Raw genomic sequence first — 109966 nt, 5'->3', positions numbered from 1 at the left:
CAGCGCCACGACTATGGCGATCCGCCACCGGATCTGGCCGATCTCGCCGCCAGCCTGGCCTTTGGGCTGGCGCGCAATCACCCCTTTGTCGATGGCAACAAGCGCACCGCAGCCGTGGCCTGCGAAGTCTTCATCATGCTCAATGATGCAACGCTTGAAGCCGAGGACCACGAGTTGTATCCGCACTACCTCGGCCTGGCCGAGGGTTCCCTCGACGAGGCCGGCTTCGCCGCCTGGCTGCGTCCACGTATCGTCGCAGCGCCCAAGGGCCGGATACAGGAATCGCCGGCAGCCTACGTGCGTTGAACCGGCGATCCGCTCACGGCGCGTTCAAGGCGGCACTTCACCGCCCCTGCATGCGTCCGGCCTGGCCACCCTGCGCCTGCCACCAAGGAACCGGCCGATAATTGTCCGACGCACCAACCCCTGGTAGCTGGCGAACGACAGCGCAAGCGTGGCGATCACCGAGATCGCGAACTTCGCCGTCCAGTGCAGCGGCACGTCGAGCAGCCGGTACTGGATCGCGAACAGCAGCGGCAGGTGCACCAGATAGACCCAGTACGAGGCATCGGCAAGCCAGCGCATGATCCGGTTTCCGCCATCGAGCCAGGCCTTGCCGGCAAGCAGGCAACACAGCGTCATCCAAGCGCCTGCACAGGCCTCCAGTGCCGCGTGGATGAAGTGGCGCGACGACGATGGCGCGGCGAACCCGCCGCCCGGCACCCAGGGCATTGCCGCGTAGGCCACCAGCGCGCCAACCAGCATCGCCGGCGCGAGAGGCCGCAGGCCGTCGAGCAGCACGGGCCGATGGAAGATCAGGTAGCCCAGCGCGAAGTGCAGGCCGAAGAACACCAGCGCCCACAGCTGCGGCAGGAACGATTCCGGCGCCGGCCACGGCACGCCGACGCTGGCCAGCGCCGGGACCAGCAGCAGCGGCAGCGCGATCGGAAGCCAGCCGGGACGCAGCGTCGCCAGCCGCGCATCGACGCGCCTGATCCCGAGCGCCGACACCACCCAGACCAGCAGCGTGAACAGCATCAGGTAGAACAGGAACCACAGGTGCGCCCATCCCGTCGCATTCGGCATCGTCCCATGTTCTTCGACGTAGGCACGGATCCAGTCCAGCGCCGGCGACGGGTTGCGCACCGTGGCGGCCGCGTGCCCGGTCAGCCAGCCCATGCCGATCAGCACCGGCGGCAGCAACACCAGCAACGGCAGCAGCACGCGCGCGGCGCGGTTGCGGAACAGGCCCGCCATGCCGTCGCGACCCACCAGCAGCGCCGCGAAGAAACCCGCCACGACGAAGAACAGCGGCATCCGGAACAGGTGCAGGAACCACGCCAGCACGTCGACCACCGCAGAGCCGCCGGCGTCGGCCGGCGGCCAGTAGGGGCGCAACATCGGGCTGTAGGCCAGCGCCGCGTGGAACACCACGCCCGCGAGCATCGCCAGCGCGCGCAGGTTGTCCATGTAGTGGATGCGCGGCGCGGCGTGCATGGTCGGCCGCCCTCAGAGGAAAGAGGTCTTGCGCGAATGGATCCCGCTGGTGATGCAGATCGCCACCATGATCACCGCCAGCTCGGCGACCAGCACCCCGCTCGCGGACAGTCCCCAGACGATGTTGTCGGTGCGCAGGTTCGCCTGCACGCTCTCGATCCTGCCGATGGCGTACATCGCCGGACCGATCAGGCTCATCACCGCGATCTGGGCGAACACGTTCCAGCCTTCGGACTCGACCGCGATCGCCACGCACAGCGACACGCAGAAGCTGGCCAGGATGAATCCCGCGATCAGCAGCGACCACACCAGCAGCCCGTCCGGCAGGGCCGTGGTCAGGATCAGGACGGCCAGGCCGCCCACGACCACGGTGAACGGCACCAGGTAGATCGCCAGGTTGGCGAGCAACTTGCCCCAGTAGAAGTCCATCGGCGTGACCGGCAGGCTCATGATGAAGGGCACGGTCTGCTGCTTGCGCTCCACCATCAGCGAGGTCTGGATCGTGTACGCGCCCACGACCACCAGCAGCACCAGCAGCAGCAGCGCGCCGGCCGCGAACGACCACGCCTTGCCCGTGCCGATCAGGCTCAGCGCCAGCAGGATGCCGGCGAGGTAGCCGGCCAGTTGCTTCTGGTAGACCTGCCAGTCCTTGACGATCAGCCGCCGGATCATCGCGGCATCGGATGCGAGCCAGCTCATTGATTCGCGCCTCCACGAACGGTGGTAACGAAGATGTCTTCCAGCGTCATCGGCTCGACGGCCTGCACCGCCAGCCCAAGCGCCCGCAGCCTCTCCAGCAGAGACGGATCGAAGCCGCCGGTCTTCAGCTCGATCATCGGCGCGCTGTTGCGGACGGAACGCACGCCCGGCAGCGCGCGCACCTCGTCCGTCCACCCGCCCTGGCACAGGATCCTGCGCCAGCTGTCCAGGAACGATTCCTTGTCGCGCGAGGCGACGATCCTGCCCTGGTGCAGGAAGGTGATCGCATCGGCCATCTGCTCGATGTCGCCGGTGTTGTGCGAGGAGAACAGCACCGAGCGCCGCTCGTCGCGCAGCACGTCGGCCAGCGCCTCCAATACTTCGCCGCGCGCGATCGGATCCAGCCCCGTGGTCGGCTCGTCCAGCAGCAGCAGGCGGGGGCGCCGGGCGAGGATCAGCAGCAGCAGCGCCTTGACGCGCTGGCCATGCGAAAAACCGCCCAGCGCCTGCCCGGGCCGCAGGTCGAAGCGCCCGAGCAGATCCTGCGCATAGCCCTCGTCCCAGTCCGGGTAGATGCCGGCGATGAAATCCATGTGCCAGCGCAGCGTCTGTCCGCGGTACAGCCGCATGTCGTCGGACGCGTAGCCGACCTCGCGCTTGACCGTTACCTGGGCCTGCGGCAGGCGCTGCCCGAGCACCTCGACCTCGCCGCGATCGGCCCTGATCAAACCCATCAACAAGCGCAGCAGGGTCGACTTGCCGGCGCCGTTGACGCCGACCAGGCCCATGATCTGGCCCGGCGGGACCAGCAGGTCGATGTCGTGCAGGGTGAACTCGTCGTACTGCTTGTACACGCCTTTCAGCGCGATGGCGGAAGTCATGACGGCTGCTCTCGGGTGGGATCGGTTGACGGCTGCGCCGCGCCGGAGGGTTCGGACAAGGCCCGCTCGACGTGGTCGAGGATTTCCTGCGGGCCGAACCCCAGCCTCCTGCCCGCGTCCAGCATGCCGGCCAGTTGCGCGCGGAACTCCTCCAGCGCCAACGCCCGCGGCACGTCCAGCGCTTCGGCCACGAACGATCCCTTCCCCTGCCGGGTCACGATCACGCCCGCGCGCTCCAGTTCCAGGTAGGCGCGCTTGACCGTGATCACGCTGACCCGGCAGTCGCCGGCGAGCTCGCGTATCGAGGGCAGCACGCGCCCCGCCTGCCACTCGCCCGCCATCACCTTGGCCACGATCTGCTCCACGATCTGGGCATACATCGGGGTGCTGGAGTGAGGAGACAGGAGCAGGGCTTGTTCCATGCTTGGCCGGAATCACTGTATATATTTAATATATACAGATATGCCCAGTTGTCAACAACGGTAAAGGGGGGCGTCATGACGCTTCGGCAAGGTATGGGCCGCCGGCATGACAGGGAGCCGAGCAAGCTCGGCTCTACAACAGGCTTGGCTGTAGAGCCGAGCTTGCTCGGCTCGCCGCGCCCGGATGCGGGAAGAGTTCCCCTTGGCAAGGCCCGCTACACCGCATCGCGATAGCCCTGGCCTGCGGGACAGCGCAGCACGCTTCCGCAACACAGAAACGAGGAAGCCCCGCTTTCGCGGGGCTTCCCTTGAACCACCGATCCCTGCCCCGCTTTCGCGGAGACACCGGACCGTCAGGCGAACGGATCCTGCAACACCATCGTGTGATCGCGGTCCGGGCCGGTGGAGACGATGCTGATCGGGCAGCCGGCCAGTTCCTCCAGCGCGCGCAGGTAGGCGCGCGCGGCCGGCGGCAGTTCGTCCCAGGCGGTGATGCCGTGGGTGTTCTCGCTCCAGCCGGGGAACTCCAAGTACACCGGCGTGCATTCCTCCCAGCCCTGCGCGTCCAGCGGCGCGTACTCGGTGCGCTTGCCGCGGTATTCGTAGGCGATGCAGATCTTCAGCTTCTCCATGCCGTCCAGCACGTCGAGCTTGGTGATGCACAGGCCGCTGATGCCGTTGATGGCCACCGCGCGCTTGAGCGCGACGATGTCCATCCAGCCGCAGCGGCGCGGGCGGCCGGTGGAGGCGCCGTACTCGGCGCCGCGGTCGCGGATGCCCTGGCCGACTTCGTCGTCCAGTTCGGTCGGGAACGGGCCGCCGCCGACGCGGGTGGCGTAGGCCTTGCAGATGCCCAGCACGTAGTCGATCGCGTCGGCGCCGACGCCGGCGCCGGCCAGCGCGCCGCCGACGGTGGTGTTGGAACTGGTGACGTAGGGGTAGGTGCCGTGATCGATGTCCAGCAGCGCGCCCTGCGCACCTTCGAACAGCACGCGCTTGCCCTGCTTGCGCAGCTCGTGGCAGATGCCGGCCACGTCGGACTTCATCGGCTCGACGTACTCGCCGAAGGCCAGCGCCTCGTCCAGGGTCTGCTGGAAGTCGACCGCGTCCACGCCCAGGTACTGGGTGAGTACGAAGTTGTGGTAGTCCAGCGCCGCGCGCAGCTTCTCGGCCAGCTGGTCGGGATAGTGCAGGTCGGCGATGCGGATGCCGCGGCGCGCCACCTTGTCCTCGTAGGCCGGGCCGATGCCGCGCCCGGTGGTGCCGATGGCCTTGCCGCCGGCGGCCTTCTCGCGCGCCTGATCCAGGGCGATGTGGTACGGCATGATCAGCGGGGCGGCCGGGGAGATCTTCAGGCGCGGACGGACCTCGACGCCGGAGGCTTCCAGCTCGTCGATCTCCTTGCGCAGCGCGGCCGGGCTGATCACCACGCCGTTGCCGATCAGGCACAGCGCGTCCTGGCGCAGGATGCCCGAAGGGATCAGGTGCAGCACGGTCTTCTTGCCATTGATGACCAGGGTGTGGCCGGCATTGTGGCCGCCCTGGAAGCGCACGACGGCGCCGATTTCCTCGGTAAGCAGATCGACGATCTTGCCCTTGCCCTCATCGCCCCATTGGGCGCCGAGAACGACGACTGACTGACCCATGACGGGTGGCTCCTGTTATCTGGCGGCCATCGGGGCCGCGGGATGGATGACCGTGCGAGGCGCGGAAGACGCCCTGGCGGGAGTCCATCGGGGAATCCCGGGCGGCGTCCGGCCCTTACACGGAAAAAGCCGAACGGGGCGTCCCCGGCCGGCTTTCGGAGATTATCCGGGTTTTGCACGGCCGGGGCTACCCCGCCGCCGCATCCGGCCTCAATGCCGCAGCCACCACAGCGCCAGCAGGCCGGCAGCGAGGATCAGGCCGCCGAACAGGCGCAGGCTGCGGTCCGGCATCCGCAGCAGCTGCAAGGCCGCGCTCTTCCAGCCGCGCGGGGCGACGAACAGCACCAGGCCTTCGAGGACGGCGACCAGCGCCAAGGCAGCCAGCAGATCGGTCATGGGGACTCCCGGTGAAGGTCTTGTGGGGGATGTGGCCGCCTGCTTGCCCTCGCCCGGCTGTCCAAACCCGGGCCGGGACTCCTGTCCTGCCGGGGAGCCGGCAGCGGAGCAAGCTCCGCTCTACACAGGCGTGGCCACTGGCTGCAGCCTCCGGCTCGCTCGTCGGCTCTTCGTGCCCCCATCCTCGCGGGCAGGCGCTTTCCCCGTGGACAAGGCGGGGGAAAGCATCGGTGGCGCACTACGCCGTCAGCGATCGTTCCTGAGGTATTGCAGAAACGGATCGTTCCTGTCCAGCACGATCACGCCCTGCCCGTCGGCGAACGAGGCGCGGTAGGCCTCCAGGCTGCGCTGGAAGGCGAAGAACGCCGGATCCCGGTTGGCCGCCTCGGCGTAGATGCGCGCGGCCTCGGCGTCGCCTTCGCCGCGCAGCTTCTGCGCGTCGCGGTCGGCCTCGGCGATCAGCACGGTCTGCTCGCGGTCGGCCTGCGCGCGGATGGTGCGCGCCTGCTCCTCGCCCTCGGCGCGCAGGCGGCTGGCCACCTGCTTGCGCTGCGCGCTCATGCGGCTGTAGACGTCGGTGATGACCTGGCTGTCGGTGGGCAGGTCGATCTGCTTGAGGCGGATGTCGGTGATCGCCATGCCCAGCGTGGCCGCGCCCTCGTTGATCGACTTGAGCTGCTGGGCGATGACCTCGTTGCGGTCGCCGGACACCAGCTGGGTCAGCGTGCGGGCGTTGATCTCGTTGCGCAGCGAGTCGGTGATGATCGGCGCCAGGCGCGCGCTGGCCAGCCGCTCGTCGCCGCCGGTGGCGCGGTAGAACGCGCGCGCATCGGAGATGAAGCCGACCGCGAAGAAGTCGATGCTGACGTCCTTGCGCTCGGAGGTCAGGTAGCGCTCCGGCGCGGTCTCCAGCACCTGGAAGCGGCGATCGAACACGCGCGCGGTCTCCACCAGCGGCCACTTGAGGTGCAGGCCCGGCTTGATGTCCGAACGCACCACCCGGCCCAGGTTGAGCACCAGCGCGGTCTGGTCCTCGCGCACCACGTAGAGCGAGCCCATCAGGCCCAGCAGCACGGCCACCAGCAGGCCGACCATCAGCGAAGTTCTCATCGTTCCACCTCACGGCCGCTGCTGCGCGGCGCGCGTTCGTTGCTGCGCGAAGACGCCGGCGTGCTTTCCACGGCCGGCAACACGGTTTCGGGGGTCAGCAGCGCGGGCGGCGCGGCGGACGCCTGCTGCCCCGGCGGCTGCATCGGCACGTAGATCAGCTGGCGGCCGTCGCCGCCGACCACCTTGCGGTTCTGCGCCAGCACCTGCTGCACGGTCTCCAGCCACAGGCGCTTGCGGGTGACCTCGGGCGCGTTCTTGTACTGGTCCTGCAACAGGGTGAAGCGCTGCGCGTCACCGGTGGCGCGGGCGATCTTGGCGGTCTTGTAGCCTTCGGCGGTGGTGCGCAGGCGGGCGGCCTCGCCGCGCGCCTCCGGCACCACCTTGGCGGCGTAGGCCTGCGCCTCGTTGACCAGGCTCTCGCGCACCTGCTGGGCGGAGTTGACCTCGTCGAAGGCCGGCTGCACCTCGCGCGGCGGGCGGGCGTCGGGCAGGTTCAGCTCGGTCACCACCAGGCCAGTGCGGTAGGCGTCCAGCTGCGCCTGCAGGCGCTCCTTGGCCGAGGCGGCGAGCGGGCCGCGCACGCCCAGCACGGTGTCCAGGTCGGAACGGCCGACCTGCTCGCGCACCGCGCTCTGCGAAGCCTGGCGCAGCACCTCGTCGGCGTCGCGCGAACCGTACAGGTACAAGCGCGGATCGTTGATGCGGTACTGCACGTTGAGCGAGACGGTGACGATGTTCTCGTCGCGGGTCAGCACCGGCACGGTGTTGCTGAAGGTCTCGATCTTGGTCGCGTTGACCTTGGTGACGCTCTCGATCGGCCACGGCCACTTGAAGTTGGGACCGGGCTGCATGGTGCGCACGTACTGGCCGAAGCGCAGCACCACGCCGCGCTGCTGCTCGCCGACGAGTTGGAAGCTGCTGAAGAGGATCAGCAGGCCCAGCGCGACGGCGACCCAGCGCAGCGGATTGCCGCCGCCACCGCCATCGAAGATGCCGCGCAGGCGCTCGAACACCTCGTCCAGCCCACCGCCGTTGCCGCCGCGCCGGCGGCGCGGTTTCCAGGGATTGCGATTGCCGCCATCGTTGCCGGATCCGCTGCCGCCAGATCCGCCGCTACCAGGGGTGTTCCAGGCCATGCCCACTCCGATTGAATTGATCGCGCCGGTACGAGGCCGGCGCGATTCCCGATTCTACTAGATAGGGCCGGCCGGACCGTCTGGCAACCCCGCCCCCTGCCCGCGGCGTCGCGAAAGCGATGCCGCCCGGTGATTCACCGGTCATTTCATGCGTCGATCACCGGCGGCAGCAGCGGCTCCAGCGGATGCCCACCGGCCTGCGCGGCCAGCCGGTGGGCGTCGGCCAGCGCCAGGTCCACCTGCAGGTGCCAGCCGTGCTCGTCGTGGGTCTCCTGCATCACCGCGCCCAGATCGTGCAGGCGCGCGCGCAGGCGGGCGCCGCCGGCCTGCAGGTCGACATGCCCGCGCACGCGCTGCATGCCCAGTCGCTGCGCCAGCGCATGCTGCAGCAGATCCAGTCCGAGGCCGTCGCGCGCCGACACCCAGACGCGCTCGCGGCCCTCGTTGGGCTGGTCGTGGCGCGGCTGCGCGCCCTCGATGCGGTCGATCTTGTTGAAGACCAGCATCTGCGGAATCTCGCCGGCGCCGATCTCCTGCAGCACCTCGTCGACCTGTGCGATGCGCTCCTCGCGCAGCGGGTCGTTCGCGTCAATGACGTGCAGCAGCAGGTCGGCCTCGCGCGCCTCGGACAGCGTGGAGCGGAACGCGGCGACCAGCTCGTGCGGCAGGTCGCGCACGAAGCCGACGGTGTCGGCCAGCACCACGCTGCCGCCGGACAGATCCACCCGCCGCACGGTCGGATCCAGGGTGGCGAACAGCTGATCGGCCGCGTACGCGCCGGCGCCGGTCAGCGCATTGAACAGCGTGGACTTGCCGGCGTTGGTGTAGCCGACCAGCGCCACCCGCGGCAGTTCGCTGCGCACGCGCGCGCGGCGCATCTGGGTGCGCTGCACCTCGACCTTCTCCAGCCGCTTCTGCAACTGCTCGACGCGCTTCTGCAACAGGCGGCGGTCGGTTTCCAGCTGGGTTTCGCCGGGGCCGCGCAGGCCGATGGAACCGCCGCGCTGGCGCTCCAGGTGGGTCCAGCCGCGCACCAGCCGCGTGGCCATGTGGCGCAGTTGCGCCAGTTCGACCTGCAGCTTGCCCTCGTGGCTGCGCGCGCGCTGGGCGAAGATGTCCAGGATCAGCCCGGTGCGATCCAGCACGCGCCGTTCGAGGAATCTTTCCAGGTTGCGTTCCTGGCCGGGCGAGAGCGGAAAGTTGACCAGCACCAGGTCGGCGCCAGTGGCGTCGGCGGCGGCCTTGACCTCTTCCAGCTTGCCGCTGCCGATCAGCGTGGACGGGTTGGGCCGGTCGATGCGCGCGGTCAGCAGCGCGGCGATGCTGGCGCCCGCCGAGCGCGCCAGATCGGTGAATTCCTCCGAAACGCCATCGTCCGGCGGACCGCCGGCGTGGGGCTGGATCAGCAATGCGTGTTCGCCCTTGCGGGATCTTTCAAACACCGGGACGCGCGCTCCGGAAGATATGGAGCGCGATTATCTCACGTCGCGTCGTCGTCGCCGGATGAACCGCCGTCCTCGCCCTGCACGTAGCCGCCGCCCGGCCCCACGCGCACGTTGCGCGCCGGCACCACGGTGGAAATGGCGTGCTTGTAGACCATCTGGCTGACCGTATTGCGCAGCAGCACGACGAACTGGTCGAACGATTCGATGGTCCCCTGCAGCTTGATGCCGTTGACCAGATAGACCGAAACCGGGACGCGCTCGCGACGCAACGCGTTCAGGAAAGGATCCTGCAAGGATTGCCCCTTGGACATGATGTTGTACCCGCCGTAGTTCTTTGTAGTTGTTGTGCGCCCGGGAGGCGAAACCGCTCCCCTGCCCGACCCGGACGCCCCGATGTTACACAACCGCGGCGGTTTGGCCAGCTACGGGCCTCGCAGAAACAGCGCAATCGCCCGTTCCAGCACATCCGGCCCGCTCGCCGGGTCGAACCAGCGCGCATCCGCCTGCCCGCGCAGCCAGGTCAGCTGGCGCTTGGCGAGCTGGCGGGTGGCGAAGATGGCGCGGTCGCGGAACTCCGCCAGGCCGTAGCGGCCATCCAGGTGTTCCCAGGCCTGCCGGTAGCCGACCGCGCGCAGCGCCGGCAGGTCCAGCGGCGCCGGCGCCGCCCGCAGTTGCGGCAGCGCGCGCAGCCGCGCCATCTCGTCGAGGAAGCCCTGCGCCAGCATCGCGTCGAAACGGCGGGCGATGCGCTCGTGCAGCAGCGCGCGCTCGGCCGGCGCCAGCACCAGCCGCAGCACGCGCAGCGGCGGCCGCAGCAACGGCGCTTCGCGCTGCCAGCGGCTGATCGGCTTGCCGCTGAGCCGGTACACCTCCAGCGCGCGCTGGATGCGCTGCGGATCGGTGGCGTGGATGCGCGCGGCCGCCTCCGGATCCACCCGCGCCAGTTCGGCGTGCAGCGCCGGCCAGCCGCGCTCGCCCGCCTCGGCGGCGATGACCGCGCGCAGGCCGGGGTCGGCCTCGGGCATCGGCGCCAGCCCCTGCAACAAGGCCTGGAAATACAGCCCGGTGCCGCCGGCCAGGATCGGCAGCCGGCCCCGCGCGACGATATCGGCCAGCGCGCGGCGCGCATCGGCGGCGAACTCGGCGGCCGAATACGCCTGCCAGGGATCGCGCACGTCGATCAGGTGGTGCGGCACCGCCGCCAGCATCGCCGCGTCGGGCTTGGCCGCGCCGATGTCCAGCCCGCGGTAGACCAGCGCCGAATCGACGCTGACGATCTCGCCGCCGAAGCGCCCGGCGATCTCCAGCGCGAACGCCGTCTTGCCCGAGGCGGTCGGCCCCATGACGGCGATGGCGAGCGGTCGGGTGTCGGTCGGCATGGAGGACGGGCGAGCGAACGGGCGCAAAGGGTAGCGCGTGCGGCGCGCGGATGCGGATCGCGGCGATGCGGTCCCCTTCGACCTGCGGCCAGGAGCGACCCGACCGTGGCGCGGGCACCCGCGCGCGCTGCGACGGCCATCGCCTATCGGCGCCTGCCCGCGCGAGGCATGCGCGTGTTCGTGTAAAGTCCGCGGGCGTCCACAGGGGGATGCGCAACGAGACGCGCCATGCGGGCCACGGTCGGCGGAGCGAGGTGTCCACGACGCCCGCTCCCGGGGAACGTGCCGCCGCGGGCCGGCGATACCCTCTGCAGAGCGATTGAATGATGCGATTCCTTGCTTCCGCCCTGCGGCGGATACGGCCTGCGGTCCTGGCGACCGTCTCGGCGTGGATGCTGGCCGCGTGCGGGGCCGCCGAAACTCCCCTCGCCTCGGCGGACGCCGGCGCCGACCTCGCTCCGGCCGCCAGCGCGGCGATGACTGCGCGGGGCGCGCGCGTCACCGCGGCGGCGGTGCCGACCACGGCCATTCCCAACCCCATCCTGTTCGTCACCCAGGTGCCCACCCAGGGCGACCTGTTCGCCAGCCGGATGTCCACCTTCGCCAACCATCTGCCGAGCATGCTGTCGCTGCCGCGCGGCGGCGACCTGATGATCCGCTACCCGGACGGCAGCTTGCGCAACCTGACCCGCGAGGCAGGTTTCGGCGTGGAGGGCCTGCAGGGCGCCAGCGCCATCGCCGTGCGCGAGCCGGCGGTGCACTGGAGCGGCACCAAGGCGATCTTCAGCATGGTGGTCGGCGGTCCGCCGGCGCGCTACGTGCATCCGACCGCCAAGTGGCAACTGTACGAAGTGACCGGCCTGGCGAAGGGGCAGACGGCGGCGATCACCAAGGTCGCCCAGCAGCCCGCCGGCTACAACAACGTCTCGCCGCTGTACGACAGCCAGGACCGCATCCTGTTCACTTCCGATCGCCCGCGCGGCGGCGAGGCGCACCTGTACCCGCAACTGGACGAGTACGAGAGCACGCCGGCCATCGTCGGCATCTACCGGCTGGATCCCGGCAACGGCGAACTCACGCTGCTCAACCACGCGCCCAGCGGTGCGTTCTCGCCGACCTTGGACAGCTACGGCCGGGTGATCTTCACCCGCTGGGATCACCTGCAGCGCGATCAGCAGGCCGATGCCGGCAACTACGGCGCGTTCGATTTCGCCAGCGAGGCGGCCAGCGCCGCCAACCTGGGCCTGCGGCCGGAAACCTTCCCCGAGTCGCGGCTGGGCATGAGCAGCGCCTACGGCGCGGTGAATCCGTTCACCTACAACCTGTTCACGCCGTGGCAGATGAACCAGGACGGCACCGAGGAACTGACCCTCAACCACATCGGCCGGCAGGAACTGTCCTTCGGCTACCTGCCCAGGTCCTTCGCCGGCGACAGCGCGCTGTCGGACTACAGCAACGACACGCTGAGCGCCAACAGGAAATACATCCGCATGGACGGCGGGCTGTTCCAGCTGCGCGAGGATCCCACCGCACCGGGCACCTACTACGGCATCTACACGCGCGAGTTCGGCACGCTGAGCACCAACCAGATCGTGCGCATCGCCGGCGCGCCGACGCTCGACGCCGAACGGATGACCATCGCCGACGCCTCGCCCGCCGCCGAGTCCAACGGCAGCCTGCCCGGCGGGCGCTTTCGCAATCCGCTGCCGATGAGTAGCGGGCACATGGTGGCGGCCTACACCAGCAGTCCGGTCGCGCAGGCTGGCATCCAGCTGCGTCTACACCAGTTGCAGACCAACGCCGGCGGCATGCTGGTAGCGGGCCCAGCGCTGACGACGGGCATCAACAAGTCGATTACCTGGTGGGATCCGGACACGCAGCGCAGCTACAACGGCGCGCTGTGGGAAATCGAACCGGTGGAAGTGGTGGCGCGGCAGCGCCCACCTGCGCCGATCACCCCGCTGGCCGCGCCCGAACGCTCCCTCCTGGCCAGCGAACAAGTGGACGAGGCGGCGCTGCGCGCCTGGCTCAGGAGCAACCAGCTGGCGCTGATCGTCACCCGCAACCAGACCAGCCGCGATCGCAACGACAGGCAGCAGCCCTACAACCTGCGTGTGCCCGGCGGCGTGCAGACGCTGGGCGGCGCCGGCCGCGTCTACGACATCGCCCACTACCAAGTGCTGCAGGCCAACCAGGTACGCGCCTACAACCACAGCTCCATCTACCAGGGCACCGGGCGCCGTGTGATCGCCCAGCCGATGGCGGTGGCGGTAAACCCGGCCAATACGGCCGGCCCGGCCGGCAGCGTGCCGATCGCCGCCGACGGTTCCACCGCCGCCTTCGTCCCCGCCAGCCGCGCGCTGGCCTGGCAATCCACCGACGCGGCCGGCGTACCGATCGTGCGCGAGCGCGTGTGGGTCACGCTGCAGCCGGGCGAGATCCGCACCTGCACCGGTTGCCACGGCGAGAACGCGCGCAACCAGGCTGGAGCCACGCCCGCCACGCAACCGCCCGAGGCGCTGCGGCAGCTGCTGCGGCACTGGAAGCAGAACCACGGGGCCGCGCCGATCCGGGTGAACGGATCGCAACCGCTGATCCCGCCGCGCGGCAATGCGGCGGCGCAGGCCGCTTCAGTGCCACCCTCATCTGCGCTTTCCACGAACGTTCGCCAGGACTCGGCAAGTGTGGTTCGGGATTCGCACTATCCGCCCAGATGATCGGGACGCTCCGGATTCGGAAACGCATCTCCGCTTCGTCTACGCGATCGCGTGAAAGGCGCGCACGCTTCCCGACCTGGAAGATGCCGAAGGCGAAATGAAGAAGGTGCGGAGAAGCGCCCTCATCCGGCGCTGCGCGCCATCTTCTCCCGCTTGCGGGAGAAGGTGCATCCCGATTCCCCATTGGAATCGGACTTCTTTCTTGCGAGCGGCAAGACCTCGCATGGCTGGAGCCTTGCGGATCACGCTGCTCTCCCCCACTTGCGGATGAGGGTCCGCTACAGGACGCCGATCAATCGTCGTCGGGCCAGCGAATCGCCGGCGTGGCCGCGGCCTTGCGCGGCGAAGGCACGGCGGCCACCGCCTCCCATACCTTCAGCGCATCGACGGTGGCGGCCACGTCGTGCGTGCGCACGATGCGCGCGCCGCGCTGCACGGCGATCAGGTGCGCGGCCACCGAACCGGCCACGCGCCCGGCCGGGTCGTCGCGGCCGGTCAGCTCGCCGATGCTGCGCTTGCGCGACAGCCCGGCCAGCAGCGGCACGCCGAGTTCCACGAAGCGCTCCAGCTGCGCCAGCAGGGCCAGGTTGTGCGCGGTGTTCTTGCCGAAGCCGAAGCCCGGATCGACGACGATGCGCTTCCTGTCGATGCCCGCCATCTCGGCGGCGAAGACGCGCTCGGCGAGGAAGCGATGCACCTCGCCGACCACGTCGTCGTACTCGGGCGCCGCCTGCATCGTGCGCGGCTCGCCCTGCATGTGCATCAGCACCACCGGCACGCCGAGCGTCGCCGCCGCCTCCAGCGCGCCCTCGCGGCGCAGCGCGTAGACGTCGTTGATCAGGCCGGCGCCGGCCTGCACCGCCGCGCGCATCACCTCCGGCTTGGAGGTGTCGATGCTGATCGGCAGCGCGGTCTCCCTCGCCAGCCGCTCGATGACGGGAACGACGCGGCGCAGCTCCTCCTCGACGCCGACCTCGGCGGCGCCGGGCCGGGTCGATTCGCCGCCGATGTCGAGCAGGTCCGCGCCCTCCTCCGCCAGCCGCAGCCCATGCGCGACCGCGGCCTCCAGGGTGTCGTGCGCGCCGCCGTCGGAAAACGAATCCGGGGTGACGTTGACGATGCCCATCACGCGCGCCCGATCCAGCTTCAGCAGGCGGCCGGCGCAGTCGAGTTGCGGGATGGTGTCGAACATGGCGCGCGATTCGAAGGAAGGGAGGGGCAAGAGCTTATCGCCTTTGCCCCTCATTGCCGCGGGAATGTCAACGAGGGGACACCTGACACAAACCGAAGAGCGCAACAGCGCCCTCATCCGTCCCTTCGGGACACCTTCTCCCGCAAGCGGGAGAAGGGCGAGCGGTTTGGATGGCCGCTTCCAAACGGTCATACCCAACCCTGAAATCCTGATACCCAAAAAGCGACGGCGCCGGTTGCCCGGCGCCGTCGCTTTTACTAATCCCTAATATCTAATCCCTAATCCCGGCTCCTCACGTCTGCGCAGCAGGCCCGCCGATCGGCGGCAGCGGGCGCGAATCGCCGCCCTTGTCGCCGTCGTCCTTGCCGGCCTTGTTCCAGCCCATCGGCGCCGGCGGCTCGCGGCCTTCCATCACCGCGTCGATCTGCGGCGCGTCGATGGTCTCGTACTGCAGCAGCAGTTGCGACATCGCGTGCAGCTTGTCCAGGTTCTCGGTGAGCAGGGTGCGGGTGCGCTGGTAGGCGCGGTCGAGGATGATCCGGACCACCTCGTCGATCTTGCGCGCGGTGGCGTCGGAGACGTTCTTGTGCTGGGTCACCGAACGGCCCAGGAACACCTCGTCCTCCTCCTCGCCGTAGGCGATCGGGCCCATCTCGTCGCTCAGGCCCCACTTGGTGACCATGTTGCGCGCCATCTTGGTGGCCCGCTCGATGTCGTTGGAGGCGCCGGTGGTGACCTTGTCGGCGCCGAAGATTAGTTCCTCGGCCACGCGCCCGCCGTACAGCGAGCACAGCTGCGACTCGATCGCCACGCGGTTGAGCGAGTACTTGTCGCCCTCGGGCAGGTACATCGTCACGCCCAGCGCGCGGCCGCGCGGGATGATGGTGACCTTGTAGACCGGGTCGTGCTCGGGCACCAGGCGGCCGACGATGGCGTGGCCGGCCTCGTGGTAGGCGGTCAGCGTCTTCTCGTCCTCGCTCATCGCCATCGAGCGGCGCTCGGCGCCCATCAGGATCTTGTCGCGGGCGCGGTCGAAGTGGTCCATGCGGACCTCCTTCTCGTTGCCGCGCGCGGCGAACAGCGCCGCCTCGTTGCACAGGTTGGCCAGGTCGGCGCCGGAGAAGCCTGGCGTGCCGCGCGCGATCACCAGCGGCTCGACGTCGTCGGCCAGCGGCAGCTTGCGCATGTGCACCTTGAGGATCTGCTCGCGGCCCTTCACGTCGGGCAGGCCGACCACCACCTGGCGGTCGAAGCGGCCCGGGCGCAGCAGCGCCGGATCCAGCACGTCGGGACGGTTGGTCGCGGCGATCACGATCACGCCCTCGCCGCCCTCGAAGCCGTCCATCTCGACCAGCAGCTGGTTCAGGGTCTGCTCGCGCTCGTCGTGGCCGCCGCCCAGGCCGGCGCCGCGATGGCGGCCGACCGCGTCGATCTCGTCGATGAAGATGATGCACGGCGCGTGCTTCTTGGCCTGCTCGAACATGTCGCGCACGCGGCTGGCGCCGACGCCGACGAACATCTCGACGAAATCGGAACCGGAAATCGAGAAGAACGGCACCTTGGCCTCGCCGGCAATGGCCTTGGCCAGCAGCGTCTTGCCGGTGCCGGGCGGGCCGACCATCAGCACGCCGCGCGGGATCTTGCCGCCCAGCTTGGTGAACCGCGACGGGTCGCGCAGGAACTCGACCAGCTCGCCGACCTCCTCCTTGGCCTCGTCGCAGCCGGCCACGTCGGCGAAGGTGACCTTGACCTGATCCTCGCCCTGCAGCTTGGCGCGCGACTTGCCGAACGACATGGCGCCCTTGGCGCCGCCGCCGCCCTGCATCTGCCGCATCATGAACAGCCAGAAGCCGATGATCAGCAGCACCGGCAGGAAGTTCAGCAGGATCACGCCCAGCGAGATGCCGCTTTCGGGCTTGTCGCGGGTGATGGTGACGTTCTTGTTGACCAGCACGTCGACCAGCTTGTCGTCCTGCGGCCCGTAGACCGTGCCGCCACTGCCATCCTTGCGCTTGTAGGCAATGGCATTGGTGACCAGGTTGCTGTCGTTGGTGAATTGCACCGAGGAGATGCGACCGTTGTCGATCTCCTGGAGGAATTCGGAATAGGTCAGCTCGCCGGCGCCGGCGCTGCCGCCCAAACGCGGTGAAAAGCTCTGGAACACCACCATCAGCACGACGGCGACGACTACCCACAGCAGGAGATTCTTGGTCAAGTCGTTCATCCTCATCGACTCCGGTGTTCCTCTGGACTTCGCAAACTGGCTGGCTAACCTTACTTCACTTCATCTGGGCGCGCTTGCCCTGTCCCAGCGCGTACACCTCGGGCGAGCGCTTGCGCGAGGCGTCGGGCTTGCGGATGACCACCTTGTCGTAGCGCCGGCGCATTTCCCGGATGTAGTCATCGAAGCCGGTGCCCTGGAACAGCTTGATCAGGAATGCGCCGCCCGGCTTGAGATGATCGTCGGCGAACGCCATCGCAAGTTCGGACAGGTGCATCGCCCGCGGCTGGTCCACCGCATCGACTCCACTCTTATTGGGGGCCATATCCGACAGCACAAGGTCCACCGGCTGGCCGCCGAGCATCGCCTCCAGCTGCGATAACACGGCTTCTTCCCTGAAGTCCCCATGAAGGAACTCCACCCCGGCCAGCGGCGGCATCTCCAGGATGTCCATCGCCACCACCCGGCCGCGCTCGCCCAGCGCGTGCCGCACGTATTGCGACCAGCCGCCCGGCGCCGCGCCCAGGTCCACCACCACCATGCCGGGCTTGAGCAGGCGGTCGCGCGCCAGAAGTTCCTCCAGCTTGTAGGCCGCGCGCGAGCGCATGCCCTCGGCCTGGGCCTTCTTCACGTAGGGATCGGCGAAATGCTCGCGGAGCCAGCGTTGGCTGCTTTTGCTGCGGGTGGCCATGAGGAGGAGGCTGGGGGAATCGCCCGCCGTGAAGGGCGGTGCGCGCCGATGGATATGGACCGGCATGATACCCTGAACCCCCTTCCGGACCCGTACCGTAGCGCATGCCCGTTGTACTGACTTCCGCCCAGACCCGCTTCCTGCGCGGCCAGGCCCACGACCTGAAGGCGCTGCTGCAGATTGGCGGCAAGGGCGTCACCCCGGCCTTCATCGCCGAACTGGACGCGGTGCTGGAACAGCACGAACTGGTCAAGGTGAAGGTCGCCGGCGAGGATCGCGAGGCCCGCGACGCGATGATCGCCGAGCTGGCCGGCCAGACCGGCGCGGCGCTGGTGCAGCGCATCGGCCATACCGCCATCCTGTACCGGCCCGGCAAGGACAAGCGCCAGATCGTGCTGCCGCGGGCCTGAAGGGCCGGGATGACCGGACATGCGTCCGTTGAAAGCCGGGGATTCGAGATTAGGGATTAGGGATTCGTTCCTCCCGTCATCGGCACCACGATCGGAAAATGGCGTTCGCCATCGCTTTCTTCAATCGAATTACCCATGCAGCTGAACCACGAACTCCCCGACTACGCCTTCGCCCTGCGCAGCGCCGATGGCCGCAGCGCGCGGGTCAACGAGCGGGTACTGACGGCCAGCTTCATCCTCTCGCCGCATCAGTTGATCGAGGGCTGGCGGCCTGCCGGGATCGCCGATCTGGTCGCCGACGATCTGGAGCCGCTGCTGGCCTTGCAGCCGGAGGTCATCCTGCTCGGCACCGGCGAGCGGCAGGCGTTTCCGGCGGCCGTGGTGATAGCCGCCTGCCTGCAACGGGGCGTCGGCCTGGAAGCGATGACCAACGCCGCCGCCGCGCGCACCTTCAACGTGCTGGCCAGCGAATCGCGGCGGGTGGTGGCCGGCTTCCTGATCGCATCCGGGCAAGGCTGAAAGCGCCGCCGGCTGGCAGGCGGGCGGAGCAAGCTCCGCTTCAGGACAGGGAGTAGGCGCCGCCCGTAGAACCGAGCTGCCCGGCGGCAGGATGCCCGCATCCTCGTATCGCTTGTGTACCCGGAAAGGGCTGCCGCCGCCCGGTCGGCTTGCGCCGATGACGCTTCAGCGGCGCGGCAACCACGCCAGCGGGCGCAGCGTGGCCAGCACGCCGAAATGGTCGGAGGCCCAGACGCCCTCCCCGTCCGGCTGGTCGAACAGCACGCGCGCCTCCTGCACGCGGAACGCGCCGCGCTGGACGAACAGGTGGTCGATGCGCCGCGGCGGATGGCCCATGTGCGGGTTGAGCGTGCTCATCGCCGCGCAGGCCGGCACCGGCGCGCAGGCGCTGTCGTAGCCACCGGCGATGGACTGCAGTTCCAGCGCGTCGTCGGCGGTGTTGAAGTCGCCGCCGACGAGGCTGGGCGCGCCTTCGCGGGTCGCCGCGACGAAGGCCATCACGCCTTCGGCCTGGCGCTGGCGCAGCGCCGCGCCGTGCGCCTCGTGGTGCAGGTGGGTGACGTAGACGTTGAGCGGGCGACCGCCGATGTCCAGGCGCGCGAACCCGGCGACGCGGTAGTCCTCGCGCGGCTCCAGCGCCTGCTGGCCAATGGCCACGATGCGGTGGCGGGTCAGGATGGCGTTGCCGTAGCGGCGCGCGCGGCCTTCCGCGTCGTTGGAATAGAAGCGGTACTGCCAGCGATGGCCCAACGCCTCGGCCAGGCTCTGCGCCTGGTTGGGCAGACCCTGGTCCTGCAGCACTTCCTGCAGCAGCACCACGTCGGGATCGACCTCGCGCAGGACGTCCAGGACGACCTGCTGGCGGCGCGGCCAGTCCTGCTTGTCGTGCCACAGGTTCAGCGTCACCACGGTGATCGGCGCGGACAGCGGCACGATCTCCTCGTCCGCGGAAACCCCGGCGGCGGGCGGGCGCGGCGGCTGGCACGCGCACAGCAGCAGTAGCAGCAGCGGCAGGAACAGGGTTCTGACGGAGCGCATCGGCTTTCCTCCCGCAGGCAGGTCGTTCATCGGCTCGGCAGGTACAGCAGCGGATCGACCGGCTTGCCGTTGTAGCGGATCTCGAAGTGCAGCATCTCGCGCGCGGCGCCGGTGCTGCCCATCTCGGCGATCTGCTGGCCGGCCTTGACGTTCTGGCCCTCGTTGACCAGCCGCTTGCGGTTGTGCCCGTACGCCGACAGCCAGGCCTCGCTGTGCTTGACGATGATCAGCTCGCCGTAGCCGACCAGGCCGGCGCCCGAATAGACCACCACGCCGTCGGCGGTCGCGCGCACCGGCTGGCCGCCGCTGCCGGCGATGTCGATGCCCTGCTTGGTCGCGTCGCCGGCGCTGAAGCGCCCGACCAGGTGGCCGTCGGCCGGCCAGCGCCAGCGGATGCCGCTGTCGATCGGGGCCGGCGCTGGCGTGGGCGTCGCCGGGCGCGGCGAAGGCGTGCCGGTGGTCGGAGGGGGAGCGGTCGTGGCCGAGGCGGCGGGGGGCCGCGCGGCGGTGGATGCGCTGCCGGCCGGATACAGCCGCAGGCTCTGTCCCGGGTAGATGGTGTACGGCGCGGCGATGCCGTTCCAGCGCGCCAGGTCGCGGAAATCGATGCCGTTGCGGAAGGCGATGCCGTACAGCGTGTCGCCGCGCTGGACCTGCACGCTGACGCCGGGCCTGGGCTGGGAAGGCGGCCGCGACGAGGCCGATGAACCCGAGGACGTTTCGCGGATCACCGTGCTGGAGCAGGCCGCGAGCAGCAGCGGCAGCAGCACGGCCAGGGCCGCCATCCACCGGTGGCGCAGGACGTTTGCGGGGCGAAATGTCGTGGTCATGCGTTCTGTCGTGTCCTCCGCGGGCATCCAGTTCGTTCCGTCAGCCGCCCAGGCGCTGCAGCAGTTCCCGCGCGGCCACGCCGCCACCGCCGATCAACACGCCGAAGTAGACGATCGTTCCGATGTTGGCCAGGTGGCCCAGCAGCACCGCGCCGCCGTCGCGCTGGATGAAGCCGATCGCGTAGAGCAGCAGCGCCAAGGCTGGCAGGGTATTGCTGAATGGCACGAAGCCGAACGGCGCCATCAGCAGCAGCGCCGCCAGGATGAAGGCCAGGCTGTTGAGCTTGTCAATCATGCGCCCGTCGACGAACGCGCGCAGCCGGCGCGGCCCGGCTGACCCGCTCCATCCGCCGCACCCACGCCAGCCCCGCGGTCAGGCCGGGCCGCAGCCTGTCGGCCGGCAGCGGCTTGTGCTTGAGCCGGGCCGGCAGCCACAGCGCGCGGCCGAACAGGCGGCTGACGCCGACCAGCAGGATGGCCGCGCCGAACACCGTGCTGACGCCGGGAATCGACACCGGGATCAGGAACACCAGGGTCAGCAGCAGGGTCAGCAGCAGCAGGCCCTCGTCGCCGAAGGCGTCCAGCAGCTCGCCCAGGCTGAGCTTGTCAGCGGGGAGCTGGGCGATGATGGCCGCCAGTTGTTCGCCCAGCGGCGCGGCCGGATCGTGCGCGGACGGCGGGCGCGGCGGCATCGCGCTCAATCCAGCGTCCCCGACAGCAGCGGCACGAACACCACCGGCGCCAGCGTCGCCTCGTCGATGCCGCCGTCCCCGCGGCGGGTCAGCTTGACCAGCGACTGCGCCGACGCGCCGCCGACCGGCGCGATCAGGCTGCCTCCCTCCGCCAGTTGCCCGACCAGCGCCTCGACCAGCGCGGGCGCGGCGGCGGTGACGATGATGGCATCGTAGGGCGCATGCTCGGGCCAGCCGACGCGGCCGTCGTCGTGCTTGCTGCGCACGTTCATGCCCAGGTGGCGAAAGCGCTTGCGCGCCTGCCGCAGCAGGTCGCCGATGCGCTCGACCGTGTAGACCTCCAGCCCCAGCGCGGCCAGCACCGCGGCCTGGTAGCCGGAACCGGTGCCGATCTCCAGCACCTTGCGCGGCGCGCCCTGCAGTAGCGCCTCGGTCATCCGCGCCACCACCCACGGCTGCGAGATGGTCTGGCCGTGGCCGATCGGCAGCGCGGTGTCCTCGTAGGCGCGCGTGGCCAGCGCCTCGTCGACGAACAGGTGGCGCGGCACGGTGCGGATCGCGTTGAGCACGTTCTCGTCGGCGATGCCGGCCTCGCGCAGGCGCTGGACCAGGCGATCGCGCACGCGCTGCGAGGTCATTCCCACACCCACCGCCTCCGGCTGCAACCGCAGCCGCGGCGTCATGCCGACGCCTCCAGCGCCGCGCTCAAGCCGCCGACCCAGCCGGCGACCTTCTCCAGCGCCTGGTAGCGGGTCAGGTCGACGTGGATCGGCGTGATCGAGATGTGGCCGGTGCGCACGGCGTGGAAATCGGTGCCGGGGCCGGCGTCCTGCTCGCGCCCGGCCGGGCCGATCCAGTACACGGTCTGGCCGCGCGGATCCGGCTGCTGCACGCAGGGTTCGGAGCGGTGGCGGTTGCCGAGCCGGGTCACCTCGAAGCCGCGCACCTCCGACCAGGCCAGGTCCGGCACGTTGACGTTGAGGATGGTGTCGGCCGGCAGCGGATCGGACTTGAGGCGGGCGACGATCTCCACCGCCGCGCGCGCGGCGGTCTGGTAGTGGCGCGCCTCGTGGTTGCGGGTGACCAGCGACATCGCCACCGCCGGCAGGCCGAGAAAGCGCCCTTCCATCGCCGCCGACACCGTGCCCGAATAGATCACGTCGTCGCCGAGGTTGGCGGCGTTGTTGATACCGGACACGACGATGTCCGGCTCGAACTCCAGCATGCCGGTCAGCGCCAGGTGCACGCAGTCGGTCGGCGTGCCGGCGATGCTGCAGGTGTAGTGGTCGATGCGCTTGAGCCGGATCGGCAGATCCAGCGTCAGCGAATTGCTGGCGCCGGAGCGATCGCGATCGGGGGCCACCACGTAGACTTCGTGACCCGCCGCACGCAGGCACTCTGCCAGGATTCGGATGCCGGGGGCGTCGACGCCGTCGTCGTTGCTGACCAGTACGCGCATGGGGTTCCTCGGATGCGCGGCCATGATACCGGAAGCGGCCGATCGGTTCCTGCCCGTGGGAGCGACATGAGTCGCGACCGGGAATCACGGTGTCGCGACTCATGTCGCTCCCACGCATCTGAATCGGGTCGCGAGCCGGATCCATTAAGCTGCCCGCATGGCCGATCCCACCGACGACGACGACGATGCCGCGCTGTTCCGCGCGGCCATCGGCGAAGTGACGCCGCTGCCGCAACGCGCGCCGCCGCCGCGAAAGCCGCGCCCGCGCCCGGCCGCGCGCATGGCCCAGCGCGACGAGGAGGATGCGCGCAGCCAGTTCCAGCGCGGGCTGGACGAGATGGCGCTGCGCGAGGCCGGCGACGTGCTCAGCCACGCGCGCGACGGGCTGCCGGCGCGGCTGGTGCAAAGGCTGCGGCGCGGCCAGTATTCGGCGCAGGACGAACTGGACCTGCACGGCGCCACCGCCGCGCAGGCCGAGGCGATGCTACGACGCTTCCTGCAGGAGGCGCATGCGCACGACTACGGCTGCGTGCGCGTCATCCACGGCAAGGGGCTGCAATCGGAAGGCACGGCGCCGGTGCTGAAGAACCTGGTCGATCGCCTGCTGCGCCAGCGCGCCGACGTGCTGGCGTTCCACTCCGCCCCGCCGGCGCAGGGCGGCACCGGCGCGGTGCTGGTGCTGCTGGCGCGGCGGCGCTGAACTACTGGGCCGGCTGGCGTTTCAGCGGCGGATTGACCCAGTTGACCTGGATGCCGCGCCGCTTGGCGATACGTTCGACATAGGCGATGTATGCGCCATCGGTGGTAATCACGGTCTGGTTCTGCGGTTGTGCGGCCGGCGTGCTGCGGGCCATTTGCTGGGTTCCGGCGCAGGCCGGCAGCAGCAGTACGGACAGGACAGGCAGGGCGATGCGAAGCAACCTGTTCATGGCGTTCCTCCGGTTCGCGACCGGCCGCGACGCACCACGCGCCACGGTCTCGCCCATCCGCTTATACGCCGCCCGGATGCGGCTTCCAGTGCACGTCAGGCACTTTCCGACGAGCGGTGCGGACGGCCGGATGCATCATCGACATCGCCCAGTTCCTGCAACAGCGCGGTCGCGTAGCTGCCCGGCCCCAGCGCGAAGGAAAGCACCAGCGTCGCCGGTTCGCGCCACTCCCAGCGCAGTCCGCCGGCCACCAGCCGCAACGCGCGGCGCTCCTGCTTGAGGCCGGCGCGCTCCAGTCCTTCGCGCAGGGCCTGCGACTGCGCATCGGCCAGAGCGGCCGTTTCCAGCGCCGCCGCCGCGCCCTGCGCGCGCAACGGGCCAAGCCCCCACAGCGGACCGCTGGGATGGATATCGAACGCCGCCAGCCGCGCCGCCAGCGTTTCGTTCCAGGGCTCGGGGCCGAACACGCTGCGGCTGCCCTCCAGCGTCCACACTTCGCCCTCGCAACCGCGGTTCCAGCTGCCGTCGCCGATGCGCGCGGCCAGCACCCGGTTGAACAGCGCCGAGCGCGCCGCCGACAGCAGCAACGAACGCTCCTCGCGGCGCATCCGCCGGGGCGGCCGCGCGGCCGCCCCGCCCTGCTCGCTCGCGAACATCGCCAGCGCCGCGGCGACGTTGCCGCCATCGTGGCCGAAGCGCTGCTCGCCGAACCAGTTGGGCAGGCCCTGCGCGGCGATGTCGCGCAGGCGCCGTTCGATCGCCTCGCGATCGCCCTGGACCTCGCGCAGCAGCAGGGTGAAGCGATTGCCCGCCAGCGCGCCGCGCGGCAGCTTGCGGTTGTGCCAGGCCGCGGCGATCACGCGCAGGTCCCCGCTCTCCAGCGCGGCGGTATCGGGCGCGATGCGACGCGGCAGGTGCACGCTGAACCACTGCCGGGTCACTGCGTGGCGATCCTTCAGGCCGGCGTAGCTGACCGCGTGTTCCGGCAGACCGGCCCAGGCGGCGATCCGGCGCGCGGCGAAGGCGGTGTTCATGCCGCGCTTCTCCACCGTCAGCAGCAGGTGCTCGCCCTCGCCGGTCGGCTCGAACAGCGGGATCTCCTCGACGCGGAAATCCTCCGGCACGCTGCGGATGGCCGCGCGCAGCACCGCTTCGCCATAGGCGCGCGGCAGCACCGCCGTCATGCGCGCACCAGCAGCGCCACCGCCTGCGCGGCGATGCCCTCGCCGCGGCCGGTGAAGCCGAGCTTCTCGCTGGTGGTGGCCTTGACGCTGATCGCATCGACGTCGATGCCCAGATCGTCGGCGATGGCCTGGCACATCGCCTGCGCATGCGGGCCGACCTTGGGCCGTTCGCAGATCACGGTGACGTCGCAATTGCCCACGCGCCAGCCGCGTTCGCGGATCAGCGCGTCGCAGTGGCGCAGGAAGCTGCGGCTGTCGGCGTCCTTCCATTGCGGATCCGACGGCGGGAAATGCCGGCCGATGTCGCCCAGCGCCAGCGCGCCGAGCATCGCGTCGCACAGCGCATGGAGGACCACGTCGCCGTCGCTGTGCGCCAGCACGCCGCAATCGTGCGGCACGCGCACGCCGCCGAGCATGACGTGGTCGCCCGCGCCGAAGGCGTGCACGTCGAAGCCCTGGCCGATGCGGATGAGGGGAGGCGTCTGTGAGGTCGGCATGGCGTCAATGCGGGAATCGGGAATGGGGAAGAGGGAGTCGGGAATGGATGCTGGCGGACACGCGCGCCGGATGCATCAAGGAAGCGGCGATGGAATCGGGAGGCGGAGGAATTTCACTCCCCGCTTGTTCCCCGTTCGCGCTGCTTGCGCTCCAGCTCGAACTCGAACCGCGCCAGATCCGCCGGCGTGGTGATCTTGAAGTTGTCCTCGGCGCCCTCGATCAGCAGCGGGCGCAGGCCCAGCCGCTCCATCGCCATCGCCTCGTCGGTGACCTCCACGCCCTGCCCGGCGGCGGCGGCCAGCGCACGCGACAGTTGCAGGCGGCGGAACATCTGCGGGGTGAACGCGCGCCACAGCCGCTCGCGCGGCTCGGTGGCGTCGATGCCGCCGTCGTCGCCGGCGCGCTTGAGGGTGTCGCGCACCGGCGCGGCGAGGATCGCGCCGACCGGATCGGCGCCGCCGCGCTCGATCAGCTGCGACAAATCGTGCAGCGACAGGTTGGGCCGCGCCGCGTCGTGCACCAGCACGAAGTCGTCGGCGCGCACCGACTCGGGCAGCGCCTCCAGGCCGGCCAGCACCGACGCCGCGCGGGTGGCGCCGCCGGCGCAGGTCAGCAGCGGACGGCCCGCGTATTCGTCCCAGCCGGGCCAGTCGGGGTCGCCGGGCGAAAGCGCGACCACCACCCCGGCCACGGCCGGATGCGCGTACAGCGCCTCCAGCGTCCAGGCGATCAGCGGGCGACCGCCGGCCGGCAGGTACTGCTTGGGCAGCGCGGCGCCGAAACGGGTGCCGCGGCCGGCGGCGGGCATCACCACCCACAAGGCCGGCATCAGTCGCGCTCCCCGCTTTCCTCGACGTCCACCGGCGCGGGCACGGGCGGCGCATCGTCGACGATGCGGTAGAACTTCTCGCCCGGCCGGATCATGCCCAACTCGCTGCGCGCGCGCTCCTCCACCGCCGCCTCGCCCGACTTCAGGTCCTCGACCTCGGCGGCCAGCGCGTCGTTGCGCTGCTGCAGGCCGTCGTTCTCGCGCTTCTGCACGGCGACCTGGCTTTCCAGCGCCAGCACCTCGCCCGAACTGGCCGGGCCGAACCAGAACCGGTACTGCAACCATCCCAGCAGCAGTACCAGCACCAGCAGCAGCCAGCGCATGCCGCGCACCGCTTACCGCTTCAGCGAGACGAACGCGTCGCGGCCGGCGTAGCGCGCGGCCGCGCCCAGCGCTTCCTCGATGCGCAGCAGCTGGTTGTACTTGGCCACGCGATCGCTGCGGCACAGCGAGCCGGTCTTGATCTGGGTGGCGGTGGTGGCCACGGCGATGTCGGCGATGGTGGTGTCCTCGGTCTCGCCCGAGCGGTGCGAGACGATCGCCGCGTACCCGGCCTTGTCGGCCATCGCGATGGCTTCCAGCGTCTCGGTCAGCGTGCCGATCTGGTTGACCTTGATCAGGATGGCGTTGGCGGTGCCGCTGTCGATGCCTTCCTTCAGGATCTTCGGGTTGGTGACGAACAGGTCGTCGCCGACCAGCTGCACCTTGCCACCGATGCGATCGGTCAGCAGCTTCCAGCCGGCCCAGTCGTCCTCGGCCAGGCCGTCCTCGATGGTGACGATCGGGTACTGCGCGGTCCAGTCGGCGAGGAAATCGACGAACTGCTCGGAGGTCAGCCGCTTGTTCTCGCCGACCAGGTGGTACTTGCCGTTGTCGAAGAACTCGCTGGAAGCCACGTCCAGGCCCAGCAGCACGTCCTCGCCGGCGGTGTAGCCGGCCTTGCCGATGGCTTCGAGTATCGTGTCCAGCGCCTCGACGTTGCTGCGGAAATCCGGGGCGAAGCCGCCTTCGTCGCCGACCGCCGTGCTCAGGCCGTGGCCCTTCAGCACCGACTTCAGCGCATGGAAGATCTCGGTGCCTGCGCGCAGCGACTCGGCGAACGAGTCGAAGCCGACCGGCAGCACCATGAATTCCTGGAAGTCGACGTTGTTGTCGGCGTGCGCGCCGCCGTTGATGATGTTCATCATCGGCACCGGCAGCGACGGCGTGGCGCCGGTCTTGCCGGCCAGGTACTGCCACAGCGCCTGCTTCCTCGATGCGGCCACGGCGTGGGCGGCCGCCATCGATAAGCCGAGCAGCGCGTTGGCGCCCAGGCGGCCCTTGTTCTCGGTGCCGTCGAGATCGATCAGGCGGCGATCCAGTCCTTCCTGGTCGGCCGCGTCGAAACCCTGCAGGGCGGTGGCGATCGCGCCGTTGACGTTGGCCACCGCGTTGCGCACGCCCTTGCCCAGATAGCGGGTCTTGTCGCCGTCGCGCAGTTCCACCGCCTCCTTGGTACCGGTGGAGGCGCCGGACGGCACCATCGCGCGGCCGAACGAACCGTCGGCCAGCGTGACTTCGGCTTCGAGGGTGGGATTGCCGCGGCTGTCGAGGATTTCGCGGGCGTGGATCTTGGCGATCTGGGTCATGTCGGTGGGTGGTCGCGTTCCAGGGGAGAAAAGGGTCGGCCTGCGCAGGCCTCGACCCGCAGGCGGCCGGCCTGCAGGCCATTCACGAAAGGCCGATTGTAGGGGCGTCGGCATCCCGGCGCACGCCGGGGACGGTTGCCGATGCAACGACGCCGCGCCCCGCCGGGACGCGATGCTCGAACCGGCCGGCCCGTGCGCAGGAACCGCGCCGGCGTCAGCGGGCGAATTCGCTCTCGGCGAAGCCGTGCTTCTTGGTCACCGCATCCAGCGCCAGCAGCGTCTCCAGCAGCGCCTCCATCCGGTCCAGCGGCCAAGCGTTGGGGCCATCGGACAAGGCCTTGGACGGATCCGGGTGGGTCTCGGCGAACAGGCCGGCCACGCCCACGGCGACCGCCGCGCGCGCCAGCACCGGCACGAACTCGCGCTGGCCGCCGGAACTGCTGCCCTGCCCGCCCGGCAGCTGCACCGAATGGGTGGCGTCGAACACCACCGGGCAGCCGGTGTCGCGCATCACCGCCAGCGAGCGCATGTCGCTGACCAGGTTGTTGTAGCCGAAGCTGGCTCCGCGCTCGCAGACCATGATGTCGTGGTTGCCGGTGGACCTGGCCTTCTCGACCACGGGCTTCATGTCCCACGGCGACAGGAACTGGCCCTTCTTGATGTTGACCGGCTTGCCGGCCGCGCAGACCTTCCTGATGAAATCGGTCTGCCGCACCAGGAACGCCGGCGTCTGCAGCACGTCCACCACCGCGGCCACCTCGTCCATCGGCGTGTACTCGTGCACGTCGGTCAGCACCGGCACGCCGACCTGCTGCTTCACCGCGTCGAGCACCTTCAGGCCTTCCTCCATGCCGGGGCCGCGGAAGCTGGTGCCGGAGGTGCGGTTGGCCTTGTCGAAGCTGGACTTGAAGATGAAGTTCATGCCCAGCCTGCCGGTGATTTCCTTCAACCGGCCGGCGACGTCGATCTGCAACTGCATCGACTCGATCACGCAGGGACCGGCGATCAGGAACAGGGGCTGGTCCAGGCCGACTTCGAATCCGCAGAGTTTCATTGGGGTTCTCGCTTCATTGATAGGCTTAGGAGTGAGCGGAGAGGAGTGAGGAGGGAAGAGTGAGAAAAGCGCTCTCGCTCACTCCTCACTCCTCTCCGCTCACTCCTGCCTCACGCCCGCGCTTCCTTCAACAACTTGCCCCCCGCCTTGTGCTCGCGCACGGCTCGGACGAAGCCGACGAACAGCGGATGGCCGTCGCGCGGGGTGGACAGGAATTCCGGGTGCGCCTGGCAGGCCAGGAACCACGGGTGCACCGTGCGCGGCAGTTCCACCATCTCCACCAGCAGGTCGTCCATCGACTTGGCCGAGATGACCAGGCCGGCGTCCTCCAGTTGGGTGCGGTAGCGGTTGTTGAACTCGTAGCGGTGGCGGTGGCGCTCGGCGACCACGTCCTTGCCGTACAGCTCGCGCGCCAGCGTGCCGGGCTTGATGCGCGCCTCCTGCAGGCCCAGGCGCATCGTGCCGCCCAGGTCGGAGCGCTCGTCGCGCTTCTCGACCTCGCCGGCGGCGGTGCGCCACTCGGTGATGAGGCCAATCACCGGATGCGGCGACTGCTTGTCGTTCTCGGTGCTGTTGGCGCCTTCCAGGCCGGCGACGTGGCGCGCGTAGTCCACCACCGCCGCCTGCATGCCGTAGCAGATGCCGAAGTACGGCACGCCATGCTCGCGGGCGTATTTCGAGGTGAGCACCTTGCCCTCGAAGCCGCGATCGCCGAAGCCGCCGGGCACCAGGATGCCGTCCACGCCTTCCAGCGCGGCCATGCCGTCGGCTTCCAGTTCCTGCGCCTCCAGCCAGCGCAGGTTGACGCGGGTACGCTGGCGCAGGCCGCCGTGCTTGAGCGCCTCGCCGACCGACTTGTAGGCGTCCTGGTGATCGACGTACTTGCCGACCACCGCGATGGTGACCTCGTCGACCGGGTTGACGGTGGCATCCACCGCCGCTTCCCACTCGGACAGGTCGGCCGGCTTCTGCGGCTCCAGCCGCAGCTGGTGCAGCACGATGTCGTCCAGGCCCTGGTCGTGCAGGCCCAGCGGGATCTTGTACAGCACGTCCACGTCGGGGACGCTGATCACCGCGCGCTCGGAGACGTTGGTGAACAGCGAGATCTTGCGCCGCTCCGAATCCGGGATGACCTGCTCGGAGCGGCACAGCAGCACGTCCGGCTGGATGCCGATCGAGCGCAGTTCCTTGACCGAGTGCTGGGTCGGCTTGGTCTTCAGCTCGCCGGCCGCGGCCACGTACGGCACCAGGGTCAGGTGCATGAACAGCGCCTTCTCGGCGCCGCGCTCGGTGCGGATCTGGCGGATCGCCTCCAGGAACGGCAGCGACTCGATGTCGCCGACGGTGCCGCCGATCTCCACCAGCGCCACGTCGAAGCCCTCGGTGGCCTCGTCGATGCAGCGGCGGATCTCGTCGGTGATGTGCGGGATTACCTGCACGGTGGCGCCGAGGTAGTCGCCGCGGCGCTCCTTGCGGATCACGTTCTCGTAGATGCGGCCGGTGGTGACGGAATTCTTGCGGCTCAGGCGCGTGCGCACGAAGCGCTCGTAGTGGCCCAGGTCCAGGTCGGTCTCGGCGCCGTCGTCGGTGACGTAGACCTCGCCGTGCTGGAACGGGCTCATCGTGCCCGGATCGACGTTGATGTAGGGGTCCAGCTTCATCATCGTGACCTTCAGGCCACGCGCTTCGAGGATGGACGCAAGCGAAGCGGCGGCGATGCCCTTGCCTAGCGAGGACACTACGCCGCCGGTAACGAAAATCAGGGGAGTCATGGGCGGGGCTCCGGAAAGCCATAGTCTACCGGCTGGGCCGGTTTTCTAAAAGCGAATGCCCCGCCGGAGCGGGGCAATGCGGACGCCGCGCCGGCCCCGGCGCGGCATGGTCGGACGTTGCCGGATCAGGGCTTGCGCTTGGTTTCTTCCTCTTCCTCGCGCTGGCCGGCCTGGGCGCCGCCCTGCTTCTCCTTGGCCTTGGCGCGGGCGGCGGCGTTGGCCTCGTTGGCCGCGCGGCGCCTGGCCTTCTGCTCCTCCTCGGACAGCGCCTGGTCCTGCGCCTCGCCGGACTTCCGGTCCTGCTGGCCCTGGCCTTGCCCCTGGGTCTGGGCGGCCTGCGCCAGCGCGTGCGAGGCGGCGAAGACGCCGGCGATGGCGGCGGCGGCAAGCAGTATCGTGCGCGGCTTCATCTGCATTCTCCTGTCGGTCATGACCACCAGATGGGGACGGCGACGGCCGGACCCAAGCTGACGTGCCGGACTCTAGCCGGCGCCGGCACAGCCGCCACTGAACGTGCAAAAACCCTGGCCAGGCCGCAAACTTGCGCGCCCGCGTCCCCGGAACGCGCCGATGTCGTCGGCGATGCGTGCCAGTCACGCGATTCCGGCCTTTTCCTCCGGGCCCATCGGGCCCGCAGGCCATGCCGACACTCCACCAGACCGCAAAGAAACGCCACCGCATGAGCAGCCGCTACAACGCCGCCGATATCGAAGTCCTCTCCGGCCTGGACCCGGTCAAGCGCCGGCCGGGCATGTACACCGACACCAGCCGTCCCAACCACCTCGCGCAGGAAGTCGTCGACAACGCCGTGGACGAGGCGCTGGCCGGGCATGCCCGCGAGATCGAGGTGACGCTGTTCAAGGACGGCAGCTGCGAGGTGTCCGACGACGGCCGCGGCATGCCGGTGGACATCCACCCGGAAGAGAAGATTCCCGGCGTCGAGCTGATCCTCACGCGGCTGCACGCCGGCGGCAAGTTCAGCAACAAGAACTACACCTTCAGCGGCGGCCTGCACGGCGTCGGCGTGTCGGTGGTCAACGCACTGTCGACGCTGGTCGAGGTGCACATCAAGCGCGAGGGCAGCGAGCACCGCATCACCTTCCGCGACGGCGACCGCGCCACGCCGCTGGAAGTGGTCGGCACGGTCGGCAGGAAGAACACCGGCACCCGCGTGCGCTTCTGGCCGGATCCGAAGTACTTCGACACGCCGAAGTTCAACCTGCGCGCGCTGCGCCACCTGCTGCGCGCCAAGGCGGTGCTGTGCCCGGGCCTGACCGTCACCCTGCTGGACGAAGCCACCGGCGAGCGCGACCGCTGGCATTACGAGGACGGCCTGCGCGACTACCTCAAGGGCGAGCTAGCCGAACGCGAGCTGTTGCCGCCGGAGCTGTTCGTCGGCTCGCTGAAGAAGGACACCGAGGTGGTGGACTGGGCGGTGGCCTGGATCGCAGAGGGCGAGCTGGTGCAGGAAAGCTACGTCAACCTGATCCCCACCGCCCAGCACGGCACCCACGTCAACGGCCTGCGCAGCGGCCTGACCGACGCGCTGCGCGAGTTCTGCGACTTCCGCAACCTGCTGCCGCGCGGCGTGAAGCTGGCGCCGGAGGACGTGTGGGATCGCGTCGCCTTCGTGCTGTCGCTGAAGATGACCGACCCGCAGTTCAGCGGCCAGACCAAGGAGCGCCTGTCCTCGCGCCAGGCCGCCGGCTTCATCGAGGGCGCCGCGCACGATGCTTTCTCGCTCTGGCTCAACCAGCACGTCGACCTCGGCGAGAGGATCGCGCAGATCGCGATCGAGCGCGCCAGCGCGCGGCTGAAGACCGAGAAGCAGATCGTCCGCAAGAAGGTCACCCAGGGCCCCGCCCTGCCCGGCAAGCTGGCCGACTGCATCAGCCAGGATCTCTCGCGCACCGAACTGTTCCTGGTCGAGGGCGACTCGGCAGGCGGCAGCGCCAAGCAGGCGCGCGACAAGGATTTCCAGGCCATCCTTCCGCTGCGCGGCAAGATCCTCAACACCTGGGAAGTGGCTTCCGGCAGCGTGCTCGGCTCGCAGGAAGTGCACGACCTGGCCGTGGCGATCGGCTGCGATCCCGGCAAGGACGACATCACCGGCCTGCGCTACGGCAAGGTCATCATCCTGGCCGACGCCGACTCCGACGGCCTGCACATCGCCACCCTGCTGAGCGCGCTGTTCCTGCGCCACTTCCCGGCGCTGGTCGATGCCGGCCACGTGTTCGTGGCGATGCCGCCGCTGTTCCGCGTCGACGTGGGCAAGCAGGTGTTCTACGCGCTGGACGAGGAGGAGAAGCGCCTGCTGCTGGACAAGATCGCGCGCGAGAAGATCAAGGGCCAGGTCAACGTCACCCGCTTCAAGGGACTGGGCGAGATGAACGCCTCGCAGCTGCGCGAGTCGGCCATCCATCCCGATACGCGCCGGCTGGTGCAGCTGACGGTGGACGACGGCGATCAGACCCGCTCGCTGATGGACATGCTGCTGGCAAAGAAGCGCGCCGGAGATCGCAAGGCGTGGCTGGAGACCAAGGGCGATCTGGCTTCGCTGGAGGTCTGAACCTCCCGTTTCGATTCACTTTCGTCGTCCCCGCGAAGGCGGGGACCCAGTGTCTTTGCTCTTGTTCCAAGGCTTGAAGTCGCTGGATGACCAGCCAGTCGGCTGTTAAAAAGCACTTCCCGCCTTCGCGGGGATGACGTTTCGGTTTCTTCGGCATAGCGATGCCTATCCCGGATCCGCCCGCTTGACCGCCGCCTCCGGCACCCGGTGCATGTCGCGCACCTGGGCGAAGATGAAGGCCGAGGCCATCGTCATCGCGCCCAGGCAGACGAAGCTCCAACGGAACGCGCGCAGGGTGTCGGCGCCCGCGCCCGCGTGCTCGCCGAACACGCCCAGCAGGCCGCCGGCCACCGCCACGCCCATGCTGATCGCCAGCATCATCACCATCGAAAGCAGGCTGTTGCCGCTGCTGGCCTGCTCGTTGTCCAGATCGCGCAGCACCAGGGTGTTCATCGCGGTGAACTGCAACGAGTTGACCGCGCCGAAGGCGGCGAACTGGACGATGTGCAGCCACAGCGGCTGGCCCGACCGCACCAGCGCGAAGCTCGCCATCGCCAGCCCCACCAGCACGGTGTTGCCGACCAGCACGCGGCGGTAGCCCCAGCGCTGCACCAGCGGCACCACGATGCGCTTGGACGACATGCCGGCCAGCGCCATCGGGATCATCATCATGCCGGCGCGCATCGGCGAATGCCCCAGCCCGACCTGCAGCAGCAGCGGGATCAGGAACGGCATGCCGCCGCTGCCCAGCCGCGAGAACAGGTTGCCCAGCAGGCCGACGCTGTAGCTGTGCACGCGGAACAGCGCCAGCGGGAACAGCGGCCGCTCGCTGCGCGCGGCGTGCAGCCAGTACGCGACCAGCCCGGCCAGGCCGAACACCAGCAGCACCACCAGCGCGGCGCGGCGCGAATCGCGGTCGGTCAGGCCGTCCAGCGACAGCGAGACGGCGACCATGCCGAACGCCAGCAGGCCGTAGCCGATCAGATCGAAGCGCGGCACCGGCATGCGCAGGTCCGGCATCCAGCGCATCGCCGCCAGCGTGCCGATCGCGCCCAGCGGCAGGTTGATCAGGAAGATCCAGTGCCACGACGCCACCTCGACCAGCCATCCGCCCAGCGTCGGCCCGACCAGCGGGCCGATCAGCCCGGGCACGGTGACGAAGCTCATCGCGGCGAGGAAGTCCTTGCGCGGCACCGCGCGCAGCACCGCCAGCCGTCCCACCGGCAGCAGCATCGCACCGCCCATGCCCTGCAGCACGCGCGCGAGCACCAGTTGGGTGAGGTTCTGCGACAGCGCGCAGGCCAGCGATCCCAATGTGAACAGCACGATGGCGGCGACGAAGATCCGGCGCGTGCCGAGCCGGTCCGACAGCCAGCCCGAGGCCGGGATCAGCATCGCCACGGTCAGCGCGTAGGCCACCACCACCGCCTGCATGCGCAGCGGCGACTGCTCCAGGTCGCGCGCCATCGCCGGCAGCGCGGTGTTGACGATGGTGGTGTCCAGCATCTGCATGAACACCGCCGCGGCGACCAGCCACAGCAGCGGGCGCAGCGACGCGGCGGATTCGGGCAGGCGGCCGTTCATCGGGCCATGATCGCCGCGGCGACGTGCAGGTATCGTGTCGCCGCCCTCATCCGGTCGCGGCGCCCGTCATCGGGGCATCCTTCACGCCAGCGTCGCCTCCAGCAGGCGGCGGATCAGCGCCTGCACGCCGGCCGCGCGCGCGGGCTGGTATTCGAAGCTGCGCTCGTCCATGTAGGTGATCTGCGCCAATTCCAGTTGCACCGCGTCCACGCCGGTTTCCGGCGAGGCGTAGTGGCGGGTGATGTAGCCGCCCTTGAAGCGGCCGTTGACGACGAAGCTGTAGTCCGCCTGAGATTCGAGCACCTGCGCCAGCCGTGCCTGCAGCGCCGGCGAGCAGCTCGCCCCGCCGGCGGTGCCGAGGTTGAAGTCGGGCAGCCGGCCCTCGAACAGGTACGGCGCATGGCTGACGATGGAATGGCCTTCCCACAATACCGCGCGCCCGTGCTCGCCGCGCAGGCGCTCCAGCTCGGCCGACAGCGCGTCGTGGTAGGGCTGCCAGTAGCGCGCCAGCCGCTGCGCGATCTCCGCCGCGTCCGGCGCCTGGCCGTCAAGGTAGACCGGCTCGCCGCTGAACTGCACGGTCGGGCACAGGCCGGTGGTGTTCTGCCCCGGATACAGCGACTGGTCGTCGGCCGGGCGGTTGAGGTCGATGACGTAGCGCGAGTAATTCGGCGCCAGTATCGAGGCGCCCAGTTCGCGCGCGAAGGCGTACAGCGTGGATACGTGCCAGTCGGTGTCGGGCACGCGGCGCGCGCTGTCGGTCAGGCGCGCGGCGATGTCGTCCGGCACGCGGGTGCCGTCGTGCGGCAGGCTGATCAGCAGCGGCGCGGTGCCGCGATGGAGTTCGTGGATGTCCATGCCGCGATTCTAAGCCCGCGTCCATAAACTTTCCCTGTGGGAGCGACGTCAGTCGCGATGGGGCTTTCCCGATGGCCCGTCGCGACTGACGTCGCTCCCACAGGGTTCGTAAAGGTCAGCGCAGCAGCACGATTTCCTCGGCGGAGGTGGGGTGGATGGCCACGGTGTCCTCGAGATCGCGGCGGGTGATGCCGCGCCGGATCGCCACCGCGAAGCCCTGCAGGATCTCGTCCACGCCCTCGCCCAGCAGGAGCAGGCCGACCACCTTCTCCTCCTCGCCCACGCAGACCAGCTTGAACAGGCTGCGCTGCGGCGAATCGGCCAGCGCGTGCAGCATCGGCCGGAACTGCGCGGTGAACACCCGCACCGCATCGCCGTGGCGCTCGCGCGCCTGCTGTTCGCCCAGCCCGATCGTGCCCAGCGGCGGATGCGAGAACACCACCGTCGCGATGGACTCGTAGTCCAGCTTCGCCTCCGGCCGGCCGCCGAACAGCCGGTCCATCAGCCGCCGCGCCGCGGCGATCGCCACCGGGGTCAGTTGCGGATGCGGGGTGAGATCGCCGACCGCGTGGATGCCTTCGACGTTGGTGTCCTGGAAGGCGTCGACGCACACGCGGCCTTGTTCGTCGGTGGCCACGCCACAGCTTTCCAGCCCGATGCGCTCGCTGTTGGGACGGCGGCCGGTGGCGAAGAACAGCCGCTCGAACCCCTCGCCGGCCACGCCATCTTCGCTGCGCAGCCGCAGCGTGCCGTCGGCCAGCCGCTCCACCGCCGCGAGCCGATAGTCGAAATGGTGGCGGATGCCGTGCTGGCGGCCGTTGTCGGCCAGCGCACCGGCCAGATCGCGATCGAAACCGGACAGCAGGCGCGGCCCGCGCACGAACAGTTCGACCTGGCTGCCGAGCGCCTGCAGCACGCCGGCCAGTTCGACCGCGATGTAGCCGCCGCCGACGATGGCCACGCTGCGCGGGGCTTCGGTCAGGGCGAAGAAATCATCCGAGGTGCCGCCATATCCGGCGCCGGCTGACGTCCGGACGCTGCGGACGGCCTCCCGTGGCCAGCAGCACGTGCGGCGCGGCCAGGCGCGCGCCGTTTTCCGCCTGCACGATGCCGGCGCCGTCCAGCGCACCGCAGCATGGCATCCAGACGATGCCGGCCTCGTCCAGCCGCTTGCGGTAGCTGGCGTGGATGCCGGCGATGTAGCGCTGGCGGTGGATGATGAATTCCTGCCAGTCCAGCCGCGGCGGCGGCAGCGCGAAGCCGAGTTCGCGCGCCATGTCGATGCGCTGCGACAGCTCGGCCGCCAGCCACATCGCCTTCTTCGGCACGCAGCCGAGGTTGACGCAGGTACCGCCCAGCCCGCCCGGCTCCAGCAGCGCCACCCGCGCGCCGTGCGACGCCGCGCGGAACGCACCGGCCAGTCCGCCGGAGCCGCCGCCGAGCACGATCAGGTCGAAGTCCTGCATGCGTCCTTCCGGAAGTGACGAAGCCACCATACAACCACACCCGTGGGGAAGCGGGTGAGAAGGCTCTTGTAGAGCGGAGCTTGCTCCGCTGCTTTCACGCGCCCACCGGAGCCGAGCAAGCTCGGCTCTACAGCTTACGGACGCCAAAGCGCTCCATCCGGTACGGCGCCGGATCGATGGCCGGTGCGCGTCCGCAGATCAGGTCGGCCATCAACTGGCCGCTGGCCGCGCTCATGCTGATGCCGAGCATGCCGTGGCCGGCGGCGATCCACAGCCGCTCATGGCCCGGTGCGCGGCCAAGCACCGGCAGGTCGTCCCAGGTCATCGGCCGCCAGCCGTACCAGCGTTCCTCCACCACCGCGCCCACCGGCTCGCGCAGGTATTCGCGCGCGGCGCGCTCCAGCGCGCCCAGCCGCACCGGGTTGAGGCGGGTGTCGTGGCCGGAGAACTCCATCGTGCTGCCGAGCCGGAAGCCGCCGTCCCACGCGGTCACGCAGACCGAACGGTCCTTCAGCACCAGCGGATGCGCCGGCACCCGCGCCGGCCGCGAATAGGTGATCGAATAACCCTTGCCCGGCTGGATCGGCAACCGCAGGCCCAGCCGGCGCGCGAACGCCGGCGACCACGCGCCCAGCGCGATCAGCGCCTGCCTGCCGCGCCATGCGCGCCCCGCGCCGCGCACGCTGGCGCCGGTATCGTCCACGTGCAGATCGTCGATGCCGGCCTCCTCCTCGACGATGCCACCGCGTTGCCGCACCGCCCGCGCCAGTTCGGCGACATAGCGGTCCGGACGCAGGCGCGCATCGCCGGGGAAGCGGATGGCGCCGGCCACGCCCGGCAGCAACGCCGGCTCCTGGCGCAGGTATTCGTCGCCGCCGATGGTCTCGCTGGCGATGCCGAATCCGCGCAGCGCCTCGCACTCGGCCGCGTAGCGATCGAAGTTGCCGCGCTGGCGGAACACGTAGTCCAGCCCGCTGGCGACGAACTCGCAGTCCAGGCCGTAGTCGGCGACCCAGGCCTCCAGCCGCGCGCGCGAGTCGTTGAGGATGGCCGCGCGCGCCTGCGTGCTGGCGCGCCAGTCGCGCGGGTTGCAGCGCGCGGAGAACCGCAGCAGCCAGCGCCACAGTCCCGGGTCGATGCGCGGCTTGAGGTAGAGCGGCGCGTCCGGCGTCAGCATCCAGCGCAGCGCCTGCGCGATCACGCCGGGCGCGGCCAGCGGCGGCGCGTGGCTGGGGGTGATGGTGCCGCAGTTGCCGTGCGAGGCACCGCCGCCGGCGCGGCCCGCTTCCAGCACGCGCACGCCGCGGCCGCTTTCCAGCAACGCCAGCGCGGTCGCCAGCCCGATGGCGCCGCCACCGATGATCAGTACGTCGTCGGGCGCAACGTCCACGCGCCGGCGCTAGGCGGCGCGCCGCCGCATCGGCGGCCGCTGCAGGTAGGTGGCCGCGCGCCACAGCCATTCGGCCGGGCCGAACTGGAAGCGCCGCAGCCACCAGCGACTCAGCATTACCTGCAGGGCGAACAGCGCCAGCACGAACAGCGGCTGCCACGCGCGCGGCAACTGCTCGAAATAGCCCAGCCCGTAGCCGTAGAAGATCAGCGTGCAGATCAGCGACTGCAGCAGGTAGTTGCTCAGCGCCATCCGCCCGGCCGGCGCCAGCCACGACAGCGGGCGCGCCAGCGCCGGCGATTCCAGCGCGCGCACCAGCCAGGCCGCGTAGCCCAGGCACATCAGCACGCCGGCCAGCATGCCCAGCGAGAACGCGGTGGACATGCGCAGATCGATGTTGCGCTGATCCAGCGTCGGCATCAGCAGATAGGAGGCGGCCATCAAGGCCAGCCCCGCCGGCAGCGCGATCCAGCGCAGCCGCGCGAACAGGCGCCGGTGCCGCGCCGGCTCGACCATCGCCCCGCTGCGGATCAGCGCCGCGCCGAACAGGAACATGCCCAGCACCAGCGGGCCGAGCATCAGCAGGTTCGACAGGTTCATGCCCAAATCCCTGGCCCGCTGCACGGTCGCCTCGATGAAGCCGCCGGATCCGTAGGCCTGCCGCTGGCCGTCGATCATCGTCGCCAGCATCTCGTTCTGGCCGGACATCAGTTCTTCCCACTGTGCCGCCAGTTCCGGCGTGGACTGCATCAGCGAGCCCAGCGCGCCGAACAGCATCATCAGCGCCAGCGGGCCCAGTATCGCCAGGATCGCCAGCACGATCAGCCCGCGCATCGGCATGTCGCGGAATGCCAGCAGCAGGAACGACACCAGCGCATAGCTGACCAGGATGTCGCCGGACCAGATCAGCAGCGCGTGGATCAGGCCGATGGCCAGCAGCGCCAGGCTGCGCCGCGCGTACAGCCCGGCGAACGGCCTGCCCGCCGCGGCGGCGCGCTGCGCCATCACCACGAAGCCCATGCCGAACAGCAGCGAGAACAGGGTGAAGAACTTGCCCTGCACGAAGAAGTAGATGAGCGCGTCCACCGTGCGGTCGGCGCCGGCCAGGGCCGGATTGACGCCATCCATCGACTCGTACATCGGGCCGACGAAGGACTCGATGTTCATCAGCAGGATGCCCAGCAGCGCGAAGCCGCGCAGCACGTCGAGCCGTTCGATGCGCTGGCCGGCGGCGATCGGCGAAAGCCTCGGTTCCGTCATTGCCCCGATTCCCTTGTGGCAGGTGGCCGCCGCGCCCGGCGGCCGGATGCGGCCCGGCGGGTGCCGGGCCGGCGCCGATTACGGCCTGGATGGATCCACGCGCCGCGGCAACCGCCGCGGGTGGTGCTGATCAGTGGTGATGGCCACCGTCGCCGTGCACGTGGCCGTGGTCAATCTCCTCCTGGCTGGCCTCGCGCACCTCGACGATCTCGACGTCGAAATGCAGGTCCTTGCCGGCCATCGGGTGGTTCAGATCGACGTCCACCACGCTCATGCCGATCTTCTGGATGGTGACCGCGCGCGGGCCGAAGTTGGTCTGCAACACGACCTGCTGGCCGGGGACCAGCTTCTGCGCGCCGAAATGCTTCTTTGGCACGCGCTGGGTCAGGCCGTCGCGGCGCTCGCCGTAGGCGTCGGCCGCCGCCACGTCCACGCCGAAGCTCTCGCCGGCCGCCTTGTCCATCATCGCGTTCTCCAGGCCCGGGATGATGTTGCCGTGGCCGATCAGGATCGCCAGCGGATCACGCTCCCTCGAGCTTTCCAGCGGCTCCTGGCCGACTTCGGAGACGGTGTAGTGGAAACGGACGACGCTGTCTTTGGCGATTTTCATGCTGGACTCTGGAAGGGGCCGCCGGACGGCGGGCGGGAGGCGCGGCTTGTGGACCGCGGCGGAAAGCGGCGAAGATGCGCCGCCATGAAGACCGCGCATTATCGCGGCTTGCCCGCCGCCATGCCACCGTCCGCGCCGCGCCGCGCCCGCCTGCCGGGCATGGTCGCCGTGCTGCTGGCGCTGTGCGCCTGCGGTGGCCCCGGGCAGGCGGTGCGTCCCGCGGCCGCCCCGCCGGTCCAGCGCCACTGGCCGCAGGTGCCCGCGGCGCAGCCGGCCGCCGCCAACGCGGTACTGATGCGCGCCATCGGCCTGGTCGGCACGCCCTACCGCTACGGCGGCAACACGCCCGAATCCGGTTTCGATTGCAGCGGGCTGGTCGCCTACGTCTACCGCGACATGCTGGACCTGAAGCTGCCGCGTACCTCGCGCGAACTGGCGCAGGCGCAGGGGTCGCGCATCGACCCGATGAAGCTGGCCCCGGCCGACCTGGTCTTCTTCGGCAGCCGCGGCCACGTCACCCATGTCGGTATCTACGTCGGCGAAGGGCGCTTCGTCCACGCCCCCAGCACGGGCGGCACGGTCCGGCTGGACCACTTGGACGGGCATTACTGGCGCGATCACTACAGCGGCGCGCGGCGCGTATTGCAGTGAGGATTGCCCGATCCGGGGCTCCTGTCACAGCCGATTAACGCATGTTTAACGTTTTTTGAACCACATGAAGACCATGTGACGGCACACTGCGTCCCATTCTTTCCACCCGTACCCGCCACGTGACGACCGACGACCTGCCGACAGGCCTGCCCGCCGCCACTCCTTCCCTCCGGGGACTGCTCTGCCATCTCTGCCTGCCGGCGCTGCTGGCGGCCAGCTTCGGCGTCGCCGCGCAGACGACGCCGGCCCCGGTTCCGGCGCCGACCGCCGTCGCGCCCGAAGCCCTCGCCGTCGAAGCGCCCGCGGCTTCCGCCGCGGCCAAGGCTGCACCGGTGGCGGCCGCGGCCCCCGTCGCCGTCGAGGCGCAGGGACCGGAAAGCTTCCGCAGCAAGGCCGCGCAGGCCGCCACCGCCACCCTCAGCTCGCTGCTGCCGCGCCTGGCCGCCAGCGACGCGATGCCGCTGATGGACCAGTCGGCGATGCTGGCCGGCGATCTCAGCCGCCTGCTCGCCAGCTACGAACTGCACAAGGCCGGCGGCGACGCCGATGCCGCCACGCCGGCCGCCGAAGGCAAGGTCCAGGCGGTGCTGCGCCGCGCGCTGACCCTGCTCGGCACCCCGTACCGCTGGGGCGGCACCTCGCCGGAGAGCGGCTTCGACTGCAGCGGCCTGGTCGGCTACGTGTTCCGCACCACCCTGGGCGTGGAGCTGCCGCGCGTCTCGCGCGAGATGGCGGTGCAGGCCGACGGCGAACTGATCAAGAGCCGCGACGAACTGCGCCAGGGCGATCTGGTGTTCTTCGGCCTGAAGGGCCGCATCAACCACGTCGGCATCTACGTCGGCGAGGGCCGCTTCCTGCATTCGCCCAGCAAGGGCAAGGACGTGCGCGTGGACACCCTGGCCAGCGGCTACTGGGGCAACCGCTTCATGCAGGCGCGGCGGATGGCGCTGTAGGCCGGATCGGCCTCGCGGCTCCCCCTCTTGCACAAGGCCGCCCTCGGGCGGCCTTCGTGTTTGCGCAGGCGGCAATGTTTCCGTCATCCCCGCGACGGGAGGACGCTGCCGCTGCGCTTTCGCTCGCCGCGGAAGCCCGCGCCAACGCGCCGGGCACCGCCGCCGCTTGCGCATCCACCGGCGTTCGCGCCATGCTGCGGCGGCCTTTCCGGGGAGACTGACGATGCTGCGCACGATACTCGCGGTCCTGGCCGGCCTGATCACCGCGATCGCGGTCATCGCCGGCCTGGAACTGATCGGCATGACCCTGTTCCCGCTGCCGCCCGGCACGCCGCTGGCGACCGAGGCGGACCTGGCCGCGCTGGTCGCCGCCGCCTCCACCGGCAAGAAGATCTGGGTGGTGGCGGGCTGGGCGCTGGGCAGCTTCGCCGGCGCATGGGTGGCGGCGAAACTGGCCCGCCAGCGCGCGCTGCCGGCCGCCCTCGCGGTGGCGCTGTTCATCGTCGCCGGGACGGTGATGAACGCGGTCAGCCTCCCGCATCCGGTATGGATGAACGCGCTGGGCATCGCCCTGCCGTTGCCGCTGGCCTGGCTGGCCGCGCGGCTGGCGCGGCCGCGCCGGCAGTGACGGCCATCGCCGCCGCCCTGGGAGAACCGAACGCATGCAAGCCTCGCTGCTGACCAACCTGCTGCTGCCGCTGGCGCTGGGCATCATCATGTTCGGCCTGGGACTGGGCCTGACCGGCGAGGATTTCCGCCGCGTGGCGCGCTACCCGCGCGCGGTGCTGATCGGCCTGGCCCTGCAGATCCTGGTGCTGCCCTGGGCCGCGTTCGCGCTGGCGCTGGGCTTCGGCCTGCCCGCCGCGCTGGCGGTCGGGCTGATGCTGCTGGCGGCCTCGCCCGGCGGCGCCACCGCCAACATCTACAGCCACCTCGCCCGCGGCGACGTCGCGCTGAACATCACCCTGACCGCGATCAACAGCCTGCTGTGCCTGCTGACGCTGCCGCTGATCCTCAACCTGTCGCTGGAGTACTTCCTCGGCGCCGGCCAGTACGTGCCGCCGCCGACCAGGAAGATCGTCGAGGTCGCGGTGATCATCGTGCTGCCGGTGATGATCGGCATGTTCGTGCGCGCCCGCGCGCCGGGCTTCGCCGCGCGCGCGGAGAAGCCGCTGCGGCTGCTGTCGGTGCTGGTGCTGGCGTTGCTGGTGGTCGCGGCGGTGGCGCAGGAATGGAACACGCTGCTGCAGTACTTCGCCGTGGTCGGCCTGGCCTGCCTGCTGTTCAACCTGGTCAGCATGGGCGCCGGCTACGCCGCGCCGCTGGCGCTGCGGCTGCCCAGGCGCCAGGCCATCGCCATCGCGATGGAGATCGGCATCCACAACGGCACGCTGGCGATCTTCATCGCGCTCAACGTGCTGCAGGACGCGGCGATGTCGGTGCCGGCGGCGATCTACAGCCTGCTGATGTTCCTGACCGCGGCGGCGTTCGCCGCCTGGGTGTCGCGTGGCGCGCCGGCGACGGCGGCCGCTTCCAGCGCTTCCACGTAACCGGCGTGCATCGAACGCGGGCCGCGCCGGCTAGCCGGCCTGCGTTTCCTCGTGGTCGATGCCGACGTTGCTGGACGCGCGCTCGTAGACCTGCCGATCCAGCATGCCGGTCTCCTTGGCCACCAGCACCGGCACCAGCATCTGCCCGGTCACGTTGGTCATGGTGCGCATCATGTCGAGGACGCGGTCGATGGCGTACAGGTAGCCGATAGCCTCCAGCGGCAGGTTGGCCGCGCTCAGCACCACCGTGGCCATCACCACCGCCGTGCCCGGCACGCCGGCGGTGCCGAAGCTGCCCAGCACCGAGGCGATCAGCACGACGAAATACTGGTCGGCGGTCAGCGGCACGCCGGTGTACTGGGCGATGAACACCGCGCACAGCGCCGGGTAGATCGCGCCGCAGCCGTCCATCTTGATGCTCGCCCCCAGCGGCACCGCGAACGCGGCGTAGTCCTTGTCGACGCCCAGGTTGTGGGTGATCGCGCGCATCGCCACCGGCATCGCCGCGAAGCTGGACGAGCTGACGAAGCCCACCTGCATGCCCGGCGCGGCGCCGCGCAGGAACTTCAGCGGGTTGAGCCCGTGCGCCAGCAGCAGGCCGCCGTAGACCACGACGATGTGCAGCGCGCAGGCCACGTACAGCGCCATCACGAAGTTGCCCAGCGGCAGCAGCTTCTCGAAGCCGTAGCTGCCGACCAGCCCGGCGATCAGGCCGAAGGTGCCGATCGGGGTGACCTCCAGCACGAAGCGGGTCACCTGGATCATGATCTCGCTCATCTGCCCGACCAGCCTGCGCGCCTCGGCGACCTTCTCGCCGAGCTTGACCATCGCGAAGCCCAGCAGCGCGGCGAAGAAGATCACCGGCAGGATCGAGCCGCGCCCGGCCGCCAGCACGGTCTCGCCGGCGGCATTGACGCGCGTGCCGATGCCGGTCAGCGCATGGAACGGGTTGGCCGGCACCACGTCCAGCAGCACCCGGATCGGGCTGGGCACGTCGCGCGGCTTCCAGTTCTCGTCCACCGCCAGGCTCAGGCCACCCGCGCCCGGCTGCATGATCGCGCCCACCGCCAGGCCCACGCAGACCGCCAGCGTGGCGGTGACGACGAACCACAGGAAGGTGCGCCCGCCCAGCGCCGCCAGCGACTTCTGCCCGTGCAGCGCCGAGATCGCGTTGATCACCGCGAAGAACACCAGCGGCACCGCAATCATCTTGATCAGGGTGACGTACAGATCGCCGAGCGGGCCGAACCAGGTCTGCGCCGCCGGTCCCATCGCCCAGCCGGCCAGCGCGCCCAGCACGAAACCGGCCAGCACCCGCTGCCAGAACGGAATCTTGAACCACGCGGAAACCAGCTTCATGCCATCGACTTGCCCATGCCCGCAAGGGGCGACGGCGCACGATAGCCCAGACGCGACGGCGGCGCGACGGTGCCGCTGGAATGGCGGCGTGTCATCTGCGGGACGCCGGGCAGCGGTCATAATGGCGGCCTGCGAACCCCGTCGCTCCCGCCATCGCCGTGCCTGCGAAGTGCGCCGTGATGGCCGCAGGCCGCGGATCGCGTCTTCCGGCCCTTGCCGGGACGACGGAGTTCGCAGGCTCCCCGTATACCGCCGCAGGATTCCGCAATGCCCCGATTCCCCCTCGCCGCGCCGCTGCTGGGCGCGACGCTGCTGACCCTCGCCGCCGGCTGCTCGACCGCCCCGGTGCGCCCGACCGCCCTTCCCGCCGCCATCGACGTCCCCGCCGTGGCCCACCCGCAGGGCGAGACGCCCGCCTGGTGGTACCGCAGCGGCGCCGCCCACGCCGCCGCCAACGGCGCGATGGGCGGGCGCGCGAAGAACGTCATCGTCTTCCTTGGCGACGGCATGAGCCTGACCACGGTCGCCGCCGCGCGCATCCTGGAAGGCCAGCGCAACGGCCGACCCGGCGAGGAGAACCTGCTGTCGTGGGAGCGCTTCCCGCACACCGCCTTCAGCAAGACCTACAACACCGATTCGCAGACGCCGGACTCGGCCGGCACGATGACCGCCATCACCACCGGCATCAAGACCCACATGGGCGCGATAGGCGTGGCCGCCGGCGATCGCCACGACTGCGCCGGCAGCCTCGGCAAGCACCTGCTGACCTGGCTGCAGCTGGCCGACAGCGCCGGCCTGGCCACCGGCATCGTCACCACCGCCCGGCTGACCCACGCCACCCCGGCGGCGACCTACGCGCACGTGCCCGATCGCAACTGGGAAAGCGATGCCGACCTGCCGCCGCAGGCGGTCGAACAGGGCTGCCGCGACATCGCCCGCCAGTTGCTCGACACCTCGCGCTTCGGCCGCGGGCCGATGCTCGCGCTGGGCGGTGGCCGCGCCGAGTTCATGCCCGCCAGCCAGCGCGATCCCGAGCACGACGACAAGGTCGGCAAGCGCCTGGACGGCCGCGACCTGATCGCCGAATGGAAGACCGCGCACCCCGGCGGCCACTACGTCTGGAACGCCGCGCAACTGGCCGCCGCGCCTGCGGATGCGCCGCTGCTGGGCCTGTTCGAGCGGGACCACATGCTGTTCGAGCACGATCGCCGCCGCGCCCCCGACGGCGAGCCGAGCCTGGCCGAGATGACCCGCACCGCCATCGCCAGGCTGTCGCGCCACCGCGACGGCTACGTGCTGATGATCGAGGGCGCGCGCATCGATCACGCCAACCACTACGGCAACGCCTACCGCGCGCTCGACGAGACCATCGCGATGTCCGACGCGGTGCGCGCGGCGGTGGAAGCCACCTCGCGCGAGGACACCCTGATCCTGGTCACCGCCGATCACTCGCACACGCTGAACTTCGTCGGCTATCCGGTGCGCGGCAATCCCATCCTCGGCAAGGTGCGCGGCCAGGGCAGCGAGGACGACACCCCCGGCGAGTTCGCCCGCGACCAGCACGGCCTGACCTACACCACCCTCAGCTACGCCAACGGCCCCGGCCATACCGGCGCCAGCAACCGCCAGCCGGCCGGCAGCAAGCGCTTCCTGCACGCGCCCAGCGCGGTCGAACCGGCCGAAGGCCGCCCGGACCTGTCGCAGGTCGACACCGAACACCCGGATTACCTGCAAGAGGCGCTGGTGCCGCTGAAGTCCGAATCGCACGGCGGCGAGGACGTCGGCATCTGGGCCATCGGCCCCGGCAGCGAGGCGGTGCGCGGCACCGTCGAGCAGAACGTCATCTACCACTGGATCGTGCAGGCCGCGCCGAAGCTGCGCGAGCGGTTGTGCAAGGCCGGAACGTGCAACGCCGATGGCGTGCCGGTGGATCTACCGCGGCAGGCCGATTTCGAGAACAGGTGATGCGTCGCGGGACCTGAGCGCGACGCGATGGCCGTGGTCCGTTCCCTCCCCAGCAGCGGGAGGGAACGGGACTTCAGAACGGCTTGGCCAGCACCAGCCAGACCACCGCGACCAGCGCCAGCACCGGTGCTTCGTTGAACAGCCGCAGCTTGAAGGGAGTCGGCAGCGCGCGGCCCTTCTCCACGCCCTTGAGCCAGCGGCCGGCGAGGATGTAGTGCGCCAGCATCAGCGCCACCAGCAGCAGCTTGGCGTGCAGCCAGCCGGTGCCGAAACCGACCATCGTCGGGAAATCCGCGATGACCCGGTAGCCCAGCCACAGCACCACGCCCAGGATCGCCGCCAGGCCGAACATGAGGTGGCCGAAGCGGTACAGGCGCCGGCCCATCAGCACCAGCCGCGACTGCACCTCCGCCTGCCCGGCCGCCTCGGCCAGGTTGATCAGGATGCGCGGCAGGTAGAAGACGGTGGCCATCCAGGCGATGACGAAGACCAGGTGGAAGATCTTGATCCAGAGGTAGAGCATCGCTTCGTCCACGCTGGCTGTCTCCGTCGCTTGCAGGGAATGCGCGGGATTTTCCTTCATGCCGGAAGGGGTGTCCAACGTGCGGTCGGGATGCGCGATGCAGCGCTGGAGGCTGGAGGCTGGAGAACCCCGGATATCGTCATCCCCGCGCAGGCGCAGGAATGACGGACATGAGGGGATCTGAAATGCGCCGGGACGCCGGAGAGAAACGTTACGCTTCCCCAATCCCCAATCCCCAATCCCCAATCCCGACCCAATGACCAAGCAATACGACCGCCACTACTTCGACCACTGGTACCGCCGCAGCGACATCGGCGGCGCGCGGCGGCTGGCGCGCAAGGTGGCGCTGGCGGTGGCCACGGCCGAGTACCACCTGGAGCGGCCGCTGCGCACGGTGCTGGACATCGGCTGCGGCGAGGGCGCTTGGCGTGCGCCGCTGCTGCGCTTGCGGCCGGGGGTGCAATACCTGGGCTTCGACGCCAGCGAGTACGCGGTGGCCCGCTACGGCCGCCAGCGCAACCTGCACCTGGCGCGGTTCGGCGAGTTCCAGTACCTGCGGCCGTGCCCGCCGGCGGACCTGCTGGTGTGCTCGGACGTGATGCACTACCTGCCCACGCGCGAACTGCAACGCGGCCTGCCGGGGCTGGTCGAGCTGTGCGGCGGGGTGGCGTTCCTGGAGACCTTCGCCGCCGAGGACGAGTTCATCGGCGACCACGAGGGCTTCCAACCGCGCAAGGCGGCCTGGTACCGCCGCCGGTTCGCGGCGGCCGGGCTGCGCCAACTGGGCTCGCACTGCTGGCTCTCGCCGCGCCTGGCGCCAGACGCCAGCTCGCTGGAAACCGCTCAAGTCCGGGCGTTTCCGGCCGATGGCTGAACAGGCATCTCGGCGCCTGGAGGCGGATTGCAGTATGCTGCACCGCAACAGCCAAGCGCCAGAACGCTCCTCCGGACAGCCTCGCCCATGACCCTGTACCAGCTCCACGAACTCGGCCGCGCCTGGATGGCGCCGTTGGCCTACATGGCGGAGGCCAATGCGCGGATGTTCTCCACCCCGTCCAGTTGGCTGTCCAACGTGCCGGGCGCCGAGCGCATCGCCGCAGGCAACGAGCTGATCTACCGCATCGGCAAGGACTACGAGAAGCCGGCCTGGGGCATCCACGAGGTCGAGATCGAGGGCCGCTCGGTGCCGGTGGTCGAGTTGGAGGTGGAGAAGAAGCCGTTCTGCCGGCTGCTGCGCTTCAAGCGCTACACCGACGACGCCGAGAGCATCGCCGCGCTGAAGGACGACCCGGTGGTGCTGGTGGTGGCGCCGCTGTCCGGCCACCATGCCACCCTGCTGCGCGACACCGTGCGCACGCTGCTGCGCGACCACAAGGTCTACGTCACCGACTGGATCGACGCGCGCATGGTGCCCACCTCCGAAGGCGACTTCGGCCTGGACGACTACATCGCCTACATCGAGTCGTTCATCCGCCGCATCGGCGCCGGCAAGCTGCACGTGATCAGCGTCTGCCAGCCGACCGTGCCGGTGATGGCGGCGGTGTCGCTGATGGCCGCGCGCGGCGAGCCGCCGCCGCGCTCGCTGGTGATGATGGGCGGGCCGATCGACGCGCGCAGCAGCCCCACCGCGGTCAACAACCTGGCCACGCGCCAGCCGCTTTCGTGGTTCCAGCACAACGTCATCCACACCGTGCCGGCGCCGTATCCCGGGCAGGGACGGCGGGTGTATCCGGGCTTCCTCCAGCATGCCGGCTTCGTGGCGATGAATCCCGGCCGCCACTTCACCTCGCACTGGGATTTCTATTCCGACCTGGTCAAGGGCGACCTGCAGGACGCCGAGTCGCACCGCCGCTTCTACGACGAGTACAACGCCGTGCTCGACATGCCGGCCGACTACTACCTCGACACCATCCGCATCGTGTTCCAGGAATTCCTGCTGCCGCGCGGGCAATGGAAGGTCAGGGGCGAGCGCGTCGATCCTTCCGCGCTGAAGGACACCGCGCTGATGACCATCGAGGGCGAGCTGGACGACATCTCCGGCATCGGCCAGACCGCCGCCGCGCACGACCTGTGCACCGGCATCGACAAGGCCGACCGCGAGCACCTGACCGTCGAGGGCGCCGGCCACTACGGCATCTTCAGCGGCCGGCGCTGGCGCGAGCGGGTCTATCCGCAGGTGCGCGACTTCATCGCCCGCTACGCGGGCTGATTCCACCGGCTTCCAGCCAGCGGCGGGCGGCCGGTTCCCGTGCGGGAAGCCGGCCGCAGCGCAGCGTCAGACCACCGCGTTGCGCACCAGCAGGTGCTTGGCCAGCCAGCCGTGGAACCGGCCGACGCCGCGCGCCAGGTGCAGCGTGGTGAACAGCAGCAGCAAGCCGATCAGCGACAGCACGGGCAACAGCCATGGCATCTGCGCCGGCACGTCGATGCCCGCGAACCAGAGATTGAGATGCATGCCGGGCAGCAGGGCCAGCGGCGCGGCCATCAACGACACCGACACGCTCAGCAGGGTGACCGCGGTCGTGAAATACAAGGTGCCCAGCGGCAGCATCAGCAGCATGTAGCCCATCGCGGTCCAGGTGCGGCCGTCGGTGAACAGTTCCGCCAGCCGCTTCAGCCACGGCTTGTCGCGCTGCGTGTACAGCGGCCGGCGCGGCATGCGCTCGCCCAGCAGCACCTCGACGATGCGGCCTTCCACCAGCGACAGCAGCCGCACCGACATCAGGAACAGCAGCAGCAGCGGGATGCCGATGACCAGGAACAGCAGGCCCGCCGACAGGCTGGCGCCGGTGACCACCCAGCTGAAGTAGAAGATGCCGGTGGCCATCGCCAGCAGCATGTAGAACAGCGCGCCGTAGGTGCGCGGGTCGGCCGCCACGCCGAAGAAGCGTCCCAGCAACGACTTGCGCTTCGGCGGCAGCGGCGGGCGCAGCGCGCGGTTCACCGTCACCTCGGTCTCGCGGTAGATGTCGGCCACCTCCTCCGGCGCGCCGTAGCTGCCGGCCACCGCTGCGATCGCCTCGGCCTCGGACTTGCCCGGGTTCTCCGCCAGTTCCGCGCGCAGGTATTCCTCGGCGTCGTACAGCGCATCCTGGATCAGCGCCTTGTCGGCGCCGGCCAGCGCGGCGCGCAGCTGCTCCAGGTATTGCGGGATGGTGGTCGGCAGCGGGGTGGAAGCGGAGACGTTCATGGTTGTACCCCTGAAAGGACGGAATCGACGGAATCGCGGGTGGCGCGCCAGGCCTGCGCCCAGCGTTGCAGGGTCTGCCGCCCCGCCTCGGTGATGCGGTAGTAGCGCCGCGGCGGGCCGGCCACCGACGGCTCGACGAAGCTCTCCAACAGCGCGGCGCCCTCCAGGTTGCGCAGCACCGGATACAACGCGCTCTGCTTGCCGCTGAGCACGCCGCCGCCGATGCGCTCGAGCTGCTTGGCGATGAGGTAGCCGTACAGCGGCTCGCCGGCATTGGCCAGCACCGCCAGCAGCGCCAGCGACACCGTGCCGGCGCTCAGCTCCTTCTGGAACTTCCGCAGTTGCGGATCGGCCTCGTCCATCGGGGGACCTCGGCAGCTAGGTTGGATTTGATGCTATTGCGAAGTCAGCTATAGCGGATGTGCCGTTAGTCACCGCACCCTGCCCGGCCGCCTTTGCGGTGGAGCGCCCGCGCCGGCGAGAATCGGCGGGCCTCCTTCCTCCGGACCCGGACATGACGCCACGCCTCGCCCTGCTCGCCTGCACCCTCGCGCTCGCCCTGCCCGTCCTGGCCGCCGACCCGCCGCCCTACCGCAGCGCCCAGCAGATCCTCGACGCCTCGCCGGCCGGGGACTGGCGCACGCCGGATTCGGCCAGCACGCTGTACCTGGAGCTGGACGCCGGCCGCGTCGTCATCGAGCTGGCCCCGGGCTTCGCCCCGGCGCACGTGGACAACATCCGCACGCTGGCGCGCGAGGGCTTCTGGGACGGCACCAGCATCTACCGCTCGCAGGACAACTTCGTCGTCCAGTTCGGCGACGCCGACGCCGACGATCCGGCTAGGGCGAAACCGCTGGGTTCGGCGAAGACGAAGCTGCCGGCCGAGTTCGAGCGCGCCAGTGCGGGACTGCGCTTCGACGCGCTGCCCGACACCGACGGCTGGGCGCCGCAGGTCGGCTTCGCCGATGGTTTTGCCGCCGGGCGCGATCCCAAGACCGGCAAGGCCTGGCTGGCGCACTGCTACGGCGCGCTCGGCGCCGGCCGCAACAACGACGCCGACAGCAGCATCGGCGCCGAGCTGTACGTGGTCACCGGCCAGTCGCCGCGCCAGTTGGATCGCAACATCACCCTGGTCGGCCGCGTGGTGAAGGGGATGGAACTGCTCAGCACGATCCCGCGCGGCCCGGATCCGATGGGCTTCTACGCCGATCCCGCGCAGCGCACCCCGATCAAGGCCATCCGCCTGGCCAGCGAAGTGCCGGAAGCCGAGCGCACCGCCCTGCAACTGCTGCGCACCGACACGCAGACCTTCCGCGACGTGGTCGAGGCGCGGCGCAACCGCCGCGACGATTTCTACAAGCGCCCCGCCGGGCACATCGACCTGTGCAACGTGCCGCTGCCGGTGCGGGCCGCGGACAAGTGACGGCATTCGCGGAGGGCGGGAGCCTTCCGCGCATCGTGGCCGCGATGCGCCCGGAACCTCACAAGCACGTCATCCCCGCGAAGGCAGGGATCCAGCGACTTCAAGCCTTCAAGGGCAAAGACACGGGATTCCCGCCTTCGCGGGGATGATGCGAGGGTAGTCTGGGGTGAGAGAGCCAGCCATCGATGGCAGGATAAAATCAGGATGGGTGGGTCAGGCACCGGGCGGCACCAGCCTTAGCGTCGACGCCGTTTCCCGGCAGCCCGGTGGCATGCCGCCAGAACCCTGCGCAGGTTGCACCCGCAACGGCTGCGCGGCCGGGCCAATGCGCTAATGCATGCGGAACGCCACGACGAGCAGTGCGCCGTTCAAGAGCAAGGACGCCTCGTAGAAAACGACGGCTATCCTGTGATGGATATTGGGGGCATGGAGCACGGACAGTCCGGTCCAGCCGACGGTGAACAGCAGGTAGGCGTATTTCGCATACGCCACGTCCAAGCCTATCGCCGCAATCGACAGGAAGTAACCGACCAGCGTCAGCCTGTTCAAAGGCGTGAGCCATCGGTATTTTTCCGAAAGCAGGTCCACCTGCGCTCTTCTGCGCTCGTGTGCTTCCGAAAGATCCCTGGGCAGGCGCCGTACCGTAAGCTCCTGCGCCGCCAGGCTGGCGACGCCTACCAACCCGGTGGCCCAGACGAGCATGAGTTCCTGCATTTCCACTCGCTACCGCCCCGGTCCGCTGTCTGCATCCAGCTTAGCAAACACCATCGTTCGATCCCGGCGAGCGCGACGATGGTTTCCTCTCCCATCGCGTAATTCTTCACGATGCCAGACAACGAGATCACGTGGACGATGCTCCCCGGCCCCTGGTCTTCGCTTCTGTCCCTCCGCTCCCGCCGCTCCTTCGCGATTCCACGCGTTCGCCCCCCTTGCGCCTCCCCGCCATCGCCCTGATAGCCTAACGGTGTCCTTTTCGCGGAACCCTGCCATGAAAAAGCACCTGGTCCTGCTGGCGATGCTCGCGTCCTTCCTCTCCTGCGGCCTCGCATTCGCGCAAACCGCCGACGAGACGCCCGCGGGCTTCGACGCCACGCTGGCCGCCCGCCTCGGCGCTGACGACTACGGCATGCGCGCCTACGTGCTGGTCGTGCTGAAGACCGGTCCCACGCCGATGGCGCCCGGCCCGGCGCGCGACGAGATGTTCAAGGGCCACTTCGCCAACATGAAACGGCTGGCGCAGGAGGGCAAGCTGGCGCTGGCCGGCCCGCTGGACGGCGTGGACGGCTGGCGCGGCCTGTTCGTATTCGCCGTGGCCGATGTCGACGAGGCCAGGCGGCTGGCCGAGACCGATCCGGTGATCCGCAACGGCGAGATGATCGCCGAGTACCACAAGTACTACGGCTCGGCCGCGCTGATGCAGGTCAACGACACCCACGCCCGGATCGCCAGGAAGGGCTTCTAACCGGCGCGACCGCGCGTCGCGAGGTGCGGCCGCGACTTTGGCCCAATGGCAATGCCCCGCCGGCGCGCCTAGCATGGCGACGGGAGGATCTCGATGCGTATCGGACTGCTGGCGGACCTGCATGCCAACCGCGAGGCGCTGGAAGCCTGCCTGAAGGCGCTGGCGCGGGCCGGCTGCACGCAGTACGTCTTTCTCGGCGACCTGGTCGGCTACGGCGCCGATCCGGGCTGGGTGGTCGATACGGTGCGCGCGCACGTCGAAGCCGGCGCGGTGGCGGTGCAGGGCAACCACGACGCCGCCATCGAGGATCCGGGCGCGAGCCGGATGCACGGGCAGGCGCAGGCCGCGATCGAGTGGACGCGCGCGCAACTGGACCCGTCGCAGCGCGCGTTCCTGCGCGACCTGCCGCTGCAGGTGCGGCACGAGGATCGCCTGTACGTGCACGCCAACGCCTGGGATCCGCCGGGCTGGGGCTACATCGGCAATCCGCTGGCCGCGCACCGCAGCCTGTCGGCGACGACGCAGTGGCTGACCTTCTGCGGCCACGTCCACGATCCGGCGCTGTACTTCACCGGCGCGGTGCCCGGCGAGGCCGCGCACTTCCAGCCGCTGTACGGCGTGCCGATCCCGCTGCTGCCCAGCCGGCGCTGGCTGGCCATCGTCGGCGCGTGCGGGCAGCCGCGCGACGGCAACCCGGCCGCCGCCTGCGCGTGGCTGGACACCGCGCGCAGGCAGCTCGCCTTCCTGCGCGTACCGTACGACCATGAGCGCGCGGCCGCCCGGATCCGCGCGGCCGGATTGCCCGACGCGCTCGCGCAGCGCCTGATCGACGGAGGCTGAAGATGCCGCGGAAACTCCAGGCGGGGATGCAACTGGGCGGTTTCACCCTGGTGGAGCCGCTGCACGAGGGCGGCATGGCCACGCTGTGGCGCGTCACCCATCCCGGGCACACGCTGCCGATGCTGATGAAGCTGCCGCGCATCGACTACGGCGAAACGGTCAACCAGGTGGTCGGCTTCGAGGTCGAGCGGATGCTGCTGCCGGTGCTGACCGGCCCGCACGTGCCGCGCTTCGTCGATGCCGGCGAGGACGACGACCAGCCGTGGCTGGTGATGGAGCACCTGGCCGGGCAGACGCTGCGGCCGCTGCTGGATCACGCGCCGATCGCCGCCGAGCGCGTGGCCGCGCTGGGCGCGATGGCCGCGCTCGCGCTGGACGACCTGCACCGCCAGCACGTCGTGCACCTGGACATCAAGCCGAGCAACCTGCTGCTGCACGCGGCGGAGGGCGGCGGCAGGCGCATCGTGCTGATCGACTTCGGCCTGTCGCGGCACGCGCACCTGCCGGACCTGCTGGCCGAGCAGTTCCACGTGCCGATGGGTACCGCGCCGTACATCGCGCCCGAGCAGATCCTCGGCATCCGCAGCGATCCGCGCAGCGACCTGTTCGCGCTCGGGGTCACCCTGTACCACCTGGCGACCGGGCAGCGGCCGTTCGGCTTCCCCGGCAGCGTGCGCGGGCTCAAGCGCCGCTTCTACCAGGATCCCGCGCCGCCGCGCGCCCTGAATCCGGATCTGCCGCGCTGGTTGCAGGAAATCGTGCTGCGCTGCCTGGAGGTGGATCCGGACGCGCGCCATCCCACCGCCGCGCAACTGGCCTTCGACCTGCTCAACCCCGAGCAGGTGCGGCTGACCGAGCGCGCCGAGCGCAGCCAGCGCAGCGGCGCGCTGGCCACGACCCGGCGCTGGTGGAAATCCATCGGCATCGAGCCTTCCGACCTGAAGGCCAGGGCCGCCGCCCCGCTGCGCGCGCCGCTGATCATGGTCGCCGTCGACCTGAAGCACGCCGACCTGTCTCTCAACCAGACGCTGAAGGAAACCGTGCAAAGCATCGTCGCCGCCGCGCCCGGCGCGCGCCTGGCCTGCGTGACGGTGATGCGCACCGCGCGCATCGGCATGGACAGCAACCTCGACGCCGACGGCCGCAACCGCCACGTCAAGCGGCTGGTCGGCCTGCGCGACTGGGCGCGCGCGCTGGACCTGCCGGACCACCGCATCACCTTCCACGTGCTGGAATCGGCGGACGTGGCCGACGCGCTGATCGACTACGCGCGCAGCAACGCCATCGACCACCTGATCATGGGCGCGCGCGGCATCACCGGCGTGCGCCGGCTGCTCGGCAGCGTATCGGCCAAGGTGATCGCCGAGGCCAACTGCACCGCCACCGTCGTGCGCGCCCGCACGCGCGCCGACGAGGACGGGCCGGCATCGCGCGGGGGATGAGGCCGCGACCTCCCCTGCCGGCATTCCCGTCCATACGGGGATTTCTCGGCGAATCCTCTTGTACTCGTCACTCCCAGGCGCCTGCCGCCGCTCAGGCGGGACGGGAACCCGGCGCCTTTGCCTTCATGAAGCGCTTGTCCATGCGTCCGTGCCGCTGAGGCAAGGTGCGGGCCACCGGCATGGCGGGGAGCCGAGCAAGCTCGGCTCTACGCGCCCGGATGCGGGAAGCGGCCCTGGCACTGGCATGACCCGCTACACCGCATCGCAATGGCCCAGGCCTGCGGGAAAGTGCATGGCACGCCCTAGGACCTGCGGCGGCGCAGCCGTCGCCATGCCGTCAGCGCGATCGCGAACACCGCCAGCAGCGGCAGCAGGAACGCGATCGCGCGGATGGTCCAGGCGGTGCCGATGGACAGGGTGGCGACGAAGTCGCGCACGGCCTGGCGGATCTCGCCGCGGCCGCTCTGCCCGCCGGGCGGCTGGAAATGCAGCGTCAGCCGCTGGGTGTCGATGCGCCGGCGATGCTGCGCCGCCTCCTGCTGCGCGCCCTGCAACTGCGCCTCGACCTGCGCCAGCTGCTGCGACAGCGCGATCATGTCGGCCACCGTCAGGTCGCGACGCTGCTGGAACTCGAGCAGCCGCGCCTGTTCCTTCTCCAGCCGCGAGCGCAGCAGGTCGTTGTCGCGCACCGCCTGCGCCAGATCCTCGGCGTGGGTGTTGCGGCTGCCGATCTCGGCGCCGGCGCTGGCCTGGGCGATCAGCGGTTCCACCCCGGCCGGCGCGATCCGCACGATCAGGCGGGCGCTCGGGTGATCGCCGCCCTGCTGGCTGACGCCCAGCACGCTGCAATCGCCGAACTGGCCGCGCGCGCAGCTTTCCTGCGCCGCGCGCAGCCGCTGCGGGATCTGCGCGGCCGCCAGCGCGATGTGCACGTCGTGCTCGTAGGCCAGGAAGGCGCCTTCCGGCGACGCGAGCGATGCGTCGGCGGCGGCGGCCGCGCCGGAATGGCCCTGTCCGTGCTTCGCGCAGGCCGGTAGCAATCCCGCCAGCAGCAGCGCCGCCATCGCCCGCTTCCATGTGCCCATCCTGCTGCCTCGCGCGTGCGGGTCCGGGGTCGATGCGTTCAGAAGCTCGCTCCGTCGATCTGCGTGATCTTCAGCTGCGCCAGATCCAGCGCGGGCAGGCAGCGCACGTTGATCGCCGCCATCTTCCCGCCCTGCGGGTGCTGGCCCTCGCTGTAGGGCGCGATGCCGCACTGGGCGCAGAAATGATGCTGGATGCCGTGCCGGTTGAAGGTGTAGGTCGCCACGTCCGCCTCCGGCGTCTTCAGCGTGAACGCGGCGTGCGGCGCGAACCACAGCAGGCCGCCGCGGCGCCTGCACATCGAGCAGTTGCAGTCGTAGACCTCGTCGATGTCGCCCTCGACCTCGAACGCGATGCGGCCGCAGTGACAGCTTCCCTCATGCTTCATGTCGCGTCTCCCTCGGAATGCCGGCCAAGAATAATCCAATGGCAGATGCGCGGCGACCGGCTTGCGCCTAAGCTTGGCGCCCCTTCATTGCTGCACAGCAACGAGAATCCCATGCGCCACAGCCTGCTCGCCCTCGCCCTGCTGACCTCGCTCGCCGCCTGCCAGAAGGCCGACGGCCCGACCCCGCCGGCCGCTTCCGGCAACGCCGCATCGCAGGCCGCCAGCGCCGCCGACGCGCAGTTCGCCGACCTGTCCAGGCGCGCGCTGGAAGGCTCGCTGCAGCTGTCGCCGATCGGCGCCACCCAGATCGGCGAGCACCGCTACGACGGCGAGATCGACGATCTCAGCGCCGCCGGCCTGCAGAAGGGCGTGGAATTCGCGCAACGGATCCTGGCCGATCTGGACAAGCTCGACGCCGCGCAGCTGTCGCGCGAGAACCAGGTCGACGCGGCGATCCTGCGCAACCAGTTGCGCTACGACCTGTGGACCGCAGAGACGCTGCAATCGTGGGCCTGGGATCCGCAGTACTACAGCGGCCTGGCCGGCGGCGCGCTGTACGGGCTGATGGCGCGCGAGTTCGCGCCGCTGCCCGATCGCCTGCGCTCGGCCACCGCGCGCATGCAGAAGCTGCCGGCGCTGCTGGCGCAGGCGCGCGAGAACCTGGATCCGGCGCGCGTGCCGAAGGTGCACGCCGAGACCGTGGCCCGGCAGAACGCCGGCATCCTGAGCATCGTCGAGACCTTCATCGCGCCGAACCTGGGCGAACTGCCCGAGGCCGACCGCCAGCAGGCCGAGGCCGCCATCGCCGGGCTCAAGACCGCCGTGGCCGAGCACCAGGCGTGGCTGGACAAGACCCTGGTGCCCAACGCCAAGGGCGACTACCGCATCGGCGCCGAACTGTACGACCAGAAATTGCAGTTCGCGCTGCTGTCGTCGCTGTCGCGCGCCGACATCAAGCAGCGCGCCGAGGCCGAGATCGCCCGCGTGCGCGAGAAGATGTACGGCATCGCCCGCGGCGTGCTGGCCGATCGCCCCGGCGCGCCGGCGCTGCCCGATGCGCCGACGCCGGGACAGCAGCAGGCCGCCATCGAGGCGGCGCTGGAACTGGCCTACGCCGAGAAGCCCGCGCGCGACAAGGTCGTCGCCGACGCCGAGGCGGCGCTGGCGCACGCCACCGAGTTCGTGCGCGAGAACGATCTGGTCACCCTGCCCGACGCGCCGGTGAAGATCATCCTGATGCCGGAGTTCCAGCGCGGCGTGGCGGTGGCCTATTGCGATTCGCCCGGCCCGCTGGACAAGGGCCTGGAGACCTTCTACGCGGTCTCGCCGATTCCCGACGACTGGAACGCGCAGCAGGTCGATTCGTTCCTGCGCGAGTACAACAGCCGCATGATCCACCTGCTGTCGATCCACGAGGGCACGCCGGGCCACTACCTGGAAGGCTGGCACTCGGCCAAGTTCCCCTCGACGCTGCGCGCGGTGCTGCGCTCGGGCATGTTCGCCGAGGGCTGGGCGGTGTACACCGAGAAGATGATGACCGACGCCGGCTACCTGGACCGGGATCCGCTGTTCGAGCTGGTACAGCTGAAGTTCTACCTGCGCGCGGTCGCCAACGCGATCCTCGACCAGGGCGTGCACGTGGACAACTGGACGCGCGATCAGGCGATGGACCTGATGGTGCGGCAGACCTTCCAGCAGGAGCGCGAGGCGGCCGGCAAGTGGACGCGCGCGCAGCTGACCTCGGCGCAGTTGCCGACCTACTTCGTCGGCGCGCAGGAACACTTCGACATGCGCAAGGCGGTGGAGGAGAAGCAGGGCGCGGACTTCAACCTCAAGGCCTACCACGACCGCGTGCTGTCCTACGGCGCGCCGCCGGTGCGCTTCGTGCGCCAGCTGATGCTGGACGAGCCGATCCGGTAAGCGGAGGTTTCCCTTCCTCCGCTTGCGGGGGAAGGGAAAGCATCGGTCACGACACCGGCAACGCCTCCTGCGACACCACGATGCCGTTGCCGTCCGCATACAGCCACTGCCCCGGCGCGAACACCACGCCGGCGAAGGCCACTGTCACGTCCGCCTCGCCCAGCCCGCGCTTCTCGGTCTTCATCGGGCAGGCGGCCAGCGCGTGCACGCCCAGCGGCAGCGCCGCCAGCGCCTCGACGTCGCGCACGCAACCGTGGATGACGAAGCCGGCCCAGCCGTTCTTCACCGCGCTGGCCGCGATCTGATCGCCGAGCAGCGCGCGCTTCAGCGAACCGCCACCGTCGACCACCATCACCCGGCCGTCGCCGGGCATTCCGGCCAGTTCGCGCACGCGGGAATTGTCCTCGTGGCAGCGCACGGTGGCGATGCGGCCGCAGAACGCGGTCCGTCCGCCGAAGCTGCGCAGCAGCGGCTCGGCCACCGCCAGCTGCGGATGCGCGTCGCACAGGTCGGGCGTGGTCCACGGCATCGTCGTCTCCCAGGGATGGTCTGCCGCCGATGGTAGCGCGGCGCCGGCGCCTCCCGCTCCCGGATGCCGGCTTCACATCGCCCGAACCCCCGCCGCCGAATATTTTGCGATTCCGTCCCAGCCCCTCGCCGCGATGAAGCTTGCCGCCGACACCACCTCCACCATCATCCCCTGCCTGCGCTACCGCAACGCGCACGTGGCGATCGAATGGCTGTGCGATGCCTTCGGCTTCGAGCGCCACGCGGTGTACGCCGAGGGAGACGTCGTCCACCACGCCCAGCTCACCTTCGGCAACGGCATGATCATGCTCGGCTCGGCCGAGGCCGGGGGTGAATGGGGCGAGCAGATCGTGCAGCCGGCCGACATCGGCCTGCGCCAGACGCAAAGTCCCTGCGTCATCGTCGGCGACACCGACGCGCACTACGCGCGCGCCAAGGCGGCCGGCGCAACCATCGTGCAGGACATCGCCGACCAGGGCTACGGCGGACGCGGGTATTCTTGCCGCGACCTGGAAGGACACCTGTGGTGGTTCGGCAGCTATGACCCGTGGAAAGCGCAGTAACGATGGCGGTACCGGCAGCGGCGATCTGTTCGGCGCGGCCACGATCAAGGGCGATGCGCCCATCGAAGCCACCGCCGACCACGCGCTGGCCGCGCTGCGGCGCATCCGTGTGGGCGTCGGCGGCTGGACCTTCGCGCCCTGGCGCGACAATTTCTATCCGGCCGGCCTGCCGCAGCGGCGCGAGCTGGAGTACGCCAGCCGCCAGCTGACCGCCATCGAGATCAACGGCACCTGGTACGGCGCGCAGAAGCCGGCCACGTACGCGAAGTGGCGCGACGAGACGCCGGAAGGCTTCGTGTTCTCGGCCAAGGCGCCGAAGCGGATCATGCAGTCGCGCTCGCTGGCCTCGGTACGCTCGCAGGTCGAGGATTTCGTCGGCGGCATCGCCGAACTGGGCGACCGGCTCGGCCCGCTGGTGTGGCAGTTCGAGAAGGGCCAGCGCATCGCGCGGGACGAACTGGAAGGATTCATCGGCGCGCTGCCGGCCGCGCACGGAGATCTGAGGCTGCGGCATGCGCTGGAACTGCGCGATCCCGCGCTGGTCGATGCGGACCTGGTGCGGATGCTGCGCCGCCACCGCATGGCCGCGGTGTTCACCGATTCGGAAGAGCACCCTTCCTTCGCCGACGTCACCGGCGATTTCATCTATGCCCGGCTGATGCGCTCGCAACCGGGCATCGCCACCGGCTATGCGCCGCAGGATCTCGCGCGCTGGGCCGGATGCGCGCGGCGCTGGGCCAGCGGCGAGGATCCGCCGGAACTCCCGCACGTCGGTGCAGCGCAGGCCAACGGCGCGCCGCGCGAGGTGTTCGTCTACTTCATCAGCGCGGCGAAGGAGCGCAATCCGGCGGCGGCGATGGCGCTGGTGCGCGAGCTCGCGGAAGTCACCTGAACGGCACGAAGACCACGCCACGCCCGGTGCGCATCGACTTCCATCCTGCCCGTCTCCGCGGTGTGGCCGGTCAGCGCGCCGGATGCCGCGCCACCTTCAGGTAGATCGCGACGCCGATGCTGACCAGCGCCGTCAGCGTGACGTAGTGCGCCGGCGCCGCGCCGCCCAGCGCCGGCGCCAGCCAGCCCAGCAGCGGCGGCGTCAGCCCGCCGAACACCGCGTAGGCGATGTTGTAGGAGAACGACAACCCTGAGAACCGGATCGCCGGCGGGAACGACCTCACCATCAGCGCCGGCACCACTCCGACCACGCCGCAGAAGAAACCGGCCAGTGCGTACAGCGGTAGGAACCATTGCGGTTCGCCCGCGGCCAGGCAGGCGTACAGCGCCTGCGTGCACAGGGCCAGGCCCAGCGATCCGGCCAGCAGCGCGTTGGCCGCGCCGAAGCGATCCACCGCCAGCCCGAACGCCAGGCAGCCGGCGACCAGGCAGCCGGTGGCGATGCTGTTGCCCTGGAACGCCAGCGCCGCCGGCACGTCGAACGCGGCCTGGATCAGCGTCGGCGTCATCAGCACGACCACGACGATGGCGGCGGTGAGCTGCCACGACGCCAGCATCGACAGCGCCACCGCACCGCGGTGGTGGGCCAGCACCTCGCGCACCGGCAGCCGCCGCGACAGCGCCTTGCGCTCGCGCATCTCGGCGAACACCGGCGTCTCGTGCAGCCAGCGCCGCAGGTAGACGGCGAAGAAGCCGAACGCGCCGCCGATCAGGAACGGCCAGCGCCATACCCCGTCGAGCACCTGCGCCTGGCTGTAGTGGCCGTTGATCCAGGCCGCCAGCAGCGAGCCGATCAGGATGCCGAAGGTCAGACCCGCGGTCAGGCTGGCGCAGGCGAAGCCGATCCGCCGCGGCGGCACGTGCTCGGCGACGAACACCCACGCGCCGGGCACCTCGCCGCCAACCGCGATGCCCTGCACGATGCGCAGCGCCAGCAGCAGCACCGGCGCCAGCATGCCGATCTGCGCATGGGTCGGCAGCATGCCGATCAGCAGGGTCGGCACCGACATCAGGAACACGCTGAAGGTGAACATGCGCTTGCGGCCGACGAGATCGCCGAAATGCGCCATCACGATGCCGCCCAGCGGCCGCGCCAGGTAGCCGGCGGCGAAGATGCCGTAGACCTGCAACTGCGCCAGCCACGGCTCGGTCCCGGCCGGGAAGAACAGCAGGCTCAGGGTCCGGGTGAAGAACACGAACACCACGAAGTCGTAGAACTCCAGCGCGCCGCCCAGCGCGGACAGCGCCAGCGTCTTGCCGTCGCGGCGATCGAAGGGGCGCTGCGCGCCGGCCGCGTCCATCGATGGAATCATCCGCTCTTCCGCAGGCAATCGGGCATGGCGCGCGAACATCGCATGCCTTCCCGGCGCCGTCCACACCCGACGCCACGCGGCGCCCGGCACGCCGGCGGTTCACCCCCGTCCTCATGTACCGCCAAGGGAGCATGCGCGACAATACCGCCATGCCGATGACTCCCTCCCGCAAGGCCCTGCTGCAAATCCACTTCTGCGTCCTGCTGTGGGGCTTCACCGCCATCCTCGGCAAGCTGATCACGCTGCCGGCGCTGCCGCTGGTGTGGTGGCGCATGCTGCTGGTGGTGGCGACGCTGGCGCTGCTGCCTTCGGTGTGGCGCGGGCTGCGCGCGATGCCGCCGCGGCTGGCGCTGGCCTACGCCGGCATCGGCGCGCTGGTGGCGCTGCACTGGCTGACCTTCTACGGCGCGATCAAGCTGGCCAACGCCTCGGTCGCCGCCACCTGCATCGCGCTGGCGCCGGTGTTCACCGCGGTGGTCGAGCCTTGGCTGGTGCGGCGGCCGTTCTCCGCGCGCGAACTGGCCTTCGGCCTGGCGGTGCTGCCGGGCGTGGCGCTGGTGGTCGGCGGCGTGCCGGACGGCATGCGCGCCGGCGTCGTCGTCGGCGCGCTGTCGGCGCTGTTCGTGGCGCTGTTCGGCTCGCTCAACAAGCGGTTGGTCGAGCACGGCGACCCGCTGACCGTCACCGCGCTGGAACTGGGCGCCGGCACCCTGCTGCTGACCCTGCTGGCGCCGGCGATGCCGCTGCTGTTCCCGGCCTTCGCCGGCGAGCTGTGGGTGCTGCCGGACGCCAGGAACGGCGCCCTGCTGCTGGGCCTGGCGCTGCTGTGCACGCTGCTGCCGTTCGCGCTGTCGCTGGTGGCCTTGCGCCATCTCAGCGCCTACCAGGTGCAGCTGATCACCAACCTGGAACCGGTCTACGCAATCGTGCTGGCGATGCTGCTGCTGGGCGAGCAGCGCGAACTGACCCCGCTGTTCTACGCCGGCGTGGCGATCATCCTGGCCGCGGTGTTCGTGCAGCCGCTGCTGGATCGCCGCCGGCCGCGCGGCGGCGTGCACCATCCCGAGGTGCTGGGCACCTCGGAAGCCAAGGGCGTGGTCGACTGAGCGCGGCCGCGATGCCCGCTCCTCAGCGCGCGATGACCACCGGGATCGGGCTGGTGCCGACCACCTTCTGCGCGACCGAACCGATGAACAGGCTCTTCAGCGCGCCGCGGCCGTGCGACCCCATCACGATCAGGTCGGCCTTGCCGGACTGCGCCTGCTTGACGATGGTCTCGGCGATCTCGCCGACCTCGATGCACTCCTCGAACGACAGGCGCGCGCGCTTGAGCGCGGTGCGGGCCTTCTTCAGCGCATAGTCGCCGTTCTCGGCGTGGTAGCGCGCCACCCCTTCGCTGCCCAGCGCGGCGGCGGCCTGCTTGAACAGCGGCAGGTCCACGTACAGCAGGGTCAGCTTCGGTGCGTCCTTGAGCGACTTGCTCAGCGCCACCACGTAGCGCACGGCCGCCATGCCGATGTCGCTGCCATCGACCGCCAACAGAATCTTCATCGTGTCGTCCTCCGGGGAACTGGTACGGCGACCATATCGCCATGATGGAAACTAGCCCGCGCCGGCCATGCCGGCCTTGATCGGAATCAACCGGCTCCGGCGCGCGCTGCGCCGCGACAGGTTACACGCAGGCAGGGCGGATGCGCACGGCTACCATTCCTCCTGCTGCGGCAGCAGGCCGCGCAGCTCCTGGTCGGTCAGGTTGCGCCAGCGTCCCGGCTTGAGGTCGCCCAGGCGCACGTTGTCGATGCGCACGCGCCGCAGCTGGGTGACGCGGTAGTCGAACGCGGCGGCCATCAGCCGGATCTGCCGGTTGAGCCCCTGCGTCAGCACGATGCCGAAGCCGAACCTGGCGATGCGCCGGGTCCGGCACGGCAGCGTCGTCTGCCCGTGCACGCGCACGCCGCGCGCCATGCCGCGCAGGAACTCGTCGGTGACCGGCTTGTTGACCGCGACCAGGTACTCCTTCTCGTGGCGGTTCTCGGCGCGCAGGATCCGGTTGACGATGTCGCCGTTGCTGGTCAGCAGGATCAGCCCCTCGGAGTCCTTGTCCAGCCGGCCGATCGGGAAGATGCGCTGCTCGTGGCCGACGAAGTCGACGATGTTGCCCTTGACTGCCTGCTCGGTGGTGCAGGTGACGCCGACCGGCTTATTGAGCGCGATGTAGACGTGCCGGCGCTTGCCGGGCCTGGCTTCGCGCTTGCGCAGCGGCTGGCCGTCCACGCGCACCTCGTCGCCCTCGCCGACCACCGCGCCGACCCCGGCCGGCTGCCCGTTGACGGTGACGCGGCGCTCGGCGATCAGGCGGTCGGCCTCGCGGCGCGAGCAGTGTCCGGTTTCGGCGATGTGCTTGTTGAGGCGGGTGGTCATGCCGACATTATCGGCGATCCCGCCCTGTCCTCCGCTGCCCCCGCCGCCACCGGCGCCCATGCGCCGATCAATTCGGCCAGCGGACAGGGCGCGTGCAGCGCGTAGCCCTGCACGTAGTCGACGCCGACCTCGGCCAGCCGGGCCATCGCCGCCTCGGTCTCCACCCATTCGGCGATGGTGGTCTTGCCCAGCGCGCGGCCGACCTGGACCATCGAGCGCACCAGCGCCAGGTCGACGTCGTCCTTGTCCAGGTCGCGCACGAACGCGCCGTCGATCTTGAGGATGTCCACCGGCAGGCTCTTCAGGTAGCCGAACGAGGACAGGCCGCTGCCGAAATCGTCCAGCGCGATGCGGCAGCCGCGCGCGCGCATCTGGTCGATGAACACGCGCGCATCGGCCAGGTTGGCGATGACCGCGGTCTCGGTGATCTCGAAGCAGATCCTGCGCGCCAGCGCCGGCCGCGCATCCAGCATCTCGCAGGCGTGCTCGCGGAAGGCGGGATCGGCGATGGACTGCGCCGACAGGTTGATGTGGCACAGGTCCAGATCGGCCAGATGGTCGTGCTGGCCGCCGATCTGCGCCAGCACCGAGGCCAGCACGTGGCGATCCAGCGCCGGCGCCTGGCCGTAGCGCTCCATCGCCGGCAGGAAGAAGCCGGGCGGGACCACCTGCCCTTCCTCGCCGGCCAGGCGCACCAGGATCTCGTACTGCAACCGGTTCTCGCCGCGCAGCGACTGGATCCGCTGGGCATAGAGCAGCAACCGGTCCTCGGCTATCGCCAGCTGCGTCTGCGCCACCCATTCCAGTTCGTTGCGCCGGCGCGCGATGGCGCGATCGGCGTCGCGGTAGCAGCGCACGCGGTTGCGCCCCTCCTCCTTGGCCAGGTAGCAGGCGGTGTCGGCGGCGCGCAGCAGGCTGTCGGTATCGACCGCATCGACGTTGATCTCGGCCACGCCGATGCTGCAGCCCAGCGGGAAACGGCGCCCGCCCCAGTGGAAGGTCGACTCGCCCAGGATGGCGTGCAGGCGCTGCGCCGCGCGCTCGGCATCGTCCAGCCCCGCGCCTTGCAGGAAAATCGCGAATTCGTCGCCACCCAGCCGCCCCACCCAGTCGCCGTCGCGCAACTGCTTGTCGAGGGTGGCGGAGAACTCGCGCAGGAAATGGTCGCCGGCGGCATGGCCGCAGGTGTCGTTGAGCACCTTGAACTGGTCGAGATCGACGAAGCACAGCGCATGCGGCCCGGCGCCGCGATGGACCGCATGGATGGCCTGCACCAGCCGCCGCTCGATCTCGCGGCGGTTGATCAGCCCGGTCAGTTCGTCGTGGCTGGCCTGGTGGGCAATCTCGTCGGCCAGTTCGCGCGCCTGCGAGACGTCCTCCACCACGACGAAGATGCGATCGCTGCCGGGGCGCACGTCGACGATCATCGACGCCGTCCAGCGCACCCACAGCAGGCCGCCATCGCGGTGGCGCAGGCGGCGATCGCCGGGCTCGCACATGCGTATCCAGTCGATGTCGCCCTGCCCGTCCAGGCAGAGATCGTCGGGATGCAGCAGATCGGCCAGGCGCAGCGCCAGCAACTGGTCGGGCCGGTAGCCGAGCAGCCGCGCGAACGCCTCGTTGACGCGGCGCAGCCGGCCCTCGCGATCGAGCTTGAGCATGCCGACCACGGCCTGGCTGAACGCGACGCGGAACTCGCTCTCGGTCTCGCGCACGTGGCGCAGCGTCCTGCGCATCAGCATCAGCGCGTACATCGTCATCATCACGAAGACGGTCAGGCTCAGCGCCACCAGTCCCTGGCGCAGGCGATGCGTGCCCTCGACCAGCGGCTCCAGGAACGCGCTGCCGTGCGACTGCCCCTCGATCCGCCGCAGCGCCGCGCGGTACTCGTCGCGGCGCGCGGCGGTGAGCCGGTGCAGGCGGCTGTCCTCCTCGATGCGATCGATCAGCGCGGCCATCTCCAGGATGACCCGGTCGGCGAGCCGCCATTGCTCGATCGCCTCGCTGAAATAGGGCGCGCGCGCGAACAGCCGGTGCATCCAGATCAGGCGTTCGATGTCGCCCGGTGCATTGCCGCCCTGCAGGAAGCCCGCCCGCGCCGCGGCCGTGTCGACGGGATCCCGCTCCAGCGCCAGCCGCGCCTGGCGATCGCCCAGCGGGACGCGCAGGGCCTCGCGGGCACGCGCCAGCGCGACCGCATCGTCGTCGACGAGGTAGCGATCCAGGTCGTGCAGCGCGCGCTGCTGGGCCTTGGACCAGTGGTTCTCGCCGACGATGTAGGCGGTCGCGCTGGCCTGTATCTCCAGCACCGCCACGGTCATCAGCGCGCCCAGGGCGCATACGAGCAGGAACAGTCCCACCCGCCGAGACAGTTTGTCGATTCTGGCCGTTCGCCGTTCGGCGCGCCGGCTATCGCCTGCTGATGCCACCTCGTCCCCCTGTTGGAGCAGTCCCGGCGACGCCCCCCGGCGTCGTCCGCCGCGCCGGCAGCGGCGGGCGGTCCTGTCCTGCATCGGATTATCGGCCCGGATGCGGGATTCTTCACCGGCGCCTGGAATGCTAGCCTGCGCCGGCCTTGCGGGCACGCCGCGATTCCCGCTTGAGCGGGCCGCCCACCGGGCAGATCTCGAATGCGAACTGGGTGAGCGTGTTGACCAGGCTGTCGGGAACCAGGCGGTAGACGACGAACTGGCCGCGACGCTCGCCAATCACCAGCCCGGCGTTTTCCAGCACCGCCAGGTGGCGCGAAACCGCGGGCGCGCTCATTTCAAAACGCGCCGCGATGTCCCCCGCCGGCAGTTCCTGTTCGGACAGATAGGCCAGGATTTGCCGGCGTGGAGCCGAGGCCAGGGCTTCAAAGATCTTGTCGGTACTCATGGGCGGTTGATGCGGTTTCCGGTCCGGCGATCGCGGTGGCGACCCTTCGCCGCCGCCGTGGAAAGACCGGCTGTCTTGGATACTAACGCAACCCGACCGATCCCATCGGGAACCTGGCCCCGACAGACATGCAGGCGCCGCCCCGCGGCGGGCGTGGCGGCCGCAGCGTCACTGCCCCTGCGGCGGCAACGGCGGAGGCATCGCGCCGTGGCCGGCCTGCTGGCCGCGCGCCCAGCCGGCCACGGTGCGTCCGTAGCGGGAAATCAGCAGCATGTTGAAGAAGTGCATGCCGCCCAGCACCAGCACCGACAGGCCGATCTTGCTGCCCACGTAGGGCACCAGCGAAACGATCGCCTTGTCCATGTCCCAGCCGTCCAGCCGCAGCGCGATGAAGCCGATGTTGATCAGGTAGAAGCCCACCACCAGCAGGTGGTTGGTGGACCTGGCCAGCGTGGTGTCCTGCCCGAAGCACTGGATCAGGAACACCTCGCCGTTGCGCGACAGCGTGGTGGCCACCCAGATCGTCATCGCGAGGGAGATGCCCAGGTACAGCCCATAGCCCAGGTGGAGAAGAAGGTCCGGCATCATCGCAGCTCCTTACGATTGGGTTGGTTTGTTAATTACATATTTAGCTATATTGTTAATCAATGGGCCGCAGGTCAACGCCCGGGCCGACCTCTGGTCGGTCCGGGGATTTCGGTGGTCGGGTCCACGGGCTCAGCGGCGTGGTTTGCCCGGGCCGTGCGGCGCGCGCGGCTTGAAGCCCGGCTTGCCGCCTGCGGGCTTGCCGCCTGCGGGCTTGCCACCGGGCTTGCCGCCTGGCTTGAAGCGGCGCGGCGCGGCGTCGCCGGCCTCGCCCTCGCCCAGCCGGTGGATGCGCAGCTGCTGGCCCGATACCCAGACCTTCTTCAGGTGGGCCAGCAGTTCGCGCGGCATGCCTTCGGGCAGGTCCAGCACGGTGTGATCGTCGTGGATGTCGATGCGGCCGATGTAGCGGCTCTCCAGCCCGGCCTCGTTGGCGATGGCGCCTACGATATTCGCCGGCTTGACGCCGTGCTGGTGGCCGACCTCGATGCGGTAGCTCTCCATGCCGACCTCGGGCTCGCCGCGCGGCGGCTTGTCGAAGCGCTTGCGGCCGCCGTCCGGCGGTTCGGCCTCGGTGCGCGCATGGGCATGGCGTTCGACATCGCGATCCCGCGGCGCGAAGCCTTCCTCGCGGCGCGGCCTTTCGGCGCGCGCGGGCCGGTCGGCGCGCGCCGGAGCCGGATGTTCCCGCCCAACCGCCTCGCGGCGCTCGCGCGGGCGATCCGCCGCCAGCAGCAGCGGCGTGTCGCCCTGCAGCAGCCGCGCCAGCGCGGCGGCGATCTCCACCGCCGGCACGTTGTGCTCCTGCTCGTAGGCCTCGATCAGCGCGCGGTACTGGCCAGCCTCGCCGCTGGCCAGAGTGTCGGTGATGCGGCCGAGGAACTTCGACACGCGACGGTCGTTGACCGCCTCGACGCTGGGCAGCTGCATCTCCTGGATCGGCTGGCGGGTGGCGCGCTCGATCGCGCGCAGCATGCCCTTTTCGCGCGGGGTGACGAACAGGATCGCCTCGCCGCTGCGGCCGGCGCGGCCGGTGCGGCCGATGCGGTGGACGTAGCTCTCGGTGTCGTAGGGGATGTCGTAGTTCAGCACGTGGCTGATGCGCTCCACGTCCAGCCCGCGCGCGGCCACGTCGGTGGCCACCAGCACGTCGAGCTTGCCGTCCTTGAGCTGGCCGATGGTCTTCTCGCGCTGGGCCTGCTGCATGTCGCCGTTGATCGCCGCCGCCGCCAGCCCGCGCGCCTGCAGCTTCTCGGCCAGCTCCTCGGTGGCCGCCTTGGTGCGCGAGAAGATGATCATCGCGTCGAACGGCTCGGCCTCGAGGATGCGGGTCAGCGCGTCGAGCTTGTGCATGCCGCTGACGAACCAGTAGCGCTGGCGGATGTTGGCCGAGGTGGTGGTCTTGGCCGCGATGGTGACCTCGGCCGGATCCTTCAGGTAGGTCTGGGCGATGCGGCGGATCTGCGCCGGCATGGTCGCCGAGAACAGCGCCACCTGGCGCGTCTCCGGGGTCTTCTTCAACACCGTCTCGACGTCGTCGATGAAGCCCATGCGCAGCATCTCGTCGGCCTCGTCCAGCACCAGCGTGGTCAGCCCGGACAAATCCAGCGAGCCGCGCTCCAGGTGATCGATGACGCGGCCGGGCGTGCCGACGATGACGTGCACGCCGCGCTTGAGCGCCTGCAGCTGCGGGTAGTAGCTCTGCCCGCCGTAGATCGGCAGCACGTGGAAGCCGGGGATCCTCGCCGCGTAGCGCTGGAACGCCTCGGCCACCTGGATGGCCAGCTCGCGGGTGGGCGCCAGCACCAGCACCTGCGGCCGGGACGCGTCCAGGTCCAGCCGCGACAGCAGCGGCAGGGCGAAGGCGGCGGTCTTGCCGGTGCCGGTCTGCGCGGTGCCGAGCACGTCGCGGCCGGCCAGCAGCGCGGGGATGGTGGCGGCCTGGATCGGCGAGGGCGACTCGTAGCCGACCTCGGCCACGGCCGCCATCACCGGCGCGGACAGGCCCAGATCGGCGAACAGCAGCGTCGAGGCGGGCGAGGTTTCTTCTGGCATGGGGGAACTCCGGGGGCGTCGCGGAGTGCGCACGCAGGCGGCGTATTGTGCGCCGTCGCGCCGTCGCTGTCGCGTCGAGGCCGGCGCGGCCGGGCCTGCGGCGGCCCGGCCAGGGTGCCGGGGCCGTGATTTTCTTCCCCCCGGCGCGAATCACCCCGGCATACGCACAATCGGCAGCCCAGCGCGATGATGGAAGACACCGCCAGCATGAGCCTCGACGACCGCCAGGACTTCGCCCGGCGCCTGCAGCAGCACCGCGGCATCGTCGTCAAGGTCGCCGCGACCTACGCCGGCAATCCCGACGATCGCGCCGACCTGGCGCAGGAGATCGCCGCGCAGCTGTGGCACGCCTACCCCAGATACGACCCGCAGCGGCCGTTCTCCACCTGGATGTACCGGATCGCGCTGAACGTGGCGATCTCGCACGTGCGCAGCGCCACCCGCGGCGCGCAGCCCGAATCCTGGGACGACGCCCGCCACGACATCGCCGATCCGCACGCGCACGACCACGAGACCCGCCAGCAGGTGGACCTGCTGTACCGCTTCATCCATGCGCAGCCGCCGCTGGACCGTGCCCTGCTGCTGCTCTACCTGGAAGACCACAGCTACCGCGAGATGGCCGACGTGCTGGGCCTGAGCGAGACCAACGTGGCGACCAAGATCAGCCGCCTCAAGCAGCGCGTCCGCACCGAACTCTGACCACGAAACCACCGACGGGAACGCACCCATGGAACTCGACGATCTGAAATCCGCCTGGCAGGCGCTGGGCGAACGGCTGGAGCGGCAGGAAGCCATCCAGTGGCAGCTGCTGCGCGACCGCAAGCTGGACAGGGTGCGCGCCAGCGTGCGCCCGCTGTTCTGGGGACAGGCGCTGCAGGCCGTCCTCGGCGCCGGCCTGCTGGCGCTGGGCCTGGCCTGCTGGGGTCGCAACGCCGACGTGCCCGGCCTGTTCGCCACCGGCATCGCCCTGCACGCCTTCGGCGTGATCACGATGGTGATGGCCTTCATCACCATGAGCCTGATCGGCAGCATGGACTACACCGCGCCGGTGCTGAGGATCCAGAAGCGCTTCGCCCTGCTGCGGCGCTTCCATGCCGCCAACGCGATGGTCTGCGGCGCGCCGTGGTGGATCATGTGGCTGCTGGTGGTCATCGGCTTCGCCGGGCTGGGCGACGTCGATCCCGCCGCCGGCACGCCGGCCTGGATCGCCTGGGGCTTCTTCATCGGCATCGCCGGCTTCCTGGGCACCGTGGCCTTCGTTTACTGGCGCAGCGTGCGCCGCCCGGCAGCCGGCGCGGGCTGGCAGGAGAGCGAAGGCATCCGCCGCGGCCGCGCCGTGCTGGACGAGATCGCCCGCTTCGAGCGCGAATGACGGCGGCCTCACGCCGCCGCGCTAGAATCGCCCGCATGCAGACCCTCGAATTCCAGCTGGAAGGCGACTACATCGAACTGCACCAGTTGCTCAAGGCCACCGGCATCGTCGACAGCGGCGGCGCCGGCAAGGCGCGGGTCGCCGCCGGCGAGGTCTCGGTGGACGGCGAACAGGAGCTGCGCAAGACCCGCAAGGTGCGCGCCGGCCAGACCGTGACCCTGCAGGACGTGCAGATCGTCGTGGTGGCCGGCTAGCTAGCGCGGCGCCCCGCCACCGTTGCCAAGCCGGCGCCGGCCGTGTTGATAATGCCGGCCGGGGCGGTGGAGGTTCGGCATGGCGGCAATGGCATCGGCGGTCATCCTGGCGCTGGCCCTGGCGTGGGCGCTGACGGCCTACAACCGGCTGGTGCGGCTGCGCAACCAGGTACGCACCGGCTGGGCCGACATCGACGTGCAGTTGCAGCGCCGCCACGACCTGGTGCCGCGGCTGGTCGAGGCGGTCCGCGCCTACGCCGCGCACGAGCGCGCCACCCTGGAGGCGGCCACGCAACTGCGCGAACGCGCGCTGGCGCTGCGCGCGCCGGCCGAACTGGGCGAGGTCGAATCGGCGCTGGAGCGCGCGCTCGGCCGCGTGTTCGCCCTGCAGGAGGCCTATCCCGAGCTGAAGGCCAGCGGCAACTTCGCGCAGTTGCAGCGCGACCTGGTCGCCGTCGAGGACACCCTGCAATACGCGCGGCGCTTCTACAACGGCGCGGTGCGCGACTACAACACCGCGCGCGAACGCATACCCGATGCAATCGTCGCGCGCATCGGCGCGTTCGCACCGGCCGGCTTCTTCCAGGCCGGCGAGGGGCAGCGCGCGGCGCTGGCGGTGGAGCCGGCGCGATGAGCGCGCGCAACGCCATGCGCCGCCTGTTCCAGGCACTGGCGCTGCTGCCACTGCTGGCCGGGTTGCCGCCGGCGGCGCAGGCGCAGGAGCGCATCCTGTCCTACGACAGCCTGGTCGAGCTGCACGCCGACGGCCACATGGACGTGACCGAGCGCATCGTCGTGCGCGCCGAGGGCGACCGGATCCGGCGCGGCCTCTACCGCGAGTTCCCCACCCGCTACCTGGACAGCCGCGGCAACCGCGTGATCATCGATTTCCGGGTGGTGGAGGTGCTGCGCGACGGCCTCCCGGAACCGTGGTTCACCGAGCGCCGCAGCAACGGGGTGGTCGTCAACACCGGCAACGACGACCTGCTGCCGGTGCCGGCCGACTACGCCTACACGCTGCGCTACCGCGTCAACCGCCAGGTCGGCTTCTTCGAGCGGCACGACGAGCTGTACTGGAACGCCATCGGCCACGGCTGGGTGTTCGACATCGAGAAGGCCAGCGTGCAGATCCGCCTGCCGCGGCCGGTGCCGGCCTCGTCCATGAGCGCCGACGCCTACACCGGCGCCTACGGCCGGCGCGAGACCGACTATTCCTTCAGCTTCCCCGAGCCCGGCCTGGCGCGCTGGCGACTGACCCGGCCGCTGCCGCCGCGGCACGGCATGACCGTGACCCTGTCCTTCCCCAAGGGCATCGTGGCCGAACCGACCCGCCGCCAGCAGCTGTTCTGGCTGCTCAAGGACAACCGCGGCATCCTGATCGCGCTGGCCGGCCTGCTGGTGCTGCTGGCCTTCTGCATCCTGCGCTGGCGGGCGGTCGGCCGCGACCCGCCGGCGCGCGCCATCGTCGCCCGCTACGAGCCGCCGCAGGGCTTCTCGCCGGCCGGACTGCGCTACATGCGCCGGATGTACGGCGACGCGCGCTGCCTCACCGCCGACCTGCTGGCGCTGGCGGTGTCGGGCAACCTGCGCATCCACCGCAACAAGGGCCTGCTCAAGGACGAATGGGTGCTGGAGAAGACCCACGCGCCCGGCGTGGTGCCCGAACCCGGCGAGCAGAAGCTGCTGATGTCCAAGCTGTTCACCGGCGGCGACGATCCGCGGCTGGTGCTGGGCAGCGGCAACGCCGCGCACTTGGCCGCGGTGCGGCAGGCGCACCTGCGCGCGCTGGAGCAACACTTCATCCCGGCCTACTTCAACCGCCACGGCGGCAGCGTGCTGGCGGCGGCGCTGATCGCCGCGGGCAGCCTGCTGGCCGCCTTCCTCGCCAGCGGCGGCGGTGGCGTCCCCATCATGATCGGCATTGCCGTGGCGATGGCCGCGACGGTGGTGGTCTTCGCCCTGCTGGTGCGCGCGCCGACCCCGGCCGGGCGCAGGCTGCTGGACGAGATCGAGGGGCTGCGCCTGTACCTGGGCGTGGCCGAGCGCGACGAACTGAAACGGCTGGAAGGCCCGCAGGCGCCGCCCATGCTCGACGCCCGGCGCTACGAGCAGCTGCTGCCCTACGCCGTCGCGCTGGACGTGGAGGACGCCTGGACCCGGAAGTTCACCGCGGCGGTGGGCGCGGCGGCGGCGGCGGCGGCCAGCGCCGGCATCGGCTGGTACCGCGGCGGCGGCGTGGTCGATCTCGGCAACCTCAGCAAGACCCTCGGCAGCAGCCTGACCTCGCAGATCGCCGCTTCCACCCAGCCGCCGGGCAGCGGTTCGGGCGCCGGCGGCGGCGGGTTCTCAGGCGGCGGCGGGGGTGGCGGAGGCGGCGGGGGACGCTGACCAGGCTTCCTCCGTCCCGCATCCGTACTGCGAACGGCGGGGAGAGGCGCCCGCGGCAATCAGGGCGCCGGCTGGCCGCTGCCGCCCGGCAGGGCCACCGGGGCCGCTTCGCCCATCGCCAGGCCGACGTCGAACTCGGCCATCGGGCTGTCGTCCGGGCACTGCACGTCGGGGAAGCCGAAGCGCTCGCGCAGCGCCAGCCCGCAGTTCTGGATGTCGTCCAACCCCGAGGAGGCGAGCGCGCACTGGCTGTCGAAGGCGAGTTGGAAATCGTCCTTGCGGCGCACGAAGCCCTCGCCGCAGCGGCGGGTGAGCTGGATGCGATCGAGATCGTCCTGCACCGCGTTGGCGCCCTGCAGGCCGTATTCCTGCAGTTCGGCGGCGGTGAGCAGGCGCAGCTTGCGGTTGGGCACGGTCATCATCAGGTCGGCCACCGTCACCGCCGCGCCGTTGCGCTCCAGGTAGTCCTTCAGCTGGGTGTAGACCTCGCGCAGTTCCTGGCTCAGTTCGGCCCGCGTGGAGGCGGTGGAATTGATCCGCATCATGCGGTGGATGCCGACCCGGCCGGCGATCAGCCGGTTGTCGCCGGCGGCCAGGATCAGCAGGCAGGAACTGTGGCAGATGGCGTCGTCGCGCACCCACAGCGTCCACTGGCTGGCGCCGATGATGTCGCCGGCGCGGATGGCGTTCTCGACCTGGCCGCCGCTGGAATCGATGTCGAGCACGCGGTTGCGGATTTCCATCCGGCTGGCGATGTTGGACAGGCGCTCCATCAGCGCGGTGAACTCGGCGTTGATCTTGCCGGTGTAGCGCAGGCGCAGCACGCCCTTGTCCTGGCACGGCTTGACCAGATCGGCCAGTTTCAGGAACTCCAGGCTGTCCAGCGCCTCGCCGTCGCCGTGCTCGGCGTAGTCCACCTCGCAACTGACGTGCGCCACCCCGGGCGTCATGCTGACCGGCGGCCAGTCGGTGGTCCTGGAAAGGTCCACCTTGCGCGGCGCCGGTTCGGTGCGGCCGCTGCTGATGGCGCCGTTGTCCTCGCTGCTGGTGGTCTCGACCTTGGGCGCGTCGGCCTCCACCGGCGCGGGCGCGGACGGGCGGCAGGCCGCCAGCATCAGGCACAGGGCCGGCAGCAGCCAGGGAAGGATGCGGTGCATGTCGTCGCGCAACTCGAAGAACGTGCGCCCAGTCTACGGCTTGCGCCGCCGCAACGGCGGAATCGGCGATGAACCGCGCCGCTAGAACAGGCCGCAGCCCACCTGGATCAGGCCCCAGGCCGAGATCGCCCAGACCAGCGATCGCAGGTACGGGATTCCGATGGCGTAGATCGGCAGGTAGGCCAGCCGTGCCCAGAAATAGATCTGCGCGCCGAGTGCGGTGTGCGCGTCGGCGCGGCCGGCCACCACCACCGCCAGCGCCACCGCGGCGAACAATGGGAAGGTTTCCAGGAAGTTGCGCTGCGCCCGTTCCAGCCGCCCGGCCATGCCGGCCAGCGGCGGCAGCGCCGCCTCGCGGTTGCCCGCGTTCCAGCGCAGGCCGCGCTGCGCGGTCGCCGCGCCGGCGGCCAGCAGGATGTGGGCCAGTCCCAGCGCCACGGCCCAGGCCAGCATCTGGATTTCGGTCGTCATCACGGCTCCGGGGGACGTGCAGCCGGGTCTTCGCCGCCGCCGGCTGCGTCCGCGTCGAAGTCGGCCGCCCACGCCATCGCCGCGGCCTCCTCGCCCGGCGCGAAGGCGCGCACCTCCGTGCGCGGCAGCAAGCGGCCGGCCAGTTCGCCGACCTGCCCCAGCCAGGGCTGGTCGGTCACGAATGCGGCGCGCGCGAAGCGCGAATACTCACCCAGCTTCCCGAACGCGTACTGGAAGTCCTTGCCTATCGCTTCCAGGCTCACCCCGGTCATGCCGGCGAGGTCGGCGTAGACGGCGATGCGCGGGTATTCGCGCAGGCGCGATTCGATCTGCGCGATGCAGGCGTCGTAGTCCTCGCCGTCCAGCCGGCCGGAAAAGCGGAAGGCCGCCAGGTAGGGCGGCGCCTGGATCGGTTCGATCACGTCGTTCTCCTTCGCCTCGACGGCCGCACCCTACGCCACGCCGCGTCGCCGCCGCGTCAATCGACGGCGGGCGTTCCGTCACGGCCGGTTGATGAGGGCGGGCGGATGCTGGAACTCCGGCACACCGAGAACGAGGCCATGCAGCACAACCCCAGACCGCAACCGGGCCCCGGTGAAATCCCCCACCCCGCCTACGATCCCACGCCCGACCAGCCCATCGATCCGGTCCCCGACCGCCCGATCGACCCGATGCCGGACCGCCCGCGCGACCCGGTCGAGCTGCCCGGCGATACGCCCGGAGAACCCGAACGCCGCACGCCCTGATCCGCGCGGGTTGCGGAAACGACGCGGTGCGCGCCACCGTGTCGATTTCCGCCCTGCCCGTCCGTCGCAGCAATGAAGGCGCCCTTCCGGCGTCATCCCCCTTCAGGAGATTCCCATGCCGTACATCGATGGTTTCGTGGCCGCCGTGCCGACCGCCAACAAGGAGAAGTTCATCGCCCACGCCAACAGCGGCGACTCGGTGTTCCTGGATCATGGCGCCACCCGCATCCTGGAATGCTGGGGCGACGACGTGCCCGACGGCACGCTGACCGACTTCCGCCGCGCCGTGCAGGCCAAGGAGGACGAGACGGTGGTGTTCTCGTGGATCGAATGGCCCGACAAGGCCACCCGCGACGCCGGCATGGCCAAGGCGATGGAGGATCCGCGCCTGAGCCCGGAAAACAACCCGATGCCCTTCGACGGCAAGCGGCTGATCTACGGCGGCTTCGCGCCGGTGGTCGAACTGCACCGATAGCGCGCGCAGTTCGTCCCGTTCAAGGCCGCCGCGGCAACGCGGCGGCCCGCAATGCCAATCTTCAGCCTGCCATCGGCAGCTTCAGGCCCTGCTCCCGTGCGCATTGTTGCGCGACCTCGTAGCCGGCATCGGCATGGCGCATCACGCCGGTGCCGGGATCGTTCCACAGCACCCGCGCGATGCGCTTGTCCGCCGCCTCGCTGCCGTCGCAGACGATGACCACGCCCGAGTGCTGCGAATAGCCCATGCCGACGCCGCCACCGTGGTGCAGCGACACCCAGGTGGCGCCGCCGGCGACGTTGAGCATCGCGTTGAGCAGCGGCCAGTCGCTGACCGCGTCGCTGCCGTCCTTCATCGACTCGGTCTCGCGGTTGGGCGAGGCGACGCTGCCGCTGTCGAGGTGGTCGCGGCCGATGACGATCGGCGCCTTCAGCTCGCCGCTGCGCACCATCTCGTTGAACGCCAGCCCCAGCTTGTGGCGCAGGCCCAGGCCGACCCAGCAGATGCGCGCCGGCAGGCCCTGGAAGCTGATGCGCTCGCGCGCCATGTCCAGCCAGCGGTGCAGGTGTTCGTCGTCCGGGATCAGTTCCTTGACCTTGGCGTCGGTCCTGTAGATGTCCTCCGGATCGCCGCTCAGCGCCACCCAGCGGAACGGGCCGATGCCGCGGCAGAACAGCGGGCGCACGTAGGCCGGCACGAAGCCGGGGAAGTCGAAGGCATTGGCGCAGCCCTCGTCCTTGGCCATCTGGCGGATGTTGTTGCCGTAGTCCACGGTCGGGATGCCGCGCGCGTGGAAGGCCAGCATCGCCTCCACGTGCACGCGCATCGACTTCTTGGCGGCGTCGCGCACCTTCTCCGGTTCGCTCTTCTGCGCGGCCAGCCACTGCTCCACCGTCCAGCCGATCGGCAGGTAGCCGTGCACCGGGTCGTGCGCGCTGGTCTGGTCGGTGACGCAGTCCGGGCGCACGCCGCGCCTGACCAGCTCGGGCAGGATTTCTGCCGCGTTGCCGAGCAGGGCGATGGACTTGGCTTCGCCCGCCTTCGTGTACCTGTCGATGCGCGCCAGCGCGTCGTCGAGATCGGCGGCCTGCTCGTCCACGTAGCGGGTGCGCAGGCGGAAGTCGATGCTGCTCTGCCTGCACTCGATGTTGAGGCTGCACGCGCCGGCCAGCGAGGCGGCCAGCGGCTGCGCGCCGCCCATGCCGCCGAGGCCGGCGGTGAGGATCCAGCGCCCCTTCAGGCTGCCGCCGTAGTGCTGGCGGCCCATCTCCACGAAGGTCTCGTAGGTGCCCTGCACGATGCCCTGGCTGCCGATGTAGATCCAGCTGCCGGCGGTCATCTGGCCGTACATCATCAGGCCCTTGCGATCCAGTTCGTTGAAGTGCTCCCAGGTCGCCCAGTGCGGCACCAGGTTGGAGTTGGCGATCAGCACGCGCGGCGCGTCGGCGTGGGTGGGGAAGATGCCGACCGGCTTGCCCGACTGCACCAGCAGGGTCTGGTCGTCCTCCAGCGCGCGCAGCGAGGCCAGGATGGCGTCGTAGCTCTCCCAGTCGCGCGCGGCGCGGCCGATGCCGCCGTAGACCACCAGGTCGGCGGGGCTCTCGGCCACCTCGGCATCCAGGTTGTTCTGGATCATCCGGTAGGCCGCCTCGGACAGCCAGGACTTGCAGGACAACTGGTTGCCGCGCGGCGCGCGGATGCTGCGGGAAGGATCGTGGCGGGTGGTCATGGCGGCTTCCGTAGGGATACGCGGCGATTATAAAAGCCGTGCCCGCCGCTGCGGCGCACAAGCCCGCGCCGGCCGATCGCGCTACGGTGCGCGCATGGACCTCAAGACACCCTTGGCCGCCGCCCTGCTCTGCGCCCTGGCGCTGCCACTGCGCGCGCCGGCCGCATCCGCACCGCCGCCGGCGCCGGTGGCCGACGACACCGCGCGCATCCTGATCTTCACCCGCACCGCGGGCTTCCGCCACGATTCGATCCCGAAGGCGGTGGCGACGCTGGAGGCGCTGGCCGCGCAGCAGTCGCTGCACGCCGACCACACCGAGGACGCCGCGGTATTCGCGCCCGAACGGCTGGCGCGCTATCGCGCGGTGGTGTTCGCCAGCACCACCGGCGACGTGCTGGACGCCGCCCAGCAGCGCGCGCTGGAGCAGTTCGTCCGCGCCGGCGGCGGCTTCGTCGGCGTGCACGCGGCCGCCGATACCGAGTACGGCTGGCCGTGGTACGGCGGTCTGGTCGGCGCGTGGTTCCGCAGCCACCCGCCGGGATTGCAGACCGCGCGGGTGAGGTTCGAGGACGGGCGTACGCCCGCGTGGACGGTCACCGACGAGCTCTACGACTACCGCGACAACCCGCGCCCGCGCGTGCGCGTCATCGCCACGGTGGACGAGCGCGACTACGAGGGCGGCACGATGGGCCACGATCATCCCATCGCCTGGTGCCACGCCTGGGACGGCGGCCGCAGCTGGTATACCGGCCTGGGCCACGATGCGGCGATCTACGATGATCCGCGCTTCCGCGCGCACCTGGCGCGCGGCCTGCGCCATGCCGCCGGGCTGGACGAGGACTGCTGACAGCCTGCGGCGCCGGGCCTGGCGGGACTCGCGACGCTCGCACGGTCCGCAACGGCCGTTACGACGTCAGGAACATCAGGCCGGGGTGAAGAAAGCCCGCCGGCGCGATGGTAAAACGCGCCGGTACTTCCCCCTTCGACAAGGAGCGAACGATGGAAACGCAGGAACTGCACCGCGGGCGGCTGATCGATCACATCCAGCTGGTGGTGCGCGATCTCGCCGCCAGCCGCGCGTTCTACGGGGCGGTGTTCGAGGCGCTGGAGATCCCGCTGGCCGGCGAAGGCGACGACTATTTCTGGGCCGACGAGCTCTTCGTCTCCACCGCCGCCAGCCAGGCCGCGCAGGGCGAACTGACTGGCCGCCACCACCTGGCCTTCCAGGCCCGCGACAAGGCGATGGTCGAGGCCTTCCACAAGGCCGCGCAGGCGCACGGCGGCAAGGACAACGGCGCGCCGGGCCAGCGACCCTACCATCCCGGCTACTACGCCGCCTTCGTGCTGGATCCGGACGGCAACAACATCGAGGCGGTGTACCACGGCCCGGCCAACCGCAGCGCGCCGTCGGTGAAGGTGACTTTCTAGGGCGTTTCCTTTGCTGTGCCTATGGCGCCGCGGCGCGCCTGGGCGCATGCGGAAGCTGCGCATGCGCATGCGTGGCGGCGATGGCCGCCTGCCCCACCGCGACCGAGATCTGGTTGAGCCCGCTCACGACATCGCCGATCGCGTACAGCCCCGGCACCTGCGTCATCTGCTGCCGATCCACCGGCAGTTCGCCGTTCGCGGAAAGTTCGGCGCCGACCTGGCAGGCCAGTTCCACCCGGGTGTCGCAACCGAGGAACGGATAGACGGTGTCGAAGACGTGGAGCCTGCCCGCAGGCGCGGCATAACCACAGCGCGCGCCGTCGAAGCGCAGGTCGCCGCCGGGCGGCAGCCAGGAAAGCGCATCGGCAGCGGCGGCGGCACGCGCCCCGGCATCGGGTTCGTCGGTCGGCAGCAGCGTCACCCGCGCCGAATACGTGCGCAGGAAGCGCCCATGCCCGACGATCGATGCGGACGGGCCGTACACGCCGATGTCGGCGTCGGTGGCCTCGTAGGCATCGCAGATCGAGCACAGCCGCATCGCGCCGCGGGCGATCGCCGCGGCGGTCCACGGCGCGTCCGGCAGCCGGTCCACCACGCCGGTGGCGAGGATCACCTTGCGCGCGCGCCATGTCCGTCCATCGCGCACGCCCACCCGGAACGTGTCGTCCTCCCGGGCCAGCCGTGTCGCTTCCGCCTCGACGAATTCGGCGCCGAACTCCTCCGCCTGCCGGCGCATCCTTTCCAGCAGCGCCGGTCCGGAAACGCCCTGCGGGAAGCCGGGGCAGTTGTTGCTCTCGGGAATCCACGCCGCGCGGCTGCGGCGCGTGTCCAGCACCAGGCAGGCGCGGTGCGTGCGCAGCAGGTAGATCGCCGCGGTCAGGCCGGCCGGGCCGCCGCCGACGATGATCGCGTCCAGGAGGGTGCTGCCGGGTTCCCGGATCGCTTCCTGGACGACGTCTTGCCCGGCCTGTTTCATCGCGCGTCGGCAGCCGCTTGGGAGAATGCGCGAGGATGCCGGAGGCGATCACGCCGCCACGTGAAATGAGCCTGGGCCGCATTCGCCACGACAGGGGGCGCGTCGGCGCACACGTGGCTCAAGTCACCGCGCGCGATGGACGCCGCGAACGGAAGGAACAGGCGAGGAAAACGAAAATCCCCGCCATGCCGACGCGATGGCGGGGACGGCGATGCAGCGGCCTTCAGCGGATCGCCGGATCCAGCGCGCGCAGGGCCTGGACCAGATCGGTATGGCCGGTGCGCTGGATATCTTCCCTGGTATAGGCACGGCCCGGCTGCGCGCCACAGGCACCGCGCGCGTCGCGGCGGACGATGCGCGTGCCGGTTTCGCGCAGGCACTGCCTGTCGTCGAGGCGCTTTGCGTCCTTCGCGTGGTCGGCCCTGGCGGCTTCGCTGGCGGCGACGGGCTGCGACGCGGCGGCATCGCCGGACGTATCGGCGGGCGGCTGCGCCGTCGCTGCGAAGGCGAGGCACAGCGCGGGAAGAATCATCAGGCGCTTCATGGCAGATCCTCCTGCGAATCGGAACCTCCCCAACTTACGCCTGCCGGCACGGGTTGGCAGCCCCGTCCGTCGGTCCATTCAGTGGCGCGTCATCCGCATCCTTGCCTGCCGCCATCGCCGCCCTGCTGTCATGCAGGTTTCCCGGGACTCTGCCAAGCTTGTCGGAATTATTGAATGCCTGCCTTACCGCCCATGCCCCTGCCGTCCATTCGAGGCGCATGGCTGGCGTTGCTGCTGCTGGCCGGATGCGCCGGCACGCCGCCGCGCCCGGCCGTTGCCGCGCCCGCTCCCGATGCCCCGGTCCTGCTGCTGATCTCGATCGACGGCCTGCACCCGGATGCGCTGGGCCGCGGCGACACGCCGCACCTGGACCGCATCGCCGCCGAGGGCGTGCGCGCCGAGTGGATGAACCCGTCCTATCCCGTGCTCACCTTCCCCAACCATTTCACCCTGGTCACCGGCCTGCGCCCGGATCGGCACGGCATCGTGCACAACACGATGCGCGACGCCGGCCTCGGCGAGTTCAGGGTCGCCGACCGCGAGGCCGGCGCGCGCGCGCCGTGGTGGCAGGGCGAACCGATCTGGAACGCGGCCGAGCAGGCCGGACTGCGCACCGCGATCTGGGCCTGGCCGGGCAACACCGCGCCGATCGGCGGACTGCGCCCGGCGCGCTGGGTGCCGTATTCGCCGGAAGTGACGGCCGCCGCGCGCGCCGACGAGGTGGCCGGCTGGGTGACCGCGCCGGCCGCGACGCGTCCGCGGCTGGCGGCGCTGTACTTCGAGCACGTCGATGCCGCCGGCCATGATCACGGTCCCGATGCCGAACCGACGCGCGCGGCGCTGCGCGCGGTGGACGCGGCCATCGGCCGGATACTGAAGGCACTGGATGCACACGGGCTGGCGCCGCATACCGACCTGATCGTCGTCTCCGATCACGGCATGGCGCCGGTGGAGCCGGAACAATACCTGGCGGTGGAGGACATGGCGCCGCTGGAGGAGGCCGAGGCGGTCAGCATCGGCCAGGTCATCGGTTTCAACCCGCGCCCGGGCCGCGAGCAGGCCGCCGCCGCCCGCCTGCTCGGCCGGCACGCGCACCACGAATGCTGGCGCAGGCAGGATCTGCCGCCGCGCTGGCGTTACGGCAGCCACCCGCGCGTGCCGGCCATCGTCTGCCAGATGGACGAAGGCTGGAACGCCTCTCCCCGCGCGCATCTGCAGCGCATCCCGCTGGAGCGGCGCAAGCGCGGCGCGCATGGCTACGACCCGGCGCTGCCGTCGATGCGCGCGATGTTCGTCGCGCGCGGGCCGTCGTTCCGCAGCGGCGTCACCGTGCCGGCGATCGACAACGTCGATGTCTATCCGCTGCTGGCGCGCCTGCTCGGCGTCGAACCGGCGCCCAACGACGGCGATCCGCGCGCGTTGCTGCCGGCGCTGAAGCCGGCCGCGGACGCGCCCGCGCATTGATGTCCGAAAGCGGTGAGTCGGCATCGCCGGCCGGTGCTAGCCTGCCGGCATGCCCTCCGCTTCCTCGTCCGCCGCCGCCTTCCACGACGCCGCCGACGCGCTGGACCCGCGCGCCTGCGAGCAGGCGCGGCTGAGCCGCGATGCGCGCTTCGACGGGCTGTTCTTCAACGCGGTCACCAGCACCGGCATCTACTGCCGGCCGGTCTGCCCGGCGCCGGCGCCGCGGCCGTCCAACATCGTCTACTACCGCCACGCCGCGGCGGCGGAAGCGGCCGGCTTCCGGCCCTGCCTGCGCTGCCGGCCGGAGCTGTCGCCGGCCGACGGCAGCTGGCGGCGCGGCGACGCGACGGTGGCGCGCGCGCTGAAGCTGATCGAGGCCGGCGCGCTGGCCGGGGCGCCGCTGTCCGATCTGGCCGCGCGCGTCGGTGTCGGCGAACGCCAGTTGCGGCGGCTGTTCGGGCAGCGCATCGGCGCCTCCCCGATCGAGGTGCACGGCACGCGCCGGCTGCTGTTCGCCAAGCAGTTGCTGACCGAGACCGAGCTGCCGATCATCCAGGTGGCGCTGGCCGCCGGCTTCGGCAGCCTGACCCGCTTCAACACCGCCTTCCGCGACGAGTACCGGATGGCCCCGCGCGAACTGCGCAGGCGCGAGGGCGCGGCCGCCGGCGAGGCGCTGGTGCTGCGGCTCGGCTACCGCCCGCCGTACGATTTGGCGGCGATGCTGGACTTCCTGCGCGGGCGCGCGCTGCCCGGCGTCGAGTCGGTGGACGCGGACGGCTATGCGCGCGTGATCGGCGACGCCGGCGCGCCGGGCTGGCTGCGGGTGAGCCGCTGGCCGCCATCGCAGGGACGGCAGGATCACGCGCTGAAGCTGGAACTGCACGGCGCACGCGCGGCGGATCTGCTGGGCATCGTCGCGCGGCTGCGGCGGATGTTCGATCTCGACGCCGATCCGCAGGCCATCGCGCAGGCGCTGTCGGCCGACGCGCGGCTGCGGCCGCTGCTGGAGGCGCGGCCGGGACTGCGCCTGCCCAGCGGCTGGGACGGCTTCGAGATCGCGGTGCGCGCGGTGATCGGCCAGCAGGTCAGCGTGGCCGCGGCGCGCACGTTGACCGCGCGGCTGGCGCAGCGCCACGGCAGCACGCTGGCGGCGCCGTTCGCGCCGGGGCTGACCCATCTGTTCCCGACGCCGCAGGCGCTGGCGGACGCCGACCTGACCGAGATCGGCCTGATCCGCGCGCGCGCCGCGACGATCCGCGAGATGGCGCGCGCGCTGCTGGACGGGCGGGTCGATTTCCGCCCCGAGCGCACGCTGGAGGAACTGGTCGCGCGCTGGGTCGCGCTGCCCGGCATCGGCCCGTGGACGGCACACTACATCGCATTGCGCGCCACCGGCCATCCGGACGCGTTCCCGGCCGAGGATCTGGTCCTGCAGAAAGCGATATTTGCCCAGCCTGCCCCCGCGGCGGGGGGCATGCGGATGACCGCCAGGGCGCTGAGCGCGCGCGCCGAAGCCTGGCGTCCCTGGCGCGCCTACGCCGTCATCCACCTGTGGCGCGACAGCATGCCGCCCGCGAAGACTTCGCCCGTGGGAGCGACGTCAGTCGCGACCGTCACGCCTGCCCGTCGCGACTGACGTCGCTCCCACAGGACCTGTCCCTCATGATTTCCTATCGCCATCTCGACAGTCCCGTCGGCACGCTGCTGATCGCCGCCGACGATGCCGGCCTGCGCCTCATCGAGTTTCCTTCGCCGCGTCACCCGATGGCGCAACCGGCGCAGTGGCATGAAGGCGAGCATCCGATCCTGCGGAAGGCATGCGAACAACTCGGTGAATACTTCGGCGGCGATCGCAGGGAGTTCGACCTGCCGCTGGCGCCGCAGGGCACCGCGTTCCAGCAACAGGTGTGGCGGGCGCTGGCGGACATTCCCTACGGCCAGACCCGCAGCTACGCGCAACTGGCGCAACGGCTGGGCCGGCCGACGGCCACGCGCGCGGTCGGCGCGGCCAACGGCCGCAACCCGCTGCCGATCGTGCTGCCCTGCCACCGCGTCATCGGCGCCGACGGCAGCCTGACCGGCTTCGGCGGCGGGCTGCCGACCAAGCGCTTCCTGCTGCAACTGGAAGGCGCGTTGCAGGCCGGCGATCTGTTCGGCTGAGGCGGGCGCGGACCCGGTTTCTTCCGCGCCCGGGCCCGATTGACGCGCTTCAGCGCGGCGCCGGCATCACTGGCGCTCGCCCTTCAGCATCCTGCCGGCCTGGTGCAGTTCCAGCGCAGCGACCTTGCCGCTGGCGTCGCGCCTGAAGACGATTTCGATGCCGAAGGCGGCCGCCTCGAAGCGATCCGCGCCACTGGCCTCCAGCGCGAACTCGCCCTGCCCGGTCGCCCGTGCATGCAGCCGGCTGCCGTCCGAGCGCACCGCCAGTTCGAAGCCGGGCATCAGCGGATAGCGGCCCTCATACTCGGCCAGCGCCTGCGCCGACAGCGCGGGCACGGCGGCGGCGGCCTTGTCGACACGGGTGGCGTGAACCATCGCGCCCATCTGCGCCCAGGTGAAGGCATGGCTGCCGTCGGCCTTGCGCTGCGGCTTCAGCACCGCATCCAGCGCCAGCGGATGGAAGTCGCCGGCATCGTCGTAGGCCATCTCGTACTCGCCCTTCCCCTTCGGATGCACGAACAACTTGCCGTCGCGCTGGCGCAGGGTCATCCGCAGGCCGGGAAGCTGGTATTCGCCTTCCAGTTGCCGCAGCAGTTCGGCCGGCGCGTCGATCTTGCGCCGTGGCTTGCCCAACGGAAACGAGGCGTCCACCAGGTGCAGGCCCAGCGAGCCCAGGCTACCGATCGAGTTCCAGGTGGTGTCGGACAGGATCACCACGCCGCGCTGGCGCTCGCGATCGATCGAGGCCCAGGCCGAGAAGCCGCCGGTGCCGCCCTCGTGCAGCAGCACGGTGCGGCCGGCGACCGGCATCAGCATCCAGTTCATCGCCATCGCCGGCTTGTCCGAGACCTGTTGCTGGCTCAGCGCCAGCGCCGGCGCGATGGCCGCATCGGTCCAGCCCAGCCCGCCCTGCACGTAACGCACCATGTCCTCCAGGGTGGCGCGCACGCCGCCCGCGCCGGCCAGGTCGGTGGCGAAGCGCCACGGCGGCGTGGGCCGGGTGTTGGGCGTATGGCCCACCGCCGCACGCACGCCGGCCGGCGGCTGGTTGACGTAGGCATGGCGCATGCCCAGCGGCGCGAACAGGCGCTGCCTGATCAGGCTCTCGAAGTCGCTGCCGGCGCGGCGCGCGACCGCGTACGACAGCACCATCGAGGCGAAGTTGGAATACTCGAACTGCGCCCCCGGCGCGCGCGCCAGCGTCGCATCGCCCAGCGAGGCCAGCAGCGCCGGCGCGTCGAGGTTGGCGTAGGGATCGCTCATGTCGGTGGCGCCCAGCCGCGACGGCAGCGCCGGCAGTCCGGAAGTGTGGGTGACCATGTGGCGCAGCAGGATCGGCTGGCCCTGGTAATCGGGCACCTTCGTACCTTCCGGCAGCCATGCCGACAGCGGATCGTCCAGCGATCCCTTGCCCTGCAGGATCAGCTCGGCCAGCAGCGCGGCGGTCATGGTCTTGCTGATCGAGCCGATCTCGAAGGCGCTGTCCGGGCCGATGCGGCCTTCGTCCTTGTCGTCGGCGCAGACGTAGGCGCGGGCGACCTGCGCCTTCTCGACCACCGCCACCGCCATGCAGGCGCCGGTGCGGTCGCCGTGCAGGCGCTGGGCGACCAGGTCGCGCAGCTGCGCATCGGTCATGGCATGGGCGGGCATGGCGCCCAAGGCGAGCAGGATCGCGGCGGCAGGCATCTTCATGGCAGGTTCTCCCTGGATGTTGGCTTCAGCATCGGCATGCGCCGGGGTTTGCGGGTGGAACGCCCACGCGCGGCGAAGAAGCGGGCGTCGGTGGCGCGCTCACTCGGCCAGCAGGCGCTCCATCGCGCTACGGTAACGCGCCGCGATGGCGTCGCGATCGCGGTGGCGGCCGTCCTCGACCACGCGGCGGCCTTCCACCTCCACCCGCTTCACCAGCGGGCGATTGCCACTGAACACCCAGCGGTCCAGCACGTCCTCCCCGGTGGCCCCGGCCAGCAGCGGCGCGCCTGCCTCCAGCGTCACCGTGTCGGCCGTGGCGGCGGCGTGGCCGGTCGCGCGGATCGCGCTGTCGATCGCCCCCTGCACCAGCGTCCGGCCCACGCTCGGCGACTGCGCCGACACCGCGATGTTGCGGTGCCGGGTGAACAGCCGCTGGCCGTATTCCAGCCAGCGCAGTTCCTCCACCGGCGAGACCGAGATGTGCGAGTCCGAGCCGATGCCCCAGGCGCCGCCGGCGTCGAGATAGGCGCGCAGCGGGAACAGCCCGTCGCCGAGGTTGGCCTCGGTGGTCGGGCAGATCGCCACCGTCGCGCCGCTGGCGGCGATGCCGCGGGTCTCGGCGTCGTCCAGGTGGGTGGCGTGGACCAGCGTCCAGCGCGCATCGATCGCGGCGTTGTCCAGCAGCCAGCGCACCGGGCGCGCGCCGCGCACGGCCAGGCAGTCCTCCACCTCGCCGGTCTGCTCGGCGATGTGGATGTGCAGCGGCGCGTCGGCCGGCAGCGCGGCCAGCGCCTGCCGCAGCGCCTGCGGCGGCACCGCGCGCAGGCTGTGGAAGGCGCAACCCACCCGCAGCATCGCGTCCTGCCGCGCGTGCAGGTCGTCGAACAGGCGCAGGTAGGACTCGACGTCGTGGCCGAAGCGGCGCTGCCGATCCGACAGCGCGCGGCCGTCGAAGCCGCCGGTCATGTACAGCACCGGCAGCAGGGTCAGGCGGATGCCGGTTTCGCGCGCGGCGGCGATCAGCGCCTGCGACATCGCGTCGCGGCGCGGATACGGCGCGCCGTCGGGCCGGTGGTGCACGTAGTGGAACTCGCACACGGTGGTGTAGCCGGCCTCCAGCATCTCCGCGTAGAGCTGCGCGGCGACCGCGTGCAGGCTGTCCGGATCCATCCGCCCGGCGAAGCGGTACATCGTCTCGCGCCAGGTCCAGAAGCTGTCGCGCGGATCCGTCTGCCGCTCGGCCAGTCCGGCCATCGCGCGCTGGAACGCGTGCGAATGCAGGTTGGCGATGCCGGGCACGCGCCAGTCGCCGGCGGTGTCGCGCTGCGCCAGCGCGGGGATGTTCTGCTCTGCTGCGGTTTCCATGTCCACCTGACGGTGCTGCGCGGGTGCGCTAGGCTACCGCGTCGGCGCGCGCATGGGCAGCGCGCATCGCCTTGCCATCGGAGAAAACGAGTGACGAATGCAGACGGTCCGCGCTGGGACGGCGTGATAATCGGCGCGCGCCTGGCCACGCTGGCCGGCGACGCCGGCTATGGCGCGATCGAGGACGGCGCGCTGGGCTGGCGCGACGGCGTGCTGCAATACGCCGGCCCGGCCGACGGCCTGCCGGCCGAAGCGTCGGCGCTGTCAGACCAAATCATTGAGGCGGACGGCGCGTGGATCACGCCCGGCCTGATCGACTGCCACACCCACGTCGTGTTCGCCGGCGATCGCGCCGGCGAGTTCGAGCAGCGCCTGCAAGGCGCCAGCTACGAGGAGATCGCGCGCGCCGGCGGCGGCATCGTCTCCACCGTGCGCGCCACCCGCGCCGCCGACGAGGACGAACTGCTGGCGCAGTCGCTGCCGCGCGCGCGCGCGCTGCGCGCCGACGGCGTGACCACGCTGGAGATCAAGTCCGGCTACGGCCTGGACCTGGACAACGAGCGCAAGATGCTGCGCGTGGCCCGCCGCATCGGCGAGGCGCTCGGCCTCGGCGTGCGCACCACCTTCCTCGGCGCGCACGCGCTGCCGCCCGAGTACGCCGGCCGCGCCGACGACTACGTCGATGCGGTCTGCGCCTGGCTGCCGCGGCTGCATGCCGAGGGGCTGGTCGATGCGGTCGACGCGTTCTGCGAGCGCATCGGCTTCGATGCGGCACAGACGCGGCGGGTGTTCGAGGCCGCGCGCGCGCTCGGCCTGCCGGTCAAGCTGCACGCCGACCAGCTCAGCGACGGCGGCGGCGCGGCGCTGGCGGCGGACTTTCGCGGCCTGTCGGCCGACCACGTCGAATACACCTCGGAAGACGGCGCGCGCGCGATGGCCGCCGCCGGCACCGTCGCGGTGCTGCTGCCGGGCGCCTTCCACGTGCTGCGCGAGACCAGGCTGCCGCCGCTGGAGGCGTTCCGCGCCCACGGCGTGCCGATGGCGGTGGCGACCGACTGCAACCCGGGCACCTCGCCGCTGCAATCGCTGCGGCTGGCGATGTCGCTGGCCTGCACGCACTTCCGCCTGACACCGGAGGAAGCGCTGCGCGGCGCCACCGTGCACGCCGCGCGCGCGCTCGGCCTGGCCGACCGCGGCCGCCTGCGGGCGGGCCTGCGCGCGGATTTCGCACTGTGGGACATCGCCCGTCCGGCCGAGCTGGCCTACTGGCTGGGCGGCCAGCCGCTGCTCGCCAGCTACGCGGGCGGTGCGCGCATCGTTTGAATCGCCCTGGAAGCTCCCGTTATCCCCGCGAAGGCGGGGATGACGGGTAGATCTATGTACTGAAAAGAAATTGCTCCGGCAGCGAAGCAAGCGACACGCCTCTCCAAAACGCCGAAACCCGGCCGGAGCCGGGTTTCGGGTCGCTTGCCGGACGCGGCCGGCACGGCGCCAGGCTTACGCCTTGGCGACGGCCTTCTTGGCCACGGCCTTCTTGGCCGGCGCCTTCACCACGGCCTTCTTGGCGGTGGCGGTGGCGGCGACGGCCGCCTTGGCCACGACCTGCTTGCGCGCGTTGCCGTAGCTGCTGTTGTAGCGCTTGCCCTTGGCGGTCTTGCGATCACCCTTGCCCATCGGTAGTTCTCCTGAATTGACGAAAATCTGCGGCGCCGGCCAGCGGCGATGCGCCGCCAGGCCCGTCGCGCGGGACCGGAAAGACTACCACAGCCGTCCCGGCCGCCGTCCTCGCCGGGCGCTCAATGCGCGCAGCTGGCGTCGTGGATGTGCCAGTGGTTCAGCCGCAGGTTGACCAGATGGGCGATGGCCACCAGCGTGCCGCCCAGCGTCATCACCACCGCGTGCGGCACCGCCGACTCGTGCAGCGGCACGTACAGCACCCCGGCCCACAGCGCCGCCAGCCCGGCCAGCAGCATGCCCAGCGCCCGGAAGGCGCGATGGCGGCGATAGCCCCAGATCAGGCTGAACAGGCCCAGCACGGTCACGAACAGCACGAATCCGCGCTCGAAGCCATCGCCCATCCAGATCGACAGGCCCAGCGAGGGAATCGCCGCCAGCAGCAGCGGCGTCAACGCGCAATGGAGCGCGCAGAGCAGCGAACCGGTGGCGGCGAACCGATCGATGAACCGACGGACGTTCCCTTTCATGGCGGCAGATGGGGTCCAAGAAGATTTGTTACACAATAACATAAACATTCGTTCCCGCGTGAAGAATGGACCGCGGCCTGGTCATCAGGTGCCCGGCTCGGCCACCACGACGTAGTCGTGCCCGTGGCGCAGGCCGCCCTCCCGCCGCAGGTGCGCCAGCGCGCGGGCGCGCAGGTCGGCCACGTGCGCCAGCATCGCCACCGCCAGTGCGCGGTCATGGAACCTGCCGGCCGCATGCGTGCACATGTCGAGCTGGCTGTGGACGAAGCGCTCGCCGTAGCGGATCGCGATCCGCTCCGCGTCCACCACCCGGAAACCGCTGCGCGCGAGCTGCCGCAGCGTCCAGTCCAGCGGATATTCGCGGTAGGGATGATCACCGGCCATCAGCAGGCAGGCGTCGCGCAGCCGGCCTATCTCGACCACCAGGCGGCCGTCGGGATCCGATGGCGCGTAGGGCACGTACGGCTCCAGCCCGATTACGTAGAGCCGGCCTCCCACCAGCGGGCGCAGCCGCTCGAACAAGCGGTCCTGCGTATAGGGGGCGAAGCCCTCGATCGCGCCGAGCAGGTAGTCGGCCAGCACGGTGTCGTAGCGTTCGCCGTCGAGCAGCCGCGGATCGCTCCAGTTGCCGACGACCACGCGATCCTGCGGGCGGATGCGATCGCCGGCCTCGCGCCGGGTCGCCTCGGCCATCGCCTGCGAACCGGTCACCGCGGTCCAGCGCGGCGTATCGCGCTGCAACAGCCACTGCATCGAACTGCGCCCGGTGCCCGCATCGAGCACCGCGCCCCACGGTAGGTCGCCGTGGAGCGCGGTGACGCGATCGTAGAGCGACATGCCTCAGCGGCCGGCGGCCGGCGCGAGCGCCGGATCAGAAGTCATAGGTCAATCCGACGCTCAGGTTGCGGCCCGGCAGCGGCACGGCGCTGGCGAGGAAGGAAGTGTGGTTCCACACCTTCTCGTCGAGCAGGTTGGCGCCGCGCAGGAACAGCCGCGCGCGCCCGTCGCCGATGCGGTAGTCCAGCGTCAGGTTGAGCATGTCGTGGCCCGGCGTGGCCGACTCGAAATCGGCGATGTCGTGCTGGCGGGAGACGTGGTACAGCTCGACCTCGCCGGAGAACGAATCCAGATCCACGTTGACGCGGCCGCCGACGCGCGCGGCGGGGATGCGCGGCACGTTGCCGCCGCCGTCGGCGAACCTGGCGTGGACGCGATCGGCGAACACGCCGGCGGACAGCACGTCGTTGAAACGGTAGTCCACCTCCGCCTCCCACCCGCGGAACTCGGCGTCGCGCTGGCTGTACTTGATGAGGCGGAAGTCCTCGTATTGATCCAGCGTGCGCGCATGGATGTAGTCGTCGATGTCGTTGGAGAAGCCGCCGACGCTGAAGGTCAGGTCGCCCACCGACTTGCGCAGCATCAGTTCCAGGTTGCGCGAGGACTCCTTGCCGAACCACGCGTCGTTGGCCGCGCCGCCGCAGGTCAGCGCGTGCGGCAGCAGGCCGCATTCGTAGGTGTTGGTCGCCATGTGGATGCCGCGCGCATACAGTTCCTGCGCATGCGGCAGGCGCTCCGAGTGCGCGGCCGAGAAGGTCAGCGAGACGTCCGGACGGAATTCCCAGATCGCCGCGCCGGAGAACGAGGTGGCGGTATCGTCGAAGCGCGGGCGGTTGCGCGGGTCGTCCACCGGACGGTGCTCCAGCCACTCGTGGCGCGCGCCAATCTCGAAATGCCACTGCTCGGACGGCTCGAAGTGCTCGACCAGGAACACGCCGGTGCTGCGGGTGTCGACCTGGGGCAGGAAGGCCTCGACGCCCTCGGCGCTGAAGCGGGTATCCGAATGCTGCACGCCGAACACGCCGGTCCAGTCGCCGATGGGCGCGTGCTCGACTTCCACGCGTCCCTCGTAGCCCTTGTTGGCGAAGGCGGTGGTCACCTCGCCCTCGTCGATTTCGTCGTGGCGGTAGTCGGTGTGGCTGGCGCGCAGGCGGATCCGGCTGATGCCGGCGAAGGGATCGCGGTACTCGCCGCGCAGGTCCACCCGCTTGCTCACCAGGTTGATGACCGGCACGTCCTCGTGCGCGTGATCATGGTCGTGATCGTGGTCGTCGCCGTCGTCGTGATCGTGGCTGCCGCAGTGCAGCGCGCTGCCGTGCGGATGGCAGCCCTCGTACTCGTGGCTGTGCCCGGGCAGGCCGTAGTCGTCCTCGCGCCAGGAATAGGCCAGGCCCAGGTAACCGTTGTCGGTGACCCAGGACAGGCCGGCGCTGGCGTTGCGCGACTCGGCGAAGGTGCCGTCCACGCGCGACTCGTCCCAGCCGCGCGACTTGTAGCTGTCGGCGTCGCGGTAGGAGCCTTCGGCGTGCAGCACCAGATGGGCGCCGGCCTGCGCGCTGACGGCCGCGGCCGCCGCCTTCTCGCCGGCCACGGTGTTGCCGCGGAGGGCCAGCCTGCCCTCCAGGCCGCCTTCGGGCAGGCGGGTCGGGATCCTGTTGTCGAGCACGTTGACCACGCCGCCGATGGCGCCGCCGCCGTACAGCAGGGTGGCCGGGCCGCGCAGCACCTCGACCCGCTCGCCGAGCAGCGGGTCCACGGTGACGGCGTGATCGGGCGAGATGTCCGAGGCGTCCAGCACCGACGCGCTGTCGGACAGCACCTTGACCCGCGGACCGACCTGGCCGCGGATCACCGGGCGGCTGGAACCGCTGCCGAAGGTATCGGCATGCACGCCGGGCAACCCGTTCAGCGCTTCGCCCAGCGTGGCCGCGCCCGAGGCCTGCAAGTCGTCGCCGGACACCACGCTGTAAGGCGCGGCGATGCGGCTCTGATCCTCGCCGATGGCGACGACCTGCACGGCGTCGAGCGTCTTGGCGTCCTGCATCGCGGCCTCGGCGGCGAGCGCCGGGACCGGGATCACGAGGGTGCCGAGGATGAGTTGCAGCGCGCTGCCAAGGGGATGGCGTCGGAAAGTCATGGGTTACCTGTGCCTGGCCGGGAATCGTGGAGGACGGCGGGAGTGCCGATATCGTTACTTTATAACACAGTTACGATATAACATATGCCGTAAGTCATGCTTCTGGCCGCTCGGCGAACGCCGGCGCTTCCGTGGAGCGCGGGAAACGCCCGCACGGCCTCTCCGCGCCCCGGGAAGATCGCGGTGGATGTTCTTATCAGAAGTCGCCGCAGCCATTGCGGCACGCCGGCGGCCCGATGGAGGCCGCCTCGGGAGATGCGATCAGCGGCCGGGACGGCCCGGTTCCGGGCTCAGTCGGCAGGAAGCTCCGCGCACTGCGCGCACAGCCCGTGCACTTCCAGCGTCTGCGCCTGCGGCTGGAAGCCGAGCGCCTTGGCGCGCTGCTCCAGTTGCTCGACGACGGCGCGGTCCTCCAGCTCCACCGCGCTGTGGCAGCGATCGCAGATCAGGAACGGCACCGAATGCTGCGCGCTGCTCGGGTGGTGGCAGGCGACGAAGGCGTTGACCGACGACAGCTTGTGCACGAAGCCGTTGGCCATCAGGAAATCCAGCGCGCGATAGACCGTCGGCGGCGCGTCGGCGCCGACGCCCTTGGACTGCCGCACCTGGTCGAGCAGGTCGTAGGCCTTGATCGGCTTGCCGGCCTCGGCGATCAGCTCCAGCACGCGCTCGCGGATCGGGGTCAGCCGCAGGCCGCGCTCGTGGCAGGCGCGCTGCACCGCCTGCACGAACGCGCGCGCATCGCTGACGTGGTGCTTGGGATCGGTGCAGGCGTGATCGTGGTCGTGGGCGTGCGGCATGGGCGGTGGCGAATCAGCCGGGACTACCGGTCTTGATAAGCGCTGCGTCGATCCGTTTCAAGGCTTCGTCGCGGCCGGCCAGGTACACGGTATGGGAAATGTCCGGGCTCACCTGGGTGCCGGTGATCGCCACGCGCAGCGGCTGGGCGACCTTGCCCATGCCGATCTCCAGCGCCGCGGCGGCATCGTGCAGCGCGGCCGAGACCGCCTCCACGGTCCATTCCGGCAGCGCGGCCAGCCGTTCGCGCGCCTTGGCCAGCGGCGCGTCGGCGCCGGCCTTCAGGTGCTTGGCGACGGCGACCTCGTCGTACTGCTCCAGCGGCCGGTACCAGACCACCGCCTTCTCGGCCATTTCCTTCAGCGTCTGCACGCGCTCGCGCAGGGCCACCACCACGTCGGCCGGCGCGGGCCCGGCGGCGATGTCGATGCCCAGCTTCTCCAGTTGATGGACCAGGTGCGGCGCGACGGTCGCCGGATCGTCGGTCTTCAGGTAGTGCTGGTTGACCCAGCCCAGCTTGGCCATGTCCAGGCGCGCGGCCTTGGAGTTGACGTCCTTCACGTCGAACAGCGCGATCAGCTCGGCGCGCGAGAACAGTTCCTGATCGCCGTGCGACCAGCCCAGCCGCGCCAGGTAGTTGATCAGCGCGTGCGGCAGGTAGCCGGCGTCCTTGTACTGCATCACGTCGGCCGCGCCGGTGCGCTTGGAAAGCTTGGCGCCCTGCTCGTCCAGGATCATCGGCATGTGCGCGAACTTCGGCACCGGCGCGCCCAGCGCTTCGTAGATGTTGATCTGGCGCGGGGTGTTGTTGATGTGGTCGTCGCCGCGGATCACTTCGGTGATGCCCATGTCCCAGTCGTCCACCACCACCGCGAAGTTGTAGGTCGGATAGCCGTCGGGGCGGAAGATCACCATGTCGTCGAGCTCGCTGTTGGCGATCTCGATGCGGCCCTTGATCAGGTCGTCGAAGGCGACCACGCCGTCCAGCGGATTCCTGAAGCGGATGACGCGGTTGGGATCGTCGCGATGCGGCAGGCCCAGATCGCGCGCGGCGCCGTTGTAGCGCGGCTTCTCCTGCCTGGCCATCGCCGCCTCGCGCATGGCGTCCAGCTCCTCGCGGGTCTCGTAGGCGTAGTAGGCCTTGCCGGCGGCAACCAGTTGCTCGGCGACCTCGCGATAGCGCTCGATGCGCGCGGTCTGGTAGATCGGGCCTTCGTCGTAGTCCAGGCCCAGCCAGTCCATCGCCTCCAGGATCGCGTCGATGGCCGCCTGCGTGCTGCGCTCGCGGTCGGTGTCCTCGATGCGCAGGATGAAGTCGCCGCCGCGGTGGCGCGCCTCCAGCCAGCAGTACAGCGCGGTGCGCGCGCCGCCGATATGCAGGTAGCCGGTGGGACTGGGGGCGAAGCGGGTGCGGCAGGTCATGGGCGACTCTGAAAACGGAATCGGGGGATTTTAGCAGCGCCACCGCTTTTCCCCTTCCCCTTCGAGGGGAAGAGCCTGCCCCCGCGAAAGCGGGGCCGGGATGGGGATGGCGTCGATGTGCCGGCGGTTAAGGAGAAGAGCCTGCTCCGGATGGCCGGAGTCGGATGGCGGATATGCGCTGTCGGGGAACACCATCCCCACCCAACCCTCCCCTTGAAGGGGAGGGCTTTCACCCGGGTCGGCTTAGAATCGGGGCATGACCACTCTCTTCGTCTCCGACCTGCACCTGGACGACAGCCGTCCGGCCATCACCGGGCTGTTCGGCGATTTCCTCCGCGAGCAGGCGCGCGGCGCCGAGGCGCTGTACATCCTCGGCGACCTGTTCGAGGCCTGGGTCGGCGACGACGATCCGTCGGAGACCGGCGCGTTCGTCGCCGCGCGGCTGCGCGAGGTGGCCGATGCCGGCGTGCCAGTGTTCTTCATCCGCGGCAACCGCGACTTCCTGCTGGGCGCGGACTACGCCGCGCGCGCCGGCATGCGCATCCTCCCGGACCCGGCGGTGGTGGTGCTGTACGGCCGGCCGGCACTGCTGATGCATGGCGACCTGCTGTGCAGCGACGATACCGCCTACCAGGCCTTCCGCGCGCAGACGCGCGACCCGCAGTGGCAGCAGCGCTTCCTCGCCCAGCCGCTGGCCGCGCGGCTGGCCTTCGCCGCGCAGGCGCGCGCGGCCAGCCAGAGCCGCCAGCAGGACATGCAGGCCGGCGACCGCGCGCAGTTCGAGACGATCACCGACGTGGCGCAGGCCACGGTCGAGTCCACCCTCGCCCGCTACGGCATCGACACGCTGATCCACGGCCACACCCACCGTCCGGCCATCCACGAGCTGCGAATCGGCGACCTCGTCTGCCGGCGCATCGTGCTGGGCGACTGGTACGAACAGGGCTCGGTGCTGCGCGTCGATGCGGACAACACGACCCTCGACACCCTGTAGAGCGGAGCTCGCTCCGCTGCTCTCCGGCTCCGGAACCGGCAAAGCCGAGCAAGCTCGGCTCTACAACCGCAGGCCCGGCGATACCTCGCGACCCTCCTGTAGAGCGGAGCTTGCTCCGCTGCTTTCCGGGTTGCACCGGAGCCGAGCAAGCTCGGCTCTACAACCGCAGGCCCGGCGATACCTCGCGACCACCCTGTAGAGCGGAGCTTGCTCCGCTGCTCTCCGGCTCCGGAACCGGCAAAGCCGAGCAAGCTCGGCGCTACAACCGCAGGCCCGGCGATACCTCGCGACCGTTCTGTAGAGCGGAGCTCGCTCCGCTGCTCTCCGGCTCCGGAACCGGCAAAGCCGAGCAAGCTCGGCGCTACAACGGCAGGTCCGGCGATACCTCGCGACCACCCTGTAGAGCGGAGCTTGCTCCGCTGCTCAGGCTCCGGAACCGGCAAAGCCGAGCAAGCTCGGCTCTACAACGGCAGGTCCGGCGATACCTCGCGCCCCTCCTGTAGAGCGGAGCTTGCTCCGCTGCTCCCGGTTCTGGTCCTACCCCGCTTGCGCGTGCAGCGCAGCCAGTTCGTCCTCGTCGAAACCGGCCATCAGCCGCGCCTCGATGTTGAACGGGCCGTGCAGGTAGCCGCCGGCGTACTCGGCCAGCAGTTCGCGGAAGCGCTGCCTCGGCTCCACGCCGCCGCGTTCGCAATACCAGCGGAACCAGCGCGACCCGGCCGCCACGTGGGCGACCTCCTCGCGCAGGATGATCTCCAGGATGCCGGCGGTGGCCGCGTCGCCCAGCGAGCGCAGCCTGGCGATCATGCCGGGGGTGACGTCCAGCCCGCGCGCCTCCAGCACGCGCGGCACCAGCGCCATCCGCGCCAGGCCGTCGTGCGCGGTCTTCTCGCACATCTCCCACAGGCCGTTGTGGGCGTCGAAGTCGCCGTATTCGTGGCCCAGTTCGCGCAAGCGATCGCGCAGCAGCACGAAATGGCGCGACTCGTCCTCGGCCACCTGTACCCAGTCGCGGTAGAACTCCCACGGCAACCCGCGGAAGCGGTACACCGCGTCCCAGCCCAAGTCGATGGCGTTGAGCTCGATGTGCGCGATCGCATGGATGAAGGCGGCGCGGCCTTCGGCCGAACCCAGGCCGCGCCGCGGCAGATCGCGCGGGTGCACTAATCGCGGACGCGACGGCCGGCCGGGCATGCGGATTGGCGCGGGCGGCGACGCGTCGCCGGGGATGTCCAGCTCGCCGCGCGCGAACGCGGCGGCATGGCGCTGGGTCAGCGCGACTTTCTCGTCGACGTCGGCGGCATCCAGGCAAAGGCGCGCGGCGTCGAACAGCGATGGCGGCGAAGTCGGCATTGGGTTCGGAACGTCAGAGCGGTTTCGCTGCAAGTGTAGACAAATCATCGCTTCCGCTTGCCGAAGCCATTCTGGCATCTCGCCAAGAGCGCCCTCACCCCAACCCCACTCCGTGCCCCGGCCCACCGGCACAGCCGGTGGGCGTTCGTCGGGCCGCGAGCCATGGCTCGCAAGCGGCCCTCCTCACCCCGCAAGCGGGAGAGGGAGCCTCAGCGTATCGGTAAGAAGGTGATCCGGACCTCTTCAGGACACCAGGATCCGGCTCTGCTCCGAATCCCTAATCCCGAATCCCGAATCCCGGCTCTCAACGGACGCATGTCCGGTCATCCCCGCCCCTCAAGACACCCGCCGCTTCCGCTTCGCCTCGTCCGAGCGCATCTGCTCGATGCGCTCGAAATACCCCGGCTCGATGCCGGTGACGTAGCGGCCGTCGAAGCAGGACGAGTCGAAGCGCGCCAGGTCGGCGTTGCCCTCGCGCACCGCCGCCTCCAGGTCTTCCAGGTCCTGGTAGATCAGCCAGTCGCAGCCGAGCAGCTTCTCGATCTCCTCGACGCTGCGGCCGTGCGCGATCAATTCGTCGGCCGAGGGCATGTCGATGCCGTAGATGTTGGGGTGGCGCACCGGCGGCGCGGCGCTGGCCAGGTAGACCTTGCGCGCGCCGGCGTCGCGGGCCATCTGCACGATCTGCTGGCTGGTGGTGCCGCGCACGATCGAATCGTCGACCAGCAGCACCACGCGGTTGCGGAATTCCAGGTGGATCGGGTTGAGCTTGCGGCGCACCGACTTCACCCGCTCGCCCTGCCCCGGCATGATGAAGGTGCGGCCGACGTAGCGGTTCTTGATGAAGCCCTCGCGGTACTTCACCCCAAGCACGTTGGAGATCTCCAGCGCGGCGTCGCGCGAGGTGTCCGGGATCGGGATGATGGTGTCGATGTCGTGGTCCGGGCGCAGGCGCAGGATCTTCTCGCCCAGCTTGATGCCCATGCGCATGCGCGCCTTGTGCACCGAGACGTTGTCGATCATCGAGTCGGGACGGGCGAAGTACACGTACTCGAAGATGCACGGCGCGTGCTGCTGCGGCTCGGCGACGATCTCGGAGAACAGCTCGCCGCGCGCGGTGATGACGATCGCCTCGCCCGGCTCGACGTCGCGCACGCGGCTGAAGCCGAGGATGTCCAGCGCCGCCGACTCCGAGGCGACGATGTATTCGTGGCCCTCGTTGTGCTCGCGCCGGCCCAGCACTAGCGGGCGGATGCCGTGCGGATCGCGGAACGCCACCAGCCCCAGCCCCAGCACCACGCTGACCACCGCGTAGCCGCCCTTCACCCGCCTGTTGACGCCGGCCACCGCGCGGATCGCCGCCTCCGGCGACAGCGTGCGCTGGGTGTCCAGCTCGTGCGCGAACACGTTCAGCAGCACCTCGCTGTCCGAGTCGGTGTTGATGTTGCGGCGGTCCTGCGCGAACACGTCCTGGCGCAGCGCCTCGGTGTTGATCAGGTTGCCGTTGTGCGCCAGCGCGATGCCGTACGGCGAGTTGACGTAGAACGGCTGCGCCTCGTCCATGCCCTCGGAGCCGGCGGTCGGGTAGCGGCAGTGGGCGATGCCGACGCGGCCTTCCAGCACGCTCATCGCCTTGGCGTTGAACACGTCGCGGACCAGCCCGTTGTCCTTGTGCACGCGCAGCCGCGTGCCGTCGGCGGTGGCGATGCCGGCGGCGTCCTGCCCGCGGTGCTGGAGGACGGTCAGCCCGTCATAGAGCTGTCCGGCAACGTTCTGGTTGCCGACGATTCCGACGATGCCGCACATGGTTCACGCTCTCTCTAGGGTCGCTGGGTGGCCGGCGATGCCGGGTCCGGGTTGGGCCGAGGCTCCGGCGCGGGGGTGGCGGGAGGCTCGATGTTGGCCGGTTCGCCGGGCGGTGCCTCGCGCGGCGCATCACCGCGGCGGTCGCGCGCCTTGTCCAGCGCATCGGACATCGCCTGTTCGAGCAACGGCGCCACGACGCCACGCGCATTATCGCCTGCCGGCGCGGGCTTGCGAACCTCCGCGCCCGGGACGGCCCATTCCGGCATGCGCGCATGCATCCAGCCGATGACCGGCTGCAGCCACGGCAGCACCCGCGAATCCCGCCAGGCGGCGTCCTCGCGCAGCGGCGTGAAGCCGAGCACGAACACCGCCACGCAGACGATGGCCGCGCCGCGCAGCGCGCCCAGCGCCAGGCCTAGCAGGCGATCCAGCGCCGACAGCGGGGTAGACTTGACCAGCGTCTTCAGCAGCAGGCCGACCAGGCCGACCGCGGCCATCACCCCGGCGAAGGTCAGCGCGTAGCCCCCCAGCAATTGGGCGAGCGACGGTTCCACCCCGCCGGCCAGCCAGTGGGCGGCCTCGCTGCCGAACACGAACGACGCCCAGGCGGCCAGCACCCAGGCGGCGGTGGAGACGAGGATGCCGACGAAGCCGCGCAGCAGTCCCAGCAGCGCGGAGACGCCGATCAGCGAAAGCAGGACCAGATCGATCACGATCCCGCACGCCGCTCAGGCGCGCCGGCGACGGCGCCGCAACGCCACGACCATCGCGATGACCGTCCGCCCGTGGCGGCGCGCGGACGGCTCACGGATGCGGTCGCACCATGCCGTCGATGCCGAACTTGCCGGCGACCTGCGCCTTGAGCCGCTCGGCCTCGGCGCGGCTGGCCACCGGCCCGACCCGCACGCGGTTGAGCGTGCCCTTGTCGGTGCGCACCTGCTCGACGAAGGCGCTGAAACCTCCGGCGCGCACGCGATCGCGCAGCGCGTTGGCGTCGGCGGCATTGGCGAAGGCGCCCAGTTGCACCGCGAAGCCGACGTCGCGGGCGGCGGGCGCGGAAGGCGCGGGCGGCGGCGTGCTCGCCGGCGCGGGCCGCGCGGCGGTTTCGCCGGGGCGCGGCGCGGTGGAGACGGTGCGCGTCGCGGGCGCCGGCGGTGGAGTCGTCGCGGCGGCCTTGGTCGCGGGCGGTGACGACGCGGCGACCGCAGGAGGCGGCGAAGCCGGCAGCGGCTGCGTCGTCACCGTGGCGGCGGGCGTCGCCGGCTGCGTGGCCGGAGCGCTGGCGACGGCCGCCGGTGCAGGGGAGGCGGAAGGGGACGCCGCATCGGCATCGAGCACGACCACCTGCGCGTTGACGTCGTCGCGCACCTTGACCGCCTCCAGCCGCGCCGACTCGGCGGCGGCCCGATCCGGATACGGCCCGACCCGCACGCGCCAGGCGCCGCGGCCGTTGATGCTGGCTTCCTCGCGGTAGCCGGGCAGCTGCGCCTGGCGCAGGCGCGCGATCACCGCTTCGGCGTCGGCCACCGTCGCATAGGCGCCGAAGCTGACCGCGTAGTTGCCGGCGGCCGCCGCCGGCCCGGCGCCATTCGCGGGAACCGCCTCGTTCGCATCGCCTTCGCCGGCCTGCGGCGCGGTCGCCACCGGCATGCCCAGCGCACCGGTGCCGGACGGCTGGCCCGGCGGCGCGACCAGCGGCAGTTCGCGGGTCTCGTACTGCCCGCCCGGCGCGGCTGGCACTTCCAGCGGCACGTCCGACACGCCGCTGTCCGGCGCCGGCCCCTTCACCAGCATCGGCAGGAAGATCACGGCCAGGGCGATCAGCACGACCGCTCCGATCAGGCGCTGCTTGAGGGCTGTATCCATCGTGTCCACGCGGCGAAGGCGGAATGCAGGCGATTATACGGTCGCGTTCCGCGCCGGCCCCGTCATCGACCTGAATGCAGCCATGCCAGCGCCTCGGCGACCGTATGGAAGGAACCGAACACCAGCACGCGCATGCCGGCTTGCGCCCGCGACAGCACGGCATCGAGCGCATGCGCCACGTCGACATGCGCGTCGCCCTGCCCGGCCGCGCTGCCGGCGAGCCGGGCGCGCAGCGTTTCCACGTCCTGCCCACGCGGCGACTGCGGCTCCAGCCCGGCCAGGTGCCAGTCCACGTCCAGCCCGTCGAAGGCGGCGACAACGCCGGCGGCGTCCTTGTCGGCCAGCGCCGCGTAGACCAGCGCGGTCGGCGCCGCCGGCTGCGCACGCAGCCAGGCGGCCAGTTCGCGCGCAGCCTGCGGATTGTGGCCGACGTCGACGTAGACCTCGGCGCCATCGCGGACGAAACGCTGCAGGCGTCCCGGCAGCCGCGCCCCGGCCACGCCACTCGCGTACGCTTCCGGCGCGATGTCGCCGTCCAGCGCGCGCAGCGCGGCGATCGCGGTGGCCGCATTGGCGCGCTGCGCCGGCGCGGCCAGCGGCGGGTGCGGCAGCAGCAGTTCGCCGCCGACCTCGCGCCAGCGCCAGTGCGAAGCATCGACCGGCTCGTCGAAGAAATCGCTGCCGCGCCGCAGCGCGTTGGCGCCGATGGCGTAGGCGCGCCGCAGCACGCTGGAAGGCGAGTCGATCTCGCCCAGCACCAGCGGCTTCCACGGCCGCGCGATGCCGGCCTTCTCCGCGCCGATGCTCTCGCGGTCGGCGCCCAGCCAGTCGGTGTGGTCGATGTCGACGGTGGTGATGACGGCGACGTCCGGATCGACGATGTTCACCGCGTCCAATCGGCCGCCGAGACCGACTTCCAGCACCGCCAGATCGAGTCGCGCGCGCTCGAACAGCCACAGCGCGGCCAGCGTGCCGTATTCGAAATAGGTCAGCGGCGTGTCGCTGCGCGCCGCTTCGACGGCTTCGAAAGCCTCGACCAGCCGTTCGTCGCCCGCATCGGCGCCGTCGATGCGCACGCGCTCGTTGTAGCGCAGCAGGTGCGGCGAGGTATACGCGCCGACCTTCCGGCCGGCCTCGCGCGCGATAGCCTCGATGAAAGCGACCGTGGATCCCTTGCCGTTGGTGCCGCCGACGGTGATGACTTGCGCGGCCGGCTTGCCGATCCGCATGCGCTCGGCGACGGTTCGCGCACGTTCCAGCCCCATCTCGATGGACTTGGGGTGTTGGCGTTCGATATAGGCCAGCCATTCGGAAAGATTCATGTTGCCACCCAGGGTTCACCTTGCGATTGCGTCTCACTGCTTGCTGTCGCTGTCGCTGTTGATTTTGACTTGCCCGCGCCTTAAAGCGAGCCGAGCACCGCAGGCGGAGGCGGCCGAAGAGGTGCCTTGTCTGAGCGAAGCGAGTTTGGGCGCCGTGCCGACTCCGACGAGGAGCACAGGGAACCGATGCGGCGTAGCCGTATCGGCGAGTGTCAGGCGCCGGCGGTTTTGGTTACTTTTGCCAAGACAAAAGTAACTCGCGCTCTGCGCGAAAGCTTTGGCTTTGGCTTTGGCTGTGGCCAGCAGTTCACAACGCCCGATGCCTGGCCTCGCCGAAGAACGGCGTATGGTGCGCGCAGTCGTTCAGGCGCACCACCTCCAGGCTGTCGACGTCCGCGCCTTCCAGCAGGTTGATCGTGGTCGGCGCCTGGCGGAAGGTCCACAGCCGGGACAGCGGGATGCCCAGCACCTTGCACAGGATCACGCGGTTGACCGCATCGTGCGCGACCACCAGCAGCGTGTCCTGCTCGCCCAGCCCCTCGGCCGCGCGCGACAGCCCGCGCCAGGAACGATCCAGCACCTGCCGCAGCGATTCGCCGCCGGGCATCAGCACCGTGTCCGGCTCCTCGCGCCAGGCGCGCAGGCGGGCCGGATCCTTGTCGTGGATCTCGCTGGCCAGCAGGCCTTCCCATTCGCCGTGGGCGATTTCCTGCAGGTCCTCGTCGATGCCCAGCATGTCCGCGCGCGACTCGCCCAAGGCGCGCCGGGCGGTGTTCATCGCGCGCGACAGCGGCGAGGCGACCGCGCGGGCGATCGGCAGGTCCCGCAGGCGCTCGCCCAGCGCGGCGGCCTGCGCCTCGCCGACCGGCGATAGCGGGATGTCGATCTGGCCCTGGTAGCGGCCTTCGGCGTTCCACGGCGTCTCGCCGTGGCGGGCAAGCAGGATGCGCATGCGTCGGTGGTTCCTGTGGGGAGAGGTCTGGCGGTTTTCTGCAAGGCGGAAACGGCGAGGGGAGCGGATCATACCGCTCCCCTCGTCCGCCATCGCGGCCCGCATGGGCGGGCCTTCGGCAGCGCTTACTTGCCGACGTTCATTTCCTCCAGCAGCCGCGGCGACGGATAGACCTCCTGCATCACCCAGCGCAGGTAGCGGCCGTCGACGGCGATCATCCGGGTCATCTTCGGATCGAACACCCAGTTGGAGCTGACCGATTCCCAGTTGCCGTCGAAGGCCAGGCCGATCAGCTTGCCGTGCGCGTCAAGCACCGGCGATCCGGAGTTGCCGCCGGTGATGTCCAGGTCCGACAGGTAGTTGACCGGCACGCTGCCCAGGCGCTTGTCCTCCAGCCCACCGTAGCGCTTGGCCGCCACCGCGTCGAGCAGCGCCCTGGGCGAGTTGAACGGCTCGGCGCCGGTCTCCTTGGCGACCACGCCCTCCAGCGTGGTGAACGGCGTGTAGGCCATGCCGTCCTTCGGCTCGTAGCCGACCACGTTGCCGAAGGTGATGCGCAGCGAGAGGTTGGCGTCGGGATAGACGAACTTGCCCTGGCTCTTCTTGTAGTCGGCCAGCGCCTGCAGGTAGAGCGGGCGCGCGACCAGCGCCTCGCCGGCGCGGGTCTTGCGCTGCTTCTCCAGTTCCAGCAGCGTCGGCATCACCGCCACCGCGTAGCGGATGGCCGGATCGTCGCTGCCCTCGAACGCGGCGCGATCGGCGGCCAGCCACTTCAGCCGCTGCTCGGTGCTGGTCAGGCCGGTCGTGGCCAGCCGGTCCAGCGCCTGGCCGATGGCCTGCGCATCGTTGCCGCCCAGCCAGGCATCGACCGCGGCCACCCGCTGCGCGGCCGGCAGCTTCACGTATTCCTTGAGCCAGTATTCCTGCAACTGGCGATCCATCGCCGGCACGTAGCGGCGCTCGAGCTGCTTCTGCGCGCCCTCGATGGCCGGCAGATCGCGGTTCTGGAAGCCGGACTCGCGCTCGGCGTCGGGCTTGGCGCGCTCGATCGCCAGGCGGTACAGCTGGATCGCGCTGCCGATGGCGGCGGTGTTGTGGAACTGGCCGACGACGAAATCGCGATCGCGGGTGGTCCGCGCCTGCGCGGCCAGGTCGGCCAGCCGCTGGTGCGCGGCCAGCGCCTCGGCGCCCTTGCCGCCCTGCGCGCGCAGCCAGGCCAGCACCGCGGCCTCCTCGGCGCGCTTCTGCCCCGCCGCGTCGATGCGCTTGAAGCCTTCGAGCTGGCCGTCGTAGTTCTTGGTGACGTTGTTCCAGCTCGCCATCGTGCTGGCGTACTTCACCTTGATGTCCGCGTTCTGCCTGCCGGCCGCTTCCACCAGCGCGATCAGGTTCTTGTAGTGCTGGCCGACGGTCGGATAGGTCCAGTTGGCGGTGGCGTCGAACTCGGTCTCCAGCGCGTAGCGGTTGGTCGAGCCGGGGTAGCCGGCCACCATGACGAAATCGCCGGCGCCCAGCGGCCTGTCGGCGAACTTCAGCCAGCGCTTGGGCTGGTAGGGCACGTTGTCGGGCGAGTACGCCGCCGGCTTGCCGTCCTTGCCGACGTAGGCGCGGTAGAAGGCGAAGTCGCCGGTGTGGCGCGGCCACATCCAGTTGTCGATGTCGCCGCCGAACTTGCCGATGCTGCTGGGCGGCGCGTAGGCCAGGCGCACGTCGCGGATTTCCAGGTTCTTGAACAGCCGGTAGGTGTTGCCGCCGGAGAAGCTGTACAGGCGGCAGCGGAAGCCGGCCTCGGCCTCGCACGCGGCGACCTGCGCCTTGTCGAAGGCTTCCAGCGCGCGCGTGCGCGCCAGCGGGTCGCCGCCGGCGGCGGCGATGGCCGCGCGCGCCTCGGCGGTGACGTCCTTGATCGAGTCGAGCACGTAGACGCGCGCATTGGGTCCGGCGCTGACCTCGTCGGCGACGGTGGCCGGGTTGAAGCCGTCCACGATCAGGTTTTTCTCCGGCGTGGAGTTGAGCTGGATGGCGCCGTAGGCGCAGTGGTGGTTGGTCACCACCAGGCCGTTGGGCGAGACGAAGCTGGCGGTGCAGCCGCCCAGCGCGACCACCGCGCCCATCGGGTCGCCGGTCAGGTCGGACAGTTGCTGCGGCGACAGCTTCAGGCCGGCCTTCTTCAGCGGGCCGGCGATCTCCGGCAGTTGCTGGGGCACCCACATGCCCTCGCCGGCATGGGCAGCGCCGGCGGCCAGGCTGGCGACGGCAAGGGAAACGGCAAGCAGGTTCAGGCGCATCGGCGGCTCCACGACAGGGCAAAGAAGCCGATTGTAGCCGCCGGCGTCGCCCTGCCCGGCCATGACTTGTGGCAGGGGCGTGCCGGACCGGCGCGGACCGCGGGCGTATAATCCGCGCCCTCTTCCCCGATGGCCGTACCGTTCCCGATGACGCAGAAAACCATGAAGGCGCTGGTCAAGCGCGAAGCAGGCAAGGGCATCTGGATGGAGGAAATCCCGGTGCCGCAGCCCGGCCCCAACGAGGTGCTGATCCGGCTGGAGAAGACCGCCATCTGCGGCACCGACCTGCACATCTACCTGTGGGACGAGTGGAGCCAGCGCACCATCAAGCCGGGCCTGACCATCGGCCACGAGTTCGTCGGCCGCATCGCCGAGCTGGGCCCGGGCGTGAGCGGCTACAGCGTCGGCCAGCGCGTGTCGGCCGAGGGCCACATCGTCTGCGGCCACTGCCGCAACTGCCGCGGCGGCCGCCCGCACCTGTGCCCGCACACGGCCGGCATCGGCGTCAACCGCAACGGCGCGTTCGCCGAGTACATCGTGATGCCGGCGTCCAACCTGTGGCCGATCCCGGACCAGATCCCGAGCGAGCTGGCCGCGTTCTTCGATCCCTACGGCAACGCCGCGCACTGCGCGCTGGAATTCGACGTGGTCGGCGAGGACGTGCTGATCACCGGCGCAGGTCCCATCGGCATCATCGCCGCCGGCATCTGCAAGCACATCGGCGCGCGCAACGTGGTGGTCACCGACGTCAACGACTTCCGCCTCAAGCTGGCCGCCGACATGGGCGCCACCCGCGTGGTCAACGTCGCCAACACCTCGCTCAAGGACGTGATGGCCGACCTGCACATGGAAGGCTTCGACGTCGGCCTGGAGATGAGCGGCAACCCGCGCGCGTTCAACGACATGCTCGAATGCATGTACCCCGGCGGCAAGATCGCCCTGCTCGGCATCCTGCCCAAGGGCGCCGGCATCGACTGGGACCGCATCATCTTCAAGGGCCTGACCGTGCAGGGCATCTACGGCCGCAGGATGTACGAGACCTGGTACAAGATGACCCAGCTGGTGCTGTCGGGCTTCCCGCTCGGCAAGGTGCTGACCCACCAGTTGCCGGTGGAGGAGTTCCAGAAGGGCTTCGACCTGATGGAACAGGGCAAGGCCGGCAAGGTCGTGCTGAGCTGGTACTGACGGCGGTTCGCCGTAGCGCCGGGGAGTGGAGCAAGCTCTACAAAAGTCCTCGTCCAGGGCTGAGCTTGCTCGGCTGCCTTTGCTGTTCCCGCTCTCCAGGAAAGACCCACAAAAAAGCCCGCGCCAGGCGCGGGCCTTTCGTCGATCGCATTGGTCGGGACGGCCGGATTTGAACCGACGACCCTCTGCCCCCCAGGCAGATGCGCTACCAGGCTGCGCTACGCCCCGAACTGATGCGATGGTTCCCGCCCTGCGGCGGGGCGGCAATTATAGCCGCAAAGCGGTGCTTCTCACAGCCGGCCCGGGCCGGCGAATCCGCGCGGAAACGCCAACGGTTTCAACGCCGCAGCAGTTGCAGGATTTCCTCCAGCTCCATCCGCACCTGCCTGACGATCTGGTGGCTCAGCGCCGACTCCTGGCGGGCGCCGTCGCTTTCCAGGCGCAGGCGCGCGCCGCCGATGGTATAGCCCTGTTCGTACAGCAGGCCGCGGATCTGCCGCACCATCAGCACGTCGTGGCGCTGGTAGTAGCGGCGGTTGCCGCGGCGCTTGACCGGCTCCAGGCTGGGGAACTCGGTCTCCCAGTAGCGCAGCACGTGCGGCTTGACGTCGCACAGCTCGCTGACTTCGCCGATGGTGAAGTAGCGCTTGGCCGGGATCGGCGGTAGCTCGCGATTACTGCCCGGATCCAGCATAGGCCTCCACCCTTTCCTTGAGCTTCTGGCCCGGACGGAAGGTCACCACCGTGCGCGCCGAAATCGGGATCTCCTCGCCGGTCTTGGGGTTGCGGCCGGGGCGCTGGTTCTTGCGGCGCAGGTCGAAGTTGCCGAAGCCCGACAGCTTGACCTGCCGTCCCTGCTCCAGCGCCTCGCGCAGGACGTCGAAATACGCGTCGACGAACTCCTTGGCCTCGCGCTTGTTCAGCCCGACCTCGTCGAACAGACGCTCGGCCATTTCCGCCTTGGTCAATGCCATCGCTACCGTTTCCCCCGGGGTTCTCCCCACCTGCCGCAATGCCTCATCCGCGAATCCTGGCGCCGTGCTCGCGGCCAAGGGAGGCCACCACTCGGGCGGCCACCGTTTCCACATCGCGTTCGGTCAGAGTGCGTGAGTTGTCCTGCAAAATCAAGCCCATAGCCAAGCTCTTGAAGCCTGCTTCGACGCCCTGGCCGACATAGCGGTCGAACAGCACGATCTGCCGCAGCAGCGGGCCGGTGGCGGCCTTGACGGTGGTCTCGATCGCCGCCCAGGGCACCTGCTCCGGGACGACGAACGCGAAGTCGCGACGCACGGACGGATAGCGCGACAACTCGCCGGCGCGCGGCAGCGCGCGCGCCGACAGCGCGGCCAGGTCGATCTCGAACGCGATCACGTCCGTGTCCAGGTCGAGATCGCGCGCCAGCCGCGGATGCAACTGGCCGATCCAGCCGATGTGCACGCCGTCACGGTGGATGTCGGCCGAGCGCCCCGGGTGGCCGTGCGCCGCCTGCGACGGCCGGTACTCCAGCGACGCGCCGGAGGCGGCGGCGAGGCTCTCCAGGTCACCCTTCAGGTCATGGAAGTCGACCTTGCGCGCTCGCTCGCCCCATTGCTCGGCCAGCGCGTCGCCGCAGACCGCCGCGGCCAGCCGCAGCGCCTCGACGGGTGCGGGCGCATCGCCGGCACCGGCCGGGGCGCTTGCAAACACGTTGCCGATCTCGAACAGCCGGACCCGCCCGGCCTGGCGCGCCACGTTGCGCTGCAAGGCCGCCACCAGCCCCGGCAGCAGCCGCGTGCGCATCACCGCCAGTTCGGCGCTGAGCGGGTTGGCCAGCGGCACCGCGCCGGCCTCGGCCTGCCACTGCCGCAGCCACTGCGCATCGACGAAGGCGTAGTTGATCGTTTCCAGGTAGTCGCGCGCGACCAGCTGGCGGCGCGTGCCGGCCGGGTCGAACACCGTTTCCGGCGGCGCGACGATGCGCGCGGCGCCGCCGGGCAGCGTGGTCGGGATGTTCTCGTAGCCGTGGATGCGCGCCAGTTCCTCGATCAGGTCTTCCTCGATGGCGATGTCGAAGCGGCGGCTCGGCGCGACCACGCTCCAGCCCTCGCCGACGGCCGCCACCTGCATGCCCAGCGCACGCAGGATGCGCTCGATCTCGGCATCGGCGATGTCCACGCCGAGCACGCGCGCCACCCGCGCGCGGCGCAGGAAGATGGCGGCCGGGCGCGGCAGGTGTTCGGGCAGTTCCGCCGTCACCACCGGGCCGGGCGCGCCGCCGGCCAGCTCGACCACCAGCCGGGTGGCGACCTCGATGGCCTGCGCCGGCAGCGCCGGATCCACGCCGCGCTCGAAGCGGTGCGAGGCGTCGGTATGCAGGCCGAGCTTGCGGCCGCGGCCGATGATCGCGGCCGGCGCGAAATGCGCCGCTTCCAGGAACACGTTGCGCGTGGTCTCGGTGACGCGGGTGTCGTGGCCGCCCATCACGCCGCCCAGCGCGACCACGCGATCGGCATCGGTGATGACCAGGAAATCGTCGTCCAGCGCCGCAT

General features: G+C 70.4%; 107 protein-coding genes, 1 tRNA gene and 4 pseudogenes (2 of these 112 only partly in view). 36 read left to right on the top strand and 76 right to left on the bottom strand.

The annotated features are described in order from the left end of the window. Nucleotides 1-306 carry the 3' portion of a type II toxin-antitoxin system death-on-curing family toxin gene (locus AAG688_RS05955; RefSeq protein ID WP_411834444.1) on the top strand. It extends 123 nt beyond the left edge of the window, so 306 of the gene's 429 nt are visible here — the last part of the coding sequence; the start codon falls outside the window, past its left edge; the stop codon is at nt 304-306. Between the two features lie 24 nt (nt 307-330). Here the strand turns inward: AAG688_RS05955 and AAG688_RS05950 are convergent, their stop codons facing one another. The 11 genes from AAG688_RS05950 to miaA all read right to left on the bottom strand — a co-directional run bounded on the left by AAG688_RS05950 (nt 331) and on the right by miaA (nt 10611). Further along, a complete protein-coding gene (locus AAG688_RS05950; protein WP_411834443.1) occupies nt 331-1497 on the bottom strand; it encodes an acyltransferase family protein in 1167 nt (388 codons plus the stop codon). A 12-nt stretch (nt 1498-1509) separates the two neighbouring features. Next, the gene (locus AAG688_RS05945) at nt 1510-2196 is read right to left on the bottom strand and encodes a hypothetical protein (RefSeq protein ID WP_411834442.1); all 687 of its coding nucleotides are present in this window, start codon (nt 2194-2196) and stop codon (nt 1510-1512) included. Then, on the bottom strand, nt 2193-3077 hold the full coding sequence (locus tag AAG688_RS05940; protein WP_411834441.1) for an ATP-binding cassette domain-containing protein: 885 nt from the start codon (nt 3075-3077) through the stop codon (nt 2193-2195). Before AAG688_RS05940 ends, AAG688_RS05945 begins: the two co-directional genes overlap by 4 nt. Continuing rightward, nucleotides 3074-3457 carry a GntR family transcriptional regulator gene (locus tag AAG688_RS05935; RefSeq protein ID WP_411834440.1) on the bottom strand — a complete coding sequence of 128 codons (384 nt, stop codon included), beginning with the start codon at nt 3455-3457 and terminating at the stop codon, nt 3074-3076. Before AAG688_RS05935 ends, AAG688_RS05940 begins: the two co-directional genes overlap by 4 nt. Before the next feature lie 395 nt (nt 3458-3852). Next, a complete protein-coding gene (locus tag AAG688_RS05930; RefSeq protein WP_411834439.1) occupies nt 3853-5145 on the bottom strand; it encodes an adenylosuccinate synthase in 1293 nt (430 codons plus the stop codon). A 210-nt stretch (nt 5146-5355) separates the two neighbouring features. Then, on the bottom strand, nt 5356-5541 hold the full coding sequence (locus tag AAG688_RS05925; protein WP_411834438.1) for a DUF2065 family protein: 186 nt from the start codon (nt 5539-5541) through the stop codon (nt 5356-5358). Nucleotides 5542-5787: 246 nt separating this feature from the next. Further along, nucleotides 5788-6651, bottom strand: a complete 864-nt coding sequence (gene hflC, locus AAG688_RS05920; RefSeq protein ID WP_411834437.1) for a protease modulator HflC — start codon at nt 6649-6651, stop codon at nt 5788-5790. Then, nucleotides 6648-7787 carry an FtsH protease activity modulator HflK gene (hflK, locus tag AAG688_RS05915; RefSeq protein ID WP_411834436.1) on the bottom strand — a complete coding sequence of 380 codons (1140 nt, stop codon included), beginning with the start codon at nt 7785-7787 and terminating at the stop codon, nt 6648-6650. Before hflK ends, hflC begins: the two co-directional genes overlap by 4 nt. A gap of 146 nt (nt 7788-7933) precedes the next feature. Then, entirely contained in the window at nt 7934-9229 is a 1296-nt protein-coding gene (hflX, locus tag AAG688_RS05910) for a ribosome rescue GTPase HflX (RefSeq protein WP_411834435.1), read from the bottom strand. A 38-nt stretch (nt 9230-9267) separates the two neighbouring features. Further along, on the bottom strand, nt 9268-9543 hold the full coding sequence (gene hfq / locus AAG688_RS05905) for an RNA chaperone Hfq (RefSeq protein ID WP_411834434.1): 276 nt from the start codon (nt 9541-9543) through the stop codon (nt 9268-9270). Nucleotides 9544-9654: 111 nt separating this feature from the next. Next, nucleotides 9655-10611 carry a tRNA (adenosine(37)-N6)-dimethylallyltransferase MiaA gene (gene miaA, locus AAG688_RS05900; RefSeq protein WP_411834433.1) on the bottom strand — a complete coding sequence of 319 codons (957 nt, stop codon included), beginning with the start codon at nt 10609-10611 and terminating at the stop codon, nt 9655-9657. Between the two features lie 323 nt (nt 10612-10934). On the opposite strand from miaA, the gene AAG688_RS05895 reads away from it, so the two are divergent. Further along, on the top strand, nt 10935-13328 hold the full coding sequence (locus AAG688_RS05895; RefSeq protein WP_411834432.1) for a hypothetical protein: 2394 nt from the start codon (nt 10935-10937) through the stop codon (nt 13326-13328). A 292-nt stretch (nt 13329-13620) separates the two neighbouring features. On the opposite strand, the gene folP is transcribed toward AAG688_RS05895, so the two are convergent. From folP to rlmE, 3 genes are all read right to left on the bottom strand, one after another. Continuing rightward, nucleotides 13621-14520 carry a dihydropteroate synthase gene (folP, locus tag AAG688_RS05890; RefSeq protein WP_411834431.1) on the bottom strand — a complete coding sequence of 300 codons (900 nt, stop codon included), beginning with the start codon at nt 14518-14520 and terminating at the stop codon, nt 13621-13623. 292 nt (nt 14521-14812) lie between these two features. Beyond that, complete coding sequence (ftsH, locus tag AAG688_RS05885) at nt 14813-16744, bottom strand: ATP-dependent zinc metalloprotease FtsH (RefSeq protein WP_411834430.1); 1932 nt, start codon at nt 16742-16744, stop codon at nt 14813-14815. A gap of 55 nt (nt 16745-16799) precedes the next feature. Then, on the bottom strand, nt 16800-17432 hold the full coding sequence (rlmE, locus tag AAG688_RS05880; RefSeq protein ID WP_411834429.1) for a 23S rRNA (uridine(2552)-2'-O)-methyltransferase RlmE: 633 nt from the start codon (nt 17430-17432) through the stop codon (nt 16800-16802). Between the two features lie 104 nt (nt 17433-17536). On the opposite strand from rlmE, the gene yhbY reads away from it, so the two are divergent. Together yhbY and AAG688_RS05870 are read left to right on the top strand one after the other, a co-directional pair. After that, the gene (yhbY, locus tag AAG688_RS05875; protein ID WP_411834428.1) at nt 17537-17842 is read left to right on the top strand and encodes a ribosome assembly RNA-binding protein YhbY; all 306 of its coding nucleotides are present in this window, start codon (nt 17537-17539) and stop codon (nt 17840-17842) included. Between the two features lie 135 nt (nt 17843-17977). Further along, the gene (locus tag AAG688_RS05870) at nt 17978-18361 is read left to right on the top strand and encodes an Mth938-like domain-containing protein (protein ID WP_411834426.1); all 384 of its coding nucleotides are present in this window, start codon (nt 17978-17980) and stop codon (nt 18359-18361) included. Nucleotides 18362-18526: 165 nt separating this feature from the next. Here AAG688_RS05870 and AAG688_RS05865 read toward each other — a convergent pair whose 3' ends face one another. Genes AAG688_RS05865 through surE form a run of 6 tightly spaced genes read right to left on the bottom strand, consistent with a single transcriptional unit; the run spans nt 18527 to nt 22380 of the window. Then, nucleotides 18527-19399, bottom strand: a complete 873-nt coding sequence (locus AAG688_RS05865) for an endonuclease/exonuclease/phosphatase family protein (RefSeq protein WP_411834425.1) — start codon at nt 19397-19399, stop codon at nt 18527-18529. Between the two features lie 26 nt (nt 19400-19425). Further along, on the bottom strand, nt 19426-20229 hold the full coding sequence (locus AAG688_RS05860; protein WP_411834424.1) for a peptidoglycan DD-metalloendopeptidase family protein: 804 nt from the start codon (nt 20227-20229) through the stop codon (nt 19426-19428). Between the two features lie 40 nt (nt 20230-20269). Continuing rightward, nucleotides 20270-20524 carry an exopolysaccharide biosynthesis protein gene (locus AAG688_RS05855; protein WP_411834423.1) on the bottom strand — a complete coding sequence of 85 codons (255 nt, stop codon included), beginning with the start codon at nt 20522-20524 and terminating at the stop codon, nt 20270-20272. Beyond that, nucleotides 20517-20921: an exopolysaccharide biosynthesis protein gene (locus tag AAG688_RS05850; RefSeq protein ID WP_411834422.1), complete on the bottom strand. Its 405-nt coding sequence runs from the start codon at nt 20919-20921 to the stop codon at nt 20517-20519. The genes AAG688_RS05855 and AAG688_RS05850 overlap by 8 nt, the downstream gene beginning before the upstream one ends. Nucleotides 20922-20926: 5 nt before the next feature. Further along, nucleotides 20927-21604 (bottom strand): protein-L-isoaspartate(D-aspartate) O-methyltransferase, encoded by a 678-nt coding sequence (locus AAG688_RS05845; protein ID WP_411834421.1) that lies wholly within the window; start codon nt 21602-21604, stop codon nt 20927-20929. Continuing rightward, nucleotides 21601-22380, bottom strand: coding sequence for a 5'/3'-nucleotidase SurE (gene surE / locus AAG688_RS05840; RefSeq protein ID WP_411834420.1), 780 nt, complete (start codon nt 22378-22380; stop codon nt 21601-21603). Before surE ends, AAG688_RS05845 begins: the two co-directional genes overlap by 4 nt. Before the next feature lie 157 nt (nt 22381-22537). Here surE and AAG688_RS05835 point away from each other — a divergent pair, with 157 nt between their 5' ends. Beyond that, nucleotides 22538-23080 (top strand): Smr/MutS family protein, encoded by a 543-nt coding sequence (locus tag AAG688_RS05835; protein ID WP_411834419.1) that lies wholly within the window; start codon nt 22538-22540, stop codon nt 23078-23080. Nucleotide 23081: 1 nt separating this feature from the next. On the opposite strand, the gene AAG688_RS05830 is transcribed toward AAG688_RS05835, so the two are convergent. The 9 genes from AAG688_RS05830 to AAG688_RS05790 form a co-directional block, all read right to left on the bottom strand. Continuing rightward, nucleotides 23082-23309, bottom strand: a complete 228-nt coding sequence (locus AAG688_RS05830) for a hypothetical protein (protein WP_411834418.1) — start codon at nt 23307-23309, stop codon at nt 23082-23084. Between the two features lie 95 nt (nt 23310-23404). After that, nucleotides 23405-24493, bottom strand: coding sequence for a tRNA pseudouridine(13) synthase TruD (gene truD, locus AAG688_RS05825; RefSeq protein WP_411834417.1), 1089 nt, complete (start codon nt 24491-24493; stop codon nt 23405-23407). Continuing rightward, entirely contained in the window at nt 24490-24990 is a 501-nt protein-coding gene (gene ispF / locus AAG688_RS05820; protein WP_411834416.1) for a 2-C-methyl-D-erythritol 2,4-cyclodiphosphate synthase, read from the bottom strand. The genes truD and ispF overlap by 4 nt, the downstream gene beginning before the upstream one ends. 113 nt (nt 24991-25103) lie before the next feature. Then, on the bottom strand, nt 25104-25820 hold the full coding sequence (gene ispD, locus AAG688_RS05815) for a 2-C-methyl-D-erythritol 4-phosphate cytidylyltransferase (protein WP_411834415.1): 717 nt from the start codon (nt 25818-25820) through the stop codon (nt 25104-25106). Continuing rightward, on the bottom strand, nt 25820-26152 hold the full coding sequence (ftsB, locus tag AAG688_RS05810) for a cell division protein FtsB (RefSeq protein WP_411834414.1): 333 nt from the start codon (nt 26150-26152) through the stop codon (nt 25820-25822). Before ftsB ends, ispD begins: the two co-directional genes overlap by 1 nt. 3 nt (nt 26153-26155) lie before the next feature. After that, on the bottom strand, nt 26156-27448 hold the full coding sequence (gene eno, locus AAG688_RS05805) for a phosphopyruvate hydratase (protein WP_411834413.1): 1293 nt from the start codon (nt 27446-27448) through the stop codon (nt 26156-26158). Nucleotides 27449-27662: 214 nt separating this feature from the next. Beyond that, nucleotides 27663-28502, bottom strand: a complete 840-nt coding sequence (gene kdsA / locus AAG688_RS05800; RefSeq protein ID WP_411834411.1) for a 3-deoxy-8-phosphooctulonate synthase — start codon at nt 28500-28502, stop codon at nt 27663-27665. Nucleotides 28503-28612: 110 nt separating this feature from the next. Further along, complete coding sequence (locus AAG688_RS05795; protein ID WP_411834409.1) at nt 28613-30274, bottom strand: CTP synthase; 1662 nt, start codon at nt 30272-30274, stop codon at nt 28613-28615. Between the two features lie 125 nt (nt 30275-30399). Further along, nucleotides 30400-30684 carry a hypothetical protein gene (locus tag AAG688_RS05790; protein WP_411834408.1) on the bottom strand — a complete coding sequence of 95 codons (285 nt, stop codon included), beginning with the start codon at nt 30682-30684 and terminating at the stop codon, nt 30400-30402. Between the two features lie 269 nt (nt 30685-30953). Here AAG688_RS05790 and parE point away from each other — a divergent pair, with 269 nt between their 5' ends. Next, nucleotides 30954-32843, top strand: a complete 1890-nt coding sequence (gene parE, locus AAG688_RS05785; RefSeq protein WP_411834407.1) for a DNA topoisomerase IV subunit B — start codon at nt 30954-30956, stop codon at nt 32841-32843. A 165-nt stretch (nt 32844-33008) separates the two neighbouring features. Here the strand turns inward: parE and mdtD are convergent, their stop codons facing one another. The 6 genes and pseudogenes from mdtD to AAG688_RS05755 all read right to left on the bottom strand — a co-directional run bounded on the left by mdtD (nt 33009) and on the right by AAG688_RS05755 (nt 40011). Beyond that, nucleotides 33009-34427, bottom strand: coding sequence for a multidrug transporter subunit MdtD (gene mdtD / locus AAG688_RS05780; RefSeq protein WP_411834406.1), 1419 nt, complete (start codon nt 34425-34427; stop codon nt 33009-33011). An 81-nt stretch (nt 34428-34508) separates the two neighbouring features. After that, the gene (gene hutG, locus AAG688_RS05775) at nt 34509-35285 is read right to left on the bottom strand and encodes an N-formylglutamate deformylase (protein ID WP_411834405.1); all 777 of its coding nucleotides are present in this window, start codon (nt 35283-35285) and stop codon (nt 34509-34511) included. A gap of 115 nt (nt 35286-35400) precedes the next feature. Then, nucleotides 35401-36751: pseudogene (gene gorA, locus AAG688_RS05770) on the bottom strand (glutathione-disulfide reductase). A gap of 127 nt (nt 36752-36878) precedes the next feature. Next, nucleotides 36879-38141, bottom strand: a complete 1263-nt coding sequence (locus tag AAG688_RS05765; protein WP_411834404.1) for an NAD(P)/FAD-dependent oxidoreductase — start codon at nt 38139-38141, stop codon at nt 36879-36881. Nucleotides 38142-38150: 9 nt separating this feature from the next. Beyond that, nucleotides 38151-39401, bottom strand: a complete 1251-nt coding sequence (locus AAG688_RS05760; RefSeq protein WP_411834402.1) for a DUF418 domain-containing protein — start codon at nt 39399-39401, stop codon at nt 38151-38153. Nucleotides 39402-39531: 130 nt separating this feature from the next. Then, nucleotides 39532-40011, bottom strand: coding sequence for an FKBP-type peptidyl-prolyl cis-trans isomerase (locus AAG688_RS05755; protein WP_411834401.1), 480 nt, complete (start codon nt 40009-40011; stop codon nt 39532-39534). A gap of 159 nt (nt 40012-40170) precedes the next feature. Here AAG688_RS05755 and AAG688_RS05750 point away from each other — a divergent pair, with 159 nt between their 5' ends. The 4 genes from AAG688_RS05750 (at nt 40171) to AAG688_RS05735 (ending at nt 43165) form a co-directional block, all read left to right on the top strand. Continuing rightward, complete coding sequence (locus AAG688_RS05750; RefSeq protein WP_411834948.1) at nt 40171-40662, top strand: C40 family peptidase; 492 nt, start codon at nt 40171-40173, stop codon at nt 40660-40662. A gap of 134 nt (nt 40663-40796) precedes the next feature. Then, the gene (locus tag AAG688_RS05745) at nt 40797-41615 is read left to right on the top strand and encodes a C40 family peptidase (protein WP_411834947.1); all 819 of its coding nucleotides are present in this window, start codon (nt 40797-40799) and stop codon (nt 41613-41615) included. Nucleotides 41616-41838: 223 nt separating this feature from the next. Beyond that, complete coding sequence (locus AAG688_RS05740; protein ID WP_411834400.1) at nt 41839-42243, top strand: hypothetical protein; 405 nt, start codon at nt 41839-41841, stop codon at nt 42241-42243. 34 nt (nt 42244-42277) lie between these two features. Beyond that, complete coding sequence (locus tag AAG688_RS05735) at nt 42278-43165, top strand: bile acid:sodium symporter family protein (protein WP_411834398.1); 888 nt, start codon at nt 42278-42280, stop codon at nt 43163-43165. A 30-nt stretch (nt 43166-43195) separates the two neighbouring features. On the opposite strand, the gene AAG688_RS05730 is transcribed toward AAG688_RS05735, so the two are convergent. After that, nucleotides 43196-44524: a dicarboxylate/amino acid:cation symporter gene (locus AAG688_RS05730; RefSeq protein ID WP_411834397.1), complete on the bottom strand. Its 1329-nt coding sequence runs from the start codon at nt 44522-44524 to the stop codon at nt 43196-43198. 267 nt (nt 44525-44791) lie between these two features. Between AAG688_RS05730 and AAG688_RS05725 the strand changes: the two genes are divergently transcribed. Beyond that, nucleotides 44792-46489: an alkaline phosphatase gene (locus AAG688_RS05725; protein WP_411834396.1), complete on the top strand. Its 1698-nt coding sequence runs from the start codon at nt 44792-44794 to the stop codon at nt 46487-46489. A 73-nt stretch (nt 46490-46562) separates the two neighbouring features. On the opposite strand, the gene AAG688_RS05720 is transcribed toward AAG688_RS05725, so the two are convergent. Further along, a complete protein-coding gene (locus AAG688_RS05720; RefSeq protein WP_411834946.1) occupies nt 46563-47012 on the bottom strand; it encodes a CopD family protein in 450 nt (149 codons plus the stop codon). Nucleotides 47013-47268: 256 nt separating this feature from the next. Here AAG688_RS05720 and AAG688_RS05715 point away from each other — a divergent pair, with 256 nt between their 5' ends. Both AAG688_RS05715 and AAG688_RS05710 read left to right on the top strand, forming a co-directional pair. After that, nucleotides 47269-47886, top strand: a complete 618-nt coding sequence (locus AAG688_RS05715; protein ID WP_411834395.1) for a class I SAM-dependent DNA methyltransferase — start codon at nt 47269-47271, stop codon at nt 47884-47886. 87 nt (nt 47887-47973) lie between these two features. Then, nucleotides 47974-49212, top strand: a pseudogene (locus AAG688_RS05710) (polyhydroxyalkanoate depolymerase); the annotation flags it as partial. 75 nt (nt 49213-49287) lie between these two features. On the opposite strand, the gene AAG688_RS05705 reads toward AAG688_RS05710, so the two are convergent. Beyond that, nucleotides 49288-50202, bottom strand: a complete 915-nt coding sequence (locus AAG688_RS05705; RefSeq protein ID WP_411834394.1) for a sensor domain-containing protein — start codon at nt 50200-50202, stop codon at nt 49288-49290. Further along, nucleotides 50199-50564: a PadR family transcriptional regulator gene (locus AAG688_RS05700; RefSeq protein ID WP_411834393.1), complete on the bottom strand. Its 366-nt coding sequence runs from the start codon at nt 50562-50564 to the stop codon at nt 50199-50201. Before AAG688_RS05700 ends, AAG688_RS05705 begins: the two co-directional genes overlap by 4 nt. Nucleotides 50565-50716: 152 nt before the next feature. On the opposite strand from AAG688_RS05700, the gene AAG688_RS05695 reads away from it, so the two are divergent. Beyond that, nucleotides 50717-51625 (top strand): peptidylprolyl isomerase, encoded by a 909-nt coding sequence (locus tag AAG688_RS05695; protein ID WP_411834392.1) that lies wholly within the window; start codon nt 50717-50719, stop codon nt 51623-51625. A 330-nt stretch (nt 51626-51955) separates the two neighbouring features. Here AAG688_RS05695 and AAG688_RS05690 read toward each other — a convergent pair whose 3' ends face one another. Beyond that, nucleotides 51956-52339 (bottom strand): hypothetical protein, encoded by a 384-nt coding sequence (locus AAG688_RS05690; RefSeq protein WP_411834391.1) that lies wholly within the window; start codon nt 52337-52339, stop codon nt 51956-51958. Between the two features lie 274 nt (nt 52340-52613). Between AAG688_RS05690 and AAG688_RS05685 the strand changes: the two genes are divergently transcribed. The 3 genes from AAG688_RS05685 to AAG688_RS05675 all read left to right on the top strand — a co-directional run bounded on the left by AAG688_RS05685 (nt 52614) and on the right by AAG688_RS05675 (nt 55369). Next, nucleotides 52614-53087 carry a YciI family protein gene (locus AAG688_RS05685; protein WP_411834390.1) on the top strand — a complete coding sequence of 158 codons (474 nt, stop codon included), beginning with the start codon at nt 52614-52616 and terminating at the stop codon, nt 53085-53087. Between the two features lie 93 nt (nt 53088-53180). After that, the gene (locus AAG688_RS05680; protein ID WP_411834389.1) at nt 53181-53927 is read left to right on the top strand and encodes a metallophosphoesterase family protein; all 747 of its coding nucleotides are present in this window, start codon (nt 53181-53183) and stop codon (nt 53925-53927) included. 2 nt (nt 53928-53929) lie between these two features. Further along, nucleotides 53930-55369, top strand: coding sequence for a serine/threonine protein kinase (locus AAG688_RS05675; RefSeq protein ID WP_411834388.1), 1440 nt, complete (start codon nt 53930-53932; stop codon nt 55367-55369). Nucleotides 55370-55671: 302 nt separating this feature from the next. On the opposite strand, the gene AAG688_RS05670 is transcribed toward AAG688_RS05675, so the two are convergent. Together AAG688_RS05670 and AAG688_RS05665 are read right to left on the bottom strand one after the other, a co-directional pair. Continuing rightward, entirely contained in the window at nt 55672-56433 is a 762-nt protein-coding gene (locus AAG688_RS05670; protein WP_411834387.1) for a DUF4349 domain-containing protein, read from the bottom strand. Between the two features lie 59 nt (nt 56434-56492). Further along, a complete protein-coding gene (locus AAG688_RS05665; RefSeq protein WP_411834386.1) occupies nt 56493-56840 on the bottom strand; it encodes a GFA family protein in 348 nt (115 codons plus the stop codon). 111 nt (nt 56841-56951) lie between these two features. On the opposite strand from AAG688_RS05665, the gene AAG688_RS05660 reads away from it, so the two are divergent. Beyond that, nucleotides 56952-58760, top strand: coding sequence for a DUF885 domain-containing protein (locus tag AAG688_RS05660; protein WP_411834385.1), 1809 nt, complete (start codon nt 56952-56954; stop codon nt 58758-58760). 46 nt (nt 58761-58806) lie between these two features. On the opposite strand, the gene rraA is transcribed toward AAG688_RS05660, so the two are convergent. After that, nucleotides 58807-59289 carry a ribonuclease E activity regulator RraA gene (gene rraA / locus AAG688_RS05655; RefSeq protein WP_411834383.1) on the bottom strand — a complete coding sequence of 161 codons (483 nt, stop codon included), beginning with the start codon at nt 59287-59289 and terminating at the stop codon, nt 58807-58809. A 133-nt stretch (nt 59290-59422) separates the two neighbouring features. Between rraA and AAG688_RS05650 the strand changes: the two genes are divergently transcribed. Together AAG688_RS05650 and AAG688_RS05645 are read left to right on the top strand one after the other, a co-directional pair. Continuing rightward, the gene (locus AAG688_RS05650) at nt 59423-59851 is read left to right on the top strand and encodes a VOC family protein (protein WP_411834382.1); all 429 of its coding nucleotides are present in this window, start codon (nt 59423-59425) and stop codon (nt 59849-59851) included. Continuing rightward, nucleotides 59829-60743, top strand: coding sequence for a DUF72 domain-containing protein (locus tag AAG688_RS05645; RefSeq protein WP_411834381.1), 915 nt, complete (start codon nt 59829-59831; stop codon nt 60741-60743). The genes AAG688_RS05650 and AAG688_RS05645 overlap by 23 nt, the downstream gene beginning before the upstream one ends. 70 nt (nt 60744-60813) lie before the next feature. On the opposite strand, the gene AAG688_RS05640 is transcribed toward AAG688_RS05645, so the two are convergent. Then, nucleotides 60814-62115 (bottom strand): MFS transporter, encoded by a 1302-nt coding sequence (locus AAG688_RS05640; protein ID WP_411834380.1) that lies wholly within the window; start codon nt 62113-62115, stop codon nt 60814-60816. A gap of 149 nt (nt 62116-62264) precedes the next feature. Here AAG688_RS05640 and AAG688_RS05635 point away from each other — a divergent pair, with 149 nt between their 5' ends. Continuing rightward, the gene (locus AAG688_RS05635; protein ID WP_411834379.1) at nt 62265-63221 is read left to right on the top strand and encodes a DMT family transporter; all 957 of its coding nucleotides are present in this window, start codon (nt 62265-62267) and stop codon (nt 63219-63221) included. A gap of 22 nt (nt 63222-63243) precedes the next feature. On the opposite strand, the gene AAG688_RS05630 is transcribed toward AAG688_RS05635, so the two are convergent. The 7 genes and pseudogenes from AAG688_RS05630 to AAG688_RS05600 form a co-directional block, all read right to left on the bottom strand. After that, a complete protein-coding gene (locus tag AAG688_RS05630) occupies nt 63244-63666 on the bottom strand; it encodes a universal stress protein (protein WP_411834378.1) in 423 nt (140 codons plus the stop codon). A 150-nt stretch (nt 63667-63816) separates the two neighbouring features. Continuing rightward, nucleotides 63817-64536, bottom strand: a complete 720-nt coding sequence (locus tag AAG688_RS05625; RefSeq protein ID WP_411834377.1) for a pseudouridine synthase — start codon at nt 64534-64536, stop codon at nt 63817-63819. Further along, entirely contained in the window at nt 64533-66896 is a 2364-nt protein-coding gene (locus AAG688_RS05620) for a putative bifunctional diguanylate cyclase/phosphodiesterase (RefSeq protein WP_411834376.1), read from the bottom strand. Before AAG688_RS05620 ends, AAG688_RS05625 begins: the two co-directional genes overlap by 4 nt. Nucleotides 66897-67095: 199 nt before the next feature. Next, nucleotides 67096-67413, bottom strand: coding sequence for an ArsR/SmtB family transcription factor (locus AAG688_RS05615; protein ID WP_411834375.1), 318 nt, complete (start codon nt 67411-67413; stop codon nt 67096-67098). 168 nt (nt 67414-67581) lie between these two features. After that, entirely contained in the window at nt 67582-68001 is a 420-nt protein-coding gene (locus tag AAG688_RS05610; protein WP_411834374.1) for a hypothetical protein, read from the bottom strand. Nucleotides 68002-68130: 129 nt separating this feature from the next. Further along, nucleotides 68131-68532 (bottom strand): annotated as a pseudogene (locus AAG688_RS05605) (DbpA RNA binding domain-containing protein); the annotation flags it as partial. A 194-nt stretch (nt 68533-68726) separates the two neighbouring features. Then, nucleotides 68727-70053, bottom strand: a pseudogene (locus tag AAG688_RS05600) (DEAD/DEAH box helicase); the annotation flags it as partial. A gap of 207 nt (nt 70054-70260) precedes the next feature. Here AAG688_RS05600 and AAG688_RS05595 point away from each other — a divergent pair. The 5 genes from AAG688_RS05595 to AAG688_RS05575 all read left to right on the top strand — a co-directional run bounded on the left by AAG688_RS05595 (nt 70261) and on the right by AAG688_RS05575 (nt 74067). After that, on the top strand, nt 70261-70752 hold the full coding sequence (locus tag AAG688_RS05595; protein ID WP_411834945.1) for an RNA polymerase sigma factor: 492 nt from the start codon (nt 70261-70263) through the stop codon (nt 70750-70752). 28 nt (nt 70753-70780) lie between these two features. Beyond that, nucleotides 70781-71425, top strand: coding sequence for a hypothetical protein (locus AAG688_RS05590; RefSeq protein ID WP_411834373.1), 645 nt, complete (start codon nt 70781-70783; stop codon nt 71423-71425). A gap of 35 nt (nt 71426-71460) precedes the next feature. Continuing rightward, entirely contained in the window at nt 71461-71679 is a 219-nt protein-coding gene (locus tag AAG688_RS05585) for an RNA-binding S4 domain-containing protein (RefSeq protein WP_411834372.1), read from the top strand. 79 nt (nt 71680-71758) lie between these two features. Continuing rightward, nucleotides 71759-72313 (top strand): LemA family protein, encoded by a 555-nt coding sequence (locus AAG688_RS05580; protein WP_411834371.1) that lies wholly within the window; start codon nt 71759-71761, stop codon nt 72311-72313. Continuing rightward, nucleotides 72310-74067: a DUF2207 domain-containing protein gene (locus tag AAG688_RS05575; protein WP_411834370.1), complete on the top strand. Its 1758-nt coding sequence runs from the start codon at nt 72310-72312 to the stop codon at nt 74065-74067. Before AAG688_RS05580 ends, AAG688_RS05575 begins: the two co-directional genes overlap by 4 nt. A 59-nt stretch (nt 74068-74126) precedes the next feature. On the opposite strand, the gene AAG688_RS05570 is transcribed toward AAG688_RS05575, so the two are convergent. The 3 genes from AAG688_RS05570 to AAG688_RS05560 form a co-directional block, all read right to left on the bottom strand. Next, entirely contained in the window at nt 74127-75224 is a 1098-nt protein-coding gene (locus AAG688_RS05570) for a hypothetical protein (RefSeq protein ID WP_411834369.1), read from the bottom strand. Between the two features lie 81 nt (nt 75225-75305). Further along, a complete protein-coding gene (locus tag AAG688_RS05565; protein WP_411834368.1) occupies nt 75306-75695 on the bottom strand; it encodes an MAPEG family protein in 390 nt (129 codons plus the stop codon). Continuing rightward, nucleotides 75695-76117 carry an STAS/SEC14 domain-containing protein gene (locus tag AAG688_RS05560; protein WP_411834367.1) on the bottom strand — a complete coding sequence of 141 codons (423 nt, stop codon included), beginning with the start codon at nt 76115-76117 and terminating at the stop codon, nt 75695-75697. Before AAG688_RS05560 ends, AAG688_RS05565 begins: the two co-directional genes overlap by 1 nt. A gap of 105 nt (nt 76118-76222) precedes the next feature. Between AAG688_RS05560 and AAG688_RS05555 the strand changes: the two genes are divergently transcribed. Then, nucleotides 76223-76441, top strand: a complete 219-nt coding sequence (locus AAG688_RS05555; protein ID WP_411834366.1) for a hypothetical protein — start codon at nt 76223-76225, stop codon at nt 76439-76441. 115 nt (nt 76442-76556) lie between these two features. Next, on the top strand, nt 76557-76916 hold the full coding sequence (locus tag AAG688_RS05550; RefSeq protein WP_411834365.1) for a DUF1428 domain-containing protein: 360 nt from the start codon (nt 76557-76559) through the stop codon (nt 76914-76916). 61 nt (nt 76917-76977) lie between these two features. Here AAG688_RS05550 and hutU read toward each other — a convergent pair whose 3' ends face one another. Continuing rightward, entirely contained in the window at nt 76978-78645 is a 1668-nt protein-coding gene (gene hutU / locus AAG688_RS05545) for a urocanate hydratase (RefSeq protein WP_411834364.1), read from the bottom strand. Between the two features lie 94 nt (nt 78646-78739). Between hutU and AAG688_RS05540 the strand changes: the two genes are divergently transcribed. Together AAG688_RS05540 and AAG688_RS05535 are read left to right on the top strand one after the other, a co-directional pair. Beyond that, nucleotides 78740-79492, top strand: coding sequence for a ThuA domain-containing protein (locus AAG688_RS05540; RefSeq protein WP_411834363.1), 753 nt, complete (start codon nt 78740-78742; stop codon nt 79490-79492). A 152-nt stretch (nt 79493-79644) separates the two neighbouring features. Further along, nucleotides 79645-80073 carry a VOC family protein gene (locus AAG688_RS05535; protein ID WP_411834362.1) on the top strand — a complete coding sequence of 143 codons (429 nt, stop codon included), beginning with the start codon at nt 79645-79647 and terminating at the stop codon, nt 80071-80073. A 19-nt stretch (nt 80074-80092) separates the two neighbouring features. On the opposite strand, the gene AAG688_RS05530 is transcribed toward AAG688_RS05535, so the two are convergent. Together AAG688_RS05530 and AAG688_RS05525 are read right to left on the bottom strand one after the other, a co-directional pair. Next, entirely contained in the window at nt 80093-81049 is a 957-nt protein-coding gene (locus AAG688_RS05530; protein WP_411834361.1) for an NAD(P)/FAD-dependent oxidoreductase, read from the bottom strand. A 223-nt stretch (nt 81050-81272) separates the two neighbouring features. After that, nucleotides 81273-81593, bottom strand: a complete 321-nt coding sequence (locus AAG688_RS05525; RefSeq protein WP_411834360.1) for a hypothetical protein — start codon at nt 81591-81593, stop codon at nt 81273-81275. A 192-nt stretch (nt 81594-81785) separates the two neighbouring features. Between AAG688_RS05525 and AAG688_RS05520 the strand changes: the two genes are divergently transcribed. From AAG688_RS05520 to AAG688_RS05510, 3 genes are read left to right on the top strand one after another with little or no spacing between them, the layout of a single operon-like run. Beyond that, the gene (locus AAG688_RS05520) at nt 81786-83057 is read left to right on the top strand and encodes an ectonucleotide pyrophosphatase/phosphodiesterase (RefSeq protein WP_411834359.1); all 1272 of its coding nucleotides are present in this window, start codon (nt 81786-81788) and stop codon (nt 83055-83057) included. Nucleotides 83058-83106: 49 nt separating this feature from the next. Then, a complete protein-coding gene (locus tag AAG688_RS05515; protein WP_411834358.1) occupies nt 83107-84693 on the top strand; it encodes an AlkA N-terminal domain-containing protein in 1587 nt (528 codons plus the stop codon). Nucleotides 84694-84722: 29 nt separating this feature from the next. Further along, a complete protein-coding gene (locus tag AAG688_RS05510) occupies nt 84723-85217 on the top strand; it encodes a methylated-DNA--[protein]-cysteine S-methyltransferase (protein WP_411834944.1) in 495 nt (164 codons plus the stop codon). Nucleotides 85218-85283: 66 nt separating this feature from the next. Here the strand turns inward: AAG688_RS05510 and AAG688_RS05505 are convergent, their stop codons facing one another. Next, nucleotides 85284-86909 (bottom strand): serine hydrolase, encoded by a 1626-nt coding sequence (locus tag AAG688_RS05505; protein ID WP_411834357.1) that lies wholly within the window; start codon nt 86907-86909, stop codon nt 85284-85286. 99 nt (nt 86910-87008) lie between these two features. After that, a complete protein-coding gene (locus tag AAG688_RS05500) occupies nt 87009-88274 on the bottom strand; it encodes a formimidoylglutamate deiminase (protein WP_411834356.1) in 1266 nt (421 codons plus the stop codon). Nucleotides 88275-88364: 90 nt separating this feature from the next. On the opposite strand from AAG688_RS05500, the gene hutI reads away from it, so the two are divergent. Continuing rightward, nucleotides 88365-89597 carry an imidazolonepropionase gene (gene hutI / locus AAG688_RS05495; RefSeq protein WP_411834355.1) on the top strand — a complete coding sequence of 411 codons (1233 nt, stop codon included), beginning with the start codon at nt 88365-88367 and terminating at the stop codon, nt 89595-89597. 174 nt (nt 89598-89771) lie between these two features. On the opposite strand, the gene AAG688_RS05490 is transcribed toward hutI, so the two are convergent. From AAG688_RS05490 to gltX, 6 genes are all read right to left on the bottom strand, one after another. Then, nucleotides 89772-89948, bottom strand: a complete 177-nt coding sequence (locus AAG688_RS05490; protein ID WP_411834354.1) for a 30S ribosomal protein THX — start codon at nt 89946-89948, stop codon at nt 89772-89774. Nucleotides 89949-90070: 122 nt separating this feature from the next. Further along, nucleotides 90071-90478 (bottom strand): MerC domain-containing protein, encoded by a 408-nt coding sequence (locus tag AAG688_RS05485; protein ID WP_411834353.1) that lies wholly within the window; start codon nt 90476-90478, stop codon nt 90071-90073. Between the two features lie 84 nt (nt 90479-90562). Next, nucleotides 90563-91315, bottom strand: coding sequence for a class I SAM-dependent methyltransferase (locus tag AAG688_RS05480; RefSeq protein ID WP_411834352.1), 753 nt, complete (start codon nt 91313-91315; stop codon nt 90563-90565). Between the two features lie 34 nt (nt 91316-91349). Beyond that, nucleotides 91350-93452, bottom strand: coding sequence for a TonB-dependent receptor domain-containing protein (locus tag AAG688_RS05475; RefSeq protein WP_411834351.1), 2103 nt, complete (start codon nt 93450-93452; stop codon nt 91350-91352). 290 nt (nt 93453-93742) lie between these two features. Beyond that, nucleotides 93743-94252 (bottom strand): transcriptional repressor, encoded by a 510-nt coding sequence (locus tag AAG688_RS05470; protein WP_411834350.1) that lies wholly within the window; start codon nt 94250-94252, stop codon nt 93743-93745. Nucleotides 94253-94265: 13 nt separating this feature from the next. Beyond that, a complete protein-coding gene (gltX, locus tag AAG688_RS05465) occupies nt 94266-95672 on the bottom strand; it encodes a glutamate--tRNA ligase (protein ID WP_411834349.1) in 1407 nt (468 codons plus the stop codon). Nucleotides 95673-95928: 256 nt separating this feature from the next. Between gltX and lpxH the strand changes: the two genes are divergently transcribed. Further along, nucleotides 95929-96666, top strand: coding sequence for a UDP-2,3-diacylglucosamine diphosphatase (lpxH, locus tag AAG688_RS05460; RefSeq protein WP_411834348.1), 738 nt, complete (start codon nt 95929-95931; stop codon nt 96664-96666). 537 nt (nt 96667-97203) lie between these two features. Here lpxH and AAG688_RS05455 read toward each other — a convergent pair. The 7 genes from AAG688_RS05455 to AAG688_RS05425 all read right to left on the bottom strand — a co-directional run bounded on the left by AAG688_RS05455 (nt 97204) and on the right by AAG688_RS05425 (nt 106253). After that, nucleotides 97204-98019 carry a ferritin-like domain-containing protein gene (locus tag AAG688_RS05455; RefSeq protein ID WP_411834347.1) on the bottom strand — a complete coding sequence of 272 codons (816 nt, stop codon included), beginning with the start codon at nt 98017-98019 and terminating at the stop codon, nt 97204-97206. Between the two features lie 336 nt (nt 98020-98355). Continuing rightward, nucleotides 98356-99825 (bottom strand): amidophosphoribosyltransferase, encoded by a 1470-nt coding sequence (gene purF / locus AAG688_RS05450; RefSeq protein ID WP_411834346.1) that lies wholly within the window; start codon nt 99823-99825, stop codon nt 98356-98358. A 14-nt stretch (nt 99826-99839) separates the two neighbouring features. Then, complete coding sequence (locus AAG688_RS05445) at nt 99840-100538, bottom strand: CvpA family protein (RefSeq protein WP_411834345.1); 699 nt, start codon at nt 100536-100538, stop codon at nt 99840-99842. A gap of 91 nt (nt 100539-100629) precedes the next feature. Next, on the bottom strand, nt 100630-101691 hold the full coding sequence (locus AAG688_RS05440) for an SPOR domain-containing protein (protein ID WP_411834344.1): 1062 nt from the start codon (nt 101689-101691) through the stop codon (nt 100630-100632). A gap of 62 nt (nt 101692-101753) precedes the next feature. Further along, on the bottom strand, nt 101754-103013 hold the full coding sequence (folC, locus tag AAG688_RS05435; RefSeq protein ID WP_411834343.1) for a bifunctional tetrahydrofolate synthase/dihydrofolate synthase: 1260 nt from the start codon (nt 103011-103013) through the stop codon (nt 101754-101756). Between the two features lie 307 nt (nt 103014-103320). Beyond that, nucleotides 103321-103965, bottom strand: coding sequence for a histidine phosphatase family protein (locus AAG688_RS05430; protein ID WP_411834342.1), 645 nt, complete (start codon nt 103963-103965; stop codon nt 103321-103323). A 125-nt stretch (nt 103966-104090) separates the two neighbouring features. Continuing rightward, complete coding sequence (locus AAG688_RS05425; protein WP_411834341.1) at nt 104091-106253, bottom strand: S46 family peptidase; 2163 nt, start codon at nt 106251-106253, stop codon at nt 104091-104093. Between the two features lie 162 nt (nt 106254-106415). Here AAG688_RS05425 and tdh point away from each other — a divergent pair, with 162 nt between their 5' ends. Continuing rightward, nucleotides 106416-107438, top strand: a complete 1023-nt coding sequence (tdh, locus tag AAG688_RS05420) for an L-threonine 3-dehydrogenase (RefSeq protein WP_411834943.1) — start codon at nt 106416-106418, stop codon at nt 107436-107438. Nucleotides 107439-107589: 151 nt separating this feature from the next. On the opposite strand, the gene AAG688_RS05415 is transcribed toward tdh, so the two are convergent. From AAG688_RS05415 to pheT, 4 genes are all read right to left on the bottom strand, one after another. Further along, nucleotides 107590-107666: transfer RNA gene (locus tag AAG688_RS05415), tRNA-Pro, on the bottom strand. A gap of 109 nt (nt 107667-107775) precedes the next feature. Continuing rightward, nucleotides 107776-108132: a MerR family transcriptional regulator gene (locus AAG688_RS05410; protein WP_411834340.1), complete on the bottom strand. Its 357-nt coding sequence runs from the start codon at nt 108130-108132 to the stop codon at nt 107776-107778. Then, nucleotides 108113-108412: an integration host factor subunit alpha gene (locus tag AAG688_RS05405; RefSeq protein WP_411834339.1), complete on the bottom strand. Its 300-nt coding sequence runs from the start codon at nt 108410-108412 to the stop codon at nt 108113-108115. Before AAG688_RS05405 ends, AAG688_RS05410 begins: the two co-directional genes overlap by 20 nt. Before the next feature lie 43 nt (nt 108413-108455). Further along, nucleotides 108456-109966 carry the 3' portion of a phenylalanine--tRNA ligase subunit beta gene (gene pheT / locus AAG688_RS05400; protein WP_411834338.1) on the bottom strand. It continues 877 nt past the right edge of the window, so 1511 of the gene's 2388 nt are visible here — the last part of the coding sequence; its start codon lies off the right edge, out of view; it ends in the stop codon at nt 108456-108458.

Origin of the sequence: Pseudoxanthomonas mexicana, from assembly GCF_046736355.1 — a bacterium.
GTDB classification, from domain to species: domain Bacteria; phylum Pseudomonadota; class Gammaproteobacteria; order Xanthomonadales; family Xanthomonadaceae; genus Pseudoxanthomonas_A; species Pseudoxanthomonas_A mexicana_B.
Note: the sequence above shows the minus strand (reverse complement) of the source record. Positions and strands in the feature narration are given on the sequence as shown.

What these genes read in the sequence shown, in the direction of transcription:
- AAG688_RS05950 (WP_411834443.1), bottom strand. Translation starts at nt 1,497, where the DNA reads ATGCACGCCGCGCCGCGCATCCACTACATGGACAACCTGCGCGCGCTG.
- AAG688_RS05945 (WP_411834442.1), bottom strand. Translation starts at nt 2,196, where the DNA reads ATGAGCTGGCTCGCATCCGATGCCGCGATGATCCGGCGGCTGATCGTC.
- AAG688_RS05940 (WP_411834441.1), bottom strand. Translation starts at nt 3,077, where the DNA reads ATGACTTCCGCCATCGCGCTGAAAGGCGTGTACAAGCAGTACGACGAG.
- AAG688_RS05935 (WP_411834440.1), bottom strand. Translation starts at nt 3,457, where the DNA reads ATGTATGCCCAGATCGTGGAGCAGATCGTGGCCAAGGTGATGGCGGGC.
- AAG688_RS05930 (WP_411834439.1), bottom strand. Translation starts at nt 5,145, where the DNA reads ATGGGTCAGTCAGTCGTCGTTCTCGGCGCCCAATGGGGCGATGAGGGC.
- AAG688_RS05925 (WP_411834438.1), bottom strand. Translation starts at nt 5,541, where the DNA reads ATGACCGATCTGCTGGCTGCCTTGGCGCTGGTCGCCGTCCTCGAAGGC.
- hflC (WP_411834437.1), bottom strand. Translation starts at nt 6,651, where the DNA reads ATGAGAACTTCGCTGATGGTCGGCCTGCTGGTGGCCGTGCTGCTGGGC.
- hflK (WP_411834436.1), bottom strand. Translation starts at nt 7,787, where the DNA reads ATGGCCTGGAACACCCCTGGTAGCGGCGGATCTGGCGGCAGCGGATCC.
- hfq (WP_411834434.1), bottom strand. Translation starts at nt 9,543, where the DNA reads ATGTCCAAGGGGCAATCCTTGCAGGATCCTTTCCTGAACGCGTTGCGT.
- miaA (WP_411834433.1), bottom strand. Translation starts at nt 10,611, where the DNA reads ATGCCGACCGACACCCGACCGCTCGCCATCGCCGTCATGGGGCCGACC.
- AAG688_RS05895 (WP_411834432.1), top strand. Translation starts at nt 10,935, where the DNA reads ATGATGCGATTCCTTGCTTCCGCCCTGCGGCGGATACGGCCTGCGGTC.
- folP (WP_411834431.1), bottom strand. Translation starts at nt 14,520, where the DNA reads ATGTTCGACACCATCCCGCAACTCGACTGCGCCGGCCGCCTGCTGAAG.
- ftsH (WP_411834430.1), bottom strand. Translation starts at nt 16,744, where the DNA reads ATGAACGACTTGACCAAGAATCTCCTGCTGTGGGTAGTCGTCGCCGTC.
- rlmE (WP_411834429.1), bottom strand. Translation starts at nt 17,432, where the DNA reads ATGGCCACCCGCAGCAAAAGCAGCCAACGCTGGCTCCGCGAGCATTTC.
- yhbY (WP_411834428.1), top strand. Translation starts at nt 17,537, where the DNA reads ATGCCCGTTGTACTGACTTCCGCCCAGACCCGCTTCCTGCGCGGCCAG.
- AAG688_RS05870 (WP_411834426.1), top strand. Translation starts at nt 17,978, where the DNA reads ATGCAGCTGAACCACGAACTCCCCGACTACGCCTTCGCCCTGCGCAGC.
- AAG688_RS05865 (WP_411834425.1), bottom strand. Translation starts at nt 19,399, where the DNA reads ATGCGCTCCGTCAGAACCCTGTTCCTGCCGCTGCTGCTACTGCTGCTG.
- AAG688_RS05860 (WP_411834424.1), bottom strand. Translation starts at nt 20,229, where the DNA reads ATGACCACGACATTTCGCCCCGCAAACGTCCTGCGCCACCGGTGGATG.
- AAG688_RS05855 (WP_411834423.1), bottom strand. Translation starts at nt 20,524, where the DNA reads ATGATTGACAAGCTCAACAGCCTGGCCTTCATCCTGGCGGCGCTGCTG.
- AAG688_RS05850 (WP_411834422.1), bottom strand. Translation starts at nt 20,921, where the DNA reads ATGCCGCCGCGCCCGCCGTCCGCGCACGATCCGGCCGCGCCGCTGGGC.
- AAG688_RS05845 (WP_411834421.1), bottom strand. Translation starts at nt 21,604, where the DNA reads ATGACGCCGCGGCTGCGGTTGCAGCCGGAGGCGGTGGGTGTGGGAATG.
- surE (WP_411834420.1), bottom strand. Translation starts at nt 22,380, where the DNA reads ATGCGCGTACTGGTCAGCAACGACGACGGCGTCGACGCCCCCGGCATC.
- AAG688_RS05835 (WP_411834419.1), top strand. Translation starts at nt 22,538, where the DNA reads ATGGCCGATCCCACCGACGACGACGACGATGCCGCGCTGTTCCGCGCG.
- AAG688_RS05830 (WP_411834418.1), bottom strand. Translation starts at nt 23,309, where the DNA reads ATGAACAGGTTGCTTCGCATCGCCCTGCCTGTCCTGTCCGTACTGCTG.
- truD (WP_411834417.1), bottom strand. Translation starts at nt 24,493, where the DNA reads ATGACGGCGGTGCTGCCGCGCGCCTATGGCGAAGCGGTGCTGCGCGCG.
- ispF (WP_411834416.1), bottom strand. Translation starts at nt 24,990, where the DNA reads ATGCCGACCTCACAGACGCCTCCCCTCATCCGCATCGGCCAGGGCTTC.
- ispD (WP_411834415.1), bottom strand. Translation starts at nt 25,820, where the DNA reads ATGCCGGCCTTGTGGGTGGTGATGCCCGCCGCCGGCCGCGGCACCCGT.
- eno (WP_411834413.1), bottom strand. Translation starts at nt 27,448, where the DNA reads ATGACCCAGATCGCCAAGATCCACGCCCGCGAAATCCTCGACAGCCGC.
- kdsA (WP_411834411.1), bottom strand. Translation starts at nt 28,502, where the DNA reads ATGAAACTCTGCGGATTCGAAGTCGGCCTGGACCAGCCCCTGTTCCTG.
- AAG688_RS05795 (WP_411834409.1), bottom strand. Translation starts at nt 30,274, where the DNA reads ATGACTCCCCTGATTTTCGTTACCGGCGGCGTAGTGTCCTCGCTAGGC.
- AAG688_RS05790 (WP_411834408.1), bottom strand. Translation starts at nt 30,684, where the DNA reads ATGAAGCCGCGCACGATACTGCTTGCCGCCGCCGCCATCGCCGGCGTC.
- parE (WP_411834407.1), top strand. Translation starts at nt 30,954, where the DNA reads ATGAGCAGCCGCTACAACGCCGCCGATATCGAAGTCCTCTCCGGCCTG.
- mdtD (WP_411834406.1), bottom strand. Translation starts at nt 34,427, where the DNA reads ATGAACGGCCGCCTGCCCGAATCCGCCGCGTCGCTGCGCCCGCTGCTG.
- hutG (WP_411834405.1), bottom strand. Translation starts at nt 35,285, where the DNA reads ATGGACATCCACGAACTCCATCGCGGCACCGCGCCGCTGCTGATCAGC.
- AAG688_RS05760 (WP_411834402.1), bottom strand. Translation starts at nt 39,401, where the DNA reads ATGACGGAACCGAGGCTTTCGCCGATCGCCGCCGGCCAGCGCATCGAA.
- AAG688_RS05755 (WP_411834401.1), bottom strand. Translation starts at nt 40,011, where the DNA reads ATGAAAATCGCCAAAGACAGCGTCGTCCGTTTCCACTACACCGTCTCC.
- AAG688_RS05750 (WP_411834948.1), top strand. Translation starts at nt 40,171, where the DNA reads ATGGTCGCCGTGCTGCTGGCGCTGTGCGCCTGCGGTGGCCCCGGGCAG.
- AAG688_RS05740 (WP_411834400.1), top strand. Translation starts at nt 41,839, where the DNA reads ATGCTGCGCACGATACTCGCGGTCCTGGCCGGCCTGATCACCGCGATC.
- AAG688_RS05735 (WP_411834398.1), top strand. Translation starts at nt 42,278, where the DNA reads ATGCAAGCCTCGCTGCTGACCAACCTGCTGCTGCCGCTGGCGCTGGGC.
- AAG688_RS05730 (WP_411834397.1), bottom strand. Translation starts at nt 44,524, where the DNA reads ATGAAGCTGGTTTCCGCGTGGTTCAAGATTCCGTTCTGGCAGCGGGTG.
- AAG688_RS05725 (WP_411834396.1), top strand. Translation starts at nt 44,792, where the DNA reads ATGCCCCGATTCCCCCTCGCCGCGCCGCTGCTGGGCGCGACGCTGCTG.
- AAG688_RS05720 (WP_411834946.1), bottom strand. Translation starts at nt 47,012, where the DNA reads ATGCTCTACCTCTGGATCAAGATCTTCCACCTGGTCTTCGTCATCGCC.
- AAG688_RS05715 (WP_411834395.1), top strand. Translation starts at nt 47,269, where the DNA reads ATGACCAAGCAATACGACCGCCACTACTTCGACCACTGGTACCGCCGC.
- AAG688_RS05705 (WP_411834394.1), bottom strand. Translation starts at nt 50,202, where the DNA reads ATGAACGTCTCCGCTTCCACCCCGCTGCCGACCACCATCCCGCAATAC.
- AAG688_RS05700 (WP_411834393.1), bottom strand. Translation starts at nt 50,564, where the DNA reads ATGGACGAGGCCGATCCGCAACTGCGGAAGTTCCAGAAGGAGCTGAGC.
- AAG688_RS05695 (WP_411834392.1), top strand. Translation starts at nt 50,717, where the DNA reads ATGACGCCACGCCTCGCCCTGCTCGCCTGCACCCTCGCGCTCGCCCTG.
- AAG688_RS05690 (WP_411834391.1), bottom strand. Translation starts at nt 52,339, where the DNA reads ATGCAGGAACTCATGCTCGTCTGGGCCACCGGGTTGGTAGGCGTCGCC.
- AAG688_RS05685 (WP_411834390.1), top strand. Translation starts at nt 52,614, where the DNA reads ATGAAAAAGCACCTGGTCCTGCTGGCGATGCTCGCGTCCTTCCTCTCC.
- AAG688_RS05680 (WP_411834389.1), top strand. Translation starts at nt 53,181, where the DNA reads ATGCGTATCGGACTGCTGGCGGACCTGCATGCCAACCGCGAGGCGCTG.
- AAG688_RS05675 (WP_411834388.1), top strand. Translation starts at nt 53,930, where the DNA reads ATGCCGCGGAAACTCCAGGCGGGGATGCAACTGGGCGGTTTCACCCTG.
- AAG688_RS05670 (WP_411834387.1), bottom strand. Translation starts at nt 56,433, where the DNA reads ATGGCGGCGCTGCTGCTGGCGGGATTGCTACCGGCCTGCGCGAAGCAC.
- AAG688_RS05665 (WP_411834386.1), bottom strand. Translation starts at nt 56,840, where the DNA reads ATGAAGCATGAGGGAAGCTGTCACTGCGGCCGCATCGCGTTCGAGGTC.
- AAG688_RS05660 (WP_411834385.1), top strand. Translation starts at nt 56,952, where the DNA reads ATGCGCCACAGCCTGCTCGCCCTCGCCCTGCTGACCTCGCTCGCCGCC.
- rraA (WP_411834383.1), bottom strand. Translation starts at nt 59,289, where the DNA reads ATGCCGTGGACCACGCCCGACCTGTGCGACGCGCATCCGCAGCTGGCG.
- AAG688_RS05650 (WP_411834382.1), top strand. Translation starts at nt 59,423, where the DNA reads ATGAAGCTTGCCGCCGACACCACCTCCACCATCATCCCCTGCCTGCGC.
- AAG688_RS05645 (WP_411834381.1), top strand. Translation starts at nt 59,829, where the DNA reads ATGACCCGTGGAAAGCGCAGTAACGATGGCGGTACCGGCAGCGGCGAT.
- AAG688_RS05640 (WP_411834380.1), bottom strand. Translation starts at nt 62,115, where the DNA reads ATGATTCCATCGATGGACGCGGCCGGCGCGCAGCGCCCCTTCGATCGC.
- AAG688_RS05635 (WP_411834379.1), top strand. Translation starts at nt 62,265, where the DNA reads ATGCCGATGACTCCCTCCCGCAAGGCCCTGCTGCAAATCCACTTCTGC.
- AAG688_RS05630 (WP_411834378.1), bottom strand. Translation starts at nt 63,666, where the DNA reads ATGAAGATTCTGTTGGCGGTCGATGGCAGCGACATCGGCATGGCGGCC.
- AAG688_RS05625 (WP_411834377.1), bottom strand. Translation starts at nt 64,536, where the DNA reads ATGACCACCCGCCTCAACAAGCACATCGCCGAAACCGGACACTGCTCG.
- AAG688_RS05615 (WP_411834375.1), bottom strand. Translation starts at nt 67,413, where the DNA reads ATGAGTACCGACAAGATCTTTGAAGCCCTGGCCTCGGCTCCACGCCGG.
- AAG688_RS05610 (WP_411834374.1), bottom strand. Translation starts at nt 68,001, where the DNA reads ATGATGCCGGACCTTCTTCTCCACCTGGGCTATGGGCTGTACCTGGGC.
- AAG688_RS05595 (WP_411834945.1), top strand. Translation starts at nt 70,261, where the DNA reads ATGAGCCTCGACGACCGCCAGGACTTCGCCCGGCGCCTGCAGCAGCAC.
- AAG688_RS05590 (WP_411834373.1), top strand. Translation starts at nt 70,781, where the DNA reads ATGGAACTCGACGATCTGAAATCCGCCTGGCAGGCGCTGGGCGAACGG.
- AAG688_RS05585 (WP_411834372.1), top strand. Translation starts at nt 71,461, where the DNA reads ATGCAGACCCTCGAATTCCAGCTGGAAGGCGACTACATCGAACTGCAC.
- AAG688_RS05580 (WP_411834371.1), top strand. Translation starts at nt 71,759, where the DNA reads ATGGCGGCAATGGCATCGGCGGTCATCCTGGCGCTGGCCCTGGCGTGG.
- AAG688_RS05575 (WP_411834370.1), top strand. Translation starts at nt 72,310, where the DNA reads ATGAGCGCGCGCAACGCCATGCGCCGCCTGTTCCAGGCACTGGCGCTG.
- AAG688_RS05570 (WP_411834369.1), bottom strand. Translation starts at nt 75,224, where the DNA reads ATGCACCGCATCCTTCCCTGGCTGCTGCCGGCCCTGTGCCTGATGCTG.
- AAG688_RS05565 (WP_411834368.1), bottom strand. Translation starts at nt 75,695, where the DNA reads ATGACGACCGAAATCCAGATGCTGGCCTGGGCCGTGGCGCTGGGACTG.
- AAG688_RS05555 (WP_411834366.1), top strand. Translation starts at nt 76,223, where the DNA reads ATGCTGGAACTCCGGCACACCGAGAACGAGGCCATGCAGCACAACCCC.
- AAG688_RS05550 (WP_411834365.1), top strand. Translation starts at nt 76,557, where the DNA reads ATGCCGTACATCGATGGTTTCGTGGCCGCCGTGCCGACCGCCAACAAG.
- hutU (WP_411834364.1), bottom strand. Translation starts at nt 78,645, where the DNA reads ATGACCACCCGCCACGATCCTTCCCGCAGCATCCGCGCGCCGCGCGGC.
- AAG688_RS05540 (WP_411834363.1), top strand. Translation starts at nt 78,740, where the DNA reads ATGGACCTCAAGACACCCTTGGCCGCCGCCCTGCTCTGCGCCCTGGCG.
- AAG688_RS05535 (WP_411834362.1), top strand. Translation starts at nt 79,645, where the DNA reads ATGGAAACGCAGGAACTGCACCGCGGGCGGCTGATCGATCACATCCAG.
- AAG688_RS05530 (WP_411834361.1), bottom strand. Translation starts at nt 81,049, where the DNA reads ATGAAACAGGCCGGGCAAGACGTCGTCCAGGAAGCGATCCGGGAACCC.
- AAG688_RS05525 (WP_411834360.1), bottom strand. Translation starts at nt 81,593, where the DNA reads ATGAAGCGCCTGATGATTCTTCCCGCGCTGTGCCTCGCCTTCGCAGCG.
- AAG688_RS05520 (WP_411834359.1), top strand. Translation starts at nt 81,786, where the DNA reads ATGCCCCTGCCGTCCATTCGAGGCGCATGGCTGGCGTTGCTGCTGCTG.
- AAG688_RS05515 (WP_411834358.1), top strand. Translation starts at nt 83,107, where the DNA reads ATGCCCTCCGCTTCCTCGTCCGCCGCCGCCTTCCACGACGCCGCCGAC.
- AAG688_RS05505 (WP_411834357.1), bottom strand. Translation starts at nt 86,909, where the DNA reads ATGAAGATGCCTGCCGCCGCGATCCTGCTCGCCTTGGGCGCCATGCCC.
- AAG688_RS05500 (WP_411834356.1), bottom strand. Translation starts at nt 88,274, where the DNA reads ATGGAAACCGCAGCAGAGCAGAACATCCCCGCGCTGGCGCAGCGCGAC.
- AAG688_RS05490 (WP_411834354.1), bottom strand. Translation starts at nt 89,948, where the DNA reads ATGGGCAAGGGTGATCGCAAGACCGCCAAGGGCAAGCGCTACAACAGC.
- AAG688_RS05485 (WP_411834353.1), bottom strand. Translation starts at nt 90,478, where the DNA reads ATGAAAGGGAACGTCCGTCGGTTCATCGATCGGTTCGCCGCCACCGGT.
- AAG688_RS05480 (WP_411834352.1), bottom strand. Translation starts at nt 91,315, where the DNA reads ATGTCGCTCTACGATCGCGTCACCGCGCTCCACGGCGACCTACCGTGG.
- AAG688_RS05475 (WP_411834351.1), bottom strand. Translation starts at nt 93,452, where the DNA reads ATGACTTTCCGACGCCATCCCCTTGGCAGCGCGCTGCAACTCATCCTC.
- AAG688_RS05470 (WP_411834350.1), bottom strand. Translation starts at nt 94,252, where the DNA reads ATGCCGCACGCCCACGACCACGATCACGCCTGCACCGATCCCAAGCAC.
- gltX (WP_411834349.1), bottom strand. Translation starts at nt 95,672, where the DNA reads ATGACCTGCCGCACCCGCTTCGCCCCCAGTCCCACCGGCTACCTGCAT.
- lpxH (WP_411834348.1), top strand. Translation starts at nt 95,929, where the DNA reads ATGACCACTCTCTTCGTCTCCGACCTGCACCTGGACGACAGCCGTCCG.
- AAG688_RS05455 (WP_411834347.1), bottom strand. Translation starts at nt 98,019, where the DNA reads ATGCCGACTTCGCCGCCATCGCTGTTCGACGCCGCGCGCCTTTGCCTG.
- purF (WP_411834346.1), bottom strand. Translation starts at nt 99,825, where the DNA reads ATGTGCGGCATCGTCGGAATCGTCGGCAACCAGAACGTTGCCGGACAG.
- AAG688_RS05440 (WP_411834344.1), bottom strand. Translation starts at nt 101,691, where the DNA reads ATGGATACAGCCCTCAAGCAGCGCCTGATCGGAGCGGTCGTGCTGATC.
- folC (WP_411834343.1), bottom strand. Translation starts at nt 103,013, where the DNA reads ATGAATCTTTCCGAATGGCTGGCCTATATCGAACGCCAACACCCCAAG.
- AAG688_RS05430 (WP_411834342.1), bottom strand. Translation starts at nt 103,965, where the DNA reads ATGCGCATCCTGCTTGCCCGCCACGGCGAGACGCCGTGGAACGCCGAA.
- AAG688_RS05425 (WP_411834341.1), bottom strand. Translation starts at nt 106,253, where the DNA reads ATGCGCCTGAACCTGCTTGCCGTTTCCCTTGCCGTCGCCAGCCTGGCC.
- tdh (WP_411834943.1), top strand. Translation starts at nt 106,416, where the DNA reads ATGAAGGCGCTGGTCAAGCGCGAAGCAGGCAAGGGCATCTGGATGGAG.
- AAG688_RS05410 (WP_411834340.1), bottom strand. Translation starts at nt 108,132, where the DNA reads ATGCTGGATCCGGGCAGTAATCGCGAGCTACCGCCGATCCCGGCCAAG.
- AAG688_RS05405 (WP_411834339.1), bottom strand. Translation starts at nt 108,412, where the DNA reads ATGGCATTGACCAAGGCGGAAATGGCCGAGCGTCTGTTCGACGAGGTC.